Annotated in this window: 112 protein-coding genes and 3 pseudogenes (1 of these 115 only partly in view); 42 read left to right on the top strand and 73 right to left on the bottom strand. The window is 36.2% G+C overall.

Annotated elements, in window-relative coordinates; translation table 11 throughout:
• Positions 1-186: 186 nt before the first annotated feature.
• Complete coding sequence (locus ACFX5U_RS08120; RefSeq protein ID WP_400263023.1) at positions 187-525, bottom strand: EthD domain-containing protein; 339 nt, start codon at positions 523-525, stop codon at positions 187-189.
• 106 nt (positions 526-631) lie between these two features.
• Between ACFX5U_RS08120 and ACFX5U_RS08115 the strand changes: the two genes are divergently transcribed.
• Positions 632-1,003 (top strand): winged helix-turn-helix transcriptional regulator, encoded by a 372-nt coding sequence (locus ACFX5U_RS08115; RefSeq protein ID WP_400263022.1) that lies wholly within the window; start codon positions 632-634, stop codon positions 1,001-1,003.
• Between the two features lie 377 nt (positions 1,004-1,380).
• On the opposite strand, the gene ACFX5U_RS08110 is transcribed toward ACFX5U_RS08115, so the two are convergent.
• On the bottom strand, positions 1,381-1,764 hold the full coding sequence (locus tag ACFX5U_RS08110; RefSeq protein ID WP_400263021.1) for a PD-(D/E)XK nuclease family transposase: 384 nt from the start codon (positions 1,762-1,764) through the stop codon (positions 1,381-1,383).
• A gap of 89 nt (positions 1,765-1,853) precedes the next feature.
• Complete coding sequence (locus ACFX5U_RS08105) at positions 1,854-2,246, bottom strand: PD-(D/E)XK nuclease family transposase (RefSeq protein ID WP_400263020.1); 393 nt, start codon at positions 2,244-2,246, stop codon at positions 1,854-1,856.
• A gap of 364 nt (positions 2,247-2,610) precedes the next feature.
• Here ACFX5U_RS08105 and ACFX5U_RS08100 point away from each other — a divergent pair, with 364 nt between their 5' ends.
• The 3 genes from ACFX5U_RS08100 (at position 2,611) to ACFX5U_RS08090 (ending at position 4,210) form a co-directional block, all read left to right on the top strand.
• Positions 2,611-2,955: an AraC family ligand binding domain-containing protein gene (locus ACFX5U_RS08100; protein ID WP_400263019.1), complete on the top strand. Its 345-nt coding sequence runs from the start codon at positions 2,611-2,613 to the stop codon at positions 2,953-2,955.
• A 3-nt stretch (positions 2,956-2,958) separates the two neighbouring features.
• A complete protein-coding gene (locus ACFX5U_RS08095; RefSeq protein ID WP_400263018.1) occupies positions 2,959-3,468 on the top strand; it encodes a helix-turn-helix domain-containing protein in 510 nt (169 codons plus the stop codon).
• Positions 3,469-3,559: 91 nt separating this feature from the next.
• Entirely contained in the window at positions 3,560-4,210 is a 651-nt protein-coding gene (locus tag ACFX5U_RS08090; RefSeq protein WP_400263017.1) for an HD domain-containing protein, read from the top strand.
• Positions 4,211-4,305: 95 nt separating this feature from the next.
• Here ACFX5U_RS08090 and ACFX5U_RS08085 read toward each other — a convergent pair whose 3' ends face one another.
• Together ACFX5U_RS08085 and ACFX5U_RS08080 are read right to left on the bottom strand one after the other, a co-directional pair.
• Positions 4,306-4,674 (bottom strand): hypothetical protein, encoded by a 369-nt coding sequence (locus tag ACFX5U_RS08085; protein WP_400263016.1) that lies wholly within the window; start codon positions 4,672-4,674, stop codon positions 4,306-4,308.
• Between the two features lie 41 nt (positions 4,675-4,715).
• Positions 4,716-5,495, bottom strand: coding sequence for a carboxypeptidase-like regulatory domain-containing protein (locus tag ACFX5U_RS08080; RefSeq protein ID WP_400263015.1), 780 nt, complete (start codon positions 5,493-5,495; stop codon positions 4,716-4,718).
• A 660-nt stretch (positions 5,496-6,155) separates the two neighbouring features.
• On the opposite strand from ACFX5U_RS08080, the gene ACFX5U_RS08075 reads away from it, so the two are divergent.
• Entirely contained in the window at positions 6,156-6,461 is a 306-nt protein-coding gene (locus ACFX5U_RS08075) for a hypothetical protein (protein ID WP_400263014.1), read from the top strand.
• A gap of 87 nt (positions 6,462-6,548) precedes the next feature.
• Positions 6,549-7,052, top strand: a complete 504-nt coding sequence (locus tag ACFX5U_RS08070; RefSeq protein WP_400263013.1) for a protease — start codon at positions 6,549-6,551, stop codon at positions 7,050-7,052.
• A gap of 294 nt (positions 7,053-7,346) precedes the next feature.
• Here ACFX5U_RS08070 and ACFX5U_RS08065 read toward each other — a convergent pair whose 3' ends face one another.
• The 4 genes from ACFX5U_RS08065 to ACFX5U_RS08050 form a co-directional block, all read right to left on the bottom strand.
• The gene (locus ACFX5U_RS08065; RefSeq protein ID WP_400263012.1) at positions 7,347-9,251 is read right to left on the bottom strand and encodes a fimbrillin family protein; all 1,905 of its coding nucleotides are present in this window, start codon (positions 9,249-9,251) and stop codon (positions 7,347-7,349) included.
• Positions 9,252-9,253: 2 nt separating this feature from the next.
• Positions 9,254-9,430: a hypothetical protein gene (locus tag ACFX5U_RS08060; protein ID WP_400263011.1), complete on the bottom strand. Its 177-nt coding sequence runs from the start codon at positions 9,428-9,430 to the stop codon at positions 9,254-9,256.
• Positions 9,431-9,843: 413 nt separating this feature from the next.
• On the bottom strand, positions 9,844-10,293 hold the full coding sequence (locus tag ACFX5U_RS08055) for a nuclear transport factor 2 family protein (RefSeq protein ID WP_400263010.1): 450 nt from the start codon (positions 10,291-10,293) through the stop codon (positions 9,844-9,846).
• Positions 10,294-11,050: 757 nt separating this feature from the next.
• Positions 11,051-12,298: a hypothetical protein gene (locus ACFX5U_RS08050; protein WP_400263009.1), complete on the bottom strand. Its 1,248-nt coding sequence runs from the start codon at positions 12,296-12,298 to the stop codon at positions 11,051-11,053.
• Positions 12,299-12,562: 264 nt separating this feature from the next.
• On the opposite strand from ACFX5U_RS08050, the gene ACFX5U_RS08045 reads away from it, so the two are divergent.
• Positions 12,563-12,727: a hypothetical protein gene (locus ACFX5U_RS08045; RefSeq protein ID WP_400263008.1), complete on the top strand. Its 165-nt coding sequence runs from the start codon at positions 12,563-12,565 to the stop codon at positions 12,725-12,727.
• 365 nt (positions 12,728-13,092) lie between these two features.
• Here ACFX5U_RS08045 and ACFX5U_RS08040 read toward each other — a convergent pair whose 3' ends face one another.
• The 6 genes from ACFX5U_RS08040 to ACFX5U_RS08015 form a co-directional block, all read right to left on the bottom strand.
• Entirely contained in the window at positions 13,093-14,517 is a 1,425-nt protein-coding gene (locus tag ACFX5U_RS08040; RefSeq protein WP_400263007.1) for an amino acid racemase, read from the bottom strand.
• 407 nt (positions 14,518-14,924) lie between these two features.
• The gene (locus ACFX5U_RS08035) at positions 14,925-15,629 is read right to left on the bottom strand and encodes a substrate-binding domain-containing protein (RefSeq protein ID WP_400263006.1); all 705 of its coding nucleotides are present in this window, start codon (positions 15,627-15,629) and stop codon (positions 14,925-14,927) included.
• 355 nt (positions 15,630-15,984) lie between these two features.
• Positions 15,985-16,497 (bottom strand): M20/M25/M40 family metallo-hydrolase, encoded by a 513-nt coding sequence (locus tag ACFX5U_RS08030; protein ID WP_400263005.1) that lies wholly within the window; start codon positions 16,495-16,497, stop codon positions 15,985-15,987.
• Entirely contained in the window at positions 16,472-16,879 is a 408-nt protein-coding gene (locus tag ACFX5U_RS08025; protein ID WP_400263004.1) for a M20/M25/M40 family metallo-hydrolase, read from the bottom strand. The genes ACFX5U_RS08030 and ACFX5U_RS08025 overlap by 26 nt, the downstream gene beginning before the upstream one ends.
• Complete coding sequence (locus ACFX5U_RS08020) at positions 16,851-17,141, bottom strand: hypothetical protein (RefSeq protein WP_400263003.1); 291 nt, start codon at positions 17,139-17,141, stop codon at positions 16,851-16,853. The genes ACFX5U_RS08025 and ACFX5U_RS08020 overlap by 29 nt, the downstream gene beginning before the upstream one ends.
• 475 nt (positions 17,142-17,616) lie before the next feature.
• A complete protein-coding gene (locus ACFX5U_RS08015; RefSeq protein WP_400263002.1) occupies positions 17,617-17,958 on the bottom strand; it encodes a winged helix-turn-helix transcriptional regulator in 342 nt (113 codons plus the stop codon).
• 92 nt (positions 17,959-18,050) lie between these two features.
• Here ACFX5U_RS08015 and ACFX5U_RS08010 point away from each other — a divergent pair, with 92 nt between their 5' ends.
• From ACFX5U_RS08010 to ACFX5U_RS08000, 3 genes are all read left to right on the top strand, one after another.
• A complete protein-coding gene (locus tag ACFX5U_RS08010) occupies positions 18,051-18,689 on the top strand; it encodes a peroxiredoxin-like family protein (RefSeq protein WP_038697682.1) in 639 nt (212 codons plus the stop codon).
• Positions 18,686-19,483 (top strand): DNA alkylation repair protein, encoded by a 798-nt coding sequence (locus ACFX5U_RS08005; RefSeq protein WP_400263001.1) that lies wholly within the window; start codon positions 18,686-18,688, stop codon positions 19,481-19,483. The genes ACFX5U_RS08010 and ACFX5U_RS08005 overlap by 4 nt, the downstream gene beginning before the upstream one ends.
• A gap of 206 nt (positions 19,484-19,689) precedes the next feature.
• On the top strand, positions 19,690-21,153 hold the full coding sequence (locus ACFX5U_RS08000; RefSeq protein WP_280568624.1) for an FAD-binding oxidoreductase: 1,464 nt from the start codon (positions 19,690-19,692) through the stop codon (positions 21,151-21,153).
• A 321-nt stretch (positions 21,154-21,474) separates the two neighbouring features.
• Here the strand turns inward: ACFX5U_RS08000 and ACFX5U_RS07995 are convergent, their stop codons facing one another.
• From ACFX5U_RS07995 to ACFX5U_RS07950, 10 genes are all read right to left on the bottom strand, one after another.
• Positions 21,475-21,729 (bottom strand): TlpA family protein disulfide reductase, encoded by a 255-nt coding sequence (locus ACFX5U_RS07995; protein ID WP_400263000.1) that lies wholly within the window; start codon positions 21,727-21,729, stop codon positions 21,475-21,477.
• 582 nt (positions 21,730-22,311) lie between these two features.
• On the bottom strand, positions 22,312-22,968 hold the full coding sequence (locus tag ACFX5U_RS07990) for an HAD family hydrolase (protein WP_400262999.1): 657 nt from the start codon (positions 22,966-22,968) through the stop codon (positions 22,312-22,314).
• Entirely contained in the window at positions 22,959-24,332 is a 1,374-nt protein-coding gene (locus ACFX5U_RS07985) for a glycoside hydrolase family 47 protein (RefSeq protein ID WP_400262998.1), read from the bottom strand. The genes ACFX5U_RS07990 and ACFX5U_RS07985 overlap by 10 nt, the downstream gene beginning before the upstream one ends.
• A 5-nt stretch (positions 24,333-24,337) precedes the next feature.
• Positions 24,338-25,063, bottom strand: a complete 726-nt coding sequence (locus ACFX5U_RS07980; RefSeq protein ID WP_400262997.1) for a RagB/SusD family nutrient uptake outer membrane protein — start codon at positions 25,061-25,063, stop codon at positions 24,338-24,340.
• Positions 25,029-25,826 carry a RagB/SusD family nutrient uptake outer membrane protein gene (locus tag ACFX5U_RS07975; protein ID WP_400262996.1) on the bottom strand — a complete coding sequence of 266 codons (798 nt, stop codon included), beginning with the start codon at positions 25,824-25,826 and terminating at the stop codon, positions 25,029-25,031. Before ACFX5U_RS07975 ends, ACFX5U_RS07980 begins: the two co-directional genes overlap by 35 nt.
• An 11-nt stretch (positions 25,827-25,837) precedes the next feature.
• The gene (locus tag ACFX5U_RS07970) at positions 25,838-28,564 is read right to left on the bottom strand and encodes a SusC/RagA family TonB-linked outer membrane protein (protein WP_400262995.1); all 2,727 of its coding nucleotides are present in this window, start codon (positions 28,562-28,564) and stop codon (positions 25,838-25,840) included.
• Between the two features lie 25 nt (positions 28,565-28,589).
• Positions 28,590-28,967, bottom strand: a complete 378-nt coding sequence (locus ACFX5U_RS07965) for a carboxypeptidase-like regulatory domain-containing protein (RefSeq protein WP_400262994.1) — start codon at positions 28,965-28,967, stop codon at positions 28,590-28,592.
• 46 nt (positions 28,968-29,013) lie between these two features.
• Positions 29,014-29,853, bottom strand: a complete 840-nt coding sequence (locus ACFX5U_RS07960) for a helix-turn-helix domain-containing protein (protein ID WP_400262993.1) — start codon at positions 29,851-29,853, stop codon at positions 29,014-29,016.
• 28 nt (positions 29,854-29,881) lie between these two features.
• Positions 29,882-30,643: a phytanoyl-CoA dioxygenase family protein gene (locus tag ACFX5U_RS07955; RefSeq protein ID WP_400262992.1), complete on the bottom strand. Its 762-nt coding sequence runs from the start codon at positions 30,641-30,643 to the stop codon at positions 29,882-29,884.
• Positions 30,644-30,681: 38 nt separating this feature from the next.
• Entirely contained in the window at positions 30,682-31,500 is an 819-nt protein-coding gene (locus ACFX5U_RS07950) for a sugar phosphate isomerase/epimerase family protein (RefSeq protein ID WP_400262991.1), read from the bottom strand.
• A gap of 747 nt (positions 31,501-32,247) precedes the next feature.
• On the opposite strand from ACFX5U_RS07950, the gene ACFX5U_RS07945 reads away from it, so the two are divergent.
• The gene (locus ACFX5U_RS07945) at positions 32,248-32,469 is read left to right on the top strand and encodes a DUF1456 family protein (RefSeq protein ID WP_235212372.1); all 222 of its coding nucleotides are present in this window, start codon (positions 32,248-32,250) and stop codon (positions 32,467-32,469) included.
• Between the two features lie 794 nt (positions 32,470-33,263).
• On the opposite strand, the gene ACFX5U_RS07940 is transcribed toward ACFX5U_RS07945, so the two are convergent.
• The gene (locus ACFX5U_RS07940; RefSeq protein ID WP_400262990.1) at positions 33,264-34,412 is read right to left on the bottom strand and encodes an ATP-binding protein; all 1,149 of its coding nucleotides are present in this window, start codon (positions 34,410-34,412) and stop codon (positions 33,264-33,266) included.
• A 423-nt stretch (positions 34,413-34,835) separates the two neighbouring features.
• Here ACFX5U_RS07940 and ACFX5U_RS07935 point away from each other — a divergent pair, with 423 nt between their 5' ends.
• The 3 genes from ACFX5U_RS07935 (at position 34,836) to ACFX5U_RS07925 (ending at position 35,679) form a co-directional block, all read left to right on the top strand.
• The gene (locus ACFX5U_RS07935) at positions 34,836-35,009 is read left to right on the top strand and encodes a hypothetical protein (protein ID WP_158500276.1); all 174 of its coding nucleotides are present in this window, start codon (positions 34,836-34,838) and stop codon (positions 35,007-35,009) included.
• 72 nt (positions 35,010-35,081) lie between these two features.
• Complete coding sequence (locus tag ACFX5U_RS07930; RefSeq protein ID WP_400262989.1) at positions 35,082-35,321, top strand: hypothetical protein; 240 nt, start codon at positions 35,082-35,084, stop codon at positions 35,319-35,321.
• Positions 35,260-35,679, top strand: a complete 420-nt coding sequence (locus tag ACFX5U_RS07925) for a methyltransferase domain-containing protein (RefSeq protein WP_400262988.1) — start codon at positions 35,260-35,262, stop codon at positions 35,677-35,679. The genes ACFX5U_RS07930 and ACFX5U_RS07925 overlap by 62 nt, the downstream gene beginning before the upstream one ends.
• 276 nt (positions 35,680-35,955) lie before the next feature.
• Here ACFX5U_RS07925 and ACFX5U_RS07920 read toward each other — a convergent pair whose 3' ends face one another.
• From ACFX5U_RS07920 to ACFX5U_RS07910, 3 genes are all read right to left on the bottom strand, one after another.
• Positions 35,956-36,594, bottom strand: coding sequence for a hypothetical protein (locus ACFX5U_RS07920; RefSeq protein WP_400262987.1), 639 nt, complete (start codon positions 36,592-36,594; stop codon positions 35,956-35,958).
• Between the two features lie 409 nt (positions 36,595-37,003).
• On the bottom strand, positions 37,004-37,819 hold the full coding sequence (locus ACFX5U_RS07915) for a hypothetical protein (RefSeq protein WP_400262986.1): 816 nt from the start codon (positions 37,817-37,819) through the stop codon (positions 37,004-37,006).
• Positions 37,820-38,540: 721 nt separating this feature from the next.
• Positions 38,541-39,986 (bottom strand): MFS transporter, encoded by a 1,446-nt coding sequence (locus ACFX5U_RS07910; RefSeq protein WP_235212371.1) that lies wholly within the window; start codon positions 39,984-39,986, stop codon positions 38,541-38,543.
• Between the two features lie 86 nt (positions 39,987-40,072).
• Between ACFX5U_RS07910 and ACFX5U_RS07905 the strand changes: the two genes are divergently transcribed.
• The 5 genes from ACFX5U_RS07905 to ACFX5U_RS07885 all read left to right on the top strand — a co-directional run bounded on the left by ACFX5U_RS07905 (position 40,073) and on the right by ACFX5U_RS07885 (position 46,058).
• Positions 40,073-40,546, top strand: a complete 474-nt coding sequence (locus ACFX5U_RS07905) for an Lrp/AsnC family transcriptional regulator (RefSeq protein WP_280568643.1) — start codon at positions 40,073-40,075, stop codon at positions 40,544-40,546.
• Positions 40,547-41,030: 484 nt separating this feature from the next.
• Positions 41,031-41,438, top strand: a complete 408-nt coding sequence (locus ACFX5U_RS07900) for a hypothetical protein (protein WP_280568655.1) — start codon at positions 41,031-41,033, stop codon at positions 41,436-41,438.
• Positions 41,439-42,023: 585 nt separating this feature from the next.
• Positions 42,024-43,625 (top strand): Na+/H+ antiporter, encoded by a 1,602-nt coding sequence (locus ACFX5U_RS07895; protein WP_038697651.1) that lies wholly within the window; start codon positions 42,024-42,026, stop codon positions 43,623-43,625.
• 319 nt (positions 43,626-43,944) lie between these two features.
• Complete coding sequence (locus ACFX5U_RS07890; protein WP_400262985.1) at positions 43,945-45,003, top strand: class I fructose-bisphosphate aldolase; 1,059 nt, start codon at positions 43,945-43,947, stop codon at positions 45,001-45,003.
• A gap of 122 nt (positions 45,004-45,125) precedes the next feature.
• Complete coding sequence (locus ACFX5U_RS07885; RefSeq protein ID WP_400262984.1) at positions 45,126-46,058, top strand: 1-phosphofructokinase family hexose kinase; 933 nt, start codon at positions 45,126-45,128, stop codon at positions 46,056-46,058.
• A gap of 227 nt (positions 46,059-46,285) precedes the next feature.
• Here the strand turns inward: ACFX5U_RS07885 and ACFX5U_RS07880 are convergent, their stop codons facing one another.
• Entirely contained in the window at positions 46,286-52,414 is a 6,129-nt protein-coding gene (locus tag ACFX5U_RS07880) for an amino acid adenylation domain-containing protein (protein WP_400262983.1), read from the bottom strand.
• A 148-nt stretch (positions 52,415-52,562) separates the two neighbouring features.
• Between ACFX5U_RS07880 and ACFX5U_RS07875 the strand changes: the two genes are divergently transcribed.
• Genes ACFX5U_RS07875 through ACFX5U_RS07860 form a run of 4 tightly spaced genes read left to right on the top strand, consistent with a single transcriptional unit; the run spans position 52,563 to position 54,619 of the window.
• Positions 52,563-52,994 (top strand): hypothetical protein, encoded by a 432-nt coding sequence (locus ACFX5U_RS07875; RefSeq protein WP_400262982.1) that lies wholly within the window; start codon positions 52,563-52,565, stop codon positions 52,992-52,994.
• Positions 52,960-53,586: a methyltransferase gene (locus ACFX5U_RS07870; protein ID WP_400262981.1), complete on the top strand. Its 627-nt coding sequence runs from the start codon at positions 52,960-52,962 to the stop codon at positions 53,584-53,586. Before ACFX5U_RS07875 ends, ACFX5U_RS07870 begins: the two co-directional genes overlap by 35 nt.
• Before the next feature lie 4 nt (positions 53,587-53,590).
• Positions 53,591-53,917: an EthD family reductase gene (locus ACFX5U_RS07865; protein ID WP_400262980.1), complete on the top strand. Its 327-nt coding sequence runs from the start codon at positions 53,591-53,593 to the stop codon at positions 53,915-53,917.
• Between the two features lie 45 nt (positions 53,918-53,962).
• Complete coding sequence (locus ACFX5U_RS07860; protein WP_400262979.1) at positions 53,963-54,619, top strand: 4'-phosphopantetheinyl transferase family protein; 657 nt, start codon at positions 53,963-53,965, stop codon at positions 54,617-54,619.
• Positions 54,620-54,844: 225 nt separating this feature from the next.
• On the opposite strand, the gene ACFX5U_RS07855 is transcribed toward ACFX5U_RS07860, so the two are convergent.
• The 9 genes from ACFX5U_RS07855 to ACFX5U_RS07815 form a co-directional block, all read right to left on the bottom strand.
• Positions 54,845-55,513: a DUF3823 domain-containing protein gene (locus tag ACFX5U_RS07855; RefSeq protein ID WP_400262978.1), complete on the bottom strand. Its 669-nt coding sequence runs from the start codon at positions 55,511-55,513 to the stop codon at positions 54,845-54,847.
• Between the two features lie 16 nt (positions 55,514-55,529).
• A complete protein-coding gene (locus ACFX5U_RS07850) occupies positions 55,530-57,398 on the bottom strand; it encodes a RagB/SusD family nutrient uptake outer membrane protein (RefSeq protein ID WP_400262977.1) in 1,869 nt (622 codons plus the stop codon).
• 28 nt (positions 57,399-57,426) lie between these two features.
• Positions 57,427-60,453, bottom strand: coding sequence for a SusC/RagA family TonB-linked outer membrane protein (locus ACFX5U_RS07845; RefSeq protein ID WP_400262976.1), 3,027 nt, complete (start codon positions 60,451-60,453; stop codon positions 57,427-57,429).
• A gap of 258 nt (positions 60,454-60,711) precedes the next feature.
• Entirely contained in the window at positions 60,712-62,235 is a 1,524-nt protein-coding gene (locus ACFX5U_RS07840; RefSeq protein WP_051959829.1) for a sugar MFS transporter, read from the bottom strand.
• A gap of 5 nt (positions 62,236-62,240) precedes the next feature.
• A complete protein-coding gene (locus ACFX5U_RS07835; RefSeq protein WP_280568671.1) occupies positions 62,241-63,095 on the bottom strand; it encodes a sugar phosphate isomerase/epimerase family protein in 855 nt (284 codons plus the stop codon).
• A 9-nt stretch (positions 63,096-63,104) separates the two neighbouring features.
• Positions 63,105-63,227 carry a hypothetical protein gene (locus ACFX5U_RS07830; RefSeq protein ID WP_400262975.1) on the bottom strand — a complete coding sequence of 41 codons (123 nt, stop codon included), beginning with the start codon at positions 63,225-63,227 and terminating at the stop codon, positions 63,105-63,107.
• Entirely contained in the window at positions 63,217-64,215 is a 999-nt protein-coding gene (locus ACFX5U_RS07825; RefSeq protein WP_400262974.1) for a Gfo/Idh/MocA family protein, read from the bottom strand. The genes ACFX5U_RS07830 and ACFX5U_RS07825 overlap by 11 nt, the downstream gene beginning before the upstream one ends.
• Positions 64,216-64,233: 18 nt before the next feature.
• A complete protein-coding gene (locus ACFX5U_RS07820) occupies positions 64,234-64,971 on the bottom strand; it encodes a ThuA domain-containing protein (protein ID WP_400262973.1) in 738 nt (245 codons plus the stop codon).
• Between the two features lie 15 nt (positions 64,972-64,986).
• A complete protein-coding gene (locus tag ACFX5U_RS07815) occupies positions 64,987-68,481 on the bottom strand; it encodes a PVC-type heme-binding CxxCH protein (RefSeq protein ID WP_400262972.1) in 3,495 nt (1,164 codons plus the stop codon).
• A gap of 143 nt (positions 68,482-68,624) precedes the next feature.
• Between ACFX5U_RS07815 and ACFX5U_RS07810 the strand changes: the two genes are divergently transcribed.
• Positions 68,625-69,503, top strand: coding sequence for an AraC family transcriptional regulator (locus ACFX5U_RS07810; RefSeq protein WP_400262971.1), 879 nt, complete (start codon positions 68,625-68,627; stop codon positions 69,501-69,503).
• Positions 69,504-69,563: 60 nt separating this feature from the next.
• Here ACFX5U_RS07810 and dinB read toward each other — a convergent pair whose 3' ends face one another.
• From dinB to ACFX5U_RS07780, 6 genes are all read right to left on the bottom strand, one after another.
• A complete protein-coding gene (gene dinB, locus ACFX5U_RS07805) occupies positions 69,564-70,739 on the bottom strand; it encodes a DNA polymerase IV (RefSeq protein WP_400262970.1) in 1,176 nt (391 codons plus the stop codon).
• Positions 70,740-71,014: 275 nt separating this feature from the next.
• Positions 71,015-71,173: a hypothetical protein gene (locus ACFX5U_RS07800; RefSeq protein WP_400262969.1), complete on the bottom strand. Its 159-nt coding sequence runs from the start codon at positions 71,171-71,173 to the stop codon at positions 71,015-71,017.
• Positions 71,166-71,351 (bottom strand): hypothetical protein, encoded by a 186-nt coding sequence (locus tag ACFX5U_RS07795; RefSeq protein WP_400262968.1) that lies wholly within the window; start codon positions 71,349-71,351, stop codon positions 71,166-71,168. The genes ACFX5U_RS07800 and ACFX5U_RS07795 overlap by 8 nt, the downstream gene beginning before the upstream one ends.
• Positions 71,323-71,493, bottom strand: a complete 171-nt coding sequence (locus ACFX5U_RS07790; protein WP_400262967.1) for a hypothetical protein — start codon at positions 71,491-71,493, stop codon at positions 71,323-71,325. Before ACFX5U_RS07790 ends, ACFX5U_RS07795 begins: the two co-directional genes overlap by 29 nt.
• 185 nt (positions 71,494-71,678) lie before the next feature.
• Positions 71,679-72,083: a DUF5675 family protein gene (locus ACFX5U_RS07785; RefSeq protein ID WP_400262966.1), complete on the bottom strand. Its 405-nt coding sequence runs from the start codon at positions 72,081-72,083 to the stop codon at positions 71,679-71,681.
• Positions 72,084-72,092: 9 nt separating this feature from the next.
• The gene (locus tag ACFX5U_RS07780) at positions 72,093-72,848 is read right to left on the bottom strand and encodes a hypothetical protein (protein WP_400262965.1); all 756 of its coding nucleotides are present in this window, start codon (positions 72,846-72,848) and stop codon (positions 72,093-72,095) included.
• A 583-nt stretch (positions 72,849-73,431) separates the two neighbouring features.
• Here ACFX5U_RS07780 and ACFX5U_RS07775 point away from each other — a divergent pair.
• Positions 73,432-73,626, top strand: a complete 195-nt coding sequence (locus ACFX5U_RS07775) for a hypothetical protein (RefSeq protein ID WP_400262964.1) — start codon at positions 73,432-73,434, stop codon at positions 73,624-73,626.
• 51 nt (positions 73,627-73,677) lie between these two features.
• Here ACFX5U_RS07775 and ACFX5U_RS07770 read toward each other — a convergent pair whose 3' ends face one another.
• Positions 73,678-74,763, bottom strand: a complete 1,086-nt coding sequence (locus ACFX5U_RS07770; protein WP_400262963.1) for a hypothetical protein — start codon at positions 74,761-74,763, stop codon at positions 73,678-73,680.
• A 378-nt stretch (positions 74,764-75,141) separates the two neighbouring features.
• Between ACFX5U_RS07770 and ACFX5U_RS07765 the strand changes: the two genes are divergently transcribed.
• The 3 genes from ACFX5U_RS07765 to ACFX5U_RS07755 all read left to right on the top strand — a co-directional run bounded on the left by ACFX5U_RS07765 (position 75,142) and on the right by ACFX5U_RS07755 (position 76,834).
• Entirely contained in the window at positions 75,142-75,573 is a 432-nt protein-coding gene (locus tag ACFX5U_RS07765; protein ID WP_400262962.1) for a hypothetical protein, read from the top strand.
• 97 nt (positions 75,574-75,670) lie between these two features.
• Positions 75,671-76,345 (top strand): hypothetical protein, encoded by a 675-nt coding sequence (locus tag ACFX5U_RS07760; RefSeq protein ID WP_400262961.1) that lies wholly within the window; start codon positions 75,671-75,673, stop codon positions 76,343-76,345.
• A 258-nt stretch (positions 76,346-76,603) separates the two neighbouring features.
• A complete protein-coding gene (locus ACFX5U_RS07755; RefSeq protein WP_400262960.1) occupies positions 76,604-76,834 on the top strand; it encodes a hypothetical protein in 231 nt (76 codons plus the stop codon).
• A 78-nt stretch (positions 76,835-76,912) separates the two neighbouring features.
• Here ACFX5U_RS07755 and ACFX5U_RS07750 read toward each other — a convergent pair whose 3' ends face one another.
• From ACFX5U_RS07750 to ACFX5U_RS07715, 8 genes are all read right to left on the bottom strand, one after another.
• Complete coding sequence (locus tag ACFX5U_RS07750) at positions 76,913-77,035, bottom strand: hypothetical protein (protein ID WP_400262959.1); 123 nt, start codon at positions 77,033-77,035, stop codon at positions 76,913-76,915.
• Positions 77,036-77,039: 4 nt separating this feature from the next.
• Complete coding sequence (locus ACFX5U_RS07745; protein WP_400262958.1) at positions 77,040-78,167, bottom strand: TlpA family protein disulfide reductase; 1,128 nt, start codon at positions 78,165-78,167, stop codon at positions 77,040-77,042.
• Positions 78,168-78,187: 20 nt separating this feature from the next.
• Entirely contained in the window at positions 78,188-78,907 is a 720-nt protein-coding gene (locus ACFX5U_RS07740; protein WP_400262957.1) for a RagB/SusD family nutrient uptake outer membrane protein, read from the bottom strand.
• Entirely contained in the window at positions 78,864-79,547 is a 684-nt protein-coding gene (locus ACFX5U_RS07735) for a RagB/SusD family nutrient uptake outer membrane protein (RefSeq protein WP_400262956.1), read from the bottom strand. Before ACFX5U_RS07735 ends, ACFX5U_RS07740 begins: the two co-directional genes overlap by 44 nt.
• Positions 79,548-79,558: 11 nt before the next feature.
• Positions 79,559-81,187 carry a hypothetical protein gene (locus tag ACFX5U_RS07730; RefSeq protein ID WP_400262955.1) on the bottom strand — a complete coding sequence of 543 codons (1,629 nt, stop codon included), beginning with the start codon at positions 81,185-81,187 and terminating at the stop codon, positions 79,559-79,561.
• Positions 81,150-82,904 (bottom strand): TonB-dependent receptor plug domain-containing protein, encoded by a 1,755-nt coding sequence (locus tag ACFX5U_RS07725; protein WP_400262954.1) that lies wholly within the window; start codon positions 82,902-82,904, stop codon positions 81,150-81,152. The genes ACFX5U_RS07730 and ACFX5U_RS07725 overlap by 38 nt, the downstream gene beginning before the upstream one ends.
• 176 nt (positions 82,905-83,080) lie before the next feature.
• Positions 83,081-83,392, bottom strand: a complete 312-nt coding sequence (locus ACFX5U_RS07720; RefSeq protein WP_400262953.1) for a hypothetical protein — start codon at positions 83,390-83,392, stop codon at positions 83,081-83,083.
• A 34-nt stretch (positions 83,393-83,426) separates the two neighbouring features.
• Positions 83,427-83,705 (bottom strand): hypothetical protein, encoded by a 279-nt coding sequence (locus ACFX5U_RS07715; RefSeq protein WP_400262952.1) that lies wholly within the window; start codon positions 83,703-83,705, stop codon positions 83,427-83,429.
• Positions 83,706-84,675: 970 nt separating this feature from the next.
• Here ACFX5U_RS07715 and ACFX5U_RS07710 point away from each other — a divergent pair.
• The 8 genes from ACFX5U_RS07710 to ACFX5U_RS07675 all read left to right on the top strand — a co-directional run bounded on the left by ACFX5U_RS07710 (position 84,676) and on the right by ACFX5U_RS07675 (position 90,039).
• Entirely contained in the window at positions 84,676-85,278 is a 603-nt protein-coding gene (locus ACFX5U_RS07710; RefSeq protein WP_400262951.1) for a hypothetical protein, read from the top strand.
• Between the two features lie 4 nt (positions 85,279-85,282).
• A complete protein-coding gene (locus ACFX5U_RS07705; protein ID WP_400262950.1) occupies positions 85,283-85,948 on the top strand; it encodes a DUF4919 domain-containing protein in 666 nt (221 codons plus the stop codon).
• Between the two features lie 75 nt (positions 85,949-86,023).
• Positions 86,024-86,557 (top strand): hypothetical protein, encoded by a 534-nt coding sequence (locus tag ACFX5U_RS07700; RefSeq protein WP_400262949.1) that lies wholly within the window; start codon positions 86,024-86,026, stop codon positions 86,555-86,557.
• 71 nt (positions 86,558-86,628) lie between these two features.
• On the top strand, positions 86,629-86,937 hold the full coding sequence (locus ACFX5U_RS07695; protein WP_400262948.1) for a hypothetical protein: 309 nt from the start codon (positions 86,629-86,631) through the stop codon (positions 86,935-86,937).
• A gap of 346 nt (positions 86,938-87,283) precedes the next feature.
• On the top strand, positions 87,284-88,021 hold the full coding sequence (locus ACFX5U_RS07690) for a TonB family protein (protein WP_400262947.1): 738 nt from the start codon (positions 87,284-87,286) through the stop codon (positions 88,019-88,021).
• 437 nt (positions 88,022-88,458) lie between these two features.
• Positions 88,459-88,698 carry a PLDc N-terminal domain-containing protein gene (locus ACFX5U_RS07685; RefSeq protein ID WP_400262946.1) on the top strand — a complete coding sequence of 80 codons (240 nt, stop codon included), beginning with the start codon at positions 88,459-88,461 and terminating at the stop codon, positions 88,696-88,698.
• 164 nt (positions 88,699-88,862) lie between these two features.
• A complete protein-coding gene (locus tag ACFX5U_RS07680) occupies positions 88,863-89,234 on the top strand; it encodes a KilA-N domain-containing protein (RefSeq protein ID WP_400262945.1) in 372 nt (123 codons plus the stop codon).
• Position 89,235: 1 nt separating this feature from the next.
• The gene (locus ACFX5U_RS07675) at positions 89,236-90,039 is read left to right on the top strand and encodes a hypothetical protein (RefSeq protein WP_400262944.1); all 804 of its coding nucleotides are present in this window, start codon (positions 89,236-89,238) and stop codon (positions 90,037-90,039) included.
• A 373-nt stretch (positions 90,040-90,412) separates the two neighbouring features.
• Here ACFX5U_RS07675 and ACFX5U_RS07670 read toward each other — a convergent pair whose 3' ends face one another.
• The 15 genes and pseudogenes from ACFX5U_RS07670 to ACFX5U_RS07600 form a co-directional block, all read right to left on the bottom strand.
• Complete coding sequence (locus ACFX5U_RS07670; RefSeq protein WP_400262943.1) at positions 90,413-90,865, bottom strand: hypothetical protein; 453 nt, start codon at positions 90,863-90,865, stop codon at positions 90,413-90,415.
• Between the two features lie 97 nt (positions 90,866-90,962).
• Positions 90,963-91,412 (bottom strand): hypothetical protein, encoded by a 450-nt coding sequence (locus tag ACFX5U_RS07665; protein WP_400262942.1) that lies wholly within the window; start codon positions 91,410-91,412, stop codon positions 90,963-90,965.
• A gap of 604 nt (positions 91,413-92,016) precedes the next feature.
• Positions 92,017-92,127, bottom strand: a pseudogene (locus ACFX5U_RS07660) (transposase); the annotation flags it as partial.
• A gap of 536 nt (positions 92,128-92,663) precedes the next feature.
• Positions 92,664-93,890: a glycosyltransferase family A protein gene (locus tag ACFX5U_RS07655; RefSeq protein WP_400262941.1), complete on the bottom strand. Its 1,227-nt coding sequence runs from the start codon at positions 93,888-93,890 to the stop codon at positions 92,664-92,666.
• A gap of 3 nt (positions 93,891-93,893) precedes the next feature.
• Positions 93,894-95,171 carry an HlyD family secretion protein gene (locus ACFX5U_RS07650; RefSeq protein WP_400262940.1) on the bottom strand — a complete coding sequence of 426 codons (1,278 nt, stop codon included), beginning with the start codon at positions 95,169-95,171 and terminating at the stop codon, positions 93,894-93,896.
• Positions 95,172-95,176: 5 nt separating this feature from the next.
• Positions 95,177-97,363, bottom strand: coding sequence for a peptidase domain-containing ABC transporter (locus tag ACFX5U_RS07645; protein WP_400262939.1), 2,187 nt, complete (start codon positions 97,361-97,363; stop codon positions 95,177-95,179).
• A 39-nt stretch (positions 97,364-97,402) separates the two neighbouring features.
• Entirely contained in the window at positions 97,403-98,245 is an 843-nt protein-coding gene (locus ACFX5U_RS07640) for a hypothetical protein (protein ID WP_400262938.1), read from the bottom strand.
• Between the two features lie 4 nt (positions 98,246-98,249).
• The gene (locus ACFX5U_RS07635) at positions 98,250-99,728 is read right to left on the bottom strand and encodes a hypothetical protein (RefSeq protein ID WP_400262937.1); all 1,479 of its coding nucleotides are present in this window, start codon (positions 99,726-99,728) and stop codon (positions 98,250-98,252) included.
• The gene (locus tag ACFX5U_RS07630; protein ID WP_400262936.1) at positions 99,729-102,044 is read right to left on the bottom strand and encodes a hypothetical protein; all 2,316 of its coding nucleotides are present in this window, start codon (positions 102,042-102,044) and stop codon (positions 99,729-99,731) included. It abuts the gene before it with no gap.
• Between the two features lie 89 nt (positions 102,045-102,133).
• Complete coding sequence (locus ACFX5U_RS07625) at positions 102,134-102,379, bottom strand: hypothetical protein (RefSeq protein WP_400262935.1); 246 nt, start codon at positions 102,377-102,379, stop codon at positions 102,134-102,136.
• Positions 102,380-102,497: 118 nt separating this feature from the next.
• A complete protein-coding gene (locus tag ACFX5U_RS07620) occupies positions 102,498-104,138 on the bottom strand; it encodes a vitamin K epoxide reductase family protein (protein ID WP_400262934.1) in 1,641 nt (546 codons plus the stop codon).
• Between the two features lie 444 nt (positions 104,139-104,582).
• Positions 104,583-104,813: pseudogene (locus tag ACFX5U_RS07615) on the bottom strand (transposase); the annotation flags it as partial.
• A 327-nt stretch (positions 104,814-105,140) separates the two neighbouring features.
• Entirely contained in the window at positions 105,141-105,620 is a 480-nt protein-coding gene (locus ACFX5U_RS07610; RefSeq protein WP_400262933.1) for an SRPBCC family protein, read from the bottom strand.
• A 70-nt stretch (positions 105,621-105,690) separates the two neighbouring features.
• On the bottom strand, positions 105,691-106,263 hold the full coding sequence (locus tag ACFX5U_RS07605; protein ID WP_081918483.1) for a Crp/Fnr family transcriptional regulator: 573 nt from the start codon (positions 106,261-106,263) through the stop codon (positions 105,691-105,693).
• Positions 106,264-106,952: 689 nt separating this feature from the next.
• Positions 106,953-107,163: pseudogene (locus ACFX5U_RS07600) on the bottom strand (transposase); the annotation flags it as partial.
• Between the two features lie 270 nt (positions 107,164-107,433).
• Between ACFX5U_RS07600 and ACFX5U_RS07595 the strand changes: the two are divergent.
• The 4 genes from ACFX5U_RS07595 (at position 107,434) to ACFX5U_RS07580 (ending at position 111,091) form a co-directional block, all read left to right on the top strand.
• Positions 107,434-107,919 carry a cupin domain-containing protein gene (locus tag ACFX5U_RS07595; protein ID WP_400262932.1) on the top strand — a complete coding sequence of 162 codons (486 nt, stop codon included), beginning with the start codon at positions 107,434-107,436 and terminating at the stop codon, positions 107,917-107,919.
• 189 nt (positions 107,920-108,108) lie between these two features.
• On the top strand, positions 108,109-109,311 hold the full coding sequence (locus ACFX5U_RS07590; RefSeq protein ID WP_400262931.1) for an aldo/keto reductase: 1,203 nt from the start codon (positions 108,109-108,111) through the stop codon (positions 109,309-109,311).
• Positions 109,312-109,932: 621 nt separating this feature from the next.
• On the top strand, positions 109,933-110,157 hold the full coding sequence (locus tag ACFX5U_RS07585) for a hypothetical protein (RefSeq protein WP_400262930.1): 225 nt from the start codon (positions 109,933-109,935) through the stop codon (positions 110,155-110,157).
• Between the two features lie 298 nt (positions 110,158-110,455).
• Positions 110,456-111,091, top strand: coding sequence for an MgtC/SapB family protein (locus tag ACFX5U_RS07580; protein WP_400262929.1), 636 nt, complete (start codon positions 110,456-110,458; stop codon positions 111,089-111,091).
• A gap of 396 nt (positions 111,092-111,487) precedes the next feature.
• Here the strand turns inward: ACFX5U_RS07580 and ACFX5U_RS07575 are convergent, their stop codons facing one another.
• Both ACFX5U_RS07575 and ACFX5U_RS07570 read right to left on the bottom strand, forming a co-directional pair.
• On the bottom strand, positions 111,488-111,877 hold the full coding sequence (locus ACFX5U_RS07575) for a hypothetical protein (protein ID WP_400262928.1): 390 nt from the start codon (positions 111,875-111,877) through the stop codon (positions 111,488-111,490).
• Positions 111,878-111,966: 89 nt separating this feature from the next.
• Positions 111,967-112,632 carry an NrtR DNA-binding winged helix domain-containing protein gene (locus ACFX5U_RS07570; protein WP_400262927.1) on the bottom strand — a complete coding sequence of 222 codons (666 nt, stop codon included), beginning with the start codon at positions 112,630-112,632 and terminating at the stop codon, positions 111,967-111,969.
• Between the two features lie 281 nt (positions 112,633-112,913).
• On the opposite strand from ACFX5U_RS07570, the gene ACFX5U_RS07565 reads away from it, so the two are divergent.
• Both ACFX5U_RS07565 and ACFX5U_RS07560 read left to right on the top strand, forming a co-directional pair.
• Positions 112,914-113,414 (top strand): NUDIX hydrolase, encoded by a 501-nt coding sequence (locus tag ACFX5U_RS07565; RefSeq protein WP_400262926.1) that lies wholly within the window; start codon positions 112,914-112,916, stop codon positions 113,412-113,414.
• Between the two features lie 98 nt (positions 113,415-113,512).
• A complete protein-coding gene (locus ACFX5U_RS07560) occupies positions 113,513-114,346 on the top strand; it encodes a DegT/DnrJ/EryC1/StrS family aminotransferase (RefSeq protein ID WP_400262925.1) in 834 nt (277 codons plus the stop codon).
• A gap of 207 nt (positions 114,347-114,553) precedes the next feature.
• Here the strand turns inward: ACFX5U_RS07560 and ACFX5U_RS07555 are convergent, their stop codons facing one another.
• Positions 114,554-114,742 (bottom strand): integrase core domain-containing protein, encoded by a 189-nt coding sequence (locus ACFX5U_RS07555; protein ID WP_400262924.1) that lies wholly within the window; start codon positions 114,740-114,742, stop codon positions 114,554-114,556.
• Positions 114,743-114,899: 157 nt separating this feature from the next.
• Positions 114,900-115,343: the 3' end of a hypothetical protein gene (locus tag ACFX5U_RS07550; RefSeq protein WP_400262923.1), read on the bottom strand. 1,590 nt of this gene lie beyond the right edge of the window; the window shows 444 of its 2,034 coding nt (coding positions 1,591-2,034); its start codon lies off the right edge, out of view; the stop codon is at positions 114,900-114,902.

Genomic DNA, 115,343 nt, shown 5'->3' with positions numbered 1-115,343 from the left:
CAAAGCCATTGTTCCTGATAATCTGAAAGTAGCGGTAGTCAAAGCATATAAATATGAACCGGTCCTGAAGTAACCCATGAAAGATTTTGACAATCAATATGGTACAGTTGTAGTCCCCACCCGACCAGGTAAACGTAAAGATAAATCATTGGTGGAAAACCAGGTTAAAATCATCAAGTTTTCTAATTAATCTACAACAACTAATTCATTGGACACGAGAGTTACCACGTCATTCAAATCAATAAAATTACTTTCATCAGGATGGACTTTTTGTTTGTAGTTTTCACTTACAAAGAAGCTATTAAAGTCGTTCATTGAGGCAAAATAAATATCAGTAATACCGTCATACGCTGGTATTGGAAAACCTGCTATTATTTCAGGGTGCGAAACAACATATTTCTTTACATATTGTTTTGCCTCAGGAATAGACATAAATAATGATGCGTGATGATTTCTATGATAATCAACAAAATTTTCTATACTCATTCCTGCAATTCTTCGGATTAAAAACGTAAATTTCAACATAATTATAATTTTAATTTGTGTAAAGATAGAACGTGTCCTTTTATAAGGCAATTACGCATAAATTTATGCGTATCCAGTAAGTTGGCGACACGTAAAATTATTCTCTATGTATCAAAAAAAAACACCTGTTCAACTTGATTGCGGTTTACATTTTTTTAAAGAACTTTTAAATGGCAAATGGAAGCTGATGCTTGTTTATTATATTTCTAAAAACCTAAAGCGTCCAAGTGAACTGCAACGCAAAATTCCAAACGCTGACAGAAGAGTGATGGACAAACAATTGCAAGACTTAGTATTACACGGATTTATCAATAAAAAAACTTTCAACACCAAAGTCCCCAAAGTTGAATATGGACTTACAGAACTTGGCGAAAAACTTTTACCTTTGATTTTAACTATTGAACAATGGGGCGAAGAAAATCGATTTGTACTTAACAAAGCATTAGAAAAAGACCCAAAATTTGAAAACGTAGTCTGATTTTGACGGAAATGGTTATAGATTAATGCAAAGTTACAGTATCCGATACCATACAACAAGTATTGCCAAAACAAGCGTATGCATAGAGACTTTAAAATAATTATTTAAATTCACACACGACATATTTCAGAATACAAAACTTACTATTATTATCAGTACGTGATAAACTCGAACGGTATTGACCTCCTTTTTAAATACCTACCCCACCCTCGGGTCTATCCAAAAGATATCCCGTAGTGCTAGAATGTCTTCGATAGCCATCTGATTGTAGTTGAGTGAGTCGGTATTATGAACTGGTCGGTATTTGTGGTAATGGTAAACAATAAAAGCCATCCTGCGTAGACTGGCTTTTGGTGTTTTATGTATTAAAGGCCGATTTATTTTAAATTTTCAACTTCTTCGATAGTCAACATGTTGAGAGCAGACTCAATAGCTTTTTTATGCTCACCTTCGGCTTTTGCAACCAATACCGCTTTTTCAGCAGCTTTTGCTGCTTTAGTAGCTGCTTTTAATTGCTCTTCAAGCCCTTCTTGATACATACGAACAGCCTCGGCATCCCATTTACGTTTTAAACTGATATCATACATAGTGCGCTCCTCCTTAGTCAATTTTGCGTAGCTCGCCAAATGAAAAAACCGTTGGAATACTGCCAAATTCATGATCCGTGGCAAGGTCTTTAACGTAGACATATTCTTCAGCATAAAGAATACTTTGTCCAGTTCGTTGTTAACCTCTGCTTCGCTTTTAACAAAGTTAATCAATTTATCATCAATAATATATCTTGATGGAATGATAGTTCCCTTCGAGATTCCAAGTATATGAACCCCAAACCTTCGTAAAACTAATTGAGTTACTGTTGCCTACTTAAGCAACAGTAAGGAAAATCTCTTGCTGACAAAAACAATAAACTCTTCCAACAAAAAACTTCCCCTGAGTCTCTACTACACAGGCAGGTATCATGAAAATAGGTTGTCCGATCGCCTCCTGGCATATGAAAGCCATCCATCAATACTATGGTATAGACTTCGGGAATGGCATAGCCCCAGACTTTACGGCTGCCTTTTGGTGCGGTGTCGGAAATAACATTGCTTGCATAGTACAACATCCGTTGCTTGAGATTGGTCTGGCTGCTGGTCTGCATCTCGATGATGATTTCCTCGCCTGTGCTGATCTGAACTACGAGATCAAAGATAACCTTGCCGATGTCTTCTGCTGCACCGATACGCTCGGTCTCCCAATACATAAGACGGTGATGGTCTTGCGACCACGGAAGATGATGTTAAGGAAATTGAGCAGGTTGACCTTATCTCCGAATAATCTCTTGAATCCCTCATCGGTCGTCGGGTCAATAAATACGGGTTGTGAATAATTGTTCATAATAATACGGTTTGCTTAAATAATTGATTACTTAAAGAAAATATCAGAAAACTGAAAATATTAGCCGTATGTTAAACGTTTATAGTCATTTGTAAACGTGTGTTGTTGGATAGTATAACCATAAAGGTGACAACAAAACAACAGATGAACTGTTAAAACTTCGATTAATAACTATTGTAAATTTAAAATTGTGCATATGTATTTTGTAACTTTATAATAAAAACTATAAAATGAAATTAGAAAGAGAGATTTTTACGGAACCTGACATTGACAACTCTTTTTCAATCGAACGATATGATGATTTTGTGTTTGAGGAAGTCTATTCTCAGAGACTTAGTTATCATCGAATACAATTAATAGAAAGTGGAGAAGGAATATTGGATATAGACGGGAAATCTTTCGAAATAAGCAATAATGAGGTCTTTTTAATGTCTAAAGGTCAGATTTATAAATTTGAAAATTCCTCAATTATATCTGGTTATGTCATTTCTTTCGGAGATTGCTTTTGGGAGAGAGCACCCAAAAGTGCCAGTAATTGTAAAGCAGTACTCTTTAATAATACTATGGCAAATTAATTATTGAAACTGAACAATTCCGAAATTAATGACCTGTCATTTTTATTAAAGACGCTATATAATGAATATATTACGCCGCAATACTTCAATCAAATGGATGTATTAGCGGCATACTTAAAAGTAATAATGATTAAATTGGCAAATGTAAAATTGACCGAAGATATAATATTTGACAGTCAGGATTATATTTTATACCGTAAATTTATGGATATTCTTAGTGTTGAATATTGCAAATATCACGCTGTAAGTAATTATTCTGAGATGTTGAATATTACGCCACGAAGACTTAGTGAGATTTGTAAAAGATGTAGCGGCTTGAGTGCGAAAGAAATCATCAATGGTCAGATAGTGGCCGAAGCTAAACGGTTTTTACAGTTTAGTTCTATCACAGTGAAAGAAATCGCGTATAAGCTTAATTTTAAATCATCTGAACAATTGAGCCATTTCTTTAAGAAGAACACCAAAATATCACCCCTTGATTACCGCCATAAATTTATCAAAATAGAATTTTAAAGTTAAGCAAGCATATTTTGACATACTAAACGTAATTAATGATATTCTTTGGAGATTGGTTTTAAACTAATTTTGAGAAAAAAGTTTCATTATGTCAATAAATAGTTTTAAAAAAGTAGCCGGTGTAATTATTCCGGATAGTAAAATAGCTACTCAAGCGACCGAGCTTTTGTTAGAGCATGGAACAGAGTTCATCTATAACCATTCACTGCGCGTATTCTTATTTTCATCATTGAATGCACATCGTGAAAATTTGGTCTACGATGCAGAGTTATTATATGTAGCGTCGGTGTTTCATGATTTAGGTCTTGTTTCACCCTATAGCAGTCCAGACCTTCGTTTTGAAGTAGATGGGGCCAATGCTGCTCGGGATTTTTTAAAAAGTCATGATGTTTCTAAAGAAAAAATACAATTAGTTTGGGATACTATTGCTCTACACACAACCATTGGTATCGCAGAGCATAAAGAAAATGAAGTTGCTTTAATGTATTCAGGTGTAGGCTTGGATGTTATGGGCGAAGGTTATGAAAATCTAAAGGTTGAACATAGGGAGGAAATTGTGAAAGCTTTTCCAAGAAATGACTTTAAAAAGAAAATTATTCCTACTTTTTTTAGTGGTTTTGAACATAAAACAGAAACTACTTTTGGTAATATTAAAGCTGATGTATGTGCTTTTATGATACCGAATTTTAAAAGAAAAAATTTCTGTGAATGTATACTACACTCTCCCTGGTCAGAATAAATAATGAACTGGTAGATATTCGTGGTAATACATAAAAACAATAAAAGTCATTCTGCACAGAATGACTTTTATTGTTTTATGTATTAAAGGTAGATTTATTTTAAATTTTCAACTTCTTCGATGGTAAGGCCAAGGATATCACTAACCTCTTCCTTTTTATAGCCTTTGTTCAACATGTTGAGTGCTAACTCAATTGCTTTTTTGTGCTCAACTTCGGCTTTTGCAACTAATACCGCTTTTTCAGCAGCTTTTGCTGCTTTAGTAGCTGCTTTCAATTGTTCTTCTAGCCCTTCTTGGTACATACGAGCAGCCTCGGCATCCCATTTAGGTTTTAAACTGATATCATACATAGTGCGCTCCTCCTTTGTCAATTTTGCGTAGCTCGTCAACTGAAAGAACCGTTGGAATACTGCCGAATTCATGATCCGTGGTAAGGTCTTTAACGTAGACATATTCTTCAACATATGCTGTGATTATCAATATGCATCCGAGAAACATCAATATTTTATTTGTTAAGGAAATGGAAACTTTCTGGCTTGTAGATTTTGATAAATTCATCATAGCTTTTTTTGATATATAATAGTAGTTGATAGTCTGTCATTTGTTTCACTTCTTCGATGGAAGGACGATATGCATTCATAAAGTTTTCGAGTGAATCACCTTTTAAAGTAGTTATAGATTGCACTTTTTTCCTTGAAAATATATGATCAACATATTGATATTCTTCTTCCTTTAGGAGCTTTAGCTGCATTTTTGAATTAGCAGTTTTATTTTTAGTAAGTAAACTAATTACGGATAGAAGATTGACGCTAACTAAAGAAGAAGTAGAATTTTGAAAAGGAGAATAATGCGTAGGTGTATTAAGTGACTTAGTAATGAAAATATCTTTAAACGTAGGGGCTTTGTAAGCAAAGATAGAAGCATATTCCTTTCTCCTGTTCAGAGAATCCTGTGTGTAATTACGTAATCCTTTTATCATTACTTCTTTTAATGCAATTGGACTGATTTTTAATAAGACCAATATGGTGTCAGATTTAGTTGTATTATTATACCTGAAATAATAAGACTCGTATCCCATAAGATTAACTGTTACGGTATCTCCAAAATGGACATTATTCAGACTAAAATTCCCTGTTGCAGTAGTAAATGTGCCGTAAGAAGATGTCGTTACTCTTGCGTTTATAATAGGTTTTTTTGTCTTTTCGTCAACCACTAACCCGGTTACCTGTTGTGCAAAAAGGTGATTTGAAAAGTAAACAAGAAATATTAATATTATCAATCTCATAATAAAGGTGTGGTTAAAGCTGCGAGTTCTTCAAAACTAACAATCAATGAGTTGACTACAAAAAGGTTAACACACTTTAACATTAACTTAAAAAGCCTGTACAATACTATATCGAACTTATCTGCTTAGATAGCGGCATTTTCTCTTACTTAAGTAAAAGCATTTACAGTTAAAACGTAAATAAAAGTGGTAAGTAATTTGGTGAGTGCAGGATTAGAAGCCTTAAAAATATTGAAATAAAGCAGTTTTTTGGGAGGAGGTCATGTCTTCAATTTTCTGTGCGGAATTTTCAATGAAACTACTTTGGGTGAAAATAAGATTGACAACAGTTTTTATGTTTGACCCAAAATGATGCTGCAACTTCGCAATCCAGCACAAAATTGGGAAGACATCATGATTCCATATGGTAAAGCCAATGCGAATAAAGGGCACGAGAACGAGTAATAGAACGGTTATGTTAACAATCCCAGAAAGAACACTCTCTATACAATTTAAGAAAGAGACAGGAAATGATCTGGTTACTCCGTTTTGGAAAACTAGACTTGGTGCTAAAGTACTGGTTTGTTGAACGTAAGTATCTAAGCAACAAACTCGATATACATTTCCAATATCATTTACCTATGATGTAGCATAAGAGTGGTTTTTATCGTTTAATAAATTATGAAAAAGATATTGATATTTTCAATTCTCATTGGCATATTATCAAGCTGTAGCAGCATGAAAGATACTACGGATATTACCTCAGTCAGCTTGATAGGAATAATAACACCATTGGGAATGACCACCTTTCAATATGGAACGCATATGATAAAGGCGGAGAACAAAACATACGTTTTGAAAAGTTCAAACGTACAGTTAAATGACTATGTAAATAGATCCGTCTCGCTTATTGGTAAAAAAGTTCCCGGATACCCATTGGAAGGTGGTCCTGAATTGATTGAAGTATCTCAGATTTCGCTCAAGTAAATGATGTCTACCGCCCCTTTCGGACACAAACTGATTTTAACAAACCTGCAAAATTATACTAATTAAATAACCTATACTCAAAATAATATGATTCGTCAATTCTATTTAGTAATATTTATTGCAGCTACTATTTCTGTTAGCTGTCAAAACCAAAAACCAATATCCGCTACAAATGAAGCTAAACAAACAGTCTCGGAGGCCCCCAAACTTGAAACGCATTTACGAACGGTAGCCAATAATGTCACCGCCGACTCTGTACAATTATCTTTCACTGTAATAAACAATGCTGATACGGCCCAACAATTTTGCAAATGGAAAACACCCTTTGAGCCCAGGTTAGGGAAATATATGGAGATTATTGACCAACAAGGGAACGAAGCGCAATTTACGGGTGCAATGGCCAGACGAGTAATGCCCCCTCCTGCGGAAAGCTATATTCAAGTGCCTCCACATGATAGTGTAAGGATAGTATTCGACCTTGCAAAAAACTATTCCCTTAAATCTGGACAATACACGGTCAGATATATAGGTGGAGGTATTAGCGGCCTACAACCAGGTAATGAAATTAAAATATCCATAAAGGGTCACTAGTAATGATTGCAAACCTTATTCAATAAAACTGGGTACACTCCTTGTCGCCGATGAGTTTGCTTGTAAATCATTTCTTCGGCATATTAAATCTACACTAAAAAATATAATTCGATAGATGAGCTCAAAGAGGACATTGAAGTTTACAATAATAAGAGAATAAAACTCAAATAAAGCGCAAAGGGCCCGGTAAAGTACCGAGCCCTTGTCGCTTAAAATTTCTAAATTAACTTTATCCAAACTTTTGGATGCACTTCAAGATGCAAACAGCTATATAAGATTGAAAAAAAATAATAATTAAGGTGTATTGATTCCATTCAAGGTAGCTCTTTCTATTGCCCAAGCCATTAAATTGGCAAAAACAATCGAATTATTAACATCCATACTCCCTGCTGTATGTCCATTCCCAGCCATACCGAAAGGTCTTATTATCGGAAAATTTTGCGCATTTGTAGCAAATGGATAGTAATTTAAAGTCGAGATTCCACTTTGTAAATCATTCCCTAGAAAACTTATATCGCTTACCCAAAAAAGATTCAGGCTGTTGTGCTTAAACATGGTGACCCCAGGTACCGTAGCTGTACTATTGACTGGTGCACCTGTTGAATAGCTCGTAACAGCCCCAGCTGGAATACCTGTTAAACCCAGCGCAAATTGCGTACTTGACCCCCAATACTTACCCCTTACATCTCCAAATACGCCATTCAAAATTCCGTCATTAGTACTGGACAATTGATGAACATCTCCATCCGTATAAACTTCGTTTAGAGCAATAGGTGAATTATTGAAAACTCCATTAAAAAAACTTTGCAAATATGGCTGATCAAATAATCGTGGTTCCATCATTAAAAGTACAACTCCACCCTCTTGTAAATAAGTCAATAATGCGGTATAATCAGCCGCATTTGCATATCTATCATCAGAAGCAAGTATAACGATATCAGGTTTTTCAGCTGCATTCAAATTCGTTGCAAGCGCTCCTGCAATCTCCGAATTGATATGTTCAAACCCGTCGGTTTTCACTAGACTTGTCGTTGCAATTCCAAAATTACGCCAATCCTTCAATAAATTATAAGATGCAAGCATCCCGCCAGAAGTACCAAAGTATATTTGACCCGCATGAACTATTTTTAGGGGTGAAAGCGGTTTACTTAACCTAAGTTCTCCTCGCAATACTTTTCCTAATGCTGGCGTATATGGTCCAAATGCGATAGTAGCAGGGGTCAATGGATTAACTAACTCAACAATACCACCAGCGGTTTGTTGGAAAGTCAAAGCGTTGATTTTGATCGAAAATTGGCTCAAATTAGCTGGATCTGCCGTATAAAACCGCGCGACCTTGATACTACTAGACCCTGCTACAAGGTCAGTGAATACCAAAGGACCGGTCGTGTAAGACTCAATAGCACTTGTTGCACCACTCTTAAGATTGAATGTCCCTTTGTTGAAATAGTTATCTGAAATAAAACTGGCATCTATTGTCGCAATATTACCACCCAATTGCTCGGTATTGACTTCTACTAAAACCTGTGCGAGTTTATGTGCAAAAGTGATAGGAAGCGCGGTACTTACAGCACTCACAGTGACATCTCCAGAAGCATATAATAGTTCCTTATCAATAGGTGTTTCCACTGTTGGAGTAGCTGTACTGGTTGGTGCTGCAATACTTGCTTCGGTATTATAGGAATAGGCGTACCACTGGTACTGTTCTCCGAGAGTAACTTCGATTTCAAGACTTTGACCTGCTGTAGCCTCGACAGAATTAACGAAAGATCCGTCAGACTTTTTATACAGTAAGATACGATACTTAATACCGTTGACCATAACTCCGGCACGCTTAGCATTTCTAGCGACACTCAGATTGCTATTGGTCCCGATATTATTTAACACCAATTGCTGGGTATCATGCATCGATGCTTCAGTCGAATTGACAACGCCTTTGTAATCTTTAAATTTTATCAGCTGTGGAACAGTAGCGTTTTGACTAATACTATTTGTCGCTTTCATTTTTGTCGTTGCGATGGCTTCACCATCAGCAATACCTGCTACTTGGACAACCAATTTTACTTGATTCCCATCAGGTGAAACTGCTAACTCTTCTTTATTGGAACAGTTTGAAAAAATGGTCAAAATCATGATCAGCGCTACAAAAAAAGAGGACCTTGCTCCTTTTCTTTTTATCGTTGTAGTCCTGTTGTACATCCTTAAAAAATGAGGTCTTTTGAAGAGGTTTCAGTATCCAAATCATCCACTCCAGGATTGTTGGAACCAGCCGGTCCTCCAGGGGCTAGACCTGCCGAACCTGCGGCAATGCCTTGCTCTAGTAGCACTGCCTCAACGGATAGTTTTGGCGCTACGTAATTTAACTTCTTGTTTTTCATAATAATTTTAGTTAGAAGGGTCTAAACCTTAGTTAAACAATATCAAACAAACATAAACTACTACATATTTGTTTGTCTCAACGTAATTTTTGATATAAAACATTTCTTTGGTTAGGTAGTATACTCAGGTATTAATAATATAATGCCTCAAATATATCATTTTATTGTAAACTCACGGTTTAGCAGAGTATTATTTTTACGCTGAAACCTCAATAAATCTGTTACCCTGGAGATATCCTTTATACTATTGTAATATTTTTTTAGAGATTTCTTGCCCCCTTCTAGGATGGTATGCAAAGAATATCAGATTTGCAACAGAATATGGAATTACCTTTCTATTTTCTACCTTGTGAGGTTAAAAAAAAAGCCACATCTCACGACATGGCCTTCACTAAACATATGATTAAAGTTGATTACCTATAGGTATTGATCGATTGCGTTACTTTCCACGTTTCGCCGTCATTGACTAAGGTCACAAGATCGGTTTTAGTAAATCCTTCAAATTGTTGAGTTACTTTAGCCACCATATAATCGCTGGACTCCTCTAATATGGTTGTACTCGTTTTACAGTTCAACTGCTCTCCTCTTTGTCTTTTCAAGAATGAAATAACTTCTGAACGGCTATTGGTCTTATCGTCCGACGCCTTTATTTTTTGATTAAAATCTGCTGCGAACAATTGCTCTACTCCTGCCGACCGCCCTGCTGTCATTACGGCAACATAATGGTCAATGGCGAGGTCTGCTGTAGATAGATTGACTACTGCATTTTTTGTATTGCTTACTACTGGTTTGCCTGCTGCCACAGTGAATGTTGATATTGCGATCAAGACTGCTGCTGCGAATGTTTTTGCTAAAGTTTTCATAATGTCTTTATTTTTATAATGTTAGTATTGTTTCTAATTGTTGACTCAAAAGTAGGGTGTAATCCATACCTACCCTATGGCAATTAGACTAACTCAATAAAAAACTCGGTGAATGGTGGAAATAAAGAGGTGAACCTATTTTAATTTTTTTTGAACTATTTTAGCCGACGGGTATTCTTATTATACAAAACAGTAATAAACACACTTTCAGTACGAAAGTGTAAAAGGATAAATGACGTAGTACAGTAATAAATCCGACAGCATGTAAAATCGTTGGATGATGAAACAAAAAAGAGGAAACGATAAGAAACAAAAAATTACTGTGCGGTTGAACGCCAAGATAAAGGGTCTAATGAGAATTAGACCCTTTTGATATATAACAGTATGCTATTGGGTGCCAATAAAATCAGGTACACTCCCGTTGTAACCTGCTCATATATTAATTAGCAGATTTAACTTTTATTCTCCCAACTAGCTCTTTTCAATTCAAACCAATCTGTCAGGTCACCTTCATAATCAAAAGTTTCTTGCAAGTCAAAGCCTAATTTCGTTAGTGTAAGATTACATCATCTTAATTTGTATTTATTCTTTGATAAGTGGTTGGTTAAACTTATCACTAATGTTTCAATGCTTTGGATTCAAAACTTTCAGCTAAACTAAAGAAGTTCAATCAAATAAATCTATTTTAATTTGGCACGAAAACTGCTTTTTTTTTTACCAAACTGTTATTTCAAGCAGACCTTTGACAATTATGTTGCTACATACAATTTTTAAGCAACCTTGTCCAAGTGGTTTTAGTTTTTTCAAAATCATTAAAATGTTTTTTTACATTTTTTCTGTATTTTTCAAATTCAACTAATATTTTGTGAAAATCTTCTGTTTTAAAATAAACACAAAGTTTTGGTATAGTGATTTTTAGATTTTCTTCGATTGTATGCATTGTCGCTTCAAAATTTGCATTATCTATTATGTAAACCAACAATGGCTTATATCTTATCCAACCGATTGTAGCATTTACAAATCGCATTAGTATTTCATTACTTGTATTTTCTATAGGTAACAGAGCCACCGGTAATACACCATTTAATATTCTTTTATACATTGAAAATCCATCGTGAAACGCATAACACGGAACTTTTACAACTTTTAAATCCGTTAATGCTGTACTCATAAAAGTATCTTCACCTCTTGCTCCGGGAGGGTTATAAAATGGTGGAAACTTCTGGTAGTTTTTTAAATTAAAACAGAGATTAGCTCCAGAAATAAATTTCATTCCATTAGTTTCACTTACTTCGTAAGCAGTGGAATTATTCAAAATAGTTTCATCAGCATAAGTTACCCCTTTTTGATTTATAATGATTTGTTTCATTTTGTCCCAAGTAATAATATCGTTGCTCAATGCTTCAATGAACAATTTAAAATCATTTTCAGTAAGAATATCATTAAATTCCAAATAAGGAATAGGGGAAATATATCCGCAATGTAATCCATGGGTAATATCAGCATCATCATTAAATTTCAAATGTGTACTTAAAATACTCTGCCCCATCCACAATAATTTATCATTATCATTTTGGTAGGTAGCTAATGGATATTCATCGTCATCAATGAAAAGCAGTTTATCCATTTTTAGTTTTATGGCAAAGTAGGTTATAATGTTTCTTTTTTTTGCAAAACCTTCTCCAAAAAGCAAATGACAATCTTCAGTATTAATCATATTATCTGCTTCAACCAATTGATCAATTTCCCTGTTTACTTCGTTTACACCATAGAAATGTATAGAATCTACCAAGTCTTTTAGTTCCTGTGGCACTTTTTTAAAATCATCGGTATTGGTGTTTTTATAACGCAAGTCATATGATACTAAAACATGAATTCTCACTTTTTTATTTTCAATCAAGCCGTGTTCAAGCCAACTGTTGATGTATGTTTTTAATAGATTTTGAAAAAGTACACGACCAGTAACAAACCCAATTCCAATATTAATTGTTTTTTTATCACTCATTATTTCTTTGCGTTTTGTTTAAGTATATAGTGCCCAAAATTTTAGGACTATTATTTTTGTAATTTCCAGACTTGTCAATGGATGGAGTGTTTCTTTATGCTTCCCCTTAATGGTGTGGAGCTGGGCAGAGTGGTAGAATTTAAAGTATACATTTTGGATCTAGTACTAAACCCACAATGTTGCCAAACTGCTAGTGGCTGGCATTTTGGCAAGGTACAATAAAAAAATTGGTGACTGAATGGAGCTGAAAAATAATGCAGTGTAATGAATGTACCACTTTTACCTAGCGGTACAGAGTTTACTGTATTGAACATTAATCAAAACCTGGATAACATTCGAGGCCGCATCGACAAGATTTATGAAGATATGATCAAGTCCGAAGGATTTGCTACTGCACAGAAAGTAAATCTCTCTTTTTTTGGGTATTGATGTAATGGGTGATGCGTGCAAAAAGCTGATTTGATAAGTAAATAAGAAATATTAATATTATCAGTCTCAAAATAAATTTCAGATAAGGGTTGCGAGTTTTTTAAAACTAACACCCAATTAGTTGATAAATAAATAATTAACAGACTTTAACATTAAAGGCAATATTGTACTTTTAAAGAATGTATACAAAAAATTATATCGAATTTATGTACTTCGATACCAACATTTTTTATTTTAGTAAAAGCATTTGCAGCTAAAACTTATATAAAATGGTGAGTAATTCGGTTAGTGGGTAAACTTCACAAATAGGGAAATTTACCATTACAAGTAAAACAATTTAAAATTTTATTGATATTAAAAAAAATCTAAACTTTAGATAAATTCACGATTTTTTTTGCCAGCACAAGTGTCGGATCGACTAAAGGTATGATTTTATCTTCATTAACAATTTCCGATTCATCTGGAAACATTAACGGAAGTTCTGTACAACCTAATATAATAACATCAGCTCCTTTTCGAATAATGAAATCTACAGCTTTTAGTATATTATCTTTACAAATACCAGCAGTAAAATTAGCTTTTACCCCCCGTTCTCCATAGATACTCTCCATTACATACTTTTGATGTTCTTCATCCGGAATAATGACTTCAAAACCAAACTCAGTTAGTACATCTAAATATACATTACTCTGGACTGTACCACTTGTTGCAAGAAGACCTACTTTCGTATTTGATCCGAAATTCCTGTTAATATACTCAACTGTAACGGTAAGCATATTGATGATAGGAACTGTTAAATGCTCCTGTATGCTCTTAACAAATGCATGTGCTGTATTACAAGGAATAGCAATTGCATCTACACCTGCAGCTTCTAACTTCTTACAAATAGAAAACATAGCTATTGTTGGATCTGTCTCTTTTCGAATCAAATGTGCTGTGCGGTCAGGTATTTGTGGATTTTGTTCAATGATCATCTTAATATGATCTTGATCTCTCTTTGCTGCAGTATTAATAATAATTTTATTCATAAAATCCACCGTCGCGGAAGGACCAACACCTCCTACAATACCTAACTTAAAGGGCTTTAAAACATCCTTAGTAAAATTTCCTAATGCATAATCTACATAAATTTGGTTAACATCAAGTATAGGGACACCTCTTTTCCAAAGTTGTTCCGTAACGAGTGAAAGCTCGGAAACACAAGGTACAATAACTTCACACCCCTTATCCATTAGCTCGGAACAAGCTGTATAAACATATTCCAATGGTATTCCATCGAAATATCCTTTCTTTATACCATTTTCCCCATAAACAGCTTCCATCAAATGCTCCTGGTCAGTTGGAAAAAACAAATCGTATCCTTGGAAATAACGTTTAAGAATATGATTCTCTTTTACATAATCAGAGGTAAGAATACCAATCTTAACATTCTTTTCAAATGAAGATTTTAGATACAGTGAAAGTGCATCAAAGATATTAACAATTGGAATAGAAATTTCCTTTTGAAGTTCTTCAAAAAAAGTATGGCTGGCAAAACATGGCAATAATATTTTACTTACTGATTTGCTCTCAAAACTTTTACTTAAATTGTAAGAATAAAACTTCCTAGATTTAATATCGTCCTCATGATATAGAGGTGAATTTATCTGACTATAAGGTTGTTGTTCAAAAATAAATTCATATCCCTTTTGGTTTTTAAGCACTTTTGGATTCTTAAGAAGCTTAAATAGGACGTCTGCACCAGACAACGTTCCGAGCCCTCCAATTACAGCAATTTTTTCGTTTATCATGATTAAATATGAGGATAATTTACTTTAATACTCTTATTTGTTTAAAATGAACGTATTTATGTTATCACTAACATAACATTGACCATCTTCCAACAAAGTTTGTACATGAATTTATTAATATTATTCAGCATTTATAAGTTTAATGTATATATCTGAATCTTACCTTAACTAATTACACGCAAAACTAAAGAATTCCAATCAGATGATTTCCGTCCAATTTCAGGAGTATTCTGAAAGTAGAAAAATTTGCTATTTTGACCTGATTTTCAATAAATATTTCAAGTGTTAATTCCTCTAATTGGTCACAGCTGGCTTGGCTAATAAAAAACTCAGCTGCCGCTTTAGTAAAGTTCAACCTTTTGACAACGGTGTAGAATACCATTTATAAGAAATCAATCATGGAGTGGCTATTGCCAACCCCATTTTTTAAAAACCTTGTGCGCAGGATCACTTTGAAGAAACTTCATGAATGATAACGCCTGTGTTTGATGAGCGCCCTTTAAGGTCGGTGCTATAGGCGTTCCCCTATAGGTCTGGAGTTCCGATGACAATTCAACTATTTCAGTTTCATTCTTGAGGTTCTCATGCCAGGACGCGTAAGTAATCCATGCATCAAAAGAAGAATCTTTTTTCCAAGCTTCGATGCCAAGCCCTGTATTGGCAAAGGACTGTCCGATATGGGATTGAATTTTTGCAATGAGATTTTGTTTGCCTACTATATCTTCCCACAACCCCAATTGACCGGCACCGTTCACATCAAGGATTTGGATTCCAGGTTTTGCCAGATCCGCTATACTTTTTATTTGCTTGGGATTGCCTGGTCTGACCAAAATTGCAGCGCGTCTTTGATAAAGCGATATACGGTCTTTGGAATCAATTAATCCCTGATGCTGTTGATCGAATTGGGTCAACATGTATTCGGATCCGCCGAATATCAGATCTGCATTCTGTTCTGCCATCGCTAACCACTTACTTTCCGGCCCACCCACAACTTTCACCGGAATCCCGGTTTTAATTGCGAACAATTGCGCACATTCCTTCATGGGAGACAATGGTCCTCCTGGTCCGTATACATACAATGTGTCTGACTGAGCCATAGCTAAGCTGGACATAAAAGCTATAGCTATAATCGATATTACTTTTTTCATAACCTGTTATCTAGTTGTAAAACCATATTTTCGATTAACTTGTTTGGCGGCATCACTGATAGTCAAAGTTCTAAAAATAAATACTTTATCAATTACTAAAAAAGTTACGCTGACTTATTCCACCCAAATTTAGTCTTCTGAATAAATGAAGAGTCTGATTTTATTAATTTGAAACCATGACTGTGTAAGTTAGCATTAAAATTTTTAAAATAGCATCTTTTAAAAGCGCTCATTCTGTCACTGTCTAAGGTTTATAAGATTACTTTTTTTCTAATCCTACCTCAAGGAGGGAAATATTGGCGGTTTTTAATTTTCTAAACTACTTTAAATATTCCTCTGTCAGCCCTACCCAATAAGCTGCACCAAGAGGTAAAATATCTTGATTAAAAACATAATTCGGATGATGAACCATAAATGTATCACCATTGCCAAGCATACAATAGCTACCTGGTTTCTTCTGAAGCATAAAAGCAAAATCTTCACTGCCCATATAAGGATTTCCTGGATACACAACTTTTCCTTCTCCAAAAATGTCACGAGCTACATTTGCAGCCCATTGCGTATTTTCAGGAGTATTAACAAGTACCGCCCCTGGAATACCCTCCCTTATTTCGTAATGACAGTTAAATGCTTCGGCTTGTGATTTCGTAATGGAACAAACTTTATTTAAAACCATTTCGCGTAACTTAGAATCCATATTCCGAATACTTAATCGAAGTATAGCATTTTGTGGAACAACATTACCCGCATTCCCTGAAATAAAAGCGCCAACCGAAATCACTGAATTTTGCCAAGGAGATACATTTCTAGACACAATGGTTTGCAAAGCCATTACCAATGACGATCCGCACACAATAGGATCTATTCCTAATTCTGGCATGGAAACCATGGCTTCCCTTACCAATGATCTCAATTTCCCAATTATCTACTGCAGCCATCATCTCACCATCGTAAAAATAAAACTTGCCTATTTCCAATCCGGGCATATTGTGCATTCCGTAAACTGCATCTACAGGGAATCTTTCAAACAAGCCATCCTTTATCATCGCAGGACCCCCTTCCATTGTTTCTTCGCCAGGCTGGAAAATGAGTCGGACAGTCCCATTGAAATTCATAGTTTCTGATAAATATTTTGCGGCACCCAACAACATGGCTGTATGTCCGTCATGCCCGCAAAGATGTCCTTTACCTTTTACTTTTATACTGAAGATCATTTACTTCCTGAATAGGAAGTGCATCAAAATCAGCTCGCAATCCAATAGATTTCCCTCCATCCCCAACTGTCATGGATGCTACGATGCCTGTTTTCCCGACACCTTCCACTACATCAAAACCAAAAGATTTTACTTTATCGGCAATAAACTTTGACGTTTCAGCCTCCTGCATGGCTAATTCTGGGGACTGATGTAAATGCTCCATCCACTCCTTCATTTCATTGTGAAGAACCTTAGTGCACTCTAATATGGTTGTATTCATTATTGGATTTTTATTATTAACATAATAGAAGAAGAATAGTTCATTAATTCTTTTGCATGGTTTTCTTGATAGTAATAATAGTCAGAATTATCATGAACAGATTAAAGAATAGCCCAATCATTGCAGCTTAACGCATCAGAATATTATCCTATTTCCGCAAAAGTGAAGTTGGAGAGTTAGACCTTTCCAAATTTGATGTTGATTATGTTGTCACTTATGAATTATCCAATTCTGTGAATAACACTTGAATTAATATTAATCTCTTGGGCAAAAGAATAAATAACAATATAAAAAAACAACTCTCATTCGTGATTAAATTTACTCAAAAAAATCTTCCAGAATATCTGAAAGTTAGCATATTTACTTTATTAACAACGCAACCAAAATACAACTTCTATTTCAGTTGCTGAATCTCAGCTGTACGAGTGAAAAAAGTGAGAAGATTATAAAATGAGTACTTTACAGACGACAGCAATTATTCTTCGTTAGAATGCTCTAATAACACTTTGCCCCAGTCATTTAGTTTCCAAAGGACATCAACCAATTTTTCACCAAGGGGAGTAAGAGAATATTCTACTCTTGGAGGTAATACATTGAAAGATTGTTTGGTTAAAATTCCGTCCGAAACCATTTCATTTAATTGTTGGTTTAAAACACGTCTATCTACTTTTACGATACCTCTTAACATTTCACTAGGCCGTTTTTCACCCTCGTTAATACGCCATACGATAGGGATTTTCCATTTCCCACTAATAGCATTAACGGCAAATTCCAATGGACATATTTTTTCTTCTATCGCTCGTTCCTTTGTATTCATAAAATTGACTTTTTTGTCCCATAGGGACAATTATATGCGGTATTGTGGTTCTGAATTTAATTTCAAAACTTTACAAAAGTATAAAACAATATATGAAAAATTTAAAACAACAAATTGAGGAATTAAATGAAAATTTGGCAAAACAACTTCCAACAAAAATTTTAGAGGTATTCGGTAAATCTATTCAGGATTTGAAAGCCCGAAACATCGAAGAAGATAGCATCGATACAGGCGATACATTTCCTGATTTTAGCTTACCAAATACAAACAATGAAATTGTAGCATTAAAAGAGCTTTTAAAAAACGGAAAAGTAATTGTAGCTTTTTTTCGAGGTAGTTGGTGTCCATATTGCAATCTCGAACTGAAAGCATTGCAAGATAATCTAAAGCAAATTACTAACCGAAGAACAACGCTTATAGCAATCTCACCGCAAACGCCAGATTACAGCGACGAATTAAGAAGTAATCATCACTTAGATTTTCATTTACTGACGGATAAAAACAATAAATTAGCTAAACAGATTGGTATCTCATTCGGACTTCAGGATTATGTAATTCCGGTCTATGGTAGTTTAGGAATAGAACTATCCGAATACAACAAGAATGACAATAACGAATTGCCTACCCCTGCCATTTTCGTAATAGATACAAACGGTAACATTACATACAAATTTGTTGATACAAATTATATGAACAGGATAAATATCCAAGAATTGATTGAACAATTATGACTGAAAGAAAAGGAGCAAGAAGCACAAAGGATATTCCGGAAAATATTTTAGCACAGCTTAATCGTGGGGAAATTGAAACAGCCAATCTCGTAGAATGGTTGGCCATTGATCAACGGTTTTTATTGGAAAACTTACTTGTAGAACATCAAAGAACGGATTATTTAAAACCCATGCTATCTAAAATTGACCAACTGAAAAAGCAAACCGTAAATACGATAAATGAAGCTATCGGAACAGGTCTTTTTGAGCAAGCAATAAAAAATAATGATAGCGATTTTTTAACGGTAGTGTCAAAACATAAAGCTGATTTAGTCCGCTGTTGGGCTGCATATACTATTGGAAAAAACGAAGAACTGAACATTATAGGAATACTTGAACAAATTCAACCATTTTCAGCTGATAAGCATTTTGGAGTAAGAGAAATCAGTTGGTTGGCTGTAAGGAAGAAAATATCTCAAAATCTTATCCAAAGCGTTGAAATACTTTCAGAATGGACCTCAAACCAAGATGAAAATATAAGAAGATTTACCACTGAAGCAACAAGACCGCGTGGCGTTTGGTGCGAACATATCGACGAACTAAAACAAAATCCCGAATTGGCCTTATCAATTTTAGAACCATTAAAATCCGACAAATCAAAGTACGTTATGGATAGCATTGGCAATTGGCTCAATGATGTCAGTAAAACCTGTCCCGATTTTGTAAAAGAACTTTGTCAACGTTGGGAAAAAGAAAGCGAAACAAAAGAAACAAAATACATTATCAAAAAGGCATTGCGGACTATCAATAAATAACAGATAATACTCAGATTACTAAAACAAGTGAAACTCCCCTATCCTTTTTACATGGAGCGGAAAACAACTTTTTAATTTTTTTTTCATATATTAGAGTAACAATTCATTTTTGCTACGTTGCGCCTTAATGGATTTTTTTCACTTCTATTCTTTTCCATCTAGCTAATCCCTAAATCGTTTTCTGCTATTTTAGAACTAACAAACAAATGAAGAAAAAACATTTTTGGATAATTGGACTTTTGACAATAATCATATTTTTGTCTATTCCAACTTTTCATATCTTAAAAATAAAATGGAATGAAAAGAATTTAATCATTGATATTCCCAAAGGTTTTACAGATGATGCTAGTCAGCTGAACCTAACAAAAGTTGATACAATCATTCAAGTTCCTACCGACAAAAAAGAAATTGAAATTCAACTAAAATATGTCTTAAAATATGCAAAAGAAAATAATTTAAAAATTTCAATTGCGGGTGCAAAACATAGTATGGGAGGACACACCATTTATCCAAATGGAATATTACTAAATATGCTTCCTTACAATCAAATGGAACTTGACACAACTAATAATATTTTGACTATTGGCTCAGGTGCATTGTGGGAAGACGCCTTAAATTATTTAGAAAAGTACGGTAAATCTATTGCCATAATGCAAGCATTCAGTTCGTTTTCGATTGGTGGATCAATTAGTGTAAATGGGCACGGTTGGCAAAAAAACTTACCACCAATCGCTGCAACTGTAGTTTCATTTACTTTAATGAAAGCAAACGGAGAAGTTGTCAATTGTAGCAGACAAGAGAATCATGAACTTTTCAAATTGGTAATTGGGGGTTATGGTTTATTTGGAGTTATTTTAGACGTAAAGTTAAAAGTTGTAGAAAACGAAGCATTACAATATAAATATATTCGATTAAATCCTGACAATTATGTAAACCATTACAAAAAGTACATTTCACAGAATCCAAATGTAAATCTAGTTTTTGGCCGACTACGAATTTCAGACAAGCATTTTTTAGAAGAAGCAACATTAAACTTTTTTGAGAAGGTTAACGGGACAATACCTACCTTACAAACCAACAAAAACACTGAAATGCAAAGATTAGTGTTTAGAGGCAGTGTAAACAACGAATATGGAAAACGTCTTCGTTGGGATTTGGAAACTGGAGTGAGTAAAGTTTTTAAAAACGAAATTTATTCAAGAAATGAACTTTTAAACAACCACGTTTCACTAATTGAAAATAAAGACACTTCTTCGACTGACTTACTTCAAGAATATTTTATTCCTGAAAGGAATTTTAATCAATTCATTGCGGATATAAAACCTGTTCTCAAGAACTCAAAGATAGATTTACTGAACATAACTATTCGCGGCGTTCAAAAAGACAATGACAGTTATTTAAATTATGCAAGAGAAAATGTCTTTGGTTTTGTCATCTTATTCAATCAAAAGAAAACAGATATCCAAGAGACAGAAATGAAAAAATTGACAAACCTACTTGTCGATAATGCATTAAAAAACGAAGGAACTTTTTATTTACCTTATCGCTTACATATTGACAGGGTCAAAATGAGAAAATCGTATCCAAACGCAGACATATTTTTTCAACTAAAACTAAAATATGATCCAACTGAATTATTTAACAACAAATTTTACGAACATTACAAATAAAACAACAAAGCTCAGCAGTTTGTCAAAAATTAAATTACCATTCGATTATTATTAAGCCTGAAAAAGTGCATGAAAGTAAAGAGCTTATTCGACTTTTCATTCGTATTTGTTTTTCTCTTTATCCAGGGCTTCACCTTATTAAGTGCTTCAAAAGGGAAGTGAAAACTCTTTAATTTTCTATTCTATTTCCTTTAAAAATAACTCATCGGCTCCTTCCCAACTGCCCAGAATTTCTCCATTTTTATTTACCAATAACCTTAAAGTTACCGCAAAGATCAAAAGCTCCCTTCTGATACTTTGTAGAACACCCGATTTATAGGATTAGTGCTCCCATACATCTATTTTATCATCAGAAATAGCATTTTCCCATTTTACCAAATTCTTATCAATGGATATGGATAGTGTTTGAACCTTATATTTTCCTCTCAAAGCTAGCAGCTGCGGGTGTTCTTTTCTGCACGAAATACACCAACTCGCCCAAAAATCAATTAACAGAACTTTATCCTTTGCCAAGTCATAAACATGAATAATATCATTATTAAACCTTTTAAAGAAAACCCCCAATAATTTGGTCAAGTGATAAATATATTGTGAGAAATAGCATCAAAAATTTGAAATTTTCATTGTAAGTTATTAACTTTAGTTAGAATCCAAACATGGATTCTAACTAAAGACAGCAGAACACCTTTACCTTGAAGACTTACTGCACATTATTATAAACCACTAAAATTACGATCAATGAATAATCTAAAAAATTATAAGTTCGGTATATTCTATTATAACCCTTCAGACCCTCGTCTTTTGGTTCCTAAACAACTTTCTAGTATGCATGGATTCACACTGAATTTTGCAAAACCGATTAGTTCTGTAATAATGGGCTTATTCCTCTTCCCTGCTGTTGTGCTTATTTATTTAATATTTAGAAATTAGCATAGTTTTAGATGTGCTGAATTCAATGCGTTATTTAAAAATTGGAAATGCCTAAAATAGACAATTTTCTATTATTCGACATTCATTAGGTTGAATGAAACGTATACTTCGTGCATCTTATTATTTTCAATATTTTGCTTATACATAATAATGCTCAATTAATAAATTGCCCCACTAATGTAGTGGAGCAATTTATTTTCCGAAGGAAACATCCCGCCATCAAATTAATTATTTTGATGGCTGATAGCATTCTTGTAAAAAGTAAGCCGTCAACCTTTCAAAATCACTAAAACTCGGCATATAATTTTCTAATCTCCCAAAACCATAATTAACATGTACAAAAGGTATTTTAGCTAATTCACTCTGCTTTTGATCAGATAACGTATCTCCCACATACACCGGTTTTTTAAGGTTATATTTTACGATAAGGTCTTCTATATTTTCAAATTTAGATTTATGATTTTCACCATGAGTCCTATGATCTACAAACAACAGTTCCAAACCATGATATTTTAAAAATAATTTGACCACATTTTTATCACAATTACTGACAATAAAAAGAGGATACCGTTGGTGTAATTCCTCCAATCCTTCTTTGACACGCTTGTACAGAGGAGCTCCCTCTGTTTGGATCAATCGCTCCGTTTCAACTTCAACAGCAGCCACAATTATACTCGCTTTATTCAGATACAAAGCAGGAATTAAAGAGCGGATCACAAAACTTTGCTCCAAACCTATTAAGCCAGCAATGTCTTCCTCATCAATAATCTTGTCAATACCATGTTGTTGTAATGCTACGGTCCAAGCCTTTGCATATAAAACAGCGGCATTCCATAGCGTGCCGTCCAGATCAAACAATATACTATCTACTTGATTTATTTCCATGTTTTAAAGAATGGATGAGCTTCGGTATTTAAAACACATTTGTCTAAGTTAAAAGCTTCTTTGGGTGCAAAAAACAAATAGCAGTATTTCATCGTTTCAGCAAAAAAGAAACTCTCTAACGTATCCCATTTCTCCATGGTTTCCACATTTTTAATCTGTACATACCCATTATCCACTTGACAGTATTTCTCGATCGATTCAAACATATGCTTCCCTTGCTCGTAATATTTTGGGTCTTTTGTATAGTGCCATAAATAATAAGTAGATTCGATAGCTTCCGGTCTGATCATGTAGTAACTATCAATTATATTCATCGTACTGTAATCTATCATTTCAGGCTCAAGACCCTTTAACGTCCACATTTTATAGATGCTCTGTTGCAGTTTTTTCGCTGATTTAAAATCACGATCCAAACAAAGGACAGCTCCATAAAAGCAATCTAATGCTCCAAAACGTGTAGCTGTACGGACACCCGTATCCATATCTGCATATCCATACCAAAATCCAGTACTCACATCATCTGCTAGGTAATTGGCTATTGCTTTTTTGTGAATATCCCACATCTTCTTAAGATCTTTGTCACCAAATAATAACCAACCTTTTAACAAATATTCGTAGTACGCATCAATACGCCCACTGATATGTGCACTTTTATTTACCCATTCTCCAGTATTGATATTGATTTCTGTACCAACCAAACCTATTTTAGAACGGCGCTCAAAAGTTGCGACCACACCACGTTTACATTTTTCATAATAAATGGGGTTTCCTGTCAATTTGCTCAGCATACCATATTCCAATAACATGGATCCAATTTCACATGGATTTGTAATTTCTCCAGCAACGGCACCTGTTTTTAAGTTAACCAATCTATAGGGCATACCTGTTTTAGATTCAAAGACCGGTAACATACGTTTTCCTAAATCCTCTGCCAATTTTAAAAACCTGGGATCTCCATCCAATTGGTAAGCCGACAGTAATCCTCCCATAATCCTGATGGCAATTTCAAATTGTTGAATTTCCATATCAATATCAAAATTCAATTGTGAAAAAATCAGTTCTTTAGCCTCCTCCATCTCTTTTTTCAAGCCCATGATGTGCATGGTGCTGAGGGCATCAACTGGTGTCATCAATAAAGAATGGCTATACCAGTTATGGCCCTTCTTTGCCAAAGGATTTACAGCATCCTGCCCTTTAGCATAGTCCATATATGCACCCCAACCTTTAATAAATGCCGTTTTCACCCTTTCGGCATACATTTCATTCTCATCCTGTTTTGAGCTTCCTGCCTGAGCCATGACTATTGTAAAGCATAGGCTTATCATAATTAGCAATGATTTCATAAATTGTTTTGTCTGTATCATATGTATTATTTTAATAATGGATTAATCTGAACTTCTCGGCTCGGAATTGGGAATTTAAGATTCTCTTCTTTAAAAATTGCGCCACTAGGAAGTTTGAAGCCGATTAAATCGACCATTTTATTTGTTTTTGTATCGAATATTTTTTTCGTTCGCACCATATCAAACCAGATTTTACCCTCGGCACATAATTCAAAATAGCGCTGTTTCTGTACCTCCTCTCGAAATTCGGCCTGCGATAATTTTGAGATGTCCGGCAAACCCGAGCGGTTTCTAATCTGATTGACCGCATCAATGGCCGACTTATCAGGACTTCCGTCAGCTTCATTTTGAGCTTCACTATATACCATTAACAGATCCGCATACCGCAATAAAGGAAAATTCTTCGCCGAATTGGGAGCAGTAGTTAAGATTCCAGGATCCATAAATTTATAAATTGCCCAGGGAAATTCGTGTTTTTCATCTCCTATTTGGAGTGTATTCATAAAAAATCCATGATTATGTCTTCCCCTAAGATCTGCCGCATCATATGCATCCAAAAAGAACGAACTAGGTGAAAAACCACCAAATTGCAACGCATTCACCAATTTAACTTCTTTAGGTAAAAAATAAACAGGTAGACTGCTATTAGCATTATTGATTGCATAGTTGGCCATAAAAATATGTTCCTCTTTATTGTCAAAAGTGGGATTATTTAATTTATTGAACCAGGTCAGTTTCTTGATCCGATTCAAATAGTTTATGTTTATTTGACTGTATCACTTCCAATGCCTTGGTCTTAGCAAGACCATAAAAACTATTATCATTCAGCAATCCCGCCATACTCAAATAAGTCTTTGCCAAAAGAGTTTTCACTGCCATCACGGAGACGCGACCATTACCCTTTGTCGTCGCCGCCAAAGGTTGCTCTTCAGCAAATTTCAGATCCGGAATAATAGCTTTTTCAAAAATATCCCTTACCGGGCTTTTACCGATCAGTGCATCACCTGGGTTTGCCGTAGGAACCATTTTTAAAGGCACATCACCAAAAATATGGACCAACTGGAAATAGAAATAAGCGCGCAAAAAACTCGCCTCCGCCAGCAGTTCATTCTTTTTATTCTCCGACATATTGACTGCAGGTATATAACGAAGACAGTTATTGGCAGCCTCAATTCCCTTATAGCAGCTTTCCCACCAAATTGAAAAATCGGGACTTGTTGCATCAAATTTCAGATTGACATAGTCTGATGCAAATTGCCATTGTGCTTTATTATCGAACATCCCAGTAGGGAGCTCAAGCATAGCATAGGGCATTTCGTCATAACCATATTTATTATAAGGAGCTTTTATATAATTATAAATACCAATTACCGCAGAGTTACATTCTTCTTCATTTGTAAAGAAATTTTTGATCGGAATAGAAGACCTAGCATCCTCTTCCAACTGAGAAGTACATGAGTTTAAATGAACGGTCAATGTACTAATTACTAACAATGTATATAATGATCTTTTCATGATTTTAAGATTTAAAATGTAAGGTTTAATCCCAGAGCATAAGTACGCGCATTCGGGTAACTAAAATAATCAACACCTTGCGTAAACGTATTGCCTGCCGACACCGAAGACAGCTCCGGATCATATCCGCGATATTTCGTACTCAAGAAAAAATTCTGGGTATTCGCTGAAATTTTAAGTCCCTTTATTTTCCATCTATCTAATACCGCGCGAGGAAAAGAATAACTAATATTCAGATTACGTCCACGAATAAAGGACCCATCTTCAACAAAATGACTATCGACATAGCCCGATGGATAATCACTATACAGCGCATCCTGTTGCGTGCGGATAGCAGGCACCATAGTGTTTTGATGTGAAGGCGTCCAGGCATCATCCAATAAACTAGCATAACTGTTAAGATAATATTGGCGATCTTCCAATTCAAAACTAGAGGCATTGACAACTTTATTACCTTTTCTCACCTGAATGGTTGCACTCATATCAAATTGTTTATACCGAACTCCCAAGTTGATAAAAAGCTCATACTTAGGAAATAAATTACCCAGAATCTTTACATCTTGATCATCATATACATAGTCTTTATTGACATCATCCCTTTTGATATCACCTGGCCTTCTATTGTACTTGGCTGCTTCAGTAGCCTCCTCCGTACCCCAGGTCCCCAGTCGCTCATAACCAATAATATCCCCGACCTGTCCCCCAACACGCAATACATTATAAACTAAGCCCCCCGGAACACGCCCAGGCAAAATATCAGCATTATTATCCCCAAGACCCAAGATTTTGTTTCGGTTAGCAGCAATAGCCAACCCCAAGTCTGCCGAAAAATCATTAGTCTGAATTACTTTACCATTCAATGCCACCTCTATTCCCTTATTTTGCACACTGCCAATATTTTGGGTTACACTATTATAACCTGAAACAAAAGAAGTCGGGTTATCAAGCAATAGATCGGTCGTTTTTTTATGATAGATATCAGCAACCAGAGTAAATCTATTATTCAGAAAACCCATATCCACTCCTGCATTGATTTGTGCAGTACGCTCCCACTTAAGATCAGGATTAGCAATATTGCCCATAGTCGTCCCTACATACCTTTTACCGTCTAGGTACACCAAAGTATTATTATTTAACGTCCCCAATGACATATACGGTGAAATACTAGAATTACCCGTTATTCCATAGCTACTGCGTACTTTAAGCTGGTTTAACAGCTCATTAGATTTCAAAAAAGACTCTTCCGAAACGTTCCATCCCAATGCTACAGAAGGGAAAAAGGCATATTTATTGCCACTGCCAAATTTTGAAGAACCATCGGACCTACCCGTCAGAGTCAACAAATATCTATCGTCGTAACTATAATTGAAACGAGCGTAATAAGAATTCAACAATTCTTTTCTATAGTACGAAGTAGGAGTACCTGGGACGGCCCCAGCTGCGAGGTTGTTATATTGGAAATAATCAACCGAAAAACCCGTAGATCCAGCACCAAATCCATCACCCGTACTGCTCGTCCAGCTTGTACCCAAGACAGCATTGATACGGTTTGCGCCGAAAACCCTATTGTAATTCAAGAAATTTTCAGATTGCCAGTAGAGCGTCTTTCCATAATCGATAGCAGCCCGACCACTGACATCCACACCTATATCCAACAAATATTTAGACGCATAGAATTGATTGTTGGCATCAAAAAACTGCGCTCCAAACGTAGATTTAAACTCCAAGCCCTCCATCAATTTGACCCGCATATTGACATTACCTAAAAACTGATGTTCCGTACGATAATACTTCAAATCCTGCAGCAGCTTGACCGGATTATTGGCTGTGTAAATTCCAGTTTTATAAAAACCCAGAAAATCACCGTTACTATCATAATTATAACCGAATCCAAAATCCTGCATCGTACTCGTCGATCCATCCGGATACGCAACCGGCAATATCGGAATCATACCTCCTAGTAGCCGTGTCGCATTCATAGATCCCACAGCATAATCATCGACCTGATTTTTACGATTAAATTGATAAGAAAGGTTGGCCCCAATATCTAACCATTCCCTCAATTTAATGTCCGTATTATACCTTACCGTCCGTTTTTTATAATATGTTTCCCGAAGTAGACCTTCATCATTGATGACTCCAACACTCAAGAGCTGTTTTGCTTTTTCAGTACCTCCCGAGATCGTAAAATGATAAGAAATAGGAGTTGCATTACGACTAGCTTCTTTTTGCCAGTCCGTATCATATAAGGGTTTATTGTCTGTGCCAAATAAATCAGGATACAATTTGTTCAATTGATCTGTAGGAAAAGTCCCTCTTTTAGGATCATATTCCCAAGATCTTTTCATGTAATCCATATACTGGTTTGCATTTAGCATATCTAGGGGTCGGGCAAACTGGTTCAACCCTAGATTTACCTGTGCAGCAATAACATACTCGCCCACTTTGGGAGCTTTAGTGCTGACAATAATAACACCATTAGAAGCCTGAGAACCATAGATTGCCGTTGAAGAAGCATCTTTCAGAACCTCAATAGATTCGATATCATTAGGATTGATCGACTGGAAATCCGCACCGATCACCCCATCCACCACAAACAGCGGCGCACTAGAGGCATTAATAGAATTTATGCCTCGAATAGTTGCAGAGACACCACCACCCGGACGACCAGAATTATTGCTGATATTAAGGCCAGGTACTCGAGCACCGAGAGCCACAAGCGGATTAGAAACTGGCATTGCGGCTAAGTCCTCCCCTTTAATACTAGCGACAGAAACCAGTCAGGTCTTTTTTACGGATAGAGCCATAGCCAACCACAACCACTTCGTTTAGATCTTGAGCGCTTTCTTTAAGTTGAAATTGAACAGATGCCTGACCCATATACACATACTCGAGAGACTGGTACCCCACACAACTCACTAATAAAGTATCACTTGAAGAGCCATAAAGTTGAAATTCTCCCTCATTGTTGGTTGAAGTTCCCTGTTGCTGTCCCTTGATTTTTAAATTTACAAGGGGAATTCCCTTCCCCTGAACATTAGAAATTTTGCCTTTTATCAGCTGTTTTTGCTGAGCATAAAGCGGAATGTTACACATGACAAGTGCCATAGCAACAAGTGATGAAACTTTTGCATTTTTCATAATTTGGAATAAAGGTTTATTATTTTTGGTTTAATTATAGAAAAGTTTACACGATCAATTGTGTGTTTTTTCGATAGGCAGATGGGGATTGATGATGAAAATGATTGAACTGATTGTAAAAATGGCTTAAGGTATTGATGCCACAATTTTGTGCTATAATTTTAATGGGCACATTAGTTAAGGAGAGCTGAACCGCTGCATAATTCATTCTAGCCTTGTTGACCAACTCCGTCAACGTCACACCGTAACATTTACGGACACTTCTATTGACATGGTCTGCATTTCTCTGACAAAGATCGACAAATCCCTGTATCCCCATTTTAAAATAAGCCGGTCCAGTATAATGTTGCACAGCATGCGACAGCCAGCCCGGAATATGATTTGCATCAAAATAGCTTTGTTCATGAATTTTTATAAATCTAAGTATACTTAATAATAAGCTATCTCCGTACAAATTTGAACGACAGGACATACCATAATGCTCAGCTCTTTTGGTTATTTTTTTTATCGTTTCCATCTCCAATAATATGGAAAATGGTTGTTGATCCAGTGTCCAAAAGTATGCATCAGAATCATTAAAATACCGCGTTTTAAAAAACTGCAATGTTTCTACTGCAAAGGCAAAATTCATAATGGTCAAACCATTTTTTCCAGCTAAAAACGCATGCGTATCTGAGGGTCTTATCAGTAATAGGTGTCCGGGTACTAGCTCGATTTTCTGACCGTTTATCAGGTGATACCCACTTCCCTCTTCTACCCAAAATATTTCAGCATAATCGTGATTATGCAACGAAATATCCTGCTTATTGTAAACAGTCGTACGAGCAAGATGAAAACATTCACCTGACTGTATAAAATCACTAAAAGAAAAGTTTTTTATTTCCATACTTCAATACCTTAGTATACTGATTTATCTAACGATAAATCAAAGGATTATTACCTCTATTTTCACCACGACAGTGATAGATTTTATGTTGTTCATTATGGGGGTGTTCACGATTTAACACCAGGTCAGTATTAAAATACCGCATGGTATAACCAGTCCTTCTAAAAGCACTTCCATTGGCATTTGCACCATGTACGATTCGTGAATCATGTAACGAATACATCCCCTGTTTCAGTTCGAACCAAACCACCTGATCTTCCGGCAAATGCGCGGCATCTTTAATTTCAAGATTGAATATTTTATGATCAGTATTCATCTTTTCATAGATTTTCCCTGTGCCCAGATGTGTCCCAGGTAATACACCCATACAACCATTGTCCTGAAATGATGGATCGATAGCCAACCATAAGGTAACGATACCATCAAATCTGTCAAATCTACCTTCCCAATAAGCGCTATCCTCATGCCATGGGGTCCGAGCTCCTGAAAAAGCCTCTTTACAAATGAAATGGCTACTCCACAAACCGATATTAGGGCCGATGAGGGGTTCGATAATATCCAAGACTTCATCAGCCATCAAAAAAGAAAACAGACGCTCATCCTTTTGATGAGGCACATCCAATTCATCCGGTTTCAGATTACCCTTGTTCTGTAGGTGCTCTTCAAAAATATGGAATAAATTATTAAACTTTTCATTGCTAAACAAAGGTTGCGCTGGCAATAGATATCCATTTTTTTCGTAAAACTGTACTTCCGTAGCACTTAAATTTTGCTTTTCTTTCTTCATCATTTGTCTTCAAATATTTTAGTTACTTCCTATTTATCTCTTTAGCCAAAATTTTTTAAAATAAAATCTTTCATCATACCATTTTGCTTCCATTGCTCAACCGTGACATCAATATCATATGGTTCCAAAAGATAGGGTCTTGGGCCAAATTCGCACGTTATGGGCAGTATTTTTTTTGAATCTGAGTTGTCACCTACCCGGATGATTTCTTGCCACCAACTTTGGAAAGTCGTTAGATATGCTTCATTTTTCATATGAAATGGATCCACTAATTGTGCCCCTTGTTCATGACCTATCCGCGCATGTATATGCGAACAACGCCCATATACCCTCTTCATTACTTCCTGATGATTTTCAAGCATAGATTCTGTTACGACGCACCAATGAGAAAAATCTGCTGTCAACATCGAATCCGGACTTTCTTGCAAATAGGCCAAAATCCTCATCGGATCATAACTAAATCTTCCGCGATGGATTTCATGGCTCAAACAAGTTGAAGATCCCCGGATCAGATTCTGACTTTCAGTTAAGAATAAGAGATTCTCATCAAAAGTAAAATAGTCTCTTCCCGTATGGCAATTCAGCCAAAAAAGATCATATTGCAGACACTCTTCAATCATCCTTAAAAATTGGCCTCTCATTATTTCTGCAGTAAGACCAGCTGCATAAGGGAGCTGTACGATCAGTTTTAAATCATAATCATCAAAATATTTCTTCACCTCGCACACGTTTTGTAGAAGAGGATCAATTGCAACTTCTACACCCTGAAAACCCTGACTATGCGCTAATTTTGCAAATTCAGGATAAGTTAAATGTTTCATTCCCCAATAAGGGCAGCAGATTACAATTTGATCTTTCATGTATGAGTGAAAATTACTTAACCAAAAGTAGTACCTACCTTTTAATTTTAAAACGATTAAATATTAGTCTAATTACTCAATTCGTTATGCTGTACCGACTTTCAAAATTATTTACATCTTTTTATTCGGGTTTGCTATAGATCCCCTAGCAAATTTTATATTTTTTCCCCTAGTCAAATTCATCAAATAAAGTTAGGAGCACATCTAGCGAGTCTGTAACTTTTTGAGGAATCTTCTCAAATTTATCTGTTAACCCAAGAATCATAATCCTCTTCCACTGTCCAATAAGATGATATAGGAATAAATCCTTATTACCTATAAGAGTTGATTGATTGGGTTACTTTCCGAGTTTCACCATCATTGACGAAAGTCACAAAATCGGTCTTGGTCACTCCTTCAAATTATTGATTACTTTCGCCACTATATAATCGCTTGACTCCTCAAATATTGTCGTATTCGTTTTATAATTCAGCTGCTCTCCCCTCTGTTTTTTCAAGAATGAAATATTGTCAGAACGGCTATTGGTTTTATCAACGGTTAATTCTTTTCTTCTACTTTTATGCCCTGCTGATGCAAGTATTGTTAATTTTTTAACGTTTTTCTATCCATGCCTGTATACTTTTCATTATCTTTGACACCAATATTCCGCATCAACAACGCTTTGGATTGGAACCCGAACGAAAGAGAAAATAAACAAAGGGAAATTTCTAAGAAACGTAAATTTATACCATGAGCAACAATGATATCATGAAAAAGCTTCGAGTGGCTTTAAAATTCACTGACAACGACATTATTGAAGTATTAGCTCTAGTGGATTTCAGGGCGACTAAAACTGAACTGAGTGCGATATTTCGTAAAGACGATCACCCTAATTTCAAACCTTGCGGTGACCAGTTACTTCGTAACTTCTTAAATGGACTCATTATTTACAATCGCGGCTCCAAATCCACTACAGATTTGAATGCATAAATTTATCTGGAAATGCTCTTCGTCTCACCTCATTACGCGAGCTGAGATGAGCTCCAGATTTATACATTCAAACTCGACCGATGACTCTTAGACTCTTTCTTTTTTGGAAGATTTCCCTGTTCATCCCCTCCATAAGAAGAAGAAGGTTTCAAAGATTCAAATGCAAGCGTCATCTTCACTTTGGTAATTCATAACCATACCACTCTATTTAAGTCAATTGGCTATTTTTTACTTTAAATTTTGCTTCAAAGATTTCAAGATTTTTTAAGATTGCTGTAGTTCCTCATTAGCTTTATTTATCCATCCTAAACGTTGATTGACAAAATAGAGGTTTTTAACAGCAAATTCTTTATTGTTACTCATTCCTTTTCTACTTGTATGTACAGTATTGACTATTGCTCAATAAATTCATCAGGTGTCTAAAATTTTCTTGAGTTTTATTTATATTGAGTCAGTCTTTTTATTCTTTGTTGCATCAACCCCTATCCATTGTCGTTAGAGCTAGAATTGGTCTCAATCTACTGAATCAGAAACTGCCTTTTATATTATAGTATTAAATATGTAATTTTTATAACGGATAAGGAATACTTCGGTTCTCTGAACATGGCAAATAACTTTTCCATTTCCAAAAATATCATAATGAATAAAGTAATCCATATTATCATCTAAAATATTTCAAGTCTACAGTTAGGAGACATTGGATTTGATGAAATTTTCAATCTCATTATTACAAATTAAAATTGTCTAACTTTTTTGGAACATCCCTAGGTTATAAAGTTTTTTTAGAACCATAATCAAACCGGAATCCAAGCAGTGAAGGTAACCTTTCCATCCTGACACTGCACGTCGACTTCACCACCATGGGCTATAATAATCTCTTTAGAAATATAAAGACCTAGTCCCAAGCCCTCACCTTCATTATTTTTTGTCCGCACAAATGGCTTAAAAAGATTTTTGAGAATATATAATGGGATACTCTGTCCGTTGTTCTCTATTTTAAAAATGAATCTATCGCTTTGGATAGAGGAATTTATATATATACTCGAACTATTATTGCTATGTCGAAATGCATTGGCAATCAGATTGGAAAAAACCTGTGCCATCCTACCGCTATCACAAATGACAGGTTGATCCAATTGGATGTCAATAACAATATCTCGCTCTGGATCAGCAGCATGGACTTCTTTCAGGATGTCTACGATAAGTGGCTCAAGAATTTGAGGTGATTTTTGTAGGTTTATACCGCCCCCCAATTTACCCCTCGCAAAATCAAGTATGTTGCCGATAAGTCCTTTCATTCTCAATCCTGCATCATATATAATGGCTGTTGTTCTCTTTTCACGAGAATCTTCCGTTTTATTATGAAGGAACTGAGATAATGATATTATTGCGCTTAAGGGATTATTAAGGTCGTGTGCAAGCACCGAGAGCAGGGTATCCCTCCGCTTGGAATACCTCCGTTCTTCAAGTAATAGCTCTTCTGTCCTTTTGAGCTTATCCAAAGTCCCCAAGTGGAAGGTAATAAGTTCCGATAATGTTTTGAAAAGAGGTATGATCTTCTCCTGCTCTATCTCTGTGGTCTTAAAGTCTAAGGCACATAAGGTTCCAACGAAAGTACCGTCGGGATCAAATACCGGAAATGATATATAACTCTTAAAACCTTTGCGCGACAGCTTTTCTTTCCATCTTGAATTCGAACACAGGTCTATATCCGAAATGATGATTGGTTCGTGTTGATTAAAGATTTCACTACATATAGTGGAATGAATATCTAGAGGTTGACCTACCCTTAAACCTATCCCAATAGTATCTCTTACCGAACATGCGATCCATTGGCGTTCGGTTACGTGTGCCACTACACCTAGGCCCATCCCAGTAATGGCACATACTGTTTCAAGAATGTTTTTTATAGAAGATACTGAGTCGATTTGTAATATAGTCATAGAAATCTGCTTGTTCTTTTGAACTTATTATCAATTAATATTGCCCCACCAAAGATTACTAAATATCCTGATAAATCCAATTAAAAATATTTCGTACAAATTTCTTCAGCTATTAAAAAATAGTAAATTTCAGCGAATTAAATGGTGTTAAAATAACTAATAAAAATCGTCATAAAAAATCTGAACGCAAGCAATTATACAGTCACATCTAACATGACTTAAGTCATTATATACATCTTTATTACAACTAGATATATTACATTTCAAAAATTATTTTGCACATAAAAGTCAATCAATTAAAACATAGTGATAGTTAAGTTAATGCCATTTCAATAATTGTAAAGGTTAAAATAGGACTATTTTCATTTTAATAGTTGTAGTAAAAAATAGATTATTGTAACTTAGTAAAAATAATTATCCACCATGGAGAACAAATCTTTGGAAACATCAAAAGAAATCGACGACATTTTAAAATCATATTCAGCAAAAGACCCAGAGCATCCTAATTGGTACATTTATGAATATGAAAATCACCGAAAGGTACTTGTAGAGATAAATCCTGAATCCGGAAAAATCTATTTTCTTAGAGAACTTTAATATACACAAATTAAATAAATAGGGTTAATCTGTTTATAACACATTCCTTTTAACCGTAAGCACAAAAAACAAATGATTTTTAAAGCATTAAGATCAGATGCAAATGTTGATGATAGTACATTTAACGATTTATACCCCCCTGACATAAAAGAATTGGCACAACGTCACTGGACTCCAGTCGATGTAGCAAAGATGGCAGCCAATTATTTGGTTCAACATCCAAATGATAAGGTTCTAGATATTGGTGCCGGTGCAGGTAAGTTTTGCCTTGTGGGAGCAGCTTGTACAGAAGGCATGTTTCTATGGGGTTGAACAACGGGAATCGCTCGTTGAGATTTCCAATGAGATAGCTCAAAAGCATCAAATAGATAATGTAGAATTTATTCATGCCAATATTGATCAAATCTCTTTTTCGGATTATGATTCATTTTATTTTTATAACTCTTTCTATGAAAATATGGATACATCTTCTCCAATAGACCATTCTATCTTACCAGATCAAGAACTCTATTATTCATATACCGAATATCTTAGGAAACAACTTAAGCAAATGCCAGTTGGAACTCGGATTGTCTCTTATTGGAGTGGATGGGAAGAAATTCCTACTAGTTTTGATCTGGATAAAACTGCCTGTAGTGGATTACTTAACTTTTGGAGAAAAATTATTTAGATCTTATTCAAATATTTATTCATGTTTACCCTGATGATTTATAATGACCTGTAATATCCCAATAGCCGGTCATAATAAAGCGCAATCAATAATATTAGTATCGATATAAAGTAAAGTTCTTCGGTCAAACCATATAAGATCTATAACTCAATAATTCCACCCAATGATAAATCTATGCTTAGGCATATATTCTATGGAGAGAAATTTATTGCTAAAATTGGTATTAATATTGGAAGTAATCAACCTTTAATCACCCCCAATATTATTGATTATGCATTATTTTTTTATTAAATTATCTTTCTCTAACTGCTTGGTCATCGCTTTTTTATAGCCTGTTAAAAAACTATCCAAAGAGCCTGGATTGTAACTTTCGGACTGGGTCGACCAAACGAGTTTTCCTGAGTTCACATCATACAGATTTGTCTCGATGTAGTAAGTATTCTCTGTCGTATAATAACCATTATTATAGAGATGATTACCGTACCAAAAATCATAATAACCTCCAAATGTTCTATAATATCCAAAAGAGTTCACAGGGTAAACAGAAACATTCGGAACATACCTAGATTCTGACTTAGAATCAATCAAAGCTATAGTTAATATGGCATCGCTATTTGTGGCAGCGACTTTTTGCATAGCTAAATCAGACCGTTTGGGTCCCATATTAACAAGATTGGGAGGAAAGACATCTATACTTTTTATGGTAGTTAACCCTAGTGCTTTGAGGGATGACGCAATTTCATCTTCCACCTTTTGGCGTGCAGGTACATTATCCGTCATAACAGCTACAAATATCCTATTGTACTGCTTCAGATCGATAGATTGATCACGCCAAGATCCAGTAATCATACTGTTCGTTGCACAGCTGGAAAAAATAAGCACTATTGTGCAAATTTGTAATATTAATTTTTTCATAATGGTAAATTTTAATGTTTTTAATTTCTTTACATTTTCAATACAATATCACTACATTAATAGTGGCTATATAGAACCATTTCAAGCGCTTTAAGAAAGATATCTCATACTATCCATTTCGGCGCCTATATTTTAATATAAGAACAAAATTTAAACCGATTTTGTTTACTGCTTTTGATTATCATTATTGAAATGCCAAAAGAGTCGACTTATGTTTAGCATCTGAATATCAGATAGATGATTTTAAAATCAAGTTCTATGATAATCGGCTATCAAGATTAGAAGAAAAACGAAATTTAACATTTAAGTATGTGAGAAAGTTCTCTCCATCGAAAAAGCCATATCTCGCGACATGGCCTTCACTAAAGCATATAAAATGAGATAACTATATTTATATCTTGCTTTTTTGTTAATCGTAAAATTCCTTCATTATAATATTTCTATCTTTTTTAGTCAATTTCTTAAGTTCACTTATGATATAATATCTATGCATAAAGCCTGTCAATACAATTATTTTTTTTCCAGGATTCTCTTCTGCAATTTTTAAAATGTTTTTTGCCATTGTTTTATTTCTTAGATCCCAAAATTCAGAAGCTAATTGAAATCCTTTTAAATAAGATATTTTTTGAGCATTTGCTTGTGTATAATAAGTGTTTGACAATTCAGATCTTTCTTTCATAACGGACAATAATTTGTGATATTGATAGTATTGTCTTTCTTTGCAAATCTTGTCGTTTATTGAATTATTAAAACTTCTAGGGTCTTTTGAAGCAGCAATTTTTAAAGGCTCCAATAAATCGATGTATTTTTTATAAACTTTGGCCTGTTTCTTTGTTAATCTGTTTTCATTATACAAACTATCGACCAATTTAAGAGCAAGTCCTTCGGTCGGATTAAATCCATTTATTTTTCTGTATTCATTCCTTCCTTCAAAATCAAATGGTCTCATTTGAGCTTTGTTGTTTTTGTCAATGTACTTAACAGAGGCTAATCCTTCATTTTCTTTTGGAGGAGTTTTAAATGTAAAATCAACATTAAAAAATGAACTATCAATTTCTTGTAATAAAAAATCTGGTTTAATCTTATCAAGAATTGTAACTATTGTATCTGAGTTGTAATTAGGAACTGGTTGGTGAATATTGCCAAGAACAATAATTTCTGTTTTTTGTGCAAAGGAATATATTGAAAATAGAAGGGTAAATAGGATAGATATAGTTTTTTTCATTTTCTTTATTAGTAAAGTCCTTTTAAAATTTTTTTAATGCAACTAAATTAGTGAAAAAGAAGAGATTGAAAGACATTCTTCTTCACGTAAATAAGAAGAATGAACTAATGGAGAAAAAAGTTATTTAAAATAATTAATTGTAAATATAAGAATTCATTATAATCCACATATAAAGGGAAATACGTATTTTGATAATAAGGATTTTGTTAAATTATAAGTTGGATGGGAATTCACTGGATGATATTCCCATATAGTTGATTAAATAAACAAAGATAATAACACAATCTCATATATCTCTGTACAAATCAGTTTGGTTAAAAGATGGTGTGATTATAAATTTAGAAATCAGGAGCCATATATTGCGCATTTGATGACGAATTTGAATTTAAGAAGCAAGTTTCATTGAAAGTATAAAATAGCCGTTTGCATATTGCAAACGGCTAGCTGAGATACGGATTCTAACATCCGCTTTGCTCCTTCTTGACGAAAACAAATGAAGTAGACATTTGATTGTCATTATTAATCCAAAATAACCAATGCTCAATAGATCGACAGGTATTAAACCTTGCATAAAAAAATCTAACAATACGCTATAAAACTCCAGTAATTTGTTTTCATAGCTTCTTCATCATTCTCCAACTTAGTGTAATATATTTTTCATCGATTTAAGCGGATGCAGTAAAATGATTATTAATCTATAAAAAAAATGAATTATTTTGAATTAAGATACAGCAACTTGTGTTGTATCTGGTTTAAACTCTTTGACCATCAAATGTCTCAATATCCCCATAGCTATGACTGCGTAACTCGCCAAGATAAGCAAGCTAGGCTGATTAACGGCCAAATTTGATGGGAAAAGATGACTCATAAAAGTCATAAATGACAGTCCGATCCCTGCCCCCAAAAAGTAACTGGTACTGGTTAAACTAGAAGCTACACCATAATGTATAGGATCTACATCTCGAACGCCCAAGATTGATAAACTAGTAAAACAAATCGTCATCCCAATCCCAGAGATACATGCAGCTCCCAATAAGACAACTTGCAACGGATGTCCCAAGTAAATAGATAATAATAAAGAAAGGGCTCCGACTAGCATAAAGGACCAACCTAGGATACCCATCTGTGCCGGTTCAAACCTTTTACAGATAGTTGGTATGGCAAACTTCGCCACAAGAGCCGACAAGATACTAAAAGGTACCAACATTAAGCCTGCCGAAGCGGCAGTATGAGACATATCTTTCTGAAGCATCAATGAAATCAAAAATAAGAAGCCTATAAAAAACGCACCTAAGGTAAAGAATCCAAGATTGGATGCCTTCAATGACCTATACTTGAATAGCTCAAGGTCAATTAGTGGCTGAGATACGGTTTTCAAACGATAGATAACGACACTTAACAAGAGGATTGCCAAAACTAGTGAGCCTACGATCAAAAGCGGAGTTTCATGGATATTGATGAGTTCATGGGTCCCATAGGTTAAACTTAATAAACCTAAAACAAGCATTAAAGCAGAAACACTATCTGTCTTCTGTACCTGTTCCACTTTCTCATCTGCTGGCAAATAATAATAAGATAGGATTAACGTAATCAAAAGAATCGGTACATTGATTAGAAAAACCCAGTGCCAGCTAAGATAAGTGCTGATAATCCCTCCTATCGATAAACCACTACCAGACCCTATGGCCGCAAAGGAACTAAACACGCCCAATGCACGACTCCTTTCTTGATTTTCAGTAAACGTATTCGTCACGATTGACAAGGATGCTGGCATAATTAAGGCTGCACCAAATCCTTGTAGCGCACGGAACGATGCCAATGCATCGAAGCTCGCTGCAAGCCCTGCCCCTAAAGATGCTAACATAAAAATTACCCCTCCTAAAAGAAACATTTTTTTACGCCCCAACGAGTCTGAAAGTTTTCCACCGATAATCAAAAAACCTCCAAAAAACAAAACATATAATGTCTGTAACCACTGTACTTTATCCGCTCCAATATCAAACTGCGCTTGAATCGAGGGAATGGTTAAGTTAATGATGGCAATATCCAAAGCTTCAACAAAAGTTCCTATCGATGCCAGTATTAATATTATATTTCTTCTTGTTCCCATACCTTTCAAATTTCCTGCAAAAGTAATTTTATTGGAACAGATAAGGAAACTATTCATTAAATTTGGAACAATAAATTGTTTTTAATAAAAAATAAAGAACAAACACACTTTAAAACGTGTTTTAACACTAAATAAAAGAACAAATGCCACCGGAAAACTACACCCTAGATGAAAAGGACCTTGCTATTCTGCGTTTATTGCAAAAGGATGCTAAGCTTAGTGTTCGCGATCTTTCAGCCCAAATTAATCTAAGTTCCACTCCAACACATGAGCGAATTAAACGTATGGAGAAATTGGGAATTATAAAAGAATACATAGCTGTTTTAGATCGTAAGAAAGTGAATAAAGGTATGATGGTCATATGTATGATCGCTCTAAATGCGCACAATAAAAAAACAGCATCGAAATTTATAGAAGAGGTAATTAAATTGAAAGAAGTGGTCGAGTTTTATAATATCAGCGGTGACTTTGATTTTATGCTAAAAATATTGGCTCCTAATATGGATGAATTTCATGAATTTTTCGTCAACCAGCTTTCAGAAATAGAGGGGATTGGACAGACAAAAAGTATTTTTGTTATGAATAGTATTAAAGAAAGTTCTCAGATCATCTATTAGATAATCTGAGAAGTTCCCCATTTTATGAAGTTCCTTCAAAGCTTGTATGATTGGCTTACACGACTACTAGCTAAATTGATGATGATCGAAAGTCACATCTCGCGAGGTGGCCTTGTTTAATTACTCTCCTTTGCCCAATAACACTTCATGATGGCATTTCTTACCACAAAAACACGAAATGGATTAATACAATGTTAAGTTTGACTTTCCAATATTTTTTCATGTTAACGAGCTCTTTTCAGCCCTTTGGATATTATGAATCTATATCTAAGCCCAAAGCTAAAATGAATATTGCAACTATAAATACCGCAAAAATTATGAAATTCGCTTGATTCTATATCAAAAACTAAATCATTATTATTACTTTGTTACAATCGGAAAGCTGCTTATAAGAAGCTACTTATAAATTTACTCTTTATTTTTTGTAAAAAGAAGCTACTTATCAACTTCTTAGTGTAATTTTGCAATTCAAACTATATTAAAAATGCCATATCAGACTGTTTTTGTTGAATTTTACGAACAAATAAAATCAAGTATCAATCAAGGAACTTTTGCAAAACTTACCTTAGCCAAAACAATGGGCGATACTGAGCTTAAAAATATTTATGTCCGACTTCATATTTTAGAAACCGGAGGATATAACTTTGCTTTAACTTTACGATACAAAACAGAAGAGATTGAGAGTTTCCATAGCGTTGATGAAGCTTTCACGGTTTTAAGTTCATACATTAAAAATCCTTTCACAACCGCTTTGCTGTTCACGACTGAAATGGATTTAACTTTTAAAGTCAATAAAAAAAATGCAGGAAGCCTTACCCAACAAGTACCTACATTTAAAAATGCTTCTCCGGTAATGCTGGAAATGATTGAAAAAGGAATTGTAAAACTATAATTCTCTTCTTGTTAAAAAGGTCTAAAAATTAAAACCTGCACTAGCCTGTTCCTTTAAGATTCAGATCGTACAAGAAATCATGATAATCAGTTCTGCATAGATTTCCAGACCTGACCCAAGCTAAATTCGGAAAGAAATATTGCAAATTCAAAAGATTTTGAGATAGCTTAATATCTCAAAATCTGAAGCTTGGAGCTTTTCACCTAAACGTTTATACATTCTGTTTAGGTGCATGTTTCCTTTACCAGGAAAAACTATTTGCACCAAACCCCTCTGTTCTTTATGTCTTGATTCAATTACGCAGCAGACATACCCAGATCACGCTCAAATTCTGAATATATTTCCTGGCTCTACTGAATTGCACTGCACGTTAAAAATACAGCCTTACTCCATACGGACTTTTATCAATAACTCAAAAATGAAAATATTTTAGAATATTAGCTTTATATAATGACTAAATTATCAACTTCAATCCACTTGATGAACTGACAGGATATTTTTCTGTTAACATAAGCGTGCAATAAAATGAAATGTTTTACCTTTACTTCTTGAATTTAAGGATATATCAATAATCAAAATAAACTTATGGTAGAGGAGAATCTCTTATTAGTTTTATCGTTGTTTTTTGTAATGGCAATGTTATTTGTGGTAAGTCAAAGAATCAAAATTTCTTATCCTATTTTACTGGTAATTGGCGGCTTAGCAATTTCCCTAATTCCAGGTATGCCAGTAATTAGTATCAATCCTGATTTGGTGTTTTTAGTGTTTTTACCACCTCTACTTTTTGAGGCGGCTTGGTATACCAATTGGGATAGTTTGAAAAAATGGCGCCGATCAATTATGAGTTTGGGCTTTGGATTAGTATTTTTTACTTCTATTGCTATCGCTTATTTCTCTGTAAACATCATTCCTGGATTCACATTGGCATTGGGATTTTTATTAGGCGGTATTATTTCTCCGCCAGATGCTGTAGCTGCTACATCGGTGTTGAAAGGTGTGAAGATTCCCAAACGAGGGATAACACTATTGGAAGGAGAAAGTTTAGTCAACGACGCTGCATCATTGACAGTTTTCAGGTTTGCAGTTGCAGTCATCCTGACTGGTCAATTTGTATTTCAAGAAGCAGCTTCAGAATTTTTAGTATTATCAATCATGGGCGTTGTTGTGGGGTTAGCCATAGCACATATATTATATTTATTTTTACGCTATATTGCAAAATCATCAAGCATTTCGACTCCTATCACATTGATAGCTCCCTATATCATGTATCTCGTTGCAGAGCATTTTCATTGGTCGGGTGTACTCGCGGTGGTTAGTGGCGGATTATTTTTATCATTCCGTTCTGGTGACTATTTGAATTATCATACACGGATTCAGACAAAAGAGGTATGGGCTACTTTAGGATTCTTATTAAATGGATTCGTGTTTATTTTGATTGGGTTAGAATTACCAGTAATTGTAGCAGGATTGGGACAGTATTCGCAGGGCCAGGCAATTAACTATGCTTTAATTATTAGTGGCATTGTAATCGTATTAAGAATTTTATTAGTTTACCTTTCAGAATATCTACCTCGCTTTATCTCAAAAAAAATCAGAACAAGAGAAAAGAGTCCCGGTTGGAAATTACCATTGATCGTTGGTTGGGCAGGTATGAGAGGAGTAGTTTCATTGGCCTCTGCATTGGCGATCCCATTGACTTTAAATAATGGAGAACCGTTTCCTCACCGTAATTTAATTCTCTTTATCACCTTTGTCGTTATTTTAATTACGTTAGTTATTCAAGGATTGACACTTCCTATTCTTATAAGAATAATAAAGATAGATGAAATAGATGTTGAGGAACCTGTAGAAAATCAGATTGATGAAATTCGAGTTCAGTTGGCTAAAGAATCTATTGCCTACCTAGATAATAATTACAGCAAAGAAATGCAAGAGTACGAAACAATTGCAAGAATTAAAGAGCAATTGTTAAGAAGTATAACTTTATCTGAAAATGCTAAATTAGCAGATAACCGTGCCCAATTGACTGCCGTAAGAAGTCTTTATAATAAAATAATGTTGGAAATAGTTGGCATTAGAAGAAATGGATTGTACAAAATACGAGAAGAAAAGCATTATGATAGCAGTATTATTAAAGAACTAGAATATACACTTGATTTAGAAGAATCAAGATTAAAGCGTAAATAACAGCTATTTAAATTACCCGCATTATAACCATGCTTTATAAAGATGGACGCATATAATACTAATGCTCAAGATGATCTTTAAATAGCCGCTGATTATTATAAGCCAGAAATCATATCCATTTTCCTCTTCCATAAATTTTATAGCAGGCTTTGGCCAATTAATGCCGAAATTAGGTGATTGCTTTTCTAGCGCTGGCATACAATATAATATTAGAGATTATTGCATTAATTTGTTAACTTTAAATAAGTTAAAGAGCAGGTTAAGATTCAATTCATCCATTATTCACGATATGGATAGTGGATGCAAAAACAACGCGATTATGAACTATAAAGATATTTTATCAGATTTAGGTGCTGAAGCAGAAAATCTTCTAAATTTTAGCACTCCCAAAATTGTAAAGGAGCATCTCCATCTTCCCTCCCCAGAATTTATCGATCAAATCTTTCTGCAAAGCAACCGCAACCCTCAGGTGCTTAAAAACCTTGCAGCACTCTATAATCACGGACATCTAGCAAACACTGGCTATTTATCAATATTACCAATAGACCAAGGAATAGAACATACTGCAGGAGCATCATTCGCTCCAAACCCTTTGTATTTTGATCCCGAAAATATCATAAAGCTTGCCATTGAAGGGGGATGTAACGCAGTTGCTACAACTTTTGGGAACCTAGCAATAATGTCTCGAAAATATGCGCATAAAATTCCATTCTTAGTAAAAATAAACCATAACGAACTACTTACTTACCCCACAAAGTACGACCAAATAATGTTTGGGAGTATAAAAGATGCTTGGAATTTAGGAGCCACTGCTGTAGGTGCTACCATTTACTTTGGCTCAGAAAATTCAAATAGACAAATTGTCGAAGTAGCCGAAGCCTTTGAAAGAGCACATGAGTTAGGAATGCCCTGTGTTTTATGGTGCTATACCCGCAACAATAGCTTTAAAAAGGATAATGTTAATTATGAAGTTGCTGCTGACATTACAGGCCAAGCCAACTATTTAGGTGTTACCATACAGGCCGATATAATTAAACAAAAACTACCTGAAAACAATGGGGGCTTTACAGCGATTAATTTCGCCAAGAGCGATCCTAAAATGTATTCTGAGCTCTCTTCCATGCATCCAATTGACCTTTGCCGTTATCAGGTCGCTAATTGTTTTATGGGTCGAATCGGCCTTATTAATTCCGGAGGAGAATCAAAAGGAGCAAGTGACCTTACAGAATCAATTAGAACAGCAATAATAAACAAACGAGCCGGAGGGACAGGATTAATATTGGGAAGAAAAGCTTTTCAGCGTCCGTTCAACGAAGGTGTTGAACTCCTCAGCGCTATACAAGATGTTTACCTAGACAAGACAATTTCAATAGCATAGTAATCTGTATCAATTGCTACAAATTACACTTTTTGGATAGCCCGAATAATAAAGAACAATCCGATGGTAAATAAAAAAATTGGGCGGAAAATCTATTCGCTTCCACCTCTAGAGAAAAAACAATGTCCAAAATAATTACCATTACATTCAGTCCTTCCGTTGATAAAAGTACAATGATCAGTGCATTGGAACCTGAAAAGAAACTAAAATGCAGTACTCCGAAACTGGAGCCAGGTGGCGGTGGTATCAATATTGCAAGAGTTCTGAAAAAATTGGGAACAGAAGCAATTGCAGTTTTCCCTTCAGGTGGCTATAACGGAACCCTTTTCAATGAATTACTTGAAAAAGAAAACGTTCCATCAATCATTGTAAAAGTACAACACGAAACAAGGGAAAACTTTGTGGTACAGGATAAATCTACAAGGAAACAGTTCCGTTTCGTCATGCCTGCCAATAAGTTGTCGGAAAAGGAATGTAATGCCTGCCTCGAGGCAATAAAAAATATAAATGATATTGATTTTATTATTGCAAGTGGAAGCCTGCCACCCGGCATCCCCATTAAAATTTTAGAACAATTGGCAGAAATATCTAAAATAAAAAAAGCAAAATTTGTTGTCGACACATCTGGACCTGCCTTAAAAAATGTCATGGCAAACGAAGTATTTATGCTAAAGCCAAACCTTGCTGAACTAGCCTACCTATCGGGAAGAAAATCACTGGTAGCCTCGGATGCTGAGCCGGCTGCTAAGAGAATTATCGCATTAGGAAACTGCGAAATTATACTGGTCTCGCTTGGCGCACAAGGTGCATTATTGGTAACTAAAAACCAGTCTTTCACCGTTAAACCTCCTGCTGTATTAGTGAAAAGTACCGTTGGCGCAGGAGACAGTATGTTAGCCGGAATGGTTTACGCATTGTCAAAAGGAAATAATCTTAAAACATCACTTGAATTTAGTGTTGCCTGTGGTACGGCAGCAACTATGAACTATGGAACGTCATTATGCCACAAAAAAGATGTAGAATCGCTATTTAAGGAAATTAGCAATCGGGGTTAGATTTAGTGACATAATCCAATTGAATAGCAGCATCACTTCATTTGTAACAACTTCTTCATCCATCAGGATATTCCACTTCTGACAAAAGCCACTACAAATGATCTGAGATATTGATGTTCTTATTAACTTCCATCCTAAATAAAAAAGGCCGCCTCCATTGCTGTGGAAGCGACCCATTTCAAATAAAATGAATAATCATCTTACGGCATTACTTCCCTTCTTGCGAATTAGACAAAACCATACCCGCCTCTAGAAACTCCGAGATACTTGCAGTATTGTGCTAACATCTCCTTGTCAACTTTAGTAGTTTGGATGTTGCTATCTGTAAGAAATTCCAAAGTATTGGCGATATCAAAATTCGGTGTATTTTGGTGAATTTCAATAATAGATTTATCGTCGTGAACCTTAAATGCAAATAAACTCAACAACGGATAAAGCGGACTATTTTCATCCGATTCCCACAAAGCAACCCATTCTTTATAGGGAACTGCTTCCAATTCCAGTCCCAATTCATTTTGAAGGATTTCGAAAAAATCAATGACCGTAATATTGTCTTCAGGTTTAGGGCTCAAATGAAAAATCTTACCTATAGCTTCGCTATTTTTTGAAATATGCGCTACCGATTTTGCTATAAAGTCTACAGTTACAAATTCTTCTTTCTGCCCCTGTAACATTGGATATTTTTTGAGTTCCATGCACGTTTTAACCAACAATCCCCACCATTGGTATTTAGCAGTTGCACCTGAATTTCCATGGCTAAAAACATATCCCAATCGAAATACAATTATGGGAACACCTTTAGAAATAGCTTGTGCGGCAATTTTTTCCATCACCCATTTACTCTGGATGTATCCCATATCTTTACTAAGATATTTAAACGCCGAGTCTATGCTGTCTAATTCCCTCATCAACTCGGGTTTGGTAAAATAATGTTCCCAACTGTAAACCCCAACAGTTGATAACAACGAAATTTGCTTTAGCTTTTTATAGGTAGCCAATTTAATCAACACCAACAATCCATCCACGTTGGCGGCTTTCATATAGGAATACGGTTGAATAAAATTCACCGCACTTCCAGCATGATAGATTACATCAATAGTTTTCGCCAAATATTCATAGTCCGGTTCAGACAATCCCAATAGCGGCTGTGAGAGATCGCCACACCATATTTTTACACGTTTTTTTTGATCTGTAGAAAGGTTGAGAAGTTGCTCTTCTAAAGCCGAATACAACCGTTCTTCGGCATGCAATCTATTGCGAGAGCGAACTAATACATGCACATCGGCTGTTGATTCTTCTAAAAACTCCAGCAATAAGTGCGTTCCGACAAACCCTGTTGCTCCAGTTAACAAAATATTATTTGGGTTTACAAAGTCCCCTTGTTCTTTTAAATCATTAAGACTTTCTAGTCCTAGAATTTCTCTTTCTGCATCGCGCTTTATCTCCTCACTTAACGGGTCCGTTCCTAAACGATAATGCCCTTCATAGGCATCTCCCCTAGTTGCCATTAATTCGGCTAACTTACGAACAGAATTGTGAACATACAATTCGCTCAAAGAGATTTTCCCCGGATACTCTTCCAAAATACGGCTGTACAATTTCACCAACAATAACGAATGCCCTCCTATACAAAAAAAGTCATCTTCTAAACCGACATTTGCACGCTGTAAGACGTCTTTAAAGATTTGTTGTAAAACGGCTTCTTCAGCTGTAGCTGGGACTTCCGATGCCTGATCGATCTCAAAACTTTCTTCAGCCCATGTTGCCAATACCTTTTTATCTATTTTTCCGTTAGCATTAACTGGAATATATGCTATCGTAATGATTTCAGAAGGAATCATATATGCCGGTAATTTCACAATCAATTCCCGTTGTATATCTTTTCTATTTGCCGTACCACAAATAAACGCCCGAATAGACATCAAAGAGTCATCTCCAGAATAGAGCACTTGTACTACCGCATTTTCAACCCCATCCACTTCCATCAAAGCATTTTCAATTTCGGCGAGTTCAACGCGGTATCCTCTAATTTTAACCTGATGATCTACTCGTCCCATATATTCCATTAATCCAGCACGAGAAACACGAGCCTGATCTCCTGTTTTATACATCCGTTTGTGGTGGTTTTGTTGATCTTTGGGTATGGCAACAAAAGGATTTAAAACAAATTTTTCTGCGGTCAATTCCGGTTGATTTAAATAACCTTGAGCCAGTTGGATTCCCGATAGATACAATTCACCTACCACACCTTTAGGACATAAACGCATGTATTTATCCAATACATACCAACTATTATTGTCCGAGGATTTCCCCAAAGTATTGATGGCATATCCCGATTGAAAAACAAATTTATTCACCGCAACGGTTGCTTCTGTAGGCCCAAAAGCATTGATGAACTTCACTCTATTCTCCCAGAAATTCCGCACAGAAGGAGGGCAGCTTTCTGCACCAGTTGCAATAACCCGGACAGCTGAATAGTCTGTATTTTGCGGCAATGTTGATAAAACAGATGGGGAAATAAAGGGTAAAATACTTATACTGTGTAAACGCAAAAAATCACTGAGCGCTTCTCCTAATATTTTATTGTTTGGATACAAGTGTAAAGTTGCCCCCTTTGTTAAGGGAATCCACAGATCCATAACAGATCCATCAAAGTTATATGGAGAAAATTGTAGCGTGCGATCTCTACTTTCTATACCGATAAAATCTCCGTATTCCATCACAAAATTACTTATCGATTCGTGTTTTATCAAAACCCCTTTAGGAGCACCTGTAGTACCTGATGTATGAATAACATAAACTAAATCCAAAGGTGTGTGGGTGTTTACATAGCTATTGAGCAACGGTAATACCTCTTTGTTCGATAAGAGGTGTTCGATGTATAAGACCGAAGTGCCGGTTCGACTGGCGAGTTCTGTATATACCTCTGAGCTGATAATACATGGAGGAAGCGTGTCTTTTAAGATAGCATGAATACGTGCTTCTGGATAATTTATATCTAAAGGAACATAGGCAGCTCCTGCTTTTATAATTCCCAACAAAACAATCACCCTTTCGATGGATTGATCGAGTAAACAAGCGACAAACATCCCTTTTTTAATCCCTATCGACATCAAATAATCAGCTACTACACTAGATTTATCATCTAATTCTTTATAACTGAGGTGCTCACCAGACAACGCCAAAGCAATTTTATCGGGTAAGGCATGTACTTGTTCTTCAAATAGCCCTACTAGGGTTTTCTTTGGTGTTACAGGTTTTGAAAGTTGTAAAGGAACTTCCCTTATAACGATATCCCCAATCTTATCTTTTGGCTTTTTGACAATTGCACGCAATATACTTTCGTAGTCCCGCGCAAAATCGGCTATCGTTTCTTCGCTAAATAAATTATCGGCATATTCGATCACAACATCTAAAGAATTTCCATTAGGAATGATTTCGAATTGCAAATCAAATTTGGATTTTCCATTAAACATCCATTGGGGTTTATTGTCTACCACATCATGAGATTCTATTTTCTTATCAGGTTCTTCTTGCAAAATAAAGACGGTCTGAAACAACGGATTGTAGCCGTTCATCCGGTCTTGAACAACATGTTGGACAATAGCTTCTAAGGGAACATCTTGATACGAATACACCAAAGGAAGCATGTGTCGAATGTCACGTAAGTAGGTTGCATAATCGGGATTCCCGTTTATTCGAAGACGTATCGGTAACATATTGACAAAATATCCTATGGTTTTTTCAATAGCAGCATAAGTTCGATTTGCAACCGGAGTTCCTATACAAATATCATCTTGTCCAGTATGATACTGCAACAACAGACCAAATGCAGATAATAGTGTCATATAAAGAGTGCTATGTTCTTTTATGGACAATTGCTCCAGGTCTGTCCGCAATGTGTCGGTAATGACAAAACGATGTTGTTTCCCTGATATTTGTGGCTGCTGAGACCGACTATAATCATATGGCAACTGCAGGATGGGGATTTCCTCAAGGTATTGTTTCCAAAAATCCATTCCCCTTTTATCAACTTCAAACTCTTCTTTGTGATGCTGCCAAAAGGCATAATCTCGATATTGCACGAGCGACTTATCAGTAGTACTAACTAAATTCTTTGTGAGCAATAGTTGGTATTCACGATTAATTTCTTCCACCAAAATGGACAGAGACCAGCCATCAACAGCAATATGATGCGCCACAACATACAAGTGTTGCCCTTTTCCTGCATTTGTCATGAGGAACGCCCGCAACATAAAGTCGCACTTTAGATCAAATGGCATTTCCAGTGCCTCTACAATATCAAAAGAAGAAGAAACATGTTTCATTTGCCAATAGTCAGCTTCAAGTACCGTTTGATATGGAACTTCACGCTCTTCATGGATTACCGTTCTCAAAATACGATGCCGTTGTACCACACATTGAATAGCTTTTTCCAAAATATTAGAATCTACATCATCCTTTATGTTATATTGAACTCCGATATGGTAAGGAAGACTTCCTGTCAATCGATCTAAAAACCATAAACTTCGCTGCTGAGCAGAAAGAGGTATTGGTCCGTCTGGTGCTAAACCAATGTTGGTATGAAGTGTTTCAGTCCATTCTTTTTCCTCAATGTAGTTCGCAAATTCCCGTATCGTAGGGTATAAAAAGAGATCGGCTATTTGAGTGTCAATATGCAATTGATTTCTCATCGCAAAAATAAGCTTATACGAAAGAATTGAATTGCCCCCGAAGTGAAAAAAATTATCATCAATACCGATAGTTATCATCCCTAACTTGGAGGACCATAAATCTGCCAACTGCTGTTGCAAATCCGATTGAGGTTCCACATAAGAAGTTCGAAGCTCGTGATTTTCATTAACATCAAGTTTTAACAAGAAATTCCGATCGATTTTACCGTTGGAAGTCAGCGGAAATTCTTCAAGATGAATAAAAGTAGAAGGAATCATATATGCCGGCACTTTTTCAATAAGATAATTTCGAAGTGTCTCTGAGTTTACTACTCCTGTAGTCGTATAAAGACAGCACATACTTTTATCCTCTTCCCCCTTTACAATAATAGCACAATTAACTACCTGTCCAGATTTACGGAGCAACTCTTCAACTTCAGAAAGTTCTACGCGAAATCCTCTTATTTTGACTTGAAGGTCGGCACGTCCGATAAAGACATAGTTTCCATCGGCCAATTGCGTAACAATATCGCCTGTCTTATACACTCGTTTTGTTTCTCCATTAGACAACGTAATCCTAATAAATCGTTCTTCGGTAAGTTTTGGTTGATTGAGATAACCCTTAGAAACTTGTACATCACCTATATGCAGCTGCCCCTGTTCTCCAACTGATACTTCATTCAGCTGCTCATCCAGCACATAAAAAGATACTTGGTCAAAGGGTTTACCTATAGTAGTTATTGGATGTGTATCTGAGCACTTAAACATACAGGTGACGACAGTTGTTTCTGTAGGTCCGTACATATTAAATAGATTTACTTGGTTCTTCCAATAACTAATCACCTGATCAGTAGGCGCCTCTCCGCCAGTGAAAACTTTTTTCAATTTTCCAATTTGCTTGCCCATAGGAAGGGTTGCTAAAATGGAAACGGGCAGATATGGCAATATCGTAATTTGATTTTGAACGATAAAATCGAGTAAAGGTTCACCAATAATCCTATTATCCGGATAGAGATATATGGTTAGACCATTACACAATGGAGCCCAAAGATCCAATCCTATACCGTCAAAATTGGATCCAGAAATCTGAAGTACAGAGTCGTTCTCATTCGCATTCAAATGTTGGTTAAAATTGTTTACAAAATTTCCTAATCCGCGATGCTCTGCCATCACTGCTTTGGGAATTCCAGTACTACCTGAAGTATAGGCTAAGTACGCCAATTGATTTATGTTTGAAAATACAATATGATCTCCAGGTCGATTTTGAATAGCCTTCTCCGTTTTCTCATCATCAATAATGATTATCCTGCCCTTAAAAAAAGCACATTTATCAACTAATGCCCCAGTAGTAATCAGGATTTCCACTCCCGCATCTTCTGCCATCAATTGCAATCGCTCGTCAGGATACAAAGGGTCCAGTGAGACATATGCATTTCCAGACTTCCAAATTCCTATCATACCAATCACCCTTTCGATGGACTGATGAAGACAAAAAGCTACAGCTCCTTGGCTCCCCACTTTAATCTCCAATAGAAATTGGGCCAATTGATTTGATTTTAAATGCAACTGCTCATAAGACATTTTTTGATCCTTAAAAATTAAAGCCGTTTTTGAGCCTTTTTTTAAAACCACTTTTTCCAATAAGCCAAGTACAGTTGGGGATATGCTTGAATGTTCTATCATAATTTAGGTTGTTATTAGATTAATATGAAATTATCATCAATACAAATAATATATTCAATAATACAAAATAAATCCTATATTGTATTATATTTATCTCAAAACCACTATATTAATTAACAATTAAATTAACTTTATATTAATCAATAATATGACCAAACCAATTATTCAACCTGAAGCAACCTTTAAAATGTATGAGCTGATTAGCGGTTACTGGATTGCCTGTAGCATACATGCATTAGCACAATTAAACATCGCTGATTTCTTAGCACATGGTCCTAAAACGATTGATGAGCTTTCAAAAATTTCCGATACCCATGCCCCTTCGCTATATCGATTACTTAGAGCAGTAACTAGCGTAGGTATTTTTGAAGAAACAGTCGATGGAAAATTTCAAATCAATGCCTTGGGAAATGCGTTACTAACCGATACAGCAGGTTCAGTAAAACCTTGGGCATTGGCTAATCTAGGTGAGCACTTCCCCGCTTTTGGAAATCTTGCCTACGGTATATCTACAGGCAATGTTCCATTTGATCAAGTTTCACGGCATGCCAGTCTGGGACTACTACAAAACCCACCCTGAAGCTGCAGAAAACTTAACCAAAGCTATGGCAGGAGTTTCCGGAGCGGTAATTGAAGGTATTACTGAACATTATGACTTTTCTCCTTATAAAACCCTCGTCGACATCGGAGGAGGTAATGGTGCCTTGATGTTTGGTGTTTTACGAGCCAGCCCAAATAGCGAAGGTATTGTATTTGATGAACCATATATTATCGAACAAACCAAATTAAATATACCCGAGAATTTAAAAAATAGATGCTCCGTTGCTGGGGGTAGTTTTTTCGAAAGCTTGCCAAAAGATGCTGATCTGTACATGACAAAGTGGGTTTTACACGATTGGAACGACGAACAGGTACTTCAAATATTTGATACATGCTTTAAATCGATGAAAAGCGGCAGCAAATTGCTCATTATAGAATCGGTATTACCCGATGAAATCAACTCCCCTCATGCTGGAAAATTATTAGATATCAATATTTTTGCCATGACCAAAGGAAAGGAACGCACCGTTAGTGAATTTAAAAACTTAGTGGAACGCGCAGGATTGCGATACAATCGTTTAATCCTGACAAACACCGAATTGTCAAGCATAATTGAGTGTGAAAAACCTTAAGCTGATGATTAAAATAACGATTTCCTACCCCGTAAAAATGGAGAGCTGGTTTGATATGGACTACTACCTCAATAAGCATGTTCCGCTGTCAAAATCCGTTTTTTCAGATGTGTTAAAAGGTATCACCATCGATTGTATGACAGATGAAAATCATCGGATTACTCAAGTAACTGGTGCCTTATATTTTAAGAATACAGCTGATTTTTACAATAATTTTTTACCTGCGCAAGAAATGTTAACACATGATGCTATTCAATATACCGATATCACACCCATTTTACAGATAAGCGAAATCAAACTATGGCACACACCTTGGGAAATTGGAATTTAATATAGCGAATAAGGCTAGCTGATAACTATACCGCAACTATATAAAATGAGGGATACCACGATACACTTTACAAACATTTCCGGAGAAATAACTTTTGAACACTTTGAAAGTTATTTAAAAAAGTTGCCTTTAAATGAACAATCAAGGATTTTACAGTATCGTAATTGGCACGACCAACTGAGCTGTTTATTGGGAATTGCCTTGATTGTTCATTTTGTTTTCAAAGGAGAAATCTCCGAGTTAAAAACTTTAAAAGTAAATAATTTTGGTAAACCGTATACCCATAACGACGTCTTTTTTAATATTTCACACGCCGGTGATTTTGTGATTATGGCCGTCTCCAAACAATTCGAAATGGGTATAGATCTTGAAAAGATGGCTAATGTCACACTATCAGACTTTCGAAATCAAATGACAGAGCTGGAATGGAAACGCATAGCAAATTGCACATTTAATCAAAAGAAGGCATTTTATGATTATTGGACCCAAAAAGAAGCCGCTATCAAAGCTGTGGGACAGGGACTCGCGATTCCTCTCCAATCGTTTGAAATAATCGACCTTAAAACTGTTATTTACGGTCACAACTATTATCTAAAAGAGTGTTATATAAACAAACAATATTGTTGCCATATAGCCACAACAGATCAACATTTAAATATTTCCAGCCCTATTTATATAGAAAATATTTACTTGATAAGTTAAAATGATTGATTAGTTCTAAAAATGAAATATTTCTCAAATAAATAAGATATTAGACCATAGTAAGCACTAGTTTTAAATAGAAAAGCCACATCGCTTGACATGGCTTTTCAATGGGCGTATATACATACAACTGTACAAGCCCTTTATTTATGCTTGATTTCATTACCCTCATGAAAAGAGCGTGACTCTTAGGTTTCTACGCTACAAAATCATCGGCAAATGGTCTTACTTAATTTTTATGACTTCAGAATAAACAGCTTGGTCACCAGCATTTGCGCGTACGCCAATTCTTGCAAAAAGAGGTCCATCCCCACTCAATTCCTTTAACTGACTAAGATCCTCAGATAAGCTAACCGAGGTTGCACCATCTTTATAATCTTTTCTGAAAATATTTGTTCCATCATCCACAAAAGCAGTTCTACTGACAAGCAGCATATAATAATCGACCGTTGCATTATCAAAAACTTTATTTATCGTAAAGCTACTAGATAGTTTTTTATCACTACCTAGTGATATTTTTGCATTTTCAATGGTGTAATACGGGATAACTTCATAATTTACTTCGATATTTCCCTTCAATTCAAATTGTACGGTATCGGTGTTGTTTAACCATGGACCATTATTATTTGTACCGATCAGTTTATATTTACCATCAAAAATCTTAACCTTAAAACTACCATCCTGGCCCACATACACCTGCACAGGTGCCTTCAGTTGAAAGCCTTCCTGATAAAGTTGTAATTTTACTACTTCTCCAGTTCCTCTGACACCAATAGGCTTTCCTTTATAGCTAACCGTACCACTTATTGTAGACGTAGGTTCATCGTAGTTATCTTTACCACAAGCTATAAAGAGTAGCGATAGTACAGTCATCATAATCAATATATTTTTCATATCTTTTGATTTTAAGTTATTGATAAGGATTTCTAACAATTTTCGGATTATTATTTATCCAATCTTGATGGATAAAATTGTAATAATTCTTCATTTGAAAAAACCGAGGATTAGGTGAATTAGAAAACGGTTGTTTATCAAAAACCCATTTCCCATGATTCGGATTGCCTGGTGCTACCACTTTATAAGGAAATAATGCATACTGTATGGCATCCGGATTCTGTGTCGAACCATTCCATATTTTATCAGCCAATCGCCATCTCTTCAGATCCCAGTAACGATGATCTTCAAATGCAAATTCCACTCTTCTTTCTTGCACCAGATCATTTAGAGACATGTTCGTCAGAGCGTTTAAGCCCGCCCTAGACCTGACCTGATTCAGATAACCTATTGCTTTACCTTGATTACCCAATTCGAATGCAGCCTCGCTCGCAATCAATACAGCCTCAGCAAATCTAAACCGAGGGAACCACATCTCACTATTTCTTCCTCTAGTTGAAGCACCCGGAGTTTCATCTAAAAATTTCCGAAAGAAAAAACCAGATTTATTCACATACTGCAGATTTGAGGTGATCGGACCATTAGTTGACGTAATTAGACCATTTCCATCACTTGTACCTGGCTGCCCAATTTTAGTAACATAAGCTCCACCCTGTAAGATCTTTTGCCCTGCTTGTAGTGTCACCACCTCACCTTTAAATAGTGAGCCTGGTAAAATAATAGATCCCTCCAATCTTGGATCCTTACCTTGAAAAATAGCCAATGGAGTATCATAGAAGATATAATTACCTTGATTATCCTTATTCTTGAGAACACCATCTCTATCATTGATATATTCAAAGTCTTCTACTAAATTTAAAATCGGACCTGCGTAAGCACGATCGATATCTTCAGCATGAGATGCTGGGATATTATTTTTGGTAAAATCAACAGTTTGTCCTGGGTACTTATAATCTCTTGCCCAGATCACTTCAACATTATTCTCCTTTATATTTATTGCTTCGTAAAAATTACGACTTAAGTCATCCGGTTTTTTAAGACTTAATTGGTATTGACCACTATTGATTACCTGTTCGGTTGTGGCAAGTGCTGCTTCATAAAATTTCTGTGCTTCCGATGCCGGTATACCCACTTCTCCACCAGTCGTTTTAATAGGGTTGGCCATTTTATTGTTATAATTGGCCAATGACCCAGCATATACCGCTGCCCTAGCTTTGAGCATCAATGCCCCCCACTTATTTATTCGAGCGGCATTTATCGTCGGACTATCACCTAAATGTTCATTGATTTCATCAATCTCTTTCATGATATAGGTGTAGACCTCCGATTCTGTAGAACGGGCATATTGAAGAGCTGTAATATCTTTCCCGGGTGAGTATTCAAATACATCATCCCCCACTATTGGCATACCACCTAGACCTCGGGCCATATTAAAATAGGTCCAAGCCCTTAAAAATCGTGCTTCGGCTTCGTAGCTTAGTTTCTTCTCAGCACTTAGTGCATTTGTACTCCTCAGACCCACTAAAAACTGATTGATATTTCGAATGAGTGTATAATCATAGATCCGCCATAAATCGTCGGCATAATCTCTAATATTATCAGGACCTCCGTCTGATTTCCCAGCCTCATCTAAAATGGTATAGCCATAGCCGTTTGACGTGTTTTGTCCCCAATGAACGCGTTGGTTTGGGTTCGAAGTGCTTTGGCTCTCCTGCATACGTCCATAAAAATTCGCTAGAACAGAATTAATCATGATCTCATCGCCAAACACCTGTTCATCAGTTATTATTTTATCCGGATCTTGATCAAGTATATCGTTACAACCCGTGGACAGCAACCCGACAAGAGCCAATAATATAAATTTATTACTAAATAACTTTTTCATATTCATCTTTTTAAATCAAACAGTACAATTAAAAAGTCATATTCAGACCAAAATTGAAAATTCTAGTGGTTGGATATACAAGACCATTGGTTGCATTTATCTCTGGATCTACCCCTTTTAAGTTCGAGATTGTAAACAGATTTTGCCCAGAGAAATACACCCTCGTTCTTTTGATATTTACTCTTTTTAGCAAACTCTCTGGCAGTGAGTACCCAAATTCTAGATTCCGTAGTTTAATATATTTCACATTATGTTTCCAGAAATCACTGTTCCAATAATTACTGTGTGAAGAATTCCCGATCAACAACATCGGATACTTACCCGGTATCAATTCACTATTTGGGTCATATATATCTTTCAGTCTCCAAGTATCTTCCATGTAATATTGCGCATTGTTTCCACCATCATGAAAAGGATTTCTTTGTTCGCTCTCTTGATACCATGAATTCAATCCGCCACCTGTTAGATCAAAAGCCAGGTCAAAATTCTTCCATCCAAATGAAAAATTAAGACCAAAATTTAAGATAGGTGTAGCATCTTGACGATAACCAATAGGGCGTTCATCCATTCCATTGATAACACCATCTCCATTGTTATCCACATACTTGATATCGCCAGGACGTAAAGTTTTATTCCCCTGTCTATCGTTATCAATTTTCCAATTTGCTATCTCCTCCCAACTTTGAAATTGCCCGTCAGACTCTAGCCCCCAATTGATATAGCCAAAACGTTCATTCAGGGAGTTTCTATAAACATTCCACGAATTGCTAAATCTAGGTTTGTATTGACTCCAATCGTAAAACCTCGAGTAGGTGGCATTAGCAGCTACGCTATAGGTCAATTCACCTATGCGGTCAGACCATCTTATCATTCCTTCAACACCTTTATGAACATCCGAATTCAGATTTTCATACGGCAAATTAAATCCCACTTCAGATGGCAATAAAATATCGTATCTTCTTTCAGGCAAACCTGTTCTAATCCGTCTGAAATAGTCAAAACTACCCGTTAACTTAGAGTTGACGGCAGAGAAATCTACCCCGATATCCAATATTTTCGCTCTGATCCATGATAATGTCGTCACCGGTAAGCCTCTAGGTTGTGAGCCAATAATATATTTGCCATCGATCACAGAGCCCCCTGATTTATAATCATAACCTGGTAAATAATCAAATGCATTATAAACAGCTTCATTATTCACCTCAATTTTATCATCCCCTAACAAACCATAAGATGCTCTCAATTTAAAATCATTGATTTTACTTAGTACCGCATTATCCTTCCAGAAATTTTCTGCTGATGCTCTCCATCCCAAAGAAGCTGATGGGAAAAAGCCCCAACGTTGCCCCGGAGCAAATTTCCAAGAACCATCATACCTTCCCGAAAGTTCTACGAGATATTTACTACTGTAGTCGTAATTAATTCGAGCTAGGTACCCTAATCGGCCTTCGGTCCTATTTCCATTATCGTCATAGGTATCCATGGTTTCATAATCGATCAAGTTCAATGAGTTTGCCGTTGGAATAGAGTGCACCCAAGTTGTTGGCGTATTTCTAATAATGGTTTCAAAACCACCGATCACATTCAGATTATGCTTATCGAACAACTTCGTATACGCAAGTTGAAAATTGGAAGTAATCTCTTCATTATGCCCCATTCTCCTTTCGCGCCATGGATTATTATTCTCAAAAATAACTGGATACGTATCCGTCGGCTCGTCATACCCATATAATTTGTAGGTGTACTCATGATTATCTAATTTCTGATTGGCATAATAATAACCCACCAAAGCCTTCGCTTTCAGGCCATCAATAATATCATATTCAGCATTGAAATTTAACTGAGCAACACGCCATGTTTCTGTATATTTTCCAGACAGATCATAATTTAACCAAGCAAAATTTGTCCCTGGATCTGTTGATGTTAATGTTGGATAATCAGGATTATCATTTGCAAAAGGTCTTGCTGTAGGTAAATTTCTATAGGTCGCAAAAATAGGTAACCAATAATCGTCGGCACCCGGTACTCCAGGATTCGTCCGGTTTTCATACCGTGCGTTTAATGATGCGCCCACCTTAAGTTTTTTGGAAATCTGAGCATCTACATTCATCTGCACATTGGTTCTTTCAAAACCGCCATAATTAACAATCATGGACTCCTGATTCATATGGCCAGCACTAAAATAATAGTTGATATCTTCCGACCCCCCTGAAGCATTTACAGAATAATACTGTTGCGGAGAAGTTTTCCAAATGTAATCCTGCCAATCAAAGGGCACATATCCTTTTTCAGTACCCGCTTTCCATTTTTCGAAATCAGAAGCCGAATACTTATAATCCTTTATACCTTGGACCGTTTCAGATTGGATATAGTTTTGAATGTATGTCGCAGCATCTGCAGGCTTAGGAAATGTGGATAAGTTTTGAAAGCCATAATTAGCAATTAAATTGACCGTATTTGCGGAGTTTTTCTTACCTCTTTTTGTTGTCACAACAATCACTCCATTTGCGGCACGTACTCCGTAGATAGATGCTGATGCATCCTTTAAAACGGATACGCTTTCAATATCGTTAAAATCCAGATTATTAAATTGACCCGCATCTTTTTGAACGCCATCGATCACATATAATGGATCGCCCATGTTTCGGATCTGTAATGCTGTACTTGAGCCTGGACGGCCGTCAGATTGCCTAGAATTTAGACCTGGAATTTTTCCTACTAGAGCACCTGAAGTCGTTGAAGCAGTGGATCGCTTGATATCATTGGATCCCAATGTGGAGATTGCCGAAGTTAATGATTCCTTTTTCTGAGTCAAACCAAAGCCAGTCACTACAACTTCATCCATATATTCTGGACCACTAGAAGCTAATGTAATGTCCAAATTTTGGGTTGAAGCATTCAGCTGGACTTCTTTCGTTTCATAACCCTTATAACTGATAACTAGGGTCGCATTGGTTGGGTTCATATTTAGAGAAAACCCACCGGCATCGTTGGTCGATGTTCCAGCACTGGTTCCTTTGACCAGAAACTGATGCGCCATACAATGGCGTACCATCAGCACTTTTGACAGCGCCTTTTATTTCTCTATTTTGGGCAGATGCTAGGTTTATGGAACAAATGCTGGAAATAAGAACGAAATAACGTGCATAGTCTGTTTTTAGATTGAGTACCTTCAAAAGGAACTTAACCTTAAAGAAAAACTTAATCATAATTTTAAATTTATTTTTGGTTATAAAGTTTAAGTGTTTTTGCAAAGCAGACTTGCAAAAACACTTCAAATAATCTTTCGGTTCAAAAAGACTATTTTCAACAATTAAACAATATCTATAGGTTTATACCCTCCTTTCTTATTGAAGTAAATGATTAATAAAATAAAGAATACAAATAAACCGATCGGAAGTAGAGAAACGGTTGATAACGCCGATTTCTTAGCTTGATTTTCCATCTGCTCCACTACTTGCTGACTTGTTTCATCGAGAGATGATACATGTGCATAATCAATCGTTTTATATTCTCCAAAAATACTTGACCTCGTCCCGGTCACCAGTTTTTCATGGTATTGCGTATTGTTAACCTGATCATATTCAACCAGTTTCTTGTCAATATTACTATCTTGGATATAGCCTAAAAACACAGCTCCAATGATCCCAACTCCAAGTTGACCTACAGCGCTTGTGATATTCAATGCTAAAGCACCCCCTTTTGGAAAACGCTCGGACACTACACCCAACATCGTTCCCCATAGATAGGTCTTTCCAAAAGCGTATAACACAGCAGCTAAAAGAATGTAAAGACCAGAAGAAATCGATAATAATTGTAGCCCCACTGCAGACACCAGAGCACTGATGGATAGTATCGCTAGTGGTGATAAGAATTTAACCACTACACCTGAATACATCCGTAATACTGTCATAATAATCGCAGTAAAGACCAATACCCAGCCTCCTTGAAATCCCATTTTGCTCATTTCAGGAGTCATTAGATCTGTAATCCAGCTATCCGTACCCAACTCCATTGTAGCTAGCGGTACCATAGCCAATAAGAGCAGAACAAAAAGTCCTTTGCCCCACGACCGGACATAATATCCAAATACAGCAACGATTGCTACAGTTAGAAATATATTAAATTTATAATCCCAATGAAACAAAGTGCCTAATTCGAAGACACATAATGTGACAATGATCAGGGCTCCCAAGACACCAACTTCTTTTAACATTTCCAGATACCCAACTCCGGCCTTTACCCGCTCGTTTACCGGAAATTTTTGATTGATAATCAAGGCTCCGTATGCAACTGCAGGTATCAATATAAAACCAATCACGATTCTCCAGTTGATATCCATCGCTAAAAGCCCGATGCCCAATAAACCAGATATCGCAATACCCATCGGCCATCCTGCATGCAAAATATTAAGCCACTTTGTTTTTTCTTTCGGATATAGCGATGCTACAACCGGATTGATCACTGCTTCGGCAGCTCCATTTCCTAGCGCAAAAAAGAACGTTCCTGCATATAGCATCCAATATCCCGTTGCAAAAATGGTCAACACCACCGAAATCAAATGGCAGATAAATGCGAATATCATCGATTTCTTATAGCCAATCTTATCGATGATCAAACTGAAAGCAACTATACTCAATGCAAATGGCCAAAAACTGACACCAAATATTTCTCCTTGTTGCGTTTTACTTAAGTCGAACATCGTCGCCCATGTAGGCATAAGAAAGGATCTGAAAACAAATCCAAAAGCAGATGCCACTAATACAATAAAACAACCCCAGAAAAGGGTACTCTTTCTATCATTGTTTGTATTGACAATTTCTTGATCAGCAGTCATAATTATTATGGGTTATTTTTAAAGATTTTTGTATAGAAGGTTGCCCCGTCACGCGCTAGAATATCTGAGCTTTCAGCCAATGGACGCCAAATACTTGCAGCTCTGGCCAATTCTTTAGAAGGCGATCCGAAAGTCTCTAAAACAACACTTCCCTGATAACCAATTTGGTTCAACGCATCTCTTATCCCTTCCCAATCGACCTGTCCAGTACCCGGTGTACCTCTATCGTTTTCATTACCTTGGACATGGGCAAGCTTATCACCTAATAGATGGATGGAATTAACGATACTTTTTTCTTCGATATTAGCATGAAAAGTATCCAATAAGATCTTTAAAGAAGGGTCATTTATTTCATTGATCAATTCGAGGGCTTGGTCTACCGTATTGATCATATCCGTTTCAAATCGGTTTAACGGTTCCAACGCTAATACCACACCATGCTCTTTTGCATATTTCGTTGCTTCAAGTAAATTTTCCAAACAGAAGTTGCGTTCCATCTCCTTTTGCTCTTTGGAAACCAATCTTGTTTTCCCAACAGCAGAGTAAAGAGGTCCACCAAAAATTGGACTTTCTAACTCATTAGCGATTGCAATACAATCCTTAATGTAAGAAAGACCAATTTTTCGATAACTGCTATGTTCACTTGAAATATCCCTTTCTGTACCAAATGCACCACTCACAGACAGATCTAAACCAACCTCACGTGCGACTTTCTTAAGTTGCTTGACATCGATCAAGGATAGATCTTCGATAGCAATCTCCATGACATCATAGCCATAGTCTTTTGCTTTATATAGAATATCAATATGATCTGCTGCGTATGGCGACACCCATACAAAAGAGCTAATTCCAATTTTCATAGTTTTACTTTAATCAAATGATGGTATCTCTACCCTAATTCCACCTTTCATGGCCGACTCATGTGCACAAATTCCAGCACAAGTATAATTTGCAGCTAAAACAGCATCAACTGCAGAATCTCTACCTTCCACAATAGCTGCTACAAATTCTTGCACTAAATGAGGATGGGAAACCACCGTGACCAGCTCCTTGTAAGAAAGAAACATGATTAGGATCGTCTATGCGCTCTCTTTTTGTAAAATCTGCAATTTCCGGTATCAATAGATCATCTGTATCTGGGGCTTCCATACGAACAGCATTTTCACCACCATCGAAAATAACATGCTGTTCATCCTGCAATTGTTCCCACTCGAAAGACATTTTATCACCATATACATCGTAGCTTTCACGGTACTGTCTCACCACATCGAATAATGATCGAGTTGCTTCAGCAACAACATTCGAATCTTTCAATTTAAAAGTTGCGGTTTCGACAGCAAATGGAGAATTATAGCGTTTTGCCAAATCATCACTTAATTGACCCGATCCATGACAGACAACAGATTCGGCTATCGTATTATTGATACGGAGCAAAGGTGAAATAGCATGTGTACCATTCAACATCGGTGGGTAACCTTTCCAATATTCTGCCCATCCTTCCATACTCATATCTTGGATATGCGAACCTCTTACAAATTGTATTTTCCCCAATTTACCCGTATCGGCAAGTTTCAATCCATACAAAAACTCTCTGGTATACAAAGCTGTTTCCATCATCATATACACTTTGTTGACTCTTTTCTTAGCTTCAACAATAGCCTGACAATCGGCTACCGTCATCGCCATCGGTATGGTACATGCTGTATGTTTATTCGCATTTAACGAGGCTAACGTCATCTTAGCATGCTCTGGAACAGGTGTTACCACATGAATGGCATCCACATCATCTCTTTTAATGACTTCATTAAAATCTGTAAACAGTAAATCATCGTCTAAATTGAACTTCTCTTTTAATTCTTTCAGTGTTTCAGGATTTCTAGTACAAATACCGACAGCTTTGATATTAGGATGTTTTTGATAAATGGGTATAAACTCTTTTCCAAATCCCATTCCTACGATAACGACAGTGATTTTTTTCATTTTATTATTTTATTTAGATTATATATTTAATGCCCAATGGATCGCGTTTATTAATATTTTTCTATAGTCTTTATTTAAATGACTATGTTCATCATGCCCCAGTGTTATGCCTACAATTCTAGATTTAGCATGATTGACCGTGAATACGGCCGGATAAACTTTAGCCGTTTCTAACGATTGGCCAATAACCAATACATCGATACCCATACCCGTAGCATCAGGTTCGTGGCGGTATAGTTCGTCTTTAAATGTAAATTCCGGCGAAACTCCTTGATTGATCGGGTGCGCGGTATTCACGACTATATTTTTGAATTCTTGGAAATTTTCGTGGCTTTTGCTCCCCCCTCCTACATATTCCAAGTTATATTTAGACCAGTCTTCCCAATTGTACCATACTGCAGCATGAAGTAAGATCAAGGGTTTACCCTGTGCTACAAATTTTTCAATCGCTACCTGAGACGCTTTTGAGATAGGTTGATTATTGGTTAACACCAATAGATCGGTCGTTTTCAAATAGAAGCGTATCGAATCGGTATTATCTGTATAGATTGCATTTACATCTGCCATCGTATTGATCAATTTCGTATCCTCTATCTTGTACCAGCGATCAAAATCGTGCGATCCACCACCTCCAACAACTAATACATTTTTCTTCTTTTGCTGGTTATCAAAAGAAGGTGCCATTGTTTTCGCACATAAAGATCCTATACTACTTACTACTATAGCAAGTAATAGCATTACTGATTTATATTTCATCCGTTTTAGTTTATATTAATCCACAACTCTCATGATTCCGTTCATCCCTCTCCAATGTCCTGGAAATGTACAGATAAACGGGTATTCTCCTTTTTCTTTTGGTGCTTGAAATTTTAGCGTATAGCTTTGTCCAGGATTTACCAGTTTGGTATGAAAAAGTACCTCACTGACCTCTGGTATATAATCCTTTTCTGCTGCAGAAGAGGCCTGCAGCATTTCATCTGCTGCTTTACCGACTATTTCCGTTGTCCCGGGCTTGATAATAACCAAGTTATGCGGCATTCCATCAGGATTCTCCATGATCAATGTAATCTGCTTACCGGCTTTCACGGTAATCGACCGCTTATCATATTGCATGATATCTTTTATCGCTTTTATAACAATTACTTCAGCCGGAGCCTCATTTTGGTTTACTTCCACAGCACTTGCCATATGCATATGATCATGCATATGCCCACCGCTCAATTGGAGCTTAACTTTAATTTCACTGATATTTCCAATAAATTCAGAACCATGGTCATACTTGGTCAATGCTACTGATTCATCCAGATCTTCACCAGAACGCAGGTAGGATTTTAGTGGTTTCTTGAAGGGTTTCACTTCTTTCATTTGCCCCACTAACCTGTTATTGACATAAAGACTTAAACCATCCTTTTCAGTTATACTGGCATTCACTTTAAAAGCATTCCCAATTCCATCCGAAGATGAGATACTATATTTCTGTCCATCATTAAAAACTTCCCAGAACAATTTGTTTCCCTGCATATATAAAGCAAAACCATCCTTGGCATCACCTTGTCCTATAATCAATCCTTTGTATGGATCCTGATCACGGCGCAAAACCTCCGTTTCTATGATGATATCCTTATCCCTAACATTTGGTGAAAACTGCACTCGGTTTTTCCTTCCAAGCGTGTAGATCTCTTCACCCAATGCTTGATTGATCTGTTTCTCATACGTATTGTTTGATACCTGATCAGTTGAGTTGGACATATGACTATGATTGGTCTGAATCGCAGCAAATAAAGCGGGCGATAACCACTTATCCTGCGCATTCGCGGGATCATTGATCGCAGCCTTTAACACGGTACTTATTTCTGCAAAAGGTGCTGAATCTGCAATTTTAACAAATGCTGCTAATCTGGTATTTAAATTTTTATCTTCAAAAATCTTTGATTTAGCTATTTTATCAAAGCTTTTAGCATTCAGATCCAAGACCTGAACAGCTGCTTTTCTTACCCCTGCAGACGGATGGGACAATGCCGTTAATAACGCATCATTCACTTCTTTATCTGTAAACAATCCCAAGCCTTTCAACGTCCAGATCGCATGGATAGCTGGTGCATTCAACCCTATCTCGTCGACAGACTTGTTATTAATGATCTTGATCAGATCTTGTTTAACATCCGCTTTTTTGCGTTCTACCAAAAGTCTTTGCGCATGTGTTCTCCAGAATTTATTCTTACTGTTTAATGCTTTTATGAGTTCTTTGGGATTATCCTTAGAGAGTTTGAAACTTTCATTATGCTTGGCATTTTTATATACCACACGATATACCCGACCATGCTTTTTATCTCTCAAGTCGCTCTCAAATGCATTTCCCGGTCCTCCAACCTGATCTTTAAAAGGAAGTACTTTTTCTGAAGGAGCTTGAGCAGGAACAAAAACATTGTGTTGAATAATAAAATTATACCAATCTAACACCCATACTGCACCATCTGGCCCTACTTCAGAGTGAACAGGTCCAAACCATTCGTCCGAACTAGCCAATAGATTCCAACCATCTTTTTCTTTGAAACCAGCACCATCTTTTTCAATGATTGCATTATGGATCAATCGCACCGTAGGTTCATTCACAAATGCGACACTGTTCCAATAAGATTGCGGAAAATCTCTTGCGGTATACATATGATGTCCAGCTGCAGAGGTGAAGCCACCCACTACATCTACCTGTCTAAGGTTAGGTGTTAAAGCGTGTACCTCATAATGGTTATCTATTTTTTGAATAGCATTGATTGGATTGACACCAGGCATATTTTCCACCCGTCTTTGTAAATATTTTTCGGGCATCGAATAGAATGCCGAATGCGTGTTATTTGCAGTCGATATAAAAACGTTATTATCTTCAGATATACCCAGTCCCCAGGTGTTATTACCAGTTGTCGCTAAATATTCAAAATCAGAGCCGTCTGAATTTAATCGGTACAGACCCTGTGAGAAAATATGCTTTTCACCATTAATGACACCATTATATCCAGCATATCCGGTAACGCCCCAGATTTTATTATCAAATCCATATTGTAAATTTGATGGTCCAGCATGTGTATCCCCTTTACTCCACCCGGTCATGATTATTTCTTCTTGATCGGCCACATCATCACCATCCGTATCTTTTAAGAATACGAAATCAGGAGCCATGGAAACGATCACACCATCATTCGCAAATGTTAAACTCGTAGCTATATTAAGGCCTTTGGCAAACTCCGTAAACTTATCCGCCACCCCATCACCATCGGTATCTTCACAGATCACAATGCGATCATTTCCTTTACCTTTAATCTTTTCAAAATTATTGGGATAATCCACTGCTTCTATCACCCACAAACGCCCTCTTTCATCCCAACTCATCGCCATAGGGTTGGTGATATTAGGTTCCGATGCAAAAAGTTTTAGTTCAAAATCCAATGGTGTTTGAATCAATTTCATAGACTCCTCAGGAGTAAGAGGATCTTGGACTCTAGGCACATCATATCGTGCTGTAAAATCAGCTATAGAATCTGGATATATACTCACATGTGGAACAGCCAATTCATCGACCAATCGACGCACCTTTTCTCCAAGCGACCACCATATCCCGCTGCTTAATACCTTTAAAAAGTGTAGGTTTTTCCAGGTTTCATCATTCTTTCCTAATGCTTGATATAAAAACCGACCATTACCCTCTTCACTATACCAGATATAGTTTTGTTTCTCGCCATTTACATCGGCAGTTCCAATCACGTTATGGTTGTTCGTCTTAGATTTAAACGCATACTTTTCGTTATTGACCTTGATATTATTAACAGATGAATCCAGCATGTTTTTAGCATCTGCAATTGAAACAGTAACTTCTCCATCACCCAGATCATCAAAACCACCCTGAACTAAATCGGTAAACCATTCCGAATTTTTGAATGAATTAGCAGAAGAGTTCAATGCGACTACCCCTTTTCCTTTTTCAAGAAATTTCTTTAATGCCTGTTCCTTATCGGCACTTAATTCTTGCTGATTGACTAATAATACAACGCCATCAAATTTATTTAGGTACTCAAGATCCAAGCTTGATAAGGTATCACTATAGGTTAAATTGATGCCCGATTTAAAAAGTTCGACACCTAACCAAGTAGCTTGATTAGATGATTTCTCATTTCCCGCACCAATAAATAGTACTTCTGCTCGCCTAGGTTTATCAGGTTGACAGGAGGTAAAAAACACTAAAAATAAAAGTAAAAGTCTTAATATGTTCTTCATGATTTAGATGATATTTGGATTTATCTATAATTGTTATAAGCAAATATAGATATATGTCAGAGCTTCGAACTTAGCTATTTTATCAAGTTTAAGACATATTGTATCATTTTTCATTAGATTTGTATTGACAAACAGAAATTATAATGCTAGATAAGAGAGTTATTTCAAAATCACTTATTCCAGAGAATAAAGCTTTTTCAATAAAAAGGATTGATGAACCCCATTTTGACCCTACCTTCCACGCGCATCCAGAATTTCAGCTTTCTTATGTCATAAAGGGAGAGGGCAATCGGATCGTAGGCAATAGTCTGCAGCCCTTCCATGCCAATGACATGGTATTTATCGGTCCCAATCTACCGCACGTGTGGAAAAACCATTTATCCTATTTCAAAAAAGATAGCCAATTAGATACCTCTGTAATCGTCATTTATTTTCATAACAATTTTTTTTCTGAAGAGATCTATGGCAAAGCAGAGTTCTATAAACTAAAAAATTTCTTCAATAAAAGTAATCTAGGTATTGAAATTAAGGGAGAGACCAGAACGATCATCGGAGAGATGATGTTTGAGCTATTAAATACAGAAGGATTAGAAAGTATCATTTTATTATTAAAAATATTGGACACCTTGGTCATTTCTACAACATGTAGTTATATCAATGAGTTTGATGAGGCTATCAACTACAAGGAAGCCGAAACCGAACGTATCCATAAGGTATATGATTTTGTTATTAAAAACTTTGATAAGCAGATCCGTCTCGAGCAAGTTGCCGAAATCGCCAATATGACAAGCACCTCTTTTAGTCGGTACTTCAAAACTAGGCTTAATAAATCATTTTCAGATTTCCTCAAAGAAATCAGAGTAAACTATGCCTGTAAACTGTTGAAAGACGATAGCATTTCGATAGAAATGATCAGCTACGAATGTGGATATCCATCCATAACAAATTTCAACAAACAATTCAAAAGTGTCATTGGCCTTCAGCCCAGACAGTATCGAGATAATTTTCTAAATATAATTTAGCACCTTTTATATACCTATATCAGTACTGCAGCAATAATCAACATAGTGGCATGCAATTAATCAAGACTTAATGCCTCCTTTCTTGACTATTGGTTCTGGTGCACAGATACCTTTCATGAGGTATTGACTGCCGTAACGCTGGCGGATCTTGTCCATGGCCTGCAGCAGATTGACTTCCTCACTGCTATCGTTGAACAGGTCGGTCTGATAAGCACCATAGATCAGATTGGAGAACTTGATACCGATCAAACGGATCAACATCCTACGGCTATACAACTTTTTGAACAGCGCCATCACCTTTTCAGTGATCAGCCGATCGGAGTTTGTGAAACCGACCTTCACCTGTTGGGTATGGGTATCGAAATTGCTGTATCGAATCTTGAGCGTGATGCAACTGGTGAGCTTCTGATCCTTACGTAGGTCGAAGGCCAAGGTATCGATCATCCCGATCAAAGTACGGCGTAGAACCTCCATATCGATGGTGTCTTGCGGAAAGGTGGTCTCCTTACTCATGGACTTCTGCTCCCGGAAGGGCAATACCGGAGAATCATCCTGCCCATTGGCTTTTCGCCAAATATTGACACCGTTCTCCCCTAGCACCCGCTGCATGGTGAAGACTTCCATCTGTTGTAAGGTACCGATCTTGTTGATCCCCATATTGCGTAGCAAGGAAAAAGATTTCTCACCCACCATCGGGATCTTACGAATCGATAACGGTGCTAAAAATCCCTTTTCGGTACCCCCTTTTACATAAAGTTCATTACTGGGTTTCGCTTGGCCAGTGGCAATCTTGCTCACGGTTTTATTGACCGAAAGACCGAAGCTGATCGGTAGACCGGTCTCCCGAATAATACGCTGTCGCAATTCCTGCGTCCACTGCCAGCAGCCAAAGAAACGGTCCATCCCCGTCACATCCAGGTAGTGTTCATCAATACTGGCCTTTTCGACCACAGGAGTACACTCTTCGATAATCTCGGTCACCATCGAAGAATATTGGCTATAACGATCATGGTCACCACGTACCACGATAGCTTCGGGACACATCCGTAAAGCCAACCGCATCGGCATGGCACTATGCACTCCGTACTTACGGGCTTCATATGAGCATGATGCCACCACACCGCGGTCGGAAGTTCCCCCGATAAGCACAGGCCTGTCCACCAAACCAACGTTGAGCAAACGCTCGACCGACACAAAAAATGTGTCGAGATCACAATGTACTATATTCCGTTCCATACCTTAAAACTATCATCCATATCCGCTGCCCACTTCTACCCTTTTGGTATAAACAAGCTCTTTCAAATGTACTAATATTTTTAGCTCAAAAACTAATATAAATAGTCAACATATCGTAATTACTTGAGCTTCAAACACAAAGATTAATTCCCTTTGCAACATCTAATAATTTAATCAAACGATATGCAAACTCACAGCGTATCACAAATAGGTAAACTCTCAATAGCCTCCCACATCACCTGTGAGAGGCTAATCGATTAAACAATCCTATTAATTTACTTTTTTCGACATCTCCCCAACAATCGACTCGTAAGGAAGCTCACAACTGTACCTATGGCAGCCATCACTACTGTTTGCAGGATATCTCCTAAAGACAGCGACGCCCAGATGGAGCAAAGCGTACCACCTACGGTACCAATACGGATATCATTCATTTTCATCAATTTTCTCCTTTCCTTTAGTAAACTTTTTGTTTAAGTAAGTATCATTATTCATTTCATTAATAAATACATTACTATTCAAAACATCTTCCACATCAGAAACCGGCAGTCCATCTTCCCTACCCTGTATTTTACCTGCTTCATCAGGAGGTTTCTCCGCTCTCCTTTTCATCTTTATCCTCCAGCACCGTCTCCACCACCCCCAATCCTAAGGCAATATATTTCAGAATATTCAAGGCCTTCCCAGGCAATTTTATCGGCGCCAACAAGACCACTTGCAGCGCACGATTTATTTTTATTAGTATCTTTTTCATTTTGTTGAATTGTTAGAAGGTTATGAGGTTAGTTAGTCCGTAACTTCGTTACTGGTTACTTCATCACTCCGTCACTTTGTTACTTGTCACTTGGTTACTCCGTCACTTCTTTACTCCGTCACTTTGTTACTTCGTTACTTGGTTACTCCGTCACTTCTTTACTCCGTCACTTGGTTACTTCGTTACTATCTGATATGCAAAACCACTTCATCCCCCATATCCCAGAACGCATAAACCAAGGCCTTGAGCTTTGCCAGCGCTTTACCACTCGCATTACCCATCCCTTCACCAGTTAGTGTCGTCACGGGCGCGATACAGCCCAACAGCTCTCGCTGTGCATCATTAGCCGCATGTATCAGTATGGCCTCACGCCCCAGTACCTGTGGAATGCCGATCTGCTCCCCATGTTTCGTATAGCGTCGTTTTTCCAGTTTGTACTGCCCTATCGGGATGCAGCTGATCCGAGGGATATTATTACGATCCGGCAGTTCGATCGTATGGCAGATCTCATCACCATTATAGGTAATGGTTCCGTTCGTTCCCTGAGCTCCATATTTCCGTTGGAGCTTTAGGACGTGTCTGTTTTTCATTGGTATTCACTAAGGTATATCCACCTCCACGATGGTCATGGCGTTATAAGGATTGTTTTTTAAGGGATAAAACTCGCTATTAACCTCCTGGTACATCGAGATTCCGACGACCATATACACCACTTTTGTGTCATCCACCACCAACGGAGCCAGCAAAGTTTCTGAAACGTGCAGACCGATCAAGGGGATATAATCCGATTTAACAACAACCGGACGAGGCGGAATATCTTCGGTATTGATTTCTGCTACAGCCAGGGTAAACTGCATATGCGTAGCCCCGGGCAGCAACATCACATCATTCTGGGGGTTGAATTCCAAAATGGTAAGCGTGGCTTGGCTATCGAGACGGTCAAAATAAACGTCCAAATTGATTCCGAGCAACATTTTAAGGCTACTGGCCTGATTAAACTCAAACCCTTTGAGCAGCATACTGTTCTGCTCTAAAAACATGCGTTCACCCCTTGCATTGACCGCATCAGATTTTTGAATCCTGTGGACCAGAGAAGTCAATCTGTTGCGCATAGTAGCGTCAGCAAACGTGCGCAGCAGGTTATTTAACTGAATGCGCAGCAGTTTTGCCATTTTCGCTGCATTCCCAAATTCGGCCATGTTTTCCCTCGTCCGCTGAAAATTGGGATCCGACTGGATCCGTGCCTTGTCTACACCGCCCTTCATACGCGCTTCGTACCCTCTACTGCGGTGTTTGCTAAAAGAAAGATCCCCGATCTTGCCTCTAAACTTGATTAAACTTTCTTGTTTTGCCATGATATTTATGATTTGATAACAGCACAAATATGTCGCAGTTAAAAAGAACCTATGTCCAAAATGGCACGATATGACCAACATAACCGCTAATGGCAGGATATGGCATCATATGTCTTCAAAAAAATAACAGTAAAGGTACTGGGAGTGTACGGGTAGTGTACGGGAAAGGTACTGATCCCCTACCAAGAAGGTACTGGAGAGCTACTAAAGAGCTACCAAATAGGTACTATAGGCAGTAGCTTATCCATAAGAAACAGCGCAGCCCATCGTGGCGGACCACAGCCACTGCAGTGCTGGGATCATGCAGGGAAAAAACCAAACAAACAGAGCAGTAAAAACAACCTATGTAACACCTCAGGTAAAAGATATTAACAATTTGAAAAACAAATAATTAAAACAAAACAACAAGAATCTTAGTTAAGAGTAAATTAGTAATTTTCTTATGAAAGGGCTGTCCCTATCGGTGCAATAAGCACCATGAGGAACAGAGAGGTATCTAGCTGACAAGAATCAGGTTATCACCACGGATTGTCCAGTACAGGCCACTGCTTTGCCTATCGGCCATCCCCCAGATCAGTTTATCATGTCAAAAAAATACCGTCTGTGCATCAGCGCAAAAGACGTAGCCATCATTCTTGACCTCAGTCCACGTCAGGCACAGCGCAAATATCAGCAGGCCAAAGATGCCTACGGCAAAAGCAAACACCAGCCACTCACTGTCCGAGAGTTTGCAGCCTATTATGGTTTACCACTGGTCGATGTTATCGATCGCTTATAACCGATTATTGAAGAACACATTGGAGGCTGATCAACGCCTCCAATCGTTCCATCATCCCGTTATTTCTCTTTGAGGATTAAGTCTGATCCATTCTTCCCTTAACTTCAACAGTTTATCGTATACATCAGGAGCCACTTTACACGTTTCTTGTTCTGCACCATAAAGTTCTATGAGGTATCCATTATCCTTTTTAACAATATCTTTAATAGCCAAAAGCTGTATCAATTTTTCCCTACTGCTTCTAAGCAATAAATTAGGCCACAATTTTTCGACCTTGGCCAGAGACTCAATATCTACCGTCCCATCACGCCCATCCAATAGCCTTACGTTGACCAACTTAAGACTTGAAGCCCCTTTTCTGAGATAAAAATAAGACACCTGCGGTATCCTGACCCGTTCATTCTCCACGCCTATCATCACCATAATCTGTTGGCTTATTTCCTGGATACATACCTTTATCCGTTTTTCATCTTCACACAATAGTTCATGACAGCTCCGTAGCTTTTGCTTTCTTGTTTTAAGCTCATCCAGTTCAGCCTCATAATGCAGTATCAGCCTTTCCTTATCCAAGTGTACTGCTTCCAGCTGTTGGTGCATAACAGCTTCGTTTTTAACGTGCCCATCCACCAATTCATCACGGTACAACAACCATTTCTGGTTGACCTGCACCCTCCTCAGGGTAAAGGCCCTTAGCTTGTGTTTCTTTCGTATAGCGTAATACACCTGCACCATGATCAAACAAAATAAGACCACCACATAGTCGCGCTCAAAATACTCCGCCTGTTGCAGATCTACCCCGAAAAACAAGAAATAAACAACATACACTACCTTAAGCGCCACAGCCCCCAACAGCAGCGTAAGCAGTACAAATTGAATCAGATAGCGCAGCAACACATGCTCCCTCAAATAGCTGTTAGCATCCAGTCTATAGACCACAAAACCGATCGGTATTATGGCCATTAATAGCAGCACAAAGCTAAATAGGAATATCAACCCGTGTTTCCCCAATGTGAGACTCCACGGAACAGATAATGCAGTGGTATAAAAAGTAATCAAAAATGAAGAAGCAGCCGCAAGCAATAGCATTATCCACATTTTTCCATACCACGAGCTGAAGTAAGATTGAATAACATTCATAATATAGGTTTATTATCTAATTATCACCTAAGTTAATAAATTTTTAAATATAGCAGTCATCAAGCTTCCTTTATAATCGTCTCTTCACGAAATTAAATCGACCGTTCGCCGATAAACATATGCCTTTAAATACACTTAAATCCTGTTTATTTAGGAATTCAACGAACGGAAATATCCGTTAACAGAAATGCCGTCCGCTTTCTTTTTCCTTACTAGAAATAGGTCATATCTTCGAGAATCGATCGAATTAATAATTAAATAAAATTAATTAAATCTCGGATCATCCAAGTAACAATTTATAACAAGGCATGCCGTTATCAGCTGTTGTTTAAGGTACATGACGAGATAAATGAAAAGTAAAAACCAAATTATTTACACATGAAAAAAAATCAATTTAATCAAGAAGGAGTACAACTGTGGCTTCAACAATTGTACAACTCTACAGTAGAAAACCAGATGATGGAGCAAAATCTCATCCTGAACAGTCTGCTCAGTTGGGCCATTTCCAGATTCGAATTTGCAGAAGATCAGATCGCCTATATCGAATCTCTGCCTGCTGATTTTAAACAAAATCTGGCACAAGAGATTGCGTTCACCATCAACAATCAGCTGGACATCACGCTCGATAAGAAAACAGATGCCGAGACGACTAGCACCCTTGCACGCGACTCTGTAAAGGTGTCCGAGTACGAGGCTAGTAAGAGCCAGTCTGCTACCGATGAGGCAGCAACATCAACACTTACAGACGAGGTTATCACCCGAGGTTGCGAAGGACACCTAACCATTCGCATCTATTACAAACTCATCTAGCTTTACACGCGCTATACCTACCGTCATAGGCCATACCTCTCCTATGGCGGTTTTTTTTACAATTATTCACCAATTATTTACTACATACACGTTAACCATGGATCGCTTTATCAGACATTTAAATTCACACTTTAAAGATCATGATCCCTGCCGTCTGCAACTATTGGAGCACACCAAGATCATAAAAGGCAATCGCGATCAGGTCTATTGTCGGGAAGATGAAAGCCGAGCTTATTGGTGCTATGTGCTGGAAGGTACTGTGGGAGCTTACGAGACCAACCTTAAAAAACCTTATATCCACTGGGTAGCTACCGAGGGGCATTATTTTACAGGTACTAAGCACGAATATAGTTTCAACAGCCAGGCCTTGAGCATTCAATTCTTAACTCGGAGCACGATCGCCTGTATCCCCTTATCACTCTTACAGCAGCTGCAGGACAAGTATCCAAGCGCACATCATTTTGTCAGTATCATGCGCCAGAAGAAATCAGATTTTTTCAACAAAAAAGGGCTCATCACCATACAAGATGCTTTGAATAGATACGAAAAGCTCCACGATCTGATGCCCGACATCTGCTATAGCCTCAATAATAAACAGCTGAGCCAATTCCTGTACATCGACCCGAAAACATTATACCAAAGCAAAAAAAACACATCTCTACAGCAAAAAATAAATTGCTACCCCAGCACCCGATTTCGGGATAAAATATATCCGCTCCTTTGTAATAGACAATCGGATAGCTGTAACGAAAAGCATCAGTCTAAGCGATGATAAATGAGAACTTAAAAGAATAAAGGATATGAACTATATTAAGACAGGTATCAAAGTATACCGTCGCAAATTTGCAACGTTCCCCGCTAATAGCGGTGCATAAATAAGATCTAACCAAGAACAAGCCGCGTTCAGATGGTGATCCAGTTGGTTCGCCACAGCAATTTAACGTGCAAAAAATTATTATGAAAAAAATCAATGCGTATAGGTATACGCATTGAAAAACAAAAAGTTAAACTTTCTTTATACTTGTCAATTATGGCATTATTCAATTATACGGGTACAAACCCATCGCAACCGAGTTCTTACACATTACATTCGGGGCCTAATCCACCAGTGTGCCTAGCTCCAACACAGCGCATGTGTACTTTAGAAGCTGCTAATGATGGATTAAATAAACCTATCATCACTCCTGCATTGAAAGATGAAATAATCAATTCATTGGAAAATGAGGTAAATGGTCCTAACGTTTCGCTGAAAAAGAGATAGACGGTCATAGGATTAAAGACATCAGCGTTTGCTAAACAATTAATAGGGTATGTAACAACATACCCTATATTGTTTATATTACTCCACCTCTTCAATGATCAGCACTTCCTGCTCTCCCATACCAATTTCTGCAACTATACCATAGGTAGCAAGCTGCTCGTTCAGCTCTCCCAAATTGTTATAATTCCCAAGTTTTATCACCACCTTACTTTTGACCAAGTCCAGAAACTGGGGGAAATTGTCGCCCCATATCAGTCATGACCGCGAGGACCGAACTGCCTTCAAATGTCAAACCATTCAGGGGTGCTTTTCCTGCATATGGTATTATTGGACAAGGCTTCAGTATGAGGCATTCGATATTTTTCATCGCTTTATAGGTTCGGATACCTAAAAAGCTATGTAAATCCTGTAGCACAACTTTTGCCTGAGCTGAATCTGTACGTTCTATTGCGTCCAAACGTTCATAAGAGATTGCATTTTGCATATACCAGAGATCTCCAACATTAGCGGTATCATCATAACGATTCGGGTCCTTTACTTTTAATAGCAGTCGCTCTGGTCTTGGTACATAACCTCCTTTTTTTATTTTAGCATGAGTAAACAGCACCGCGCTATAGATGGACACATTGTAGAAAGAAGTCTTTTGTAATCCGGTTACACTGTCCAGTTTTCTTCTAAAGGATTCGTACGGTACTCCATTTTGATAACCAGAAAATGAACTTGCTCCCTTAACTTTTATTTCACTCCTGTCCAATGCCAATAAATTTCCTTTCCCATAATCATCTTTGAGTGGGAAATCTATCTGCTCCTCCTTATAAAGTTTCAATATAACATCTTCAATTACCATATCACTACTGGCTATCGCCTTCACTTTTCCTTTATGCAAAAATGCAACATGAGGAACGCTGATGTGGGGAAACCGCTCTTTTAAATACACATCCGAATAGATAACGGGTAGATTGACCTTATTCTCCTTTAAAAATTCATTCTGTTCAAAGAATTTATCCAAAGTTTCCTTATCCTGCCAACCAACAGTAATAATCTGTAGCTTGTCTTTTAACTTCTCTTGTAGTTTCTGCAACTTAGGCATCGTTTGTATACAAATGCCACAGAAAGAATCAAAAAAATCCAATATCACCACTTTGTCTCCGAATTTTTGTAGATCAATCGGTTTTCCGCTTCCACGCATCTGCTGTACTGACCTTGGCGGCACAAAAGTATCGCCCACTTGGAGTGCTTTACTCAAATCCACTTTTTTACCAGACTGTGCATTTGTATAAAAAACCGTTATCAGCATCATGCACATCAGTGCTATTAATTTTAAATATTTCATTTTCTCTTCTTTATAAATGATTAACGTTTATTCTGTGGTAATTTCCCATTATTGACCACGATTTCAGGTAGCCTATAGGCAAATTTTCGGCTATTGGGCTCTAATTGATATATCATTCCATGCATCTCGCGCTTCAACGTTTTTTGAAAGCGAGGGTCTAGGTTCAATCTTTTCAGATCAGACCAGCGTCGTCCACGAAATACCAATTCCTTTTGTCTTTCTTTCAAGATTAGAGATAATAGCTTTTCGGTATTTCGTTCCATAACTGCAAGATAGGTGTGCTGCTCATATCGTTTTTCTCCCAAGGAGTTCAATACTGCTAAAGCGACATCGATTTTACCAGTTCTTGCCGCTGCCTCCGCTTTTATGAGATAAACTTCACTTGTGGTAAGGCCAACAAACAAATTCGCCATTCCGTTATCATAGCTGCCCTTATAGCCATAGGAATCTAATGGATAAGTGTTCTCTTGAAAGAAAATAGCCTTCCGCAAATCTGTAGATACATAGCTCCTATACAACATCGAGTCAACCAAACCATTATTGAGACTCATGGGCCCTGCAGTTGCTGATATGGCCGGAAATAATACCTCTACATTGAATTGGTCAATCGGTAAGTTTCTGTTCTTATTTAAACCATTAAAATCCATCAGTTCACTTTTCAATTGTAAACAAGAATCCGCGTACAGATAAGCCTCCTCAAACTTGCCTATCACCAAGTAGGTTTCTTGCCAAACCCGCATAAGCACTCGCTCGAAAAGGTCTGCCCGTTATCCCTTCATGTATGGGCAATCTGTAGGATGCCTCTTTGTAATCTTTTATAATCTGATCATACGTTTCTTGAACAGAGGCACGAATAGATGCATCATCAATAGCTGGGCTCAATCGCAACGGGATTCCCATTTCAGTAGAAGCTGTTGCTACCTGATATGCGGGAGCAAATACTTCCACCAATTGCTGAAAGGCAAATGCGCGAAAAAAATGTGCTATACCCAATAGGTTTTTGGTTTTCTCTGCATTCAAACCAACTTCCACTTTAGCAATTATTTCCATGACTTGATTAGCATTGTATACCGCTTTATAAGGTCTTTGCCATTGTGCTACATCATCATAGATGATGTCCATCCAGGTGTACGTATTACGTTGATCAAAATTTAACGCCCCGTCGAATACTTCGGGTGCAACATAATATTCATCAGCAGACCATTCACCGTATATGGGATAGCCCATATTCATGGCACTATAATCATTCAACAACAATTCGGCATCGTCCAGACTTTTAGGGATGACCATCTTGATATCCGGCTTTACTTCTAAAAAATTAGTGCAACAACAAAAAGACAATAGCGTAGAGATGCTAAAAATAGAAATGTATATTTTCATGATTCCGGGCATTAAAGGTTAAAACTAAGACCTAAGGACGATTGCATCGCATCAGGTATATTGGATCCATATTCAGTATCAATACCCAACTTATTTCCTCGCCAGATGATACCAACATTTTGTACATAAGCGTATACCCGACAGTTCTTCAATTTAAAACTGGATGCAAACGGTATATCTATACTCATTTGGATATCTCGGAGCTTAATCTGCCCACCATTCTCCAATAAGGCAGACGAACGCATAAACACTTGGCTGCCTAGATTTGCAGGATATTTAAATGCGGGTACATCCGTTTTTAGCTCATCCCCTGATTTTTGCCACCGTAGCGCGTAATCTTTATGGCCGATATCACTGTTTAAAAACAGATTATTATCAAAGGAATTTCGCAGAAATTTATGCCCCAATTGATAGGCAATATTCCATGATAACTCCAATGCCTTATAGCGGATGCTGTTTCGCCAACTACCAGTATATAGTGGCACAGTTGAACCATAATTTTCAAGATCATGTACCTTAAGGGCTAAGAGGGCGCTATAATCTTTGGACACTTCCCCATTCAGATAAGCGCGTGCCTCACCCGTTTCAGGATCCAAACCAGCCGATTTATAGGCCAACAAGCTATAGAGGTCTATCCCTTCAATTGGCGTCCTAGGGTTGGATTGCGCTTCACTGATAAAATCTTTTCCATTCTCGTTTTCGATGTACGATTGCAGCACTTTGGTACGTGAATTGGTGAAAACGAAATTACTGTTCCATGTCCAATCCTTTCGTTGAATAGGAATCGCATTTAATGAAATATCCCAACCTTTGGTGCGAATATTCCCACTATTGATCATTAAGGTCGTAAACCCCGTACTCGGATCGACACGATCTGGAGCAATCAGATCCTTCGCATTTTTGACATAATATTCAACACTACCCGAAACCCTGTTTCCTTTCAACGCAAAATCAAGCCCAAGATTGGTGATGGCTACCCGTTCCCAACGTAAACTGGGGTTGGGTGGTGTGCTAATCATACCATAATTTTGATTGCTGATATAATGAGCTTCACTCTCAATAGAAATAATCGGATAGGCCGAAACGCTGTTATTCACATTGCCATTATAACCATAAGTACTGCGAAATTTCAAATAGTCAAATGGGCTGTATTGCATAAAGGATTCCTGAGATAGTATCCAAGCGGCACCAAGGGACCAAAAGGGTTGTCCACGATCATTACTCTTGACGCCAAAAAGATTAGAAGCATCTTTTCGATACGAACCACTTAGTAAATATTTATTTAAATAGGTATAACCGACATTAGCAAAATAAGAATAAAAGTTATTTTGAAATAGTTCATAATGATTTAAATCATTAATTCTTCCTACACCCATGATCCCATTCAACATAGGTACTGGTATGCCAAATGGGACCGACTTGAACGATCCGGTCTCCTTATCAAAGCCATGATATTGGCTTGAATTTACATTTTTGCGAATTTTTCTGAATTCTACTCCAGAAAACAGGGAAAGTTCATGTTTATCATTCCACTTTCTGTTAAACTCCCCAGTCCCGCGACTTTGATGTGTTTGGTTACCCCAATCTACGACCGTATAAGTATCACCCACAGGAAGGTTTCCAGATAACCTTTGCATCATCCCAACTTGCATAACGATTGATAAGATCTCGTTGTGCCATCGTCCCCATACCTCGCCATTCTTCAAACTTGGTTGAAGAACGTTGATATGCATAAAGCACATTAAACTTTAATCCAAAATCAAAATGATACGCCGCATTCAGGGTCGTGAAGAACTCATTCACATTTTGCATTTGATTCGACTCATCCAATTCCTTCAACGGATAATAGGACCAATCCAATAGACGACCACCCGCTACGGTATCACGGAAAACAGGATTAAGACCACTTCCGTTTACTTCTAAAGCATTTCCATATTCATCCGCCAACTGCATATAAGGATAATTTTGCATACCATTTGCCAGTCTATTGTAGGCCACTGGTAATAAAGATTCTTGATTTTTACTTTCAGTATACATCAGCCCAACATCCAAAACCATATTCTTAACGGGCTTGAATTGAGTATTCGATTTCAAATTCAATCGATTGTAAGATGACTTAACCACATCGTTTAAGTTCTTGTCGTAACCTGCAGAAATGAGTGTATTAACTTTTTCACCACCCGATTGCAATTGCGCATGATATTGTTGATTCACAGCATTGCGGTAGATGTATTTTAAGAAATCATCTCGCAGATCCGTGTTCTTCATGACTGAAATTTCTTTATTAAACTCTGCTTCGGATATATCCCCATTATTTTTATTGTACATGAGCCATAGTGCTGGTTGCGGATTGTAATATTTATCTCGAAACCAACGGTTATATTTACCTTGATCGAACAAATATTGTTGGGCATCAATATAATCGGATGTTGCCATTTGCGAGTAATAATATAGATCTGGCTTAGCCTTGATACTGACATTAGAATTGAAACTCAACTGTGTACGTTCGTTAAACTTCCCACGTTTTGTCGTAATCACAATGACACCATTTCCAGACTGCGCCCCCCATATGGAAGAGGCAGCGGCATCCTTTAATACGGTGATATTTTCAATATCATTCGGATTGATATTGTTAAAAGCTCCTTTGCCATAGTCTGCATTTCTACTATCGTATGGGACACCATCGATTACAACTAAAGGCCAAACTTCTGAACGCAAAGTACTCATCCCTCTAATATTGATATTTAGTAAATTGCCTTTATTCTCAGGATATATCTTGAACGATGTTATCCCCGGTACCACATCCTCCAACCTACTCACGAAGTCTGTTGATACTTTCCGGTTGAACAGTTTGTTGTCCACAAATTCAAAGCTTCCGGTTGCGCGTTCTTTTGGTATTTTCTGATAACCTGTCGATACAACCTCGACTTCTTCGAGTTTTTTGTCTTCGGGTATCAATTTCACGATTAATGATACTCCTGCGGTATAATTGAGTTCTTGGCTTTTGTAGCCTACGTAACTAAACATAACCAAGCCTTTTCTATGTTCGACATTCATACTGAAAGTTCCGTCTTTCTTGGTGGAAGCTCTCCCCTTTTCGGCTTCGACTTTGATGGATACGCCTTCGAGTGGTTTACCGTCCACAGCAGATAAGACGGTGCCTTTTAGCACGTAATCTACTTGTACATACGCCTTATTTGCTGCATGTACATCGTGTACAATACCGACCATCGGAAATGGCAGTAACAGGATTAACTTCAGCATCTTACTGATGACCAAAAGGCATTCACCTCCTGGCTTTAATAGCATTCGGAGGTATTCCCAGTGCTTACTTATATGGTTTATTTTTCTTTTCATAATTTGATTTTTTAGGCATAACACTCTCCTTACCCTTTTTCAGGCTTTGTTTTACTCCTGATTAACAGGGGGCAGAAAGCTATGATCCTTTTTTCTTAAATACTTGCAGCCAGTCTATTTTCTACTGATGTTGCTACCCTAACTTGTTTTGTTTTCATGATCATTGTTGGCTGTTCTTACCAGATGAGCTCGACGGACTCGCCTTTCTTTGTCATGATCTGCCGACTGTCTTTTACGATGGAAAGCTTTTCGACGCGCACATCCAATTGAAAGTGTTCGTTCAGATCGTTTAGCATCCGTTGTCGGTATTCTTCCCTTTCTGTATTAGCAGGGACAGTGAGCTCATAATCGTACAGATGGTTTTCACTGTCGGGACAGATTTTACATGGAATGTACTTTGCTCGTTCGTAACCATAAACAATGATCTGCTCTGTCGGGAAATTGGCAGGCAGTCCAAGTGCAAACAGGTAGCACTCATAGATGGCCATATGAGCCAGTGATATACGGAGCACATCGCTACGGTCATCTCGCACGACAGCACTGTAGGAAACTTGACTGTCCTTGGGATGGATTCAGGAACGAATAGTAACGCTCTTTAGGTCTTACTTTAATAGGACTCTTCAGTGTATGTGTATGCCGCCCTTCATAAGGGACTGGTACTGGTCTCTTCAATGATCGTATAGGTAAATCTGTTATCATAATTGGTTTTTTGATAACTGGAACCTTCTTTTCACTCAAATACGAAAACATTCCTTCCTCTTGGGATAGCCCATAGCTCTCCCCTGTGCAAGATTTTTGCATTATTTCTAATGGTTTAAATTGGCTCCCTTAAGTCCGTACTAATTGGACATAGCATTGGCCTTTAAGGAAACCAGGTTAAAAAAATAAATAAGAAAAATGCAATTTTAAGTCTTCGTCAATTGGTTATAATAGGGTCTTCGTTATTGCATAATTTGGTTTAAAGAACTAAAACCGATATTAAAATATTAGTGTATCACGATAAAATATGACAACAAATAGTTGCTTTACCGCTAGAAAATTGTAATTTTAAGTTGCTATACTTTAAAATACAGATTAATTCTAGTTGGGCTTCACAAGCAATTGTGTACCACTAAAATAAAAGTCGGTAACATATTCCATTTTTGGATATTAAGAAGCTGATATTGACCTATCAAGAGCAAGATATCTTTAGTATTTAGTCTGGTGTATACGCCTTACTTAATTACTAATGACCTCAACCTTTCGATTGGACATAAGCTCCCCCCATCCTACTTGGACTATGTTTAAATTTTAGCGGCTTATTGCGGTGGACGAAAATTGTTCTTTAAAATTTGGGAATTGGCGAACCGATGACCTTGATCCTGGATCATGTCTTTGGTGGTTCTTTTGGTGGTTTTTAATCGTTTCATCATAATTATAAAAGGTTATATGAACGATGGCACGCAAGAAGTTTAAAGTAGACTTAATTGGTAAAATACCAATAGAGCGAGGCTCAAAACTTCTGAACTGGTGCTGTCAAGAACCGCCACAACCAAAATTGTGGATCCACAGAAGATTTACATGAGCTTCGCTCTATTGAATTAATATCACAAAGATAATAAAATCCAATAGATAGCGAGCTCACGATCTACTCATGTGGAAATTGACAGCTTCGTTCATGAGTGACATCGTAAAGATGGGGTGTTTAAACTCCATCAAATTAGTCGCTTATACTATATCAAAGGTAATAATAATAAATCGATAAAACAAAAAAATAAATAATCTAATTATCATGATGCTATCGGAAATAGTTATTAAGAACTTGGAAAAGCAGAGGACACACTTAGGACTTGAGCACTTTGATTTAGACAAATATTCCGATTTAGGTGAAGGTACCTATCTGGGAATAATATCGGGTCAGATTGAATTAACTGTTAACACGCTTCAAAGCTTTGTTGAAAAGGTTTTCAATTCTAAAGTGAAAGAATATCTAAATCCAAAATTTAAAGCTAAACCTTATACTTCCCTCAAGCAAAACTTACAAATAGTAATTAAGGAAAAGAATATAAAATCATCATATGGACCACTTCCCTATTATCTCACTTTGATAATTCATCATTGTATAAATATTAACGAGGAGTTTTCAAATAAACTTTTTAAAGAAAATCTCCCAGAAATATTTAAGGAACAAAACATAGAAATACATAAGTATACTCTAAGAAAAAACGTAGAAACAATTGAAGGAGCAACAGAGAAGGGTAAACACAAAAATTTCATAAAATTCATTTACAAATTCCCTATAAGCGAGAAGCAAATTGAAAAAGCAATAAAAACAGTCAACGCAGAGTGGTTTATGGATTTTTCCAAAAAAAATAGTATTGCCGTAGAAAAATAGGACCATGAAAAAAATCACGTTCCTTATATTTCTACTTTCCCTGATCTCATTCCTTAAAGCACAAGAAGCCCTAAAGATTGACTATTCAGAAATTAAGGTAAAAATTCAAGACAAAAATTCAAGCTCTTACTATCCAAAATTATTGCAAAGATTCAACGATTTTGATAATACACTTACAACTGAAGATTACGCACTAATATACTATGGCTTTTCCTTTCAAGATGACTATTTAAAAAATCAACCAGATGAAAGAGCATTAAATAAACTCCAAAAAGAGGAAAATTTTGAGGGCCAAATACTCGAATCAAAAAAGATACTGGCGGTAAATCCAGTTAGTTTAACAGCTAATGACTGTATGGCCTATGCCCTATTCAAAACTGGTCATCCAGAAACTGAATGGAAAAAGTATCAAGATAGATTTAGAGCAATTAGAAGAGTAATTGCCTCCAGTGGAAATGGCATGACTTGCGAATCTGCATATAAAGTAATCTATGTATCTGATGAATACAATATGATATATACTTACTTTAATGTGGAGAAAGTGCATTCACAAAAGCTATCAGGACTATGTGACAAATTTGATGTTGACCCAACGGAATACCTGCCTTCGAAAGTAGTGTTTTTTGATATCTCAAGAAAACTACTAAGACAAGAAGAATTGAGAAAATAAAAAGACATATATACTTCAAAATAGAGATTATTTAATTTCCATATTAGTAAAACTGAGAATTCAACAATAAGATCAATGAATAACTCTGATAGAAATTCTGAAAGGAAATTTACAATTGCAAAATTGGAACTTCGTAAGTTCGATACCTGGGATATAGTTATTTTATCAATATTCACCTTAGCTGTAGTTAGTTATTTAGTCCTAGATGAATATCATTCTGAAAAAAGATTTCAGATTACATATTTTAGTTCATTTGCTGCTGCATTTTTAATTTTCACAACAGCATTTGGTTTAAGGTTTCGGAATATTAAGTTCTCAGTGATTTGGTTAATACTAAGCCTTATGTTTTTATATGAAAATTATCCAATAGCGCAAATTCCTTTATTGGGCTTCGTAAGCTATCACATCGTCAGGCTAATCTTTTGGAAAATGTATAAAAAAGAGTTTATTCCGTATGAATTAGGTCGCGGAGGATTATTTCGATACATCAGTAAAATTGAAAAAAAAGGAGGAAATAAAACGGATCGTTTGTTTACGAAAATACTCCTTGCGATTGAATCTGTGATATTTACGTACGGGATTTCTTCATTGGTTGGGATCAAAGTATAGGGTGAGCAATTATAAGCCAATAGAAGACTAAAGAAAACGAGAAAGCATTTGGGATAAAATAATATACGGATATGGATGACCTTATTAAATCAATGGAAAAAAGTCTCTTAGCATTTGATAAAGAAAGTATTGAAAGAGAGTTAACAAGAAGAGAAAAGAAGGAAAAGGAAAATCTTAAGTATGAAATCTACTGGATTAAATTCAAAAAATTTAAAGCAGATTTCGAGAGGTTAATCTTCACTGATGTTCAAGAACTAGCCAATAGTTTAAAAACCCCTCTTCTGGAAAAAAACATTATGTTAAGAACCGAAACGCATATAAAAAACAATACCAGATTTTTTGGTCCTGATCTTTTTTTTTTATACGATCATATCGATTAGTGATAAATCGCTAAGCTTAAATAATCGATGGGAAAGATCCTCTTTTCTTTTAATAATAGGTAAGGATGAAAAAGATACAATTGAGCTGTACGACTGTAATCAAGATCTAGAATATGTATCTGATTATATTGAAAAAAATGTATGGGGTGATCCAATAGAGCAGTTTAAATTGAAGTACAATTTTTCTTTATTGAAACCACATATTGAAAAGTGGCTAGATAAAAATGTAGACAGAATTCACAATAGCGAGTCTTATAAAAAGAAGTATAAGATTGCTTGATGTGAAATCTAAAAAATGAAATCAAGATCTATAATAGACTAAAGGAAAAGTTAAAGGGTTATATAAATGAGGAATAGAATAAATTCGAATACACTGGGTATATCCATATCGATAATAATTGCAGCAAGCTTTTTTATCCTTAATAAAGCAAACGCACAAAGCAGAGATACGATTTATTATAATGCCAAATGGGAAAAGACGGATCGTGAAAACAAGCATTTCTACCGTGTCATATATCGTGAGGTAAAGAAGAAACCAATACGCGTGCAGGATTACTATCCAAATGGAATCCTGCAGATGGATGGCTGGTACAGCACGCTAGAACCCGAAACGAGAGATGGAGAATTTACCTGGTGGGATGAAAAAGGTAAAAAAAATCGCTGGATGGTATTTGAAGAAAATGAGCCTACCAAAATAACTGAGTGGGATAGCGATGGTAAGATAACCCGTCAGCATGAAAAGGTAAAAACGGTTTCTTATAAAAATGGAAAACGTATATCCGAGTCTAGGGCGCTAGAAAAAGCGCCGGTTTTCAACCGAGGCAAATCAACCTTCTCGGAATATGTAAGTGAATACCTCATCTATCCTGATGAAGCCCAAGGCAGCAGAGGAAAAGTAATAGTAAGATTTGTGGTAGACAAAACCGGTAGAGTGAAAGATGCTAAAGTGTTCCAAAGCGTAAATGCAATCCTGGACGATGCAGCTCTTGACTTTATAAAATCCTTGCCCCGATGGACACCAGCTGTGCAAGAAGCAAAAAACATAGATGTCACCATGGAGTTGCCTGTGAGTTTTAATCCCTAAAAAAGTTTAGTACATAGCGCTCAAAACTGTAATACAATTACAAGCAATAATTGTAATGAAAAATATTTTATTAACTATCATCCCCTTAGCTCTGTTATTAATGGTAAAGCCATTAATAACAGAGCTAAGGAAATCTATTGGATTAAATTTAAAACAGATTTCGAGAGGTTAATCTTCACTGATGTTCAAGAACTAACAAATATTTTAAAAACCCCTCTTCTGGAAAAAAACATTGTGCTTAGAACCGAAACGCATATAAAAAACAGTACCAGATTTTTTGGCCCTAATCTTCCTTTTTATATGATAATATCGATTAATGATAAATCGCCAAGCTTAAATAATCGCTGAAAAAGCCCCCCTTTTCTTTTAATAAAAGGTAATAATGAAAAAGAAAAAAAATTGTTAACAATCACATTATAAACTAAAAACCTTAAATTATGAGCTTATCATTTATTAATATCGGAGCAACGGAAATGGCGATCCTTTTTATTCCCCCATTTTTAGTTATGATATATACCATTTATCATATCATCAACAATGATATGATAAATGGAAACAATAGAATCTTTTGGATTATAAGCATTTTACTGCTCAATTTCATCCGATGCATTTTCTACTGGTGGTACGGAAAAGGAAAAATTACAAACAACGCGTTAACCTTATTACGAATGAATTAAAGAAGTCCTTGATGATTTGTTAAAAAAAGCTAATTTAAATATTGGGGAAATAAAGCAAAGAAAAATATACAGCTGATATAATAGAAAATGCTAAGATTACAGTAGATTTTTCAAAGCCAGCACAATAAGTAACACTCGAGACCGATTATAAACACGGGGAGATTATGAGCAAAAACAGAAAACTAGACGTTCAGGGAGTAAGCATTACCATGTATAAACATGATGAGAATGATTTTATTTCATTGAGTGACATAGCCAAGCATCGTGATAGTGAAAGAAGCGATTATATACTGCAAAACTGGATGCGAAATCGTAGTACTATAGAATTTATAGGACTCTGGGAACAGTTCAATAATCCTAATTTTAATTCCATCGAATTCGATGGAATTAAAATACAAGCTGGACTCAATAGCTTTGTTATGACTCCAAAACGATGGATTGAACAAACTAACGCTATTGGTATTCGGTCCAAAGCGGGAAGATATGGTGGAACGTTTGCTCATAAAGACATTTTCTTAAAACTATTTACTAGATAATATGCGCAAAAATTTATATAAATTTTCATCTTACATTCTTATTTCACTCTTTATATCTTGTTCGCATTCATCTAACAAGGGTAATGAATCATCATTAAATAGGAAAGAGTTTAATGATGGTAAAAAATCTAATTTAAATTTTTTCTTTAATGACACGTTAAATAGTCTGATTATACTAGAAAGCGATTCTTTACAAAATTCATTTCTAGAAATTCAGAATAGTTTATCCTCAATTTTTTGTACAAGATGTAATTTTACACAAAGCAATAATCAAATAATATTTAGAAATAAAGGTGATGTAACGTGCCGTTCTATAAAAGGGATTGATTACGATTCATATAATAAGATCTTAATAAAAACCACAGATAGTGCGACAGTTATTTATACTGAAGTACCTCGAGAAATCTTTATCGAAAAATTTCGTTTATTTAATAAAAATACTTATTACGCTATAGAACAACAAAAATATCTGCAGGACTTTCCCTATCACGGAGGGCATAGCACAATATTATTACCTGTAGATTCACTCCCAGAAGAAGTAAGGCTAATAATTTCGAACAAAACCTTAACACTCAAAAATGGAAAAAATGTATTTCCTAAATATTTCTATAATATCTCTATTTCATATTCTGGTAATGTAGACTCCTTAGCTTTGCAAAAAGAAAATAGGGATAGTTTGGACAAAGAACTATTCAATTATGTTAATAAAATAATCAAAAACAGAAAGTTTCAGCCCGCCTTGTTTTTAGATGGTGAACCAGTTAATACAAAATTTCGTTTAATGGTATCATTTAAGATTGAATGAAACACGATAGTCCGCAACTAATCCTTTCTTTTTCTACGCTGGGAAGGTTCAATACTTTTATTCATCATTGTTTAATTTCAAAGGGATTCATGAGACGCTGTACTTAGTTTTTTTAACACACCCCTCGGGTACTCGTCTCAGACTGCTTGATCGCAAAGACGATCTCTGCATCGGTGCACCGACCGAAGGGAGCTCATGCAAAGCATAATTTATCTCGTACTTTTCATCGTTCTTCCTCCTATTTTAAAAGTAGAGAATTCGGAATCGAATTCTCTACTTTTAAATAGTCCAGTTTTTTGGGAGGAGGTCACAACAAATAAGCCAACCATAAAAACTGCTATTCATTATATGTTACAGTATTCCAGTTGGAACATCAATTGTTAAATATTAAAAAGAGAATGTCGTTACTTTTATCATATAACAAAACTCTCCTTTCAATATTTCCAAATTGAGTCGATCTCACCTGAAATTGATAATATATATCGGATATTGGCATCTTAATTATTTCTTTTAAATCAACATCTCTACCCATACGTTTCCCATAATGAATATGTACGTACTGAATATTAGGATCGAAAACAACAGGATATATTTTATCCTTGTCGCTAAAAATATCCTTATCACTGCTCAATGGTTGCTTCGGACATCTTGTCCATGCAAGTTTTTGGATATATTCTTTAGTAGTTTTACTTTTCACTTGAATGACCGATGTTGACGTCCCACTGTTTTCTTCACCAGGAAATTCCCGAAAATCTTTTAAGATAATATCAACCTGTGGATCTAAGGGTAAACTAAATATCTCCTCCGTTAGTTTATCCAAAGGCATTTTTTGAAAAATATCATCACATGAAATTGTCAAAAGAAAGCATAAAACGTAAAAACAAATTCGACTCATAATATTATACCCTATTTCTGCTGGAATGTTAATTATCATATATTAAAAAAAGAATCCCATTGCTTTTATCATATAACAAGACTCTTTTTTCAATATTCCCGAACTGCGTTTTGTTCGACTGGACCTTGTAATAAACATCTGTTAATTTGATGTCTTTCAACATTTGTTTTAAATCCAAAAATCTAAAAGACATTTCGTCATATAATATTTCGATATATTGGTTTTGTTTATCAAATATTACTGGATATTGCTTATAAAATTCTTTAAAATTGTATTTGCCCGGAACTAACTCGCCCGGCTTAGATTTTAACCATTTAAAAGACTGAAGATCTTTTATCGTTTCACTATTAATTATCTTAGCTATTATAAAAGCCTGGCCTCGATTCTCATAACCAGGAAAATTTCTAGAGTCATCTATAATACTATCTCCTTTTAAGGTCAACTCAAACTTTTCTCTGGTAAAATCACTTAACGACATTGTCCGTAAATTATCATTACACGAGTATACAATAAAGCAATAAAAAACTAAAACTATATTTATTTTCCAGCGCCAGTTCATACTATTTATTTTTTATTTTATTCATTATTTCAGGCGGGGTGTTTCCATGATTTATATGAAAGTTTCCAGCTGAATCTGGGGCCATTTCATTGATTAACCTTGTTACATACTCGCTTCCAAACGGTCTTATTGTCCTTATTAAATATAGACACGCCAGAGTCCATAACGTACCCATGTTTCGGCTATATTACGAATCCTTATGCGTAATGGGAGATCTTCGCGACGGTACGCTTTATAGTACCAAACAGAAGTACTTAGTCGTGATACCTCGCATGCTTTCCGTAATGAAACCCGATAGTCAGCAACAAATCCCTTCACTATTTTTCTACGTTGAGAAGGTCTCAATAGTTTTATTCATCATTGTTTATTTTTATCGATACTCATGAGACGCTGTGCTTAGTTTTTTTAACACATCCTGCAACATCTGTTTATCCAAACTCAGATCGGCAACAAGCTTCTTCAGCTGAGCATTCTCTTCTACAAGATGGCGCAATTTACGTAGTTTGGAGATACCCAGACCTCCTTATTTCTTCTTCCAATTGTAAAACGTAGCCTCGCTGATGCCCATCTTGCGACAGACTTCTTCCCCTCGAGTACCCGTCTCAGACTGCTTGATCAAAAAGACGATCTGAGCTTCGGTAAACCGACCGAAGAGAGCTTATGCGAAGCATAATTTACTTTGATTTTTTCATCGGATTTCCTCATATTTAAAATTAGTAATTCTATCCCAAATTCTCTACTCTTAAATACTTCAGTTATTAGGGAGGAGGTCAAAATTAGTAAGACACTGTCTGACTAATTACAAAACACTAGTTACCAAAACTATACAAATCAACAGTAATCAACTAATAAGTCGAGCTCCGAGCTAATAAAATCTAATGAATTGCTTACAGATTTATCATATTCCCAATTCTTGGAATTGATTCCGATTACCAATATAAGTAAAAGAGTTTTTTTGAAATAGAAACAATCAAAAAACACATTTATTAAGCAGAAATTCTCTTAAAAATAGACCTCTTTTTTAGTAGACATACTAGAAATCATCATCATGCTCCTCATGTAGAGGTTCACAAATCTGGAGAACTGCAATCACTTATCAACATAAGATGTAACTGGAATGCCTCCACAATGAAACCAAATTGATAAAAATAATAGAGTACGGTACAATCCTTAATTTACTTTATTCATTTTAAAATTAACTTCCTTAAATTTATCTTTGCCTCGAACAATCAATTCTCCACGATATTGCTCATCCCTATTTGCAAATTGATCATTATTTTCATGTAACCGATATTTATACATGATAGTATCTATAAACTTGATTTGCTCATAACCACAAATCTCCATCAGTGGAAACATAAGAGCCATATCATAGGGCATTTTCAAATATTTTCCATCCTTATCTTTAAATACATCTTTATAAGTATCTTGCTTTAATAACTCAATAAAAACTTTAAATTTAAAGGTTCTCAATTGAGAAACCCACCAGGTTAACTGTCGAGCCACTTCAAATTCTTTTTCGCTATAGCTTTTCCCAAAACATTTTCGGCTATTTAAATATCCCATTGAACCGTACGTCATCAGAACTGATTTTACACAATAGACGTTATTCAAAATCTGAAACACATATCTATGCGGGAGACAATCGTCAGGGTCTATAATGCAAATAATATCATTATTTTTAAAATCATTTTCTTCAAGAGCAGATACAATGTTTTCAAGTGCATATTTCCGACGTTCATTTACCTTGATATTGTATCTCGAATTATTTGGAATCATGTTAACAGTACCATCACTAGAACAATCATCAACGAAATATACAGTGTAATTTGTATACAGTTGATTTTCTATACTTTCCAAAAAATCTTCAATATAATTTACCACATTTCTGAATGGGGCAATAACCCGAATATGACTTTCTGATAATGGAGGATAAAAGTTTCCATTGGGATAGATAGAAATTGGATAAAGAAATAGAAGGTTGAATAACGTTTCCATGGATTTCTCAATCAAATCTTCAGCAGTTAATGCTGACAATAGAAATCTGTAGATTGGTTTTGTAAGTATAAAAGATTTAATAGTTTGTATCCTAGACAGCATAGCTATTCGAGAGTCGATTGGAATTTCTTCTTTACAATTTGTATCTATATAATACATATAAAACTGCTGTAATAGTAGTTCGTGCATTGTCTCTTCCAAATTTGGAATGTCATTTAACATTTTACTTGTCTCACTGGATATGCAATAAATTACATCTTCATCATTTTCCAAAGCCCACTCAATAGCATGCTTCAGGTTGTCCAAAATAGTACCATTTTTGAATTGCTCAACGACAATAGAAGCTTTATCAACTTCTGTTAGCACAATATTTGAATTTAGTATAAGTGTAGGTATCATAGTTTAAAATTTTAATGACTTCGTGAGATTTAACCAGATTCTTTTAAAAATGGATTGATCTTCAGTGATGATATCAGCATCAGCCAGAATGCCAGGTTTCAGTTTAATAACAGAGTCTTGTTCTTTTCTAATCAGAATTACTTTAGAAAAGAAAACACTATCCCTGATAGGAATATCGGATATGTAATCTATCTTTCCTCTTAAATACCCATATTCTTGATAAGGATAGCTTTGTACTTTGATCAATACATACTGCCCTATTTTTACTTTGGATGACTTGATCTGAGGAATCAGTATCTCCCCATAATAATCGTCTTTATTGGCATTGACATAAAACAGCTCGTCTCCTAGTTTGACCAGTTGATTTTCCTGTAAAAAATCACCATAAATTAAAGTACCCTTAGAGGGGCTACTAATCACATATTGTTTTTTCCAATTTTCAGCATCGCTAATAAAGGTATTGAGAGATTGATAGAACTTCTTCTCTTCTTCAAACATCTCATTATTGATCTCGGAAATCTCTTTGTCTTTAGACAGGCGACTGCTCTGATTGCTGATAATCGTATTCTCGGCCTGAGGAATAAACTGTCTCTTGGACAACAAAAGGGCTTCTTTTTGCTGAAGCTCGAGCTGGCTAATTACTTTTTTATCAGCCAATATCTTGTACTTAGTATATTCTTCTTCTGCCAAGGCAAGTTCTCTTTTCTGAAGATCAAAACTCTCTTGGATTCTTTTATGCTGTTCATTGATATATTTGACTTCATTCTGGATGAAGTTTTTCCTTTTTTGATAAATACCTTCTTTATTGATGGCGAGGTAATTCAAATAGGAAAGATAAAAATTTTGATAGCTGTTCTGAACTTCTCCCAACTCCAGCTCCGTTGGAGTGACGATATCTTTTAGATCTGCTAAGTCAAGTGCTCCGCTTCTCACTTTTTTCATCTTATCGAGTAGGTTCAATACCTCCTCATGATCTGCTATGCTTTCGATATAGGCGACATCCGTATACTTATCCACGACCGTACCATCTTTAACCAACAACTTGACCAAATTTCCATTAACTTTCCCTGTCAATACCTTCGGAGCATTGCTGGTATTAAATTTCATTGATACCGTTACAATTTCAGGATAACGGATAAAAAATGACAAGCCAAAGATCATAAAGACCGTCAGTACAATAAAGGTGATTCCTCTTTTGAGCAGCCAAGATGGTGGTTTGGAGATGATCTCCTGTAGATCTTCAGAGTGGATATCTTCTGCTATACGTATTTTATTTGCCATGACCCTTAATTTCCTAGTTCCAATTGATTTTTGACCAACTCATAATAACTTCCTCTTAAGGCGGTCAATTCCTGATGCGTTCCTTGTTCGACGACAGTTCCTTTTTCCAGTACAACAATATTGTCTGCATTTTTAACCGTACTCAAACGGTGTGCAACCACGATAACCGTACGCTTATTGAAAAATTGATCCAGTTTCTCTACAATTTCTTTTTCATTATTGGCATCCAATGAATTGGTGGCTTCATCTAAAAAGATGTAAGTTGGATTTTTATATACCGCTCTCGCAATCATCAAACGTTGGCGCTGTCCCTGACTAATACCCTTACCTGCAGTGCCGATTTTTGTAGCCAGACCAAAGGGTTCGTTGGCGATGAAATCTTCCATATTCGCTATGTTGATTGCATTATTTAAAAGTGCTTTATCTGCAAACTCATCATTAACAGCGATATTTCGCTCAATTGTATCGGCATATACATAGTTTTCTTGTAGCACCGACCCGCAACTGTCTCGCCACAGTCCAAAGTCGATCTGATCCAGTTTCTTTCCTCCGATCAGTACTTCACCTTCTTCGGGATTATAATAACGCAGAAGGAGTTTGATTATCGTAGTTTTGCCACTCCCACTTGTTCCGACTATGGCGGTTGTTTTCCCTTCTGGAAAGGTCAGATTCAGTTTAGTGAAAATCGGTTCATTTCCAGCTCCAAAATAACGAAAGGTCAAGTTTCTAATCTCAATAGTTTTATTATCGGGCAATTGGGTAAGATAATCTTTCTGAATATTCTCCTCCTCTTCAGTTTCGTAGATTTCATTCAACCGTTCCAAACTAATCTTAGCATCCTGGTAGGATTGCATAAATCCCAGTAAAGACTCTACTGGATTGCTGACCATACCGACAATATATTGAATGGCCATCATCCCCCCAAGCGTAATATCACCATCAATCACTGCCTTGGCACTGATATAAGTAATCAAAATTCCTTTTACTTGATTGATAGCCATAGAACCGATGGATTGGTACTGTGATAGAGCTAAACTCTCAACTTTAAATTTAAATAATTTAGCTTGTAAAGCTTCCCAGCCCCACCTTTTTTGTTTCTGTGCATTATTAAGCTTGATATCTTTGATGCTCTGGATCATCTCCACCATATAGGTCTGGTTTTCGGAAGCAATCTTAAATCTTTTTTCATCCAGCTGCCTGCGATATTTCATAAAGGCAAGTATCCATAACGTATAAAGTACTGTGGCAACAATGAATACCAGAAAAATCGTTTTGTTATAAATTAAGAGTAAAGTTCCGAAAATCACCATATTTACAAGTGAAAATAGCGTATTCAGTGTACTTCCGGTGAGAAAGGACTCTATCCGCTGCTGGTCCGACATCCGTTGCATAATATCTCCGTGGGTCTTGAGATCAAAGAAATTCATCGGCAACTTCATGATCTTGATCAACAGATCTGTCAAAATAGAGATATTGACTCTAGTACTAATGTGGAGCATAATCCAGGAACGGATGAAAGATACTGCGGTACTTCCAACAAAGAGCATCAACTGGGCTATCAGAATCAGATTAATAAAACTGATATTCTTTGTGTTGATACCGATATCGACAACAGACTGGGTAAGAAAAGGTGCAATCAAGGACAAAATGGTACCAAGTACCATACCTAAGATCAGTTGAACGAACAGCTTTTTATACTTATAAAAGTAAGTGAAAATCTTACGCCACTCCAGTTTCAGTTCGGGCTCTTCTTCGTCAATCTGGTAAAAATCTGGACCTGGACTCAATACAAGTGATAGCCCAGCATGAAGTTCTCTGGTTGAAAACCAATTCTTACTAAATTCTCTTTCATTATAGCTTATCAGCCCAGATGCCGGATCTGAAAGATAATATTTGTCCTTGCTAATTTTATAAAGTACAACAAAGTGATTTTGGTTCCAATGTAAAATACAGGGAAGCTCGACTTCTTTGAGCTGTTCGAGAGATAATCGGACACCATAGGTACGAAATCCCAATTTCTCTGCAGCTTCACTGATACCAAGGAAATTCACTCCATTTCTAGTCGTCTGACATAACTTCCGAATCTTATGGATAGAAACCAATTTACCATAGTACTTAAATATAATGCGAAGACAAGTAGAACCACAGTCCATCTCATCCATCTGTTTATAATGTGGAAATTTTTTTAGCAAAATAAAATTTATGAGTATTAAAATATATTTAGAGATAATTTAGATCTTTACAAATTTGATACTTGACAATAAAGTACTTAAAAACTCTTTATCGTTAACTTCAGTTTCATCATGAATGTTTAATAACCTAATTTCTTTTGTTATGGAGTCTATTTGAGACACCTGTTCCAAAATCATTATTTTACGATTATTATGTTTACTCCTACTTAAAACATCCCTAATTAAATTTTCCCAATGAGGGTTATGAAACTGCTTTACTGCGATCAACAAATAAAATATTGCTTCTATATCTTTCTCGGATAATATTTTATCACTAGCTGAATATTCAATGAGTAAAATTTCAATAACATTAAAAAAAACTTGCTCACCTTCCTTATTCTCATAAGCTTTTACCCCAACAAAACTCATCTTTAATAAATTCTTCGCCAACGTAATCCGACAGTATATCTTATAGTACGTTGAAATTAAAGTAATCCATTTTTCCATCAGCATCTTTAAACATTCATATATCGGAAATCTCCTGTAATTATTTTTCAAATTACTTTTACTCAAAAAACGCTGATGAAAATATGTGATTAAATTCGTTACCTCTTCAATAGTAGCATTTTTATCTACAATTACCTTTAATGCTATTTTATATAAATTATCATCAAAATCATAAAGAATTTCATCAATATCAATCTGAATCATCTTTTCATAATCCAAAAGAGCTATAAACCAACCTATACCTAATAACCCTGATGAAAAGGTATAATCATCATCTTCGAGAGCTTCAACAATATATGTCTCCAATAAGGATTCATCAATGAGCCCACTTTGCTGATTAATTACCAGATTGATAAGAGTCGAAATTTGCCTATCGTTTGTTGTTATGGTATTCATATGTTTAGTTTAATATAAATGTTTCAATCTCTTGTTGGACACGCGGTAAATTTGATGGAATACAATTACAATAAGATTCAAAATTATTTTGGTCCAAAATATAAATAGACTTTAGTTGATGAGTTTGATTAAACTTACCTTTATTTTCTTGCAACATTTGTATCTCCAAAACTTTGGTAAAAGCCTGACTAAATAGTGTATCTAAATTATAAGCAGCACTAAAATCATAAATCAAATTTAAATCTGAATTCAAAAGGTGTTTTTCAAAAATTACAGTATCAATTAAGTATTTCAAGGGAAGTAAAATAAATCTTCTCATTATACCTGATTCTTTATTTAACTCTTTTAGATATATTTCCTCATTATTAATATTATAAAACTTTTCTTCATGATTTAATAACAAAAAGATGGGCATCTCAAAATATTTACTTAAGAAACTCTCTTGTACTTTTAAAGAATCGAAGATATTTTCATCATATGATTGTGTATAAAAAATAACTATGGAATTTTTAAAAACTGGTCGTGCTTTATGATATTCTTCTCTTTTTTGATTTATTAACGATACAATTTTATAGCTACAATTAGTATTAGGAATTGAGCGCAGATTTTTATCATACCAAGGTGGAAAATTTCTATAAACCGATTTTTTGAAGTATTTGTGAGCATCTTCATGTTTACCTGAATAATGTTGAATCGCCAATTCATCCCACAAATGGATTGGACTATCTGGCCAAGAAAAATTCATTTCAGGATGTATTTTTACCTCTTTTCCAAAATACCATAAATTCCAAAGAACAGCCCACATATCAGCACACCATGCTTGGATACCATCACTTTCACTTTGATGTGTTTTATGGATACTATAATCCTTCTCCCATTTTGATCGGTTAAAATCAAGCATACAGGTATATAAATTTTCTGAATCTCGTTCAACTTTATCCCAAAAATCAGCATCAACATTTTTCAACACATACTGAGCTCCTCCGGTATCACCCTTATTTAATTCAACCAAAGAGGTAGGGATACCAACGATATTTACCATCTCTTGCAAGAGTTTCTCCCCTCCGAAATGCCGGATATAATATATATCCAAATAGTTCCTGGTATCAGAAACATAATTGATATTATCAATATCCAAATCTGGAACCTGCGGGATACGACTGAAAAGTATATCAGAATCATGATAAAACAAGGTCTTATACCTGAGTTCAGGGAAACGTATAAAATGTTGTTTAATAATATTGGGCCTAATGGAAGATCTATATTTTGTATTTTCCCTTAAATCAAAATATAGATAGAAATTAGCGAAATCTTTATATTTATCCACAAAGACTTCTAAATCTTCACTTACAGGCTTCTGTTCAATTCCAAATAATACATGTATTTGTTCTTTGGGAATACCTAAATTACTAAAATTTGAGAGCTGGAGCTCCAATTGCCAAATAAAAAATAGTTCATCTGGTTGTGCTGAAATATAAATCATTTAATTCGAATATTTTTTCTGATAAAAAACTAACTTCCCCGACTGGGTAATCCCTTGAATCGTGATCCAATATCCCTTGGCCCGACTGTTATTGTAAAATGTCACAGTTTGCTCTTTTTCTTGTATTTCAAAATCAGGATTCCAATATAAAGTGGGCCGATAATCATAATCGGATATGAGACGTTCCAAAGTTTGATCATATACTTTATTCTGAAATGTTCCACTCCCTAGATAGCCGGCGACTGTCTGCTCGTCAATACGTTTTCCAAATTCACTATCGATTTCATTCGGGGCTAATTGATAAAGACAAGTTGCAGATCTATGACTTGCCCAAGCAAAAGTTTCAAAATACTTAATGTAGGCAAATTGACTTACATCTGTTTCAAGCAGTTCATGAACTCTTTTGGGTTCTACCACCTCCCAGCCATTCAAAAAAACAGCGCCCAGTCCGGGTCTTTTCTTATTTCCATCTAAGAATTCTCTCAAAGACATACTTCTTTTTATCACTTGCTCTTCAGAACTAGGGTCAAAAACAAACTCAGCTTTACCTTTAAAAAAACCACTGGTGTACTTTTCTTCCAATGCATCCAACCGCTTTTGTTTCTTGGAACGGAATACCGGAACTTCGCGGATATGCCGCATGCCTTTATTGTCGATATAATAATCTGGACCATAATAATACCTCTGATTATTCCCGATACCGACTTGTGCAGCTTGCTCTTCTTTTACTGGGGTGTACAAGCTTTCTGATGGAGCAACATCTGAAAAATGATAGGATATCTTATATTCATCAAACTTCAGGTCACGATAAATCTGTGAAAATCGGGTTTCTAAGGAATCATAAAACGTTAATCCTGGTAGGGAAAACCAACCGCGTGCATCAGGGATTACTTCGGTGAACACCATCTGCTTATCTCCCTGTTTCTTATAACCAAAGGATGCGCCACGCTGACCTATCTTGCTTTTTTTGTCAGTGGAAATTAACTTTTGATAACGTGCATAAAATTTTGGCCATTCATTTTTACGCATCTGAATCTGTCCTCTTAGATAAAGTAGACTATCCTTGACTATAGGCAGTTGATCCAGCTTTACAAAATCAATTTCCTTCAAATGATTCTGTAAGACATCCTCTAACTTATTTCCATTTTCTAGATATTGATTCAAATCATTATTCTTACTGCTTAAAAATGGTTTTAGAAAAAGATCTCCAACGATATTATCGATTGTATCTACCGGCATCTGGATATCGGTAATGGCAATTGAAAGATAGGCTATCGTTTCTCCTGGAAGCGATATTGAAAATGTATTTTTCCCTTTTTCTTCCATTGAATTTTGGGTAGAGGCCACTTCTGGTATAACAAATAGTTCCAATGGCGTGCCTAACATATGGGCTGAGCACCCCGAAAGTTTACCTGCACTGTCCCGAAGGAACACCTGTAGAACACCCTGCTCCACATCTGATTTCTTAAGGTATATATGCTTCTGCCCCGCTGCTGAGAAACCAACTGGACTACTAAAAAGCTTACGGTAATTGATTCGGGCTTCTAAATCATAATGTGCTTCAATATTACTTTGGACTGTAATCCGAATGGAATCACTGCCGATATCCTGCACAAGCACCTTACTGGATGCGTAATTGATATCCAACACACTCATTGTTTCATGTACACCATCTGCACGTGTCAAGAAAACTTTATAGGTAGTTTTTGGCTCGGGATTAATTTTTATTCGTGTATAACCAGTGCTATCCGTTTGAAAGGGAATATTAAGCGCTCCTACCGAATCAGTAATCCGTCCTTTGGCGGAAACACCCTTCCCTCCCATAAAATAAGTTTTGACCAACAGCTCATTAGTGATTCCCGGGATAAAGCTACCACCCATGGGATAAGTCTCCACTTGAACCTCATTACCCTGAAATGAAGTACTTGCTGTAAGCGGAGCTGTTGGACTCTCTTGAATCAAAGGAAGTCCCTTGATATAGTATAATTCGGGCTGAGCAGCTATAGCTATAGTATAAGCATTAAGGAAGAGGCTAGTTGTTATTCCTTGTCTGGGAATAACAAGATGACCTGATGCCATACCATTTTTAAGCAAAAGAACAGATCGTTGTTGGATGACACCCTCAGAATTCCCAATGTTTAGATAAAGATTATGGCATTCTGTATCCAAAAGACCTTCATTCATGATATAGGCTTTGAACCAAACGGTATCGCCAGGAAAATATGCTCCACGATCCGTATGGACATAAATCTGAGAAATATTCTGTGATTTCACAAATAATGGCAATAGCAATAATAACAGTAAATATATTCTCATAATTTGGATCAAAATCGAAGTGAGGAGAACTATAATCCCCACTTCGATTAAATTTTAAATATTAATTTATCAAATGCTCACCATAATACTTATCCGCATTTTTGACTACATGGCATACATGCAGAATTTGGTACTGTATATTGTGAGCCATCCCCTCTTGTACATGTACATTCAGTAAGACATCCACCATTAGAACCAGTTTCTGTATCCCACCAATTTGTTGTACCTGTACCAGTAGATCCACCCCAACTTCCCCCTAATACATCTTTTAATTGTTCACGTGACAATTGCTCTACTTCTTGAATGTTTAAATTTTTTAATGAAATCTTTTTCATAATTTTGATTTTTTATAAAATATGATGTCCACTTACTCTGGAACATCTTAAGAGGGTCTTTTACAGGGAACCTTCTGTTTGCCCGAGATCGTTTGCAATCGGCTCGGGCATTCTTATTCTAGAAAAAGTTTTTTAGATCCTTTACACCATATTGATCCGGAAGTTCTTTTCCGTTGATAAATAAAGTTGGAGTAACTCGAATCTTCATATCATCACACCACTTACTCATTGCGGTTATTTTATCCTTCTGTTGTTTTAATTCGCCATTCATCGGATATTTTGATGCAAAAAATAAATAATCCTTATTAGTTGACCTGTACCAATCATCTAATGCCTCATGTACTTTGTGAGTTCCAAATTTTTCTTGAATAGCTAATAAATGCTGTACCGGTGCAGTTTTGATATCTTGATCATCTCCGGAGGCTGTAAAGATGATTCGAATGCGAACATTTCTATTATTTTTGATGATATCCTCCAATTCAGGATGAGCTTTAGAACAAGGCCCGCAATATGGATTACATACTTTAATAATCTCTATACTGGCATTCTCATCTCCAATCAAGATTCCTAAACCAGTACTTGGTATTGTAACGGTATTACTGTTTTCAAGCAACGAACTAAAAATTGATGGGCTATAACGTAATTTCATCAATTTCATTCTATATTCCTTACTATCATTTGCCCGTATAATAACTGGAATTGCAAAGTAAACGAGCAACATAGTGGCTAGTCCTAAGAATAAAGCTACAATTAGATGATAATAATTTACTTGTCCTAAATCAATTGAATAATATTGGAAATAAACAAATGAAGTTAAAAAATTAATAACTATTAATCCCTGAATAAGAAGACATAAGGGGCACCACTGTTTCACAATACGCCATTGATAATATACAGAAAATATAAAATACGGACTCATCAAAATAGATAAAGATGTCCATAGGATGAGATTACTGGGCTGTCCAATAAAAATAACTTGACTAACAAAAAAGCTAGTAAAGAAAGAAAGCCCCCATACTGACCAAGAAATACCAAAAAATGTTGATTGCTTAGAAGAAAGTACTGAGGTACAGTTTAATTTTTCACTAAAAGCACCACACACTTCCCTGACAAATGGATCGTACGCATTGATGTCATGTCTTATCAATAAAGAAGAGACTAATACTCCCAATAGACTCGTCAACAGAAACACTGTCCCTACCAAAGTTGATAAAGAATATTCCTGCATCAATATGTTAGAAATTGAAAATACAAAAACTGCAATTAACAAATATAGAGGCAGAAGATTTACAACATTTTCTGTGGTTTCTAATCGCTTATTTTCCGAATAATTAATCTCATCCTTCGCCATTCCGCCATCTATCAATAAAATGACCTCTTTATCTATCTTTTCAAATTCTGTTATGGAAATGTTAACTAATTTTTGTGACAGAGGATCCAAATAAGTCAAATCTGATTCACCTGCCGATGTCACAACTGTAAAACTCGGACTTGACCAATCTTCTTGCTGAATGGAACAAATAAATGGAGTTTCGAACGCTCCATAAGTATGGTTTCCTTTACGAACTGCCATACTGATTACGTTATACTCAGCTAGAACATCTTTTAATGAAAGTAATGAAGGGTAATCAATATGGGCTTCTAAAAGATTTTGAAGGTTTAATTTGGTATATCTAACATTAACACTACCGAGTACAAATGCACTGGTATAGTAAAGATCACTATATTTTTTACGGTTTAAAAGCATTAATCCACCCATAAATTAAGTATTTAGTTGGTTAGAGAACTATCGCACAAGATATAATATGTTCGCTAATATTTTGGTTTATACTCTAATATACGCAACTATTACTTACGATTAAAATAATTTTACAACACAATCGATTGTTCTATTTTTACTAAAACTCAAACACCGTTATAAGATATATAAAATAGGAATTCAGGGGTGGGTAGTAGAACTAAATCCTACTGCTTATTACTTTAGAAAACATTTTTAGACTACTATTAGTAATCTAAAATATCACTTGGTAGCTAACTTAGTCGACAGATGAAATTAAGATCAATAAATATCTTAATTTTTAAGTGATGACTCAAATCCGTAAAAAACACGATCACACCTGTGACCTCCTCCCAAAAAACTGGAACATTTAAAAGTTGAAAAAAATTCTATTTTGAACTGATTTTCAATTATGGTTTCAGGTGTTTAATCCCCTAAACAGCTATATGATCTGAAGGTATTATATTGGTCTCTCCAGTCTTCAATTTTCTGATTAGCATCCTCCAACGAAAGGAACTAATTGGTGTTTAAGCATTCTGCTCGGAAGCTCCCATTGAACGACTCAATATACGCATTATCCGTTGGTTTTCCAGGTCTTGAAAAGACAAGTTCAACTTTTTGTTCGTAGGCCCACTGATCCATTTCGGTTGATATAAATTATTCACTCGTGTCTGTTTTTATCGGAGTTCATGATTGCTATGCAATTCAGACCCGTTATCCACTTGAATTTTCTTTGGTCTGGCATCCTCCCATTTTTCGTCGATCACTTGCTAGAAAGACTTGAATAAAGAGAATATTTGTTATAGGGAAGAAATGCCAAAACGCCGAGTAAAAAAGTCCGTGATATATCTGGGAATGGTACTCCAGTTTCTGCTATAAGTGAGAACCAAAAATCAAGACCAGCATTATGATTAGTCCTATGATCGTTACTAATTTTGTTTTAAAACCAATTAGTAAAAAAAATTGTCAAAAGATAGTGGTAGTTTAGTCTTTTTCTGCCAGTTCTTTAAGTTTCCGATTCATCTCGTAAAACCCATTTTTTGCTTTCTCAGGATTAAATAGCCATACAAAAATACCCTTGAATTTCTCGCTTTGTATAAATGTTACTGTTCCGTTCCTATTATCTATCAACTCAAATTTATGTTCTCCGTCAAATAGCCCCCTAAATAAAAATGTACCCAACCAACTTATTTCCTTATTGTCTACTTTTTTTGTTACCGTTGGCTTGAATGTCATTCCTTTACCATTCGGAGGCTCGATTCTAACTGTGATTTTATTACCTTCTTCTAACCGTCCATTTATGGAAGTTATAAATGGGTTCCAATTTGGATAATTTTCAAAATCGCTAAGGATTGTCCATATTTCTTCGGGTGTTGCCTGTATAATAATTTCTGTTTTGATTTCTTTTGCCATAACCGTTAGATTTGTAAAAAGGGCTGTTAATAATAGAGATAAATACTTCATTCTTTATTGTTATTGAATGTTACAAAGCTCTATCTTATCTAACTATACTCACTTGATAAAAATCAAGAATTTAAGAAAGTTGTTTTTTTCTTATACGGCTAAAAGTTTCAGGTGTCATTCCAAGAATAGAAGCTATATATTGTAAAGGAACTTGATTAAATAGCTTTTTGTTATTTTCGAAGAAAAAATCATAGCGTTCCTCTGCTGACATAGAAAGATGACTAAATATTCTGTCTTCGAGTGTAGTGAAACAATGAACAATAAATAATTTTTCCAATTCAGCCCATTTCGGAATAATATTTTTGATGTTGTCGTAATCGCTTTTCTTTATGGTATAAATTTCTGTATCGGTTAATGCTTGAATTGTCCAACGAGCAGGTTTTTCAAAAATGAAACTTGATAAATCTGTCACGAAATATCCTTGTGTCGAAATCCATTGAGTAACTTCTTTTTTTTCGGTTTCAAGAAATATCCGCAAAAATCCCTTCTGCAAAAAACTGAGTCTATCGCAACGTTTGTTTGTTTTAAGAAAATAATCTCCTTTCTTCAAAATTTCTAATTGGAATAGCGAAGTAATTTCTTTCAAGTCTTGTGGTTCAATTATTCCAAAATATGTTTTTATGCTAATTTCAAGTTCTGTCATTTTGTGTCGTTTTTTCGGAAACATTCCTACTAATGTTAAAATCTATTAAATTTAATTGAAAATTTCTTCAATTTCAAGATTTGAGAAATGTTCATATTCTACCTGCCAGTCCTCTACTTTTTGTTTAGCTTCATCCATTGAAAGAAAACAATTGGTGTTTAATACAAGTAAGTTCTACTCATTCTACCTCAACTATCTTGTGTGTATAGGTTTTCCCGGATACCAATCAGCTCCGTTGCCACCGCATGTAATTAGAAAGTACAGCATAATAAGAATGTGCAATAATATTGCTATCCGCCATACAATGTGTAGGCTTCCAGAGCTCTTATCGTCTTGCTCTTTCTTTTTACTCTTTATCTGATTCCGATTTCTAGACATTATAGCACATATAATAACCTTTTACGCGTACTAGAAGAAATATTAAAAGCCTTTTTACATCTTGATTTTTCACGAACTTGCCTTTTTTTTGAGCAAGAAATTAAGGGAATGTAATACGAACTTTGTCGTTGCTCTCTCTTTAAAAATTTCTATCTAGCTTGAGCCTTTCCAAATATAATATATAGTTGTAACATGGCCAAGCCCCCAATTGTGCATTGACATAGTCCAATTATTTGATATAAATTATTCACTCTAGTATATTTTTATCGGGATTCATGAGACGCTGTAGTTAGTTTTTTTAAGCCATCTTACAACATCTGTTTATCCAAGCTCATATCGGCAACTAAGTTTAATCAGTTGGGCATTTTCTTCATCAAGTTGGCACAGTTTTCGGAATTCCGAAACAACTAGGCCACCATATTTCTTATTCTAATTATAGTATATAGCCTCGCTGATACCCATCTTAAGGCAGACTTCCTCCACCCGGGTGCCTGTCTCGCACTGCTTGATCGCAAAGGCAATCTGTGCATCGGTAAACCGACCGAAGGGAGCTCATGCTAAGCATAACTTATCTCGATCTTTTCATCGGTTTTCCTCCTATTTAAAATTAGAGAATTCGGTATCGAATTCAATGAACCTGTATTATTGACTCAAGATTAAGAATCAGTAAAAATGGTAGGCAATTCAGTATTATGTATAAGGTTCTAACAAAGTATACTGCCGATATTTACAATGTGGGTTCCTTAATTAAGGATAGAAACAGATAGTTAAAACAACATAAAATCAAAAAGTATGAAAATATTATCAGTAACAGCAATCGCTGCTATAATGCTCCTTTCCATTAGCTGTAGTGCTCAAATAGCAAACAATGCTGATCAAAATAAGCTGAATTTTATTTTTCCAAAAGGTGAGCCGGGACCGGCTGAAAATTTTACAGGTAAGGCTTGGACCGTCGGCCTGGTAAAAAATGATACCGTTTATCATACCGTAGTAGGTAATGTCTATTTCGAGCCTGGTGCAAGGAGCAACTGGCACAAACATCCATCAGGCCAGATCTTAATCATCACGGATGGTGTAGGGTACCACCAGATAAAAGGACAACCAAGACAGATTCTCAAAAAAGGAGATATCGTAAAATGTCCGCCTAATTTAGAGCATTGGCATGGTGCAAGCCCAGATACTGGAATGCTACAAATGTACATCTTGCCAAAAACAGAAAAAGGCATTGTAACCTGGCTACAGCCGGTAACTGATGAACAATACCATAACGCTAAATAACCCTGATGTGGCGAATAATGAGTTATGTCGTAACAAGTACCTGTAGGTGTTTTTCTAAATGCAGAAGAAATTGCTAAGGCTGTGGTTTGGCTTTGCAGTGATGCTGTAAGTTGTGTTGTAGGTGTACATCAAGAGTAGGTGTCGGTTATAGCACTCAATAAAAGTACAATTAAATTAATTTTTACAATTATGGATAACAAAATATTTAAAACAGAGCTTCAACATAAGGATAATGGAAATGAATCCAACCGCCGCAATTTTTTAAAGAATGCAGCATTGCTTGGTGCTGGTATGAGTATATTGCCTTTGGTTACCAAGGCTTCTTCCTCAGGAGATCGATCGCAAATGAATACGGTAACCACTGACAACAAAGATTTTAGCCCAACTAAAATTACTACACGCCGTACATTAGGTTCAGGAAACAGCAGCATGGAGATTTCTACCTTGGGTTTCGGAGTGATGGGTATGAATCACCACCGCGGTTACCATCCCGACCGAAAAGCAATGATCAAATTGCTCCATCAAGCTGTAGATCAAGGCGTCACTTTATTTGATACCGCCGAAACATATGGGCCCTTCATTAATGAAGAGCTTGCTGGAGAAGGGCTCTACCCGTATCGCAACAAAGTAGCTATCGCTACAAAATTTGGCCATCAATTTGTGAATGGTAAACACACAGGTGAATTAAACAGTCGTCCTGAGCATATCCGTAAAGTGGCAGAAGATTCGCTGAAACGGCTTCGTGTTGACACCATCGAATTATTCTATCAACACCGTCTTGACCCCAAGGTACCCATTGAAGATGTTGCTGGAGCAGTAAAGGACCTTATTAAAGAGGGAAAAGTAAGGCGTTTTGGTGTTTGTGAGGTGAGCGCACAAACGATCCGGCGTGCTCATACTGTCCAGCCTCTTACTGCTGTTCAAAGTGAGTATCACCTAATGTGGAGAGAGCCAGAAAAAGAAATTTTACCGGTATTGGAAGAATTGGGTATTGGTTTTGTACCCTATAGTCCGATTAACAGGGGTTTTTTAGGAGGAGATTTTAATGAACATACCAGGTTCAATTCAGGTAATGATAATCGGGAAATATTACCTCGTTTTACGCCTGAGGCATTGAGAGCAAATTTAGCATTTGTAGAAGTGCTGAATAGATTTGGAAAAACAAGAGGAATGACCTCGGCACAAATTTCTTTAGCCTGGTTACTTAACCAGAAACCATGGATCGTTCCCATCCCAGGCACAACAAAGTTTGCGCATTTGGCAGAAAACATGAGATCATTAGACTTTACAATCACACCCGATGAGTGGCATGAACTTGAATCTGCACTTTCTAAGATTACCATCATCGGAGATAGATACCCTGCAGTACTACAAAACAATGTGCAAAATTAATAACATGATGATAAATGTGGTTGCAGATGGTGGTGTATGAAGATATCGTGGTGACAAACATTAAAATGAAATTATGAAATATTTAACAGCAACCTTCATTTTACTTGCCTCGCTCTCTTTAAGAGATGTCGGATTGTAATAAAAACAATATGCGGAGGTAGTAACTGAGCATGACAATAGAAATCCGCAAGGGAGGAAGATGAAAATAACAGTTTGAATTACAGTAAGCATTTACAAATAAGAGTTGAAGAAATCAAGGTTAATTAATTGAAGTATTGGCTTATATAAAGTTAGGTACTATTGCGAAATATGGTCAATGCATAGATTATTTTAACAATCTATATCTCTGTTATACGAAACAAGGTCATATTCCTTTTCACTTTGTTAAGCTCTACAGATGCTTCTTCAGCATTAATCAGTCGGATGATTAACTTATTTAAATGCTTACTGTTTGGTCAAGCGATTAAAAACCCACTAAAAGACAAGCCGATAACAAATATCATTTTTATGATAAACCATTGTTGCAGAACTGCAACCCAACCTATTGCAGCCAACATCATAGATGTCTCGTAGTATGTTTGATTAAATCTAATAACATGATTTATTAGATTTGAAGAAAGCGTGGTTAACGCAGCTGTCTCGTTGGTAGCAGGATACCGTTCAGGACAAGACATGGGGCTTTCTGTCGTCAAAGTCCAGGTTGTCGAGCACTATTTTGATAAAAGATTATTCCAAAGGGAAATGTATCTCAAGAAACATTTGGGAGAACTTATCTTATATGGATTTAGTTTTTATATCGCAGAACATGAGATTAAAAGTGATACTATTACCTTAAAAATTAATTAATCAGACTCAAAACATTATCAGCTACCTTGTAAAAACCTATCATACAATATAATTTTCAACTGATTTAGTTATATTCGTGAACTATATATTTCAAATAATTTCATCATTATGCAAAAATGAAATGGGTCGCAGTTTTTACTACTTGTACTCATATTGACCGAAGGGTCTTTGAATAAATACGGGCTTGATTTCTATACATCTCTGTCAACAGGTTTGCAAAATAGTTAATGCCTTTTGCAGCCTTAACAAAATCAGCCAAAACATTTAAAAGGAGCAATAAATTTAAGAGAATTTACTAATGGATTTTACAGTAGAAATCAAAGACATGGTAGCAATGGTTATTTCTATCATATGTGGAGGAGCCATTGGCTTTGAACGGGAATACAAAAATAAGTCTGCCGGCTTTCGAACAATAATTCTAATTTCACTGGGCTCGACCATTTTCACCATAGTTTCCCAGCATGGTGCAGGTACTGATGACCGAATTTCGGCAAATATTATTACAGGTATTGGATTTATTGGGGCAGGTGTAATATTTAAAGATAAAATTTCTATTCGTGGCTTGACGACTGCTGCTGTAATCTGGACTTCTGCAGCAATCGGAATGACAGCAGGAATAGGCTATCACGCGCTTGCACTATGCCTAACTTTAATTACTCTTGGGGTATTATTAATGGTTACCAGGGTGGAACGAATGATTGCACAACTACAAAAAGAACAGCTCCTGAGTGTAACCTTTCGTGACCCTGACTTTGATCAGATTCCGCAATTGGAAAATATTTTAAATACAAAAGGACTTACTTTAGAACGGATGGAAATTGTAAAAGAAAACGATCATTTAATTGTAAACTTCAAAGTATCAGGTAAAAAAAGATACTTATTAGAAATGAGCGAAACACTTGCTACCCGAACAGAAATCTTAAGCTTCTCTTAATCCCACAAAAAGCCGATAGTTAACGCTAGATGGGGTCAAATATTTATCCCATTGCAATGTTTGTCACACTTATGTTTAAATGACGTTCTCCCAATTTCAGAGGTATTCTAAAGAATAAACATTTCAGGTGTTAAATCTCCCTAAACAGCTATGGGGTCTGAAGGTGTTATATTCGCGTCTCTAGTCATCAGTTTTCTTCTGGGCATCCTCAGTGACCCTTCCCCATCCTACTGTCTATCCAAAAGATATCCCGTAATGCCAAGATGTCTTCGGCTGCCACCTGATTGTAGATGAGTGAGTCCGCATAATGAACTGGTAAGTATTCGTGGTAATGGTAAAAAATAAAAGCCATTCTGCGAAGAATGGCTTTTGATGTTTTATGTATTAAAGGTAGATTTATTTTAAATTTTCAACTTCTTCGATGGTAAGGCCTGTAGCTTTGGCGATTTTCTCTTTATCAACTCCTAATTCAAGCATCATGCGAGCTGATTGACATGCTTGTTCATGAGCTTCTTCCAATATGGTTTGAAGCTTCAATTCTAATGCATGCTTTTCTTCTGCAATCCTTTTCTTTTCAGCAATAATCTTAGCGCGTTCTTCTAAACGTCCTTTTTCAATGCCTTGCTTTTCCGCCTTATCCAATAAATATTCTTGAGTGCCCATAATATTGCTCCTTCCTAATTTGTTTTCGACCTCTCTCTCAAAGGAATAGAAATTTTCCGGGTTTTGAAAACTAACATAATAGGCTAAAAAATCATAGAGACCTTGACGAGTTTTCTTATCCATCTACTTTTAAATATTCCATTTTTTTGGGAGGAGGTCACAACATGGTATACCTAAACTCGAAATCAATTTATTTTTGACAATGGACATTTTTAAAATAGATTAATATTTTTAGTTGCGTCATTAAATAACTGTTCATTAAACTTGTAGAGTTTACCAGGTCGTCTAGATACATTTTTTTCATATTCATCTAACTCTTCAATATAGGAAAGATTTAAGACCTTCCTTCTAAAATTGCGGTTATCAACATTAAGTGAGTAAATTTGCTCATATAGTTCTTGAAGTTGATTTAACGAGAATCGGATAGGCAGAAGTTTATATAAAATTGGTTTTACGAAAGAACGTTCCTTTAAAAGTATGTGAGCGTCTGCGACTTTCTGTCCATGGTCAAAAGGAAGTTGGGGTAGTTCTTTAATATTTGCCCAGTGGTAAATATGACTTTTTTCATGATCTGTTATAAAATCTTCTAATTTGATTATTGCATAGAAAGCAATGGAAGCAATGCGGTTATCCTCTGATGGATCTGTCAAGCTATAGCTGTTTAAATACTCCATAAAAATATCTTGTGCTCCAGTCTCTGAGCGAAGTTTTTCATTAGCTATTTCTATAAATTCTTTATTTTTTTTTACGAATCCACCGGGTAATGCCCAGGCTCCTTTTTCAGGTGCATTGTTCCTTTTTATTAGCAATACTTTAATCTGACCATTTATTTGGTCATATGCAAAAACCACACAATCGACAGTTAATTTAAATTTCATTTGGTAAAATGTTTTAAGTGTTTTATATTAGCGCACAAATGACGCTAAGTTAGCGTCATTTGTGGCCGATTAAAAGTTTTGAATAAAAAATTATGGACAAAATAGTATTTAATAGGGATATAACCCTAAAGTTATCTCAGAAAAATAATCGAATAAAAGCACACTAGCTATTATCCTAGTGCTAAAAAACTTACTAAAATATATTTCACATCACCTACTAATGGATATCTTGAAATAGAAAATCTTAATAACTATATAAGTATTATTTAAAGTCAACTATAATGTATAAGCAATTTACAGTCAGTGTAATAGTACTGAGGTGCTTAGGTCCTCAGTCTGAAGTGTTAATGATTCACCATAAAAAATTCAATCGATGGATGATTCCTGGAGGACATATTGAATCCAATGAAAACCCAAATCAAGCTGCAATTAGAGAGGTTTATGAAGAAACGGGTATCTCAATTAAGTTAATTTCTTTCCTGCATAAACATCTGCCTGTTTCTGATGGTAATTGGTTATACCCTGCCGAGTATTTCTATGAACAATTAATTCCAGAGTCACAAACGGAGCAGGCCCACTACCATTTAGATTCAACGTTTGTTGCATTAGCTAATGATGACTTCTTAAGAGTTAATGAAATTGAAACAAATGGTGTTAGATGGATTCCTGTATCCGAAATACCGTTCTTGTATACATTTGAAGGGACAAAGAAAACAATATTAGATGTGCAATCGAAAATAGAAAAAAATAGAGTGTATGAAAATAAGAATTTTACTTGCTAGTCACTCTTTATCGAATTAATAAGTAACAAAGTGAAAGAAATTAATGAAAAATCTGTAATAAAAGTAATTTCAGATTATAAACTTAGAGAAGATATTTTATGAATAGAAAATTTGAGTATTCTAATAGTAAAGAGTCAATACAAAAGTATGAAAGTGCTCTAAAAGAATATTTTAATGCGAAGTACTGTTTGGCTGTTTCATCTGGAACAGCAGCCATAACTGTAGCATTGCATGCTTGTTCAATTGGCAGTGGTGACAAAGTAGCTCTCTCCCCAGTTGCACCACTTTGTACGGCCTTTCCGATAATATATTCTGGAGCAGAGATAAATTTTTTTGATATTCAGACGGAAAGCCTAGCTCTAGATTATAATCTGATTGAGAATAATGTTGTTGATGCGATTATTGAAGTCCCAATGTGGGGATATCCGATAGATGCTATACAATCACGAGAATTCGCGACTAAAAGGGAAATTCCTTTAATATTTGATTTAGCTCATTGTGCTGGAACAACTTTCAATGACAAGCCTATATCAAATTATTGTGATATAGCGTGTTTCAGTACTCAAAAAAATAAAATGTTCTCAACTGGAGAAGGCGGATTTCTATTAACTGATAATGAAGAATTATACCATAGGGCGAAGCTTTTCAGTACTATGGGAGAATTAGATGGAGTCAACTTTGGAGTAAATTTTAAATTAAGTCCATTTCTTGCCGAAATTGGCATAGCAAATCTAAAACAATTAAACAACTCGATTCAAAGACGAATAATTAATAGAAATTTCATTATTAGTAACATCAATAACAATAATATAGTAGAACATGCTAACACTATAAATGGGCAGCCAAGTTATCAAAGGTTACTATTTAGAACAAAGAATTTTAAACCTGGTCTTTCGGAATGGTTAGATAAACACGAAACTACAAACGGATAAGAATAAGTATAACATTCGTGCTCTGTATTTATATCCAGTGTTGAAGCAATATAAAGCTGATTGTCCCAATGCCGAATCTTTTATAAGTTCATTTGCTACAGTTAATGTTCATGAAGAAATGACAGCATCACAATTGAATAAGATCGTATATGCGATTAATAGTTTTATAGATGAATAATATGGCATGAACTTTTGAGACTGCAAATGTCACCTCCACTCTAAAAACTGAAAGTATTCAAATGTAGATAATTTTGCTATTTTGACTTGATTTTCGATAAAAATTTCAGATGTTAAATTCTCTAAACAGCTATGGGGTCTGAAGGTATTATATTCATGTCTCCAGCCTTCAATTATCTGTTTGGTATTCTCGAAAGATACAAATTGATGTTTAAGCACTTGTCTTGTGACCTCCTCCGAAAAAACTGGAGCATTGTAAAGTAGAGAATTCGGGATTGGATTACTAATTTTAAATAGTAGAAAATACGATAAAAAGATTGAAATAAGTTATGCTTCGCATGAGCTCCATTCGGTCGGTTTACCGAAAGCATAGCCGCTAGACACTCCGTGGATCGGGCTGCAGAGGCATCTTGGCACAGCGGATAACTTCCAAGGATGGACAGCCAAACTCCTGCACCACCTTGCCTTCTATCAGGTAGATACCTGCCCCGAGTAAAGGATATTGCACCAACGAGGGTGGAAAATGCACGGTATCAAAGAACTTGCCCTCACTATCCAGAAAGGTCCCGAACTTCATCAGTTCGCGCCGTTTGGTTTTGACAAATTTCTCGGCTACAAAATCGCCAACCATCCGGACGGTCTGCCCGACATGGTTGATAAGTTCACGGGCCTGCACATCGCCCCGAAAGTCGCTCCTTGCCAGATCGAACAGCGTACCGCTGACACAAAAGCCGATCAGCTCCATCTCATCGTAATAGTCTTCGTGGATATGACTTTCCAGAGCTGGCAAAACGGGCTTACGACTGTTGACTTCAAACAA

It is taken from the genome of Sphingobacterium sp. SG20118 (assembly GCF_044740685.1).
Lineage (GTDB): Bacteria > Bacteroidota > Bacteroidia > Sphingobacteriales > Sphingobacteriaceae > Sphingobacterium.
Note: the sequence above shows the minus strand (reverse complement) of the source record. Positions and strands in the feature narration are given on the sequence as shown.

What these genes read in the sequence shown, in the direction of transcription:
- ACFX5U_RS07690 (WP_400262947.1), top strand. Translation starts at nt 87,284, where the DNA reads ATGAGGAATAGAATAAATTCGAATACACTGGGTATATCCATATCGATA.
- ACFX5U_RS07915 (WP_400262986.1), bottom strand. Translation starts at nt 37,819, where the DNA reads ATGAAAAAAACTATATCTATCCTATTTACCCTTCTATTTTCAATATAT.
- ACFX5U_RS08120 (WP_400263023.1), bottom strand. Translation starts at nt 525, where the DNA reads ATGTTGAAATTTACGTTTTTAATCCGAAGAATTGCAGGAATGAGTATA.
- ACFX5U_RS08050 (WP_400263009.1), bottom strand. Translation starts at nt 12,298, where the DNA reads ATGAGTGATAAAAAAACAATTAATATTGGAATTGGGTTTGTTACTGGT.
- ACFX5U_RS07800 (WP_400262969.1), bottom strand. Translation starts at nt 71,173, where the DNA reads ATGAATGATATCCGTATTGGTACCGTAGGTGGTACGCTTTGCTCCATC.
- ACFX5U_RS08015 (WP_400263002.1), bottom strand. Translation starts at nt 17,958, where the DNA reads ATGAATACAAAGGAACGAGCGATAGAAGAAAAAATATGTCCATTGGAA.
- ACFX5U_RS07635 (WP_400262937.1), bottom strand. Translation starts at nt 99,728, where the DNA reads ATGATTTATATTTCAGCACAACCAGATGAACTATTTTTTATTTGGCAA.
- ACFX5U_RS07580 (WP_400262929.1), top strand. Translation starts at nt 110,456, where the DNA reads ATGGATTTTACAGTAGAAATCAAAGACATGGTAGCAATGGTTATTTCT.
- ACFX5U_RS07785 (WP_400262966.1), bottom strand. Translation starts at nt 72,083, where the DNA reads ATGAAAAACAGACACGTCCTAAAGCTCCAACGGAAATATGGAGCTCAG.
- ACFX5U_RS08020 (WP_400263003.1), bottom strand. Translation starts at nt 17,141, where the DNA reads ATGAATACAACCATATTAGAGTGCACTAAGGTTCTTCACAATGAAATG.
- ACFX5U_RS07815 (WP_400262972.1), bottom strand. Translation starts at nt 68,481, where the DNA reads ATGAAGAACATATTAAGACTTTTACTTTTATTTTTAGTGTTTTTTACC.
- ACFX5U_RS07880 (WP_400262983.1), bottom strand. Translation starts at nt 52,414, where the DNA reads ATGATAGAACATTCAAGCATATCCCCAACTGTACTTGGCTTATTGGAA.
- ACFX5U_RS07945 (WP_235212372.1), top strand. Translation starts at nt 32,248, where the DNA reads ATGAAAAAGCTTCGAGTGGCTTTAAAATTCACTGACAACGACATTATT.
- ACFX5U_RS08045 (WP_400263008.1), top strand. Translation starts at nt 12,563, where the DNA reads ATGAATGTACCACTTTTACCTAGCGGTACAGAGTTTACTGTATTGAAC.
- ACFX5U_RS07655 (WP_400262941.1), bottom strand. Translation starts at nt 93,890, where the DNA reads ATGATACCTACACTTATACTAAATTCAAATATTGTGCTAACAGAAGTT.
- ACFX5U_RS07855 (WP_400262978.1), bottom strand. Translation starts at nt 55,513, where the DNA reads ATGAAAAATATATTGATTATGATGACTGTACTATCGCTACTCTTTATA.
- ACFX5U_RS07760 (WP_400262961.1), top strand. Translation starts at nt 75,671, where the DNA reads ATGGATCGCTTTATCAGACATTTAAATTCACACTTTAAAGATCATGAT.
- ACFX5U_RS07985 (WP_400262998.1), bottom strand. Translation starts at nt 24,332, where the DNA reads ATGATACAGACAAAACAATTTATGAAATCATTGCTAATTATGATAAGC.
- ACFX5U_RS07650 (WP_400262940.1), bottom strand. Translation starts at nt 95,171, where the DNA reads ATGGCAAATAAAATACGTATAGCAGAAGATATCCACTCTGAAGATCTA.
- ACFX5U_RS07905 (WP_280568643.1), top strand. Translation starts at nt 40,073, where the DNA reads ATGCCACCGGAAAACTACACCCTAGATGAAAAGGACCTTGCTATTCTG.
- ACFX5U_RS08000 (WP_280568624.1), top strand. Translation starts at nt 19,690, where the DNA reads ATGAAGAAAAAACATTTTTGGATAATTGGACTTTTGACAATAATCATA.
- ACFX5U_RS07565 (WP_400262926.1), top strand. Translation starts at nt 112,914, where the DNA reads ATGTATAAGCAATTTACAGTCAGTGTAATAGTACTGAGGTGCTTAGGT.
- ACFX5U_RS07755 (WP_400262960.1), top strand. Translation starts at nt 76,604, where the DNA reads ATGGCATTATTCAATTATACGGGTACAAACCCATCGCAACCGAGTTCT.
- ACFX5U_RS07845 (WP_400262976.1), bottom strand. Translation starts at nt 60,453, where the DNA reads ATGGTACGCCATTGTATGGCGCATCAGTTTCTGGTCAAAGGAACCAGT.
- ACFX5U_RS07960 (WP_400262993.1), bottom strand. Translation starts at nt 29,853, where the DNA reads ATGGAAATAAAAAACTTTTCTTTTAGTGATTTTATACAGTCAGGTGAA.
- ACFX5U_RS07570 (WP_400262927.1), bottom strand. Translation starts at nt 112,632, where the DNA reads ATGAAATTTAAATTAACTGTCGATTGTGTGGTTTTTGCATATGACCAA.
- ACFX5U_RS07870 (WP_400262981.1), top strand. Translation starts at nt 52,960, where the DNA reads ATGCCAGTCTGGGACTACTACAAAACCCACCCTGAAGCTGCAGAAAAC.
- ACFX5U_RS07840 (WP_051959829.1), bottom strand. Translation starts at nt 62,235, where the DNA reads ATGACTGCTGATCAAGAAATTGTCAATACAAACAATGATAGAAAGAGT.
- ACFX5U_RS07940 (WP_400262990.1), bottom strand. Translation starts at nt 34,412, where the DNA reads ATGACTATATTACAAATCGACTCAGTATCTTCTATAAAAAACATTCTT.
- ACFX5U_RS07835 (WP_280568671.1), bottom strand. Translation starts at nt 63,095, where the DNA reads ATGAAAATTGGAATTAGCTCTTTTGTATGGGTGTCGCCATACGCAGCA.
- ACFX5U_RS07725 (WP_400262954.1), bottom strand. Translation starts at nt 82,904, where the DNA reads ATGAAAAGAAAAATAAACCATATAAGTAAGCACTGGGAATACCTCCGA.
- ACFX5U_RS07780 (WP_400262965.1), bottom strand. Translation starts at nt 72,848, where the DNA reads ATGGCAAAACAAGAAAGTTTAATCAAGTTTAGAGGCAAGATCGGGGAT.
- ACFX5U_RS07765 (WP_400262962.1), top strand. Translation starts at nt 75,142, where the DNA reads ATGAAAAAAAATCAATTTAATCAAGAAGGAGTACAACTGTGGCTTCAA.
- ACFX5U_RS08065 (WP_400263012.1), bottom strand. Translation starts at nt 9,251, where the DNA reads ATGTACAACAGGACTACAACGATAAAAAGAAAAGGAGCAAGGTCCTCT.
- ACFX5U_RS07930 (WP_400262989.1), top strand. Translation starts at nt 35,082, where the DNA reads ATGATTTTTAAAGCATTAAGATCAGATGCAAATGTTGATGATAGTACA.
- ACFX5U_RS07630 (WP_400262936.1), bottom strand. Translation starts at nt 102,044, where the DNA reads ATGAGAATATATTTACTGTTATTATTGCTATTGCCATTATTTGTGAAA.
- ACFX5U_RS07890 (WP_400262985.1), top strand. Translation starts at nt 43,945, where the DNA reads ATGAACTATAAAGATATTTTATCAGATTTAGGTGCTGAAGCAGAAAAT.
- ACFX5U_RS07705 (WP_400262950.1), top strand. Translation starts at nt 85,283, where the DNA reads ATGAAAAAAATCACGTTCCTTATATTTCTACTTTCCCTGATCTCATTC.
- ACFX5U_RS08040 (WP_400263007.1), bottom strand. Translation starts at nt 14,517, where the DNA reads ATGATAAACGAAAAAATTGCTGTAATTGGAGGGCTCGGAACGTTGTCT.
- ACFX5U_RS08080 (WP_400263015.1), bottom strand. Translation starts at nt 5,495, where the DNA reads ATGAGATTGATAATATTAATATTTCTTGTTTACTTTTCAAATCACCTT.
- ACFX5U_RS07795 (WP_400262968.1), bottom strand. Translation starts at nt 71,351, where the DNA reads ATGAAAAGGAGAGCGGAGAAACCTCCTGATGAAGCAGGTAAAATACAG.
- ACFX5U_RS07920 (WP_400262987.1), bottom strand. Translation starts at nt 36,594, where the DNA reads ATGAAAAAATTAATATTACAAATTTGCACAATAGTGCTTATTTTTTCC.
- ACFX5U_RS07715 (WP_400262952.1), bottom strand. Translation starts at nt 83,705, where the DNA reads ATGCAAAAATCTTGCACAGGGGAGAGCTATGGGCTATCCCAAGAGGAA.
- ACFX5U_RS08115 (WP_400263022.1), top strand. Translation starts at nt 632, where the DNA reads ATGTATCAAAAAAAAACACCTGTTCAACTTGATTGCGGTTTACATTTT.
- dinB (WP_400262970.1), bottom strand. Translation starts at nt 70,739, where the DNA reads ATGGAACGGAATATAGTACATTGTGATCTCGACACATTTTTTGTGTCG.
- ACFX5U_RS07810 (WP_400262971.1), top strand. Translation starts at nt 68,625, where the DNA reads ATGCTAGATAAGAGAGTTATTTCAAAATCACTTATTCCAGAGAATAAA.
- ACFX5U_RS07675 (WP_400262944.1), top strand. Translation starts at nt 89,236, where the DNA reads ATGCGCAAAAATTTATATAAATTTTCATCTTACATTCTTATTTCACTC.
- ACFX5U_RS07605 (WP_081918483.1), bottom strand. Translation starts at nt 106,263, where the DNA reads ATGACAGAACTTGAAATTAGCATAAAAACATATTTTGGAATAATTGAA.
- ACFX5U_RS07875 (WP_400262982.1), top strand. Translation starts at nt 52,563, where the DNA reads ATGACCAAACCAATTATTCAACCTGAAGCAACCTTTAAAATGTATGAG.
- ACFX5U_RS07575 (WP_400262928.1), bottom strand. Translation starts at nt 111,877, where the DNA reads ATGGATAAGAAAACTCGTCAAGGTCTCTATGATTTTTTAGCCTATTAT.
- ACFX5U_RS07735 (WP_400262956.1), bottom strand. Translation starts at nt 79,547, where the DNA reads ATGAAAATATACATTTCTATTTTTAGCATCTCTACGCTATTGTCTTTT.
- ACFX5U_RS07685 (WP_400262946.1), top strand. Translation starts at nt 88,459, where the DNA reads ATGAGCTTATCATTTATTAATATCGGAGCAACGGAAATGGCGATCCTT.
- ACFX5U_RS07710 (WP_400262951.1), top strand. Translation starts at nt 84,676, where the DNA reads ATGATGCTATCGGAAATAGTTATTAAGAACTTGGAAAAGCAGAGGACA.
- ACFX5U_RS07885 (WP_400262984.1), top strand. Translation starts at nt 45,126, where the DNA reads ATGTCCAAAATAATTACCATTACATTCAGTCCTTCCGTTGATAAAAGT.
- ACFX5U_RS07950 (WP_400262991.1), bottom strand. Translation starts at nt 31,500, where the DNA reads ATGAAAGATCAAATTGTAATCTGCTGCCCTTATTGGGGAATGAAACAT.
- ACFX5U_RS08075 (WP_400263014.1), top strand. Translation starts at nt 6,156, where the DNA reads ATGAAAAAGATATTGATATTTTCAATTCTCATTGGCATATTATCAAGC.
- ACFX5U_RS07900 (WP_280568655.1), top strand. Translation starts at nt 41,031, where the DNA reads ATGCCATATCAGACTGTTTTTGTTGAATTTTACGAACAAATAAAATCA.
- ACFX5U_RS07625 (WP_400262935.1), bottom strand. Translation starts at nt 102,379, where the DNA reads ATGAAAAAGATTTCATTAAAAAATTTAAACATTCAAGAAGTAGAGCAA.
- ACFX5U_RS07975 (WP_400262996.1), bottom strand. Translation starts at nt 25,826, where the DNA reads ATGAAAAGATCATTATATACATTGTTAGTAATTAGTACATTGACCGTT.
- ACFX5U_RS07680 (WP_400262945.1), top strand. Translation starts at nt 88,863, where the DNA reads ATGAGCAAAAACAGAAAACTAGACGTTCAGGGAGTAAGCATTACCATG.
- ACFX5U_RS08010 (WP_038697682.1), top strand. Translation starts at nt 18,051, where the DNA reads ATGAAAAATTTAAAACAACAAATTGAGGAATTAAATGAAAATTTGGCA.
- ACFX5U_RS07610 (WP_400262933.1), bottom strand. Translation starts at nt 105,620, where the DNA reads ATGAAGTATTTATCTCTATTATTAACAGCCCTTTTTACAAATCTAACG.
- ACFX5U_RS07770 (WP_400262963.1), bottom strand. Translation starts at nt 74,763, where the DNA reads ATGAATGTTATTCAATCTTACTTCAGCTCGTGGTATGGAAAAATGTGG.
- ACFX5U_RS07590 (WP_400262931.1), top strand. Translation starts at nt 108,109, where the DNA reads ATGGATAACAAAATATTTAAAACAGAGCTTCAACATAAGGATAATGGA.
- ACFX5U_RS08085 (WP_400263016.1), bottom strand. Translation starts at nt 4,674, where the DNA reads ATGTTGAAGAATATGTCTACGTTAAAGACCTTACCACGGATCATGAAT.
- ACFX5U_RS07990 (WP_400262999.1), bottom strand. Translation starts at nt 22,968, where the DNA reads ATGGAAATAAATCAAGTAGATAGTATATTGTTTGATCTGGACGGCACG.
- ACFX5U_RS07740 (WP_400262957.1), bottom strand. Translation starts at nt 78,907, where the DNA reads ATGCGGGTTTGGCAAGAAACCTACTTGGTGATAGGCAAGTTTGAGGAG.
- ACFX5U_RS07620 (WP_400262934.1), bottom strand. Translation starts at nt 104,138, where the DNA reads ATGGGTGGATTAATGCTTTTAAACCGTAAAAAATATAGTGATCTTTAC.
- ACFX5U_RS07775 (WP_400262964.1), top strand. Translation starts at nt 73,432, where the DNA reads ATGTCAAAAAAATACCGTCTGTGCATCAGCGCAAAAGACGTAGCCATC.
- ACFX5U_RS07825 (WP_400262974.1), bottom strand. Translation starts at nt 64,215, where the DNA reads ATGAAAAAAATCACTGTCGTTATCGTAGGAATGGGATTTGGAAAAGAG.
- ACFX5U_RS08055 (WP_400263010.1), bottom strand. Translation starts at nt 10,293, where the DNA reads ATGAAAACTTTAGCAAAAACATTCGCAGCAGCAGTCTTGATCGCAATA.
- ACFX5U_RS07955 (WP_400262992.1), bottom strand. Translation starts at nt 30,643, where the DNA reads ATGATGAAGAAAGAAAAGCAAAATTTAAGTGCTACGGAAGTACAGTTT.
- ACFX5U_RS07970 (WP_400262995.1), bottom strand. Translation starts at nt 28,564, where the DNA reads ATGCCAGTTTCTAATCCGCTTGTGGCTCTCGGTGCTCGAGTACCTGGC.
- ACFX5U_RS07850 (WP_400262977.1), bottom strand. Translation starts at nt 57,398, where the DNA reads ATGAAAAAGTTATTTAGTAATAAATTTATATTATTGGCTCTTGTCGGG.
- ACFX5U_RS08030 (WP_400263005.1), bottom strand. Translation starts at nt 16,497, where the DNA reads ATGGCTTTGCAAACCATTGTGTCTAGAAATGTATCTCCTTGGCAAAAT.
- ACFX5U_RS07560 (WP_400262925.1), top strand. Translation starts at nt 113,513, where the DNA reads ATGAATAGAAAATTTGAGTATTCTAATAGTAAAGAGTCAATACAAAAG.
- ACFX5U_RS08005 (WP_400263001.1), top strand. Translation starts at nt 18,686, where the DNA reads ATGACTGAAAGAAAAGGAGCAAGAAGCACAAAGGATATTCCGGAAAAT.
- ACFX5U_RS07745 (WP_400262958.1), bottom strand. Translation starts at nt 78,167, where the DNA reads ATGAAATATTTAAAATTAATAGCACTGATGTGCATGATGCTGATAACG.
- ACFX5U_RS07910 (WP_235212371.1), bottom strand. Translation starts at nt 39,986, where the DNA reads ATGAATAGTTTCCTTATCTGTTCCAATAAAATTACTTTTGCAGGAAAT.
- ACFX5U_RS07865 (WP_400262980.1), top strand. Translation starts at nt 53,591, where the DNA reads ATGATTAAAATAACGATTTCCTACCCCGTAAAAATGGAGAGCTGGTTT.
- ACFX5U_RS07860 (WP_400262979.1), top strand. Translation starts at nt 53,963, where the DNA reads ATGAGGGATACCACGATACACTTTACAAACATTTCCGGAGAAATAACT.
- ACFX5U_RS07595 (WP_400262932.1), top strand. Translation starts at nt 107,434, where the DNA reads ATGAAAATATTATCAGTAACAGCAATCGCTGCTATAATGCTCCTTTCC.
- ACFX5U_RS08090 (WP_400263017.1), top strand. Translation starts at nt 3,560, where the DNA reads ATGTCAATAAATAGTTTTAAAAAAGTAGCCGGTGTAATTATTCCGGAT.
- ACFX5U_RS07640 (WP_400262938.1), bottom strand. Translation starts at nt 98,245, where the DNA reads ATGAATACCATAACAACAAACGATAGGCAAATTTCGACTCTTATCAAT.
- ACFX5U_RS08100 (WP_400263019.1), top strand. Translation starts at nt 2,611, where the DNA reads ATGAAATTAGAAAGAGAGATTTTTACGGAACCTGACATTGACAACTCT.
- ACFX5U_RS07720 (WP_400262953.1), bottom strand. Translation starts at nt 83,392, where the DNA reads ATGGCCATCTATGAGTGCTACCTGTTTGCACTTGGACTGCCTGCCAAT.
- ACFX5U_RS08105 (WP_400263020.1), bottom strand. Translation starts at nt 2,246, where the DNA reads ATGTATTGGGAGACCGAGCGTATCGGTGCAGCAGAAGACATCGGCAAG.
- ACFX5U_RS08060 (WP_400263011.1), bottom strand. Translation starts at nt 9,430, where the DNA reads ATGAAAAACAAGAAGTTAAATTACGTAGCGCCAAAACTATCCGTTGAG.
- ACFX5U_RS08035 (WP_400263006.1), bottom strand. Translation starts at nt 15,629, where the DNA reads ATGTCCAGCTTAGCTATGGCTCAGTCAGACACATTGTATGTATACGGA.
- ACFX5U_RS07665 (WP_400262942.1), bottom strand. Translation starts at nt 91,412, where the DNA reads ATGTCGTTAAGTGATTTTACCAGAGAAAAGTTTGAGTTGACCTTAAAA.
- ACFX5U_RS07700 (WP_400262949.1), top strand. Translation starts at nt 86,024, where the DNA reads ATGAATAACTCTGATAGAAATTCTGAAAGGAAATTTACAATTGCAAAA.
- ACFX5U_RS07730 (WP_400262955.1), bottom strand. Translation starts at nt 81,187, where the DNA reads ATGATGCAAAGGTTATCTGGAAACCTTCCTGTGGGTGATACTTATACG.
- ACFX5U_RS07935 (WP_158500276.1), top strand. Translation starts at nt 34,836, where the DNA reads ATGGAGAACAAATCTTTGGAAACATCAAAAGAAATCGACGACATTTTA.
- ACFX5U_RS08070 (WP_400263013.1), top strand. Translation starts at nt 6,549, where the DNA reads ATGATTCGTCAATTCTATTTAGTAATATTTATTGCAGCTACTATTTCT.
- ACFX5U_RS07670 (WP_400262943.1), bottom strand. Translation starts at nt 90,865, where the DNA reads ATGCCTTTGGATAAACTAACGGAGGAGATATTTAGTTTACCCTTAGAT.
- ACFX5U_RS07965 (WP_400262994.1), bottom strand. Translation starts at nt 28,967, where the DNA reads ATGAAAAATGCAAAAGTTTCATCACTTGTTGCTATGGCACTTGTCATG.
- ACFX5U_RS08025 (WP_400263004.1), bottom strand. Translation starts at nt 16,879, where the DNA reads ATGATCTTCAGTATAAAAGTAAAAGGTAAAGGACATCTTTGCGGGCAT.
- ACFX5U_RS07895 (WP_038697651.1), top strand. Translation starts at nt 42,024, where the DNA reads ATGGTAGAGGAGAATCTCTTATTAGTTTTATCGTTGTTTTTTGTAATG.
- ACFX5U_RS07820 (WP_400262973.1), bottom strand. Translation starts at nt 64,971, where the DNA reads ATGAAATATAAATCAGTAATGCTATTACTTGCTATAGTAGTAAGTAGT.
- ACFX5U_RS07695 (WP_400262948.1), top strand. Translation starts at nt 86,629, where the DNA reads ATGGATGACCTTATTAAATCAATGGAAAAAAGTCTCTTAGCATTTGAT.
- ACFX5U_RS07790 (WP_400262967.1), bottom strand. Translation starts at nt 71,493, where the DNA reads ATGAAAAAGATACTAATAAAAATAAATCGTGCGCTGCAAGTGGTCTTG.